Genomic DNA, 111,993 nt, shown 5'->3' on the forward strand with positions numbered 1-111,993 from the left:
GCAGCAGTTCCACCGTCGTCAGCGCCGGGGACGGGGTGGGCAGCGGCAGGACCACCAGGGCCAGATCCAGGGCGCCGCGCGCGAGCAGCCGTACGAGATCGTGGGAGCCGCCCTCCTCGATCATCAGCCGGATGCCGGGATAGCGGTCGTGGAAGGCACGCAGCACGTCCGGCAGCAGACCGGTACACAGGCTCGGGGTCGCCCCCAGCCGGACCCGGCCGCCACGCAGCTGCACCAGCTCCTGCACCTCGTGCCGGGCCGTGTCCGCGTCGGCGAGGATGCGGCGGGCCAGCGGCAGCAGGGCCTCGCCCGCGTCGGTGAGGCTGATGTTGCCGCGCGCCCGCAGGAACAGGTCCGCGCCGAGCTCCCGCTCCAGCGCCCTGATCTGCTGCGACAAGGAGGGCTGGGCGACGTGGACCGCCTCGGCGGCGCGGGTGAAGTGCCGGGTCTCGGCGACCGCCACGAAGTACTGGAGCTGCTGGAACTGCATCCCCGTACGATAGCTGCTCTCTATGGAATCAAGCCGGACCATGTCTTGGACCGATCGGGCCCTGCGGCTCTAGCGTCTTGAGTCATGGCTCTGGCAACGCGGACGGACCGACGACCGTCCTTGGCACGCACCGTGTGGGACAGCTCCGTCGGCAAGAAGACCGTGATGGCCGTCAGCGGTCTGATCATGCTGCTGTACCTCGTCGTCCACATGATCGGCAACCTGAAGATCTTCTTCGGGGCGGGCGAGTTCAACCACTACGCGCACTGGCTGCGCACGGTGGGCGAACCGTTCATGCACTACGAGTGGACGCTCTGGCTCATCCGGATCGTGCTGGTGGCCGCCGTCGTCGCGCACGCCGTCTCGGCCTACCAGCTCAGCCGCCGGGACATCCGGGCGCGGCCCAGCAAGTACGTCCACAAGAAGCCCCGGGCGAGCTACGCCACGCGCACCATGCGCTGGGGCGGGATCATCCTCGGCCTGTTCATCGTGTGGCACCTCCTCGACCTGACGACCGGCACCGTGCACCCCGGCTTCCAGCCCGGTCACCCGTACCAGAACGTCGTGGACACCTTCTCCACCTGGTACGGCAACGTCATCTACATCGTCGCGATGCTCGCCCTCGGCCTGCACGTCCGGCACGGCTTCTGGAGTGCCGCCCAGACCCTCGGCGTCGGCAGCCGCACCCGCGACCGCGCCCTCAAGGCCGTCGCCAATGTCCTCGCACTGCTGCTCACGGTCGGCTTCATCGCCGTGCCCGTGGGTGTCATGACCGGAGTGGTGAGCTGAACATGACGTACACCGACTACGTGACCGGCGAACCGGTCGTCGACACCAAGGCCCCGAAGGGCCCCGTCAACGAGCGCTGGGACAAGCGCCGTTTCGAGGCCAAGCTGGTCAACCCCGCCAACCGGCGCAAGCACACGGTGATCGTGGTCGGGACCGGCCTCGCGGGCGGCTCGGCGGGCGCGACCCTCGCCGAACAGGGCTACCACGTCGTCCAGTTCTGCTACCAGGACTCCCCGCGCCGCGCCCACTCCATCGCCGCGCAGGGCGGCATCAACGCGGCCAAGAACTACCGCAACGACGGCGATTCGATCCACCGCCTCTTCTACGACACCGTCAAGGGCGGCGACTTCAGGGCGCGTGAGTCCAACGTCCACCGCCTCGCGCAGATCTCGGTCGAGATCATCGACCAGTGCGTGGCCCAGGGCGTGCCCTTCGCCCGGGAGTACGGCGGCCTGCTCGACACCCGCTCCTTCGGCGGTGTGCAGGTCTCCCGCACCTTCTACGCCCGCGGCCAGACGGGCCAGCAACTGCTGCTCGGTGCCTACCAGGCCCTCAGCAGGCAGATCGCCGCCGGGAACATCGAGATGCACCCGCGCACCGAGATGCTCGACCTGATCGTCGTCGACGGACGGGCGCGGGGGATCGTGGCCCGGGATCTCGTCACCGGGCGCATCAGCACCTACTTCGCGGACGCGGTGGTGCTGGCCTCCGGCGGCTACGGCAACGTCTTCTACCTGTCGACGAACGCCATGAACTCCAACGCCACGGCGATCTGGCGGGCCCATCGACGCGGCGCTCTCTTCGCCAACCCCTGCTTCACGCAGATCCACCCCACCTGCATCCCGCGCACCGGCGACCACCAGTCCAAGCTGACGCTGATGAGCGAGTCGCTGCGCAACGACGGCCGGATCTGGGTGCCCAAGGCCAAGGGCGACGACCGGCCGCCGAACAAGATTCCCGAGGACGAGCGCGACTACTACCTGGAGCGCATCTACCCGTCCTTCGGCAACCTGGTCCCGCGCGACATCGCCTCCCGCGCCGCGAAGAACGTCTGCGACGAGGGGCGCGGGGTCGGCCCCGGCGGGCAGGGTGTCTACCTGGACTTCGCCGACGCGATCAAGCGCATGGGGCGCCAGGCCGTCGAGGCCAAGTACGGCAACCTCTTCGACATGTACCAGCGGATCACCGACGAGGATCCGTACCAGGTGCCCATGCGTATCTACCCCGCCGTGCACTACACGATGGGCGGCCTCTGGGTCGACTACGACCTCCAGACCACCATCCCCGGCCTGTTCGCGATCGGCGAGGCCAACTTCTCCGACCACGGCGCGAACCGTCTCGGCGCCTCCGCGCTCATGCAGGGCCTCGCCGACGGCTACTTCGTGCTGCCGGCGACCATCAACGACTACCTCGCCCGCAACCCGCACCAGGACGCGGTGACCACCGAACACCCGGCGGTCCAGGAGGTGTTGGCGGAGACCGAGGACCGGATCAACCTGCTCCTCGCCGTCGACGGTGACCGCACCCCGGACTCCTTCCACCGCGAGGTCGGCGAACTCATGTGGGAGTTCTGCGGCATGGCCCGCACCGACTCCGGGCTGCGCAAGGCACTGGAGCGCATCCCGCAGATCCGCGAGGAGTTCTGGCGGCGCATCAAGGTCCCGGGCACCGGCGAGGAGTTCAACCAGTCCCTGGAGAAGGCGAACCGCGTGGTCGACTACCTGGAGCTCGCCGAGCTGATGTGCCTCGACGCCCTGCACCGCGCCGAGTCCTGCGGCGGCCACTTCCGCGAGGAGTCCCAGACGCCCGACGGTGAGGCCGCCCGCAGGGACGACGAGTTCGCCTACGCGGCGGCCTGGGAGTTCACCGGCACCGGCGAGGCTCCCGTCCTGCACAAGGAAGACCTCGTCTTCGAGTACGTCCACCCCACCCAGCGGAGCTACGCATGAAGCTCACCCTGCGCGTCTGGCGGCAGAAGAACGCCGACACCGACGGAGCGATGTCCACGTACGAGGTGGACGGGATCTCGTCCGACATGTCCTTCCTGGAGATGCTGGACACCCTCAACGAGGAGCTCATCCTGCGCGGTGAGGATCCGGTGGCCTTCGACCACGATTGCCGTGAGGGCATCTGCGGCGCCTGCTCGCTGGTCATCAACGGCGACGCGCACGGACCCGAGCGCACGACCACCTGCCAGCTGCACATGCGGTCCTTCTCGGACGGCGACACGATCGACATCGAGCCGTGGCGGGCGTCCGCGTTCCCGGTGATCAAGGACCTGGTGGTGGACCGGTCGGCCCTCGACCGGATCATCCAGGCCGGGGGCTACATCACCGCGCCCACCGGTGCGGCCCCCGAGGCCCACGCCACGCCGGTGCCCAAGCCCGACGCCGACTTCGCCTTCGAACACGCGGAGTGCATCGGCTGCGGGGCCTGTGTGGCCGCGTGTCCCAACGGGGCGGCGATGCTGTTCACCTCGGCCAAGGTGAACCACCTGAACGTGCTGGCGCAGGGGGCGCCCGAGCGGGAGACCCGGGTCCTCGACATGGTGGAGCAGATGGACGAGGAGGGCTTCGGCGGCTGCACGCTCACGGGCGAGTGCGCGACGGCCTGTCCCAAGGGGATCCCGCTGATGTCCATCACGAGCATGAACAAGGAGTGGCTGCGGGCGACCCGGAAGGTCGCCAGGCGCTGAGAGACGTTCGCCGATCAGTGCGGACGGGTGGGGCCGGACGTGGTGCTCATGCCCGGCCCCACCACACCTGGCCGTGCTTCGGTCACCGGTGGGACACCGTCCGGTCGACGGACTCGCAGTCCCCGGACACCTTGCCCGAGGCGTTCAGCCGCCGCACATCCGGGCTCTTGGAACCGGTCACGTACACGCCAACCGGCGTCGGGAGAACAGGGACAGCGGCACCGCTCGCCGCCTCCGCCTGTGACCTGGAGAGTGCCATGACCGGCGTTTCCACCCTCGACCGTCCCCCGCAGAGCGTCGCCCCCACTCGCTACACCGTCACCCTGGCCCGCGACGAGGACGACGTACGGGCCGCGCAGCGGCTGCGGCACGACGTGTTCGCCGGCGAGATGGGCGCCCTCCTGGCCACCCCGGAACCCGGCCTCGACGTCGACGGCTTCGACGCCCACTGCGACCACCTGCTCGTCCGCGACACCGTCACCGGCCAGGTCGTCGGCACCTACCGGCTGCTGCCCCCGGAGCGGGCCGCGGTGGCCGGACGTCTGTACTCGGAGAGCGAGTTCGACCTCGCGCCGCTCGACGCGATCCGTCCGGGGCTCGTCGAGGTCGGCCGCTCCTGCGTGCACCCCGACCATCGCGACGGCGCGGTCATCGGCCTCATCTGGGCCGGGATCGCCCGCTACATGGTGGACCGCGGCCACGACTGGCTGGCCGGCTGCTGCTCGATCCCGCTCGCCGACGGCGGCGCGCTCGCCGCCGGCACCTGGGACCGGGTGCGCACCAAGTACCTGGCGCCCGAGGAGTTCCGGGTACGGCCCCTACTGCCCTGGGAGCCCGCGGAGGGCACCCCCGCCGCCCACACCGAACTGCCCCCGCTGCTGCGCGGCTACCTCCGCCTCGGTGCCTGGGTGTGCGGCCGGCCCGCCCACGACCCCGAGTTCGGGGTTGCCGACATGTACGTGCTGCTGTCGATGCGCCGGGTCAACGCCCGCTATCTGCGGCACTTCCTCTCGCTCGTCCCGGCCTGATGAGCGCCTGGTTGCCCACCGCGCCCTGCACCCCGGGGGCGTGCGTGGAGCGGACGGGGTCCGCCACGGCCGTACCCCTTGCCGTGCTGCGGCTCCTCGCGGTCACGGCGGTCACCCTCGCCGGGATCCTCCTGCTCCCCGTCGGCCGGCTGATCCCGGCCGGCGCGGTCAGGTGGTGGTGCCGGGCGGTGGTGCGGGCCTCGGGGGTCCGGGTCCGCCTGTCCGGCGCCGCCGCGCCCACCACCGGCGGGGTGCTGCTGGTCGCCAACCACATCTCCTGGCTGGACATCCCGCTGCTGGCCGCCGTACGTCCGGCCCGGATGCTCGCCAAGTCCGAGGTCGGGCAGTGGCCCGTGGCCGGCCGGCTCACGGCCCGCAGCGGCGCGCTGTTCATCGAACGCGACCGGCTGCGGGCCCTGCCGGACACGGTCGCCCGGATCGCCGACGCGCTGCGCGGGGGAGCCGCCGTCGCCGTCTTCCCCGAGGGAAGCACCTGGTGCGGCCGTGCCCAGGGCCCCTTCCGCCGCGCGGTGTTCCAGGCGGCCCTGGACGCCGGGGTGCCCGTCCAGCCGGTGAGCCTGCGGTACCGGCTCGCCGACGGCGGATCCAGCACGGCCCCCGCCTTCGTCGGCGACGACTCACTGCTCACCTCGGTGTGGCGGGTGGTGTCGGCCCGGGGACTGACCGCCGAGGTGGAGGTCCCGGCCCCGATCCCCCCGGGCACCCACCCCGACCGACGCTCCCTGGCCCTGGCGGCACAGTCGCTCGCGTGCAGGGTGCGGACCGGTGACCACACGGTACCGGCGACCAGAGCCCCTTCCGCCGCCGTGACCGGCGTCAGGCCCCCGTGCCCCGTGCTCGTGCCAGGTACGGCGCCGTAGTGCTGGTCCTGGTCCCGGCCACATCACTCGGCACGCCCGCCGCCACGATCCGGCCGCCCGCGTCGCCGCCGCCCGGCCCCAGGTCGATCACCCAGTCCGCGCCCGCCACGACCGACATGTCGTGCTCGACGACGATCACCGTGTGCCCGGCGTCCACGAGACCGTGCAGTTGGCGCATGAGGACCTCGACGTCGGCCGGGTGGAGACCGGTGGTGGGTTCGTCGAGGAGGTAGAGGGTGTGGGCGCGGCGGCCGCGCTGGAGTTCGTTCGCGAGCTTGATCCGCTGGGCCTCGCCGCCGGAGAGTTCGGTGGCGGGCTGGCCGAGGCGGAGGTAGCCGAGGCCGACGTCGAGGAGGGTGGTGAGACTGCGGGCCACGAGCGGGGTGTCCGCGAAGAAGTCCGCCGCCGCCTCCACCGTCAGGTCGAGGACTTCGGCGATGTTCCGTCCCCGGTACGTCACTTGAAGCGTCGCGGGGTTGTAGCGGGCCCCGGCGCAGTCCGGGCACGGCGCGTAGGTGCTCGGCAGGAAGAGCAGCTCGACGCTCACGAACCCCTCGCCCTGGCAGGTCTCGCAGCGCCCTCCGGCCACGTTGAAGGAGAACCGGCCCACGCCGTAGCCGCGTTCACGGGCCTCGTCGGTGGCGGCGAAGACCTTGCGCACGACGTCGAACAGGCCCGTGTAGGTCGCCAGGTTGGAGCGCGGGGTCCGGCCGATCGGCTTCTGGTCGACCGAGACCAGACGGCCCACTCCCGCCGACTCCTCCGTGATCTCGCCGACCAGCGTGGACTTGCCCGAACCCGACACCCCGGTCACCGCGGTGAACACACCGAGCGGGAACTCGGCCGTCACCCCGCGCAGGTTGTGCCGGTTGACCGGACCCACCTTCAAGTGGCCGCGCGGCGACCGCACTTCGCGCCGCACCGCGGGGGAGCGGTCGAACAGGTAGCGGGCGGTGGCGGACTCCTCGACCTTCGCCAGCTCCGCGACCGGCCCGCTGTGCAGCACCCGTCCGCCGTGCTCGCCCGCCCCCGGCCCGACGTCCACCAGCCAGTCCGCGCCCCGCATGACGTCCAGGTGGTGCTCCACCACGAGCACCGAGTTGCCGGCCGCCTTCAACCGCGCCAGCACGGTGAGCAGGGCCTCGGTGTCCGCGGGGTGCAGTCCGGCGGAGGGTTCGTCCAGGACGTACACCACTCCGAACAGCCCGGACCGCAACTGGGTGGCGAGGCGCAGCCGCTGGAGTTCGCCCGCGGACAGGGTGGGGGTGGCGCGGTCCAGGCTCAGATAGCCGAGGCCGAGCTCGACGACGGGCGCGATACGGGACTTCAGGTCCTCGGTGAGGACGCGCGCGGTCTCCCCGCGGCCGACCAGCGAGGCGGCCAGCTCGGTCAGCGGCAGGGCCGCGAGCTCGGCGATCGTGCGGCCCGCGAAGGTGACCGCCATCGCCTCCGGACGCAGCCTGCTGCCGCCGCAGGCCGGGCACGGGGCGGAGACCAGGAACCGTTCCGCCTTCGCCCTGAGCGTCTGGCTCTTGGAGTCCGCGAACGTCTTCAGGACATAGCGGCGGGCGCTCATGTACGTGCCCTGGTACGGGCGTTGGATACGGTCCGCGTCCCGCACCGGGTGCACGGTGACCACCGGCTGCTCGTCGGTGAACAGGATCCACTCCCGCTCCTCGGCGGGCAGGTCACGCCACGGCCGGTCCACGTCGTGGCCGAGCGCGTCGAGGATGTCCCGCAGGTTCTTGCCCTGCCAGGCGCCGGGCCAGGCGGCGATGGCGCCCTCCCGGATCGACAGCGACGGGTCGGGCACGAGCGACTGCTCGGTCGTACGGTGGACGCGGCCGAGGCCGTGGCACTCCGGGCAGGCGCCGACCGCCGTGTTGGGGGAGAAGGAGTCCGAGTCGAGCCGTTCGGCGCCCGGCGGGTAGTCACCGGCCCGGGAGAACAGCATGCGCAGCGAGTTCGAGAGATTGGTGACCGTGCCGACCGACGAACGGGACGTGGGTGCCGAACGCCGTTGCTCCAGCGAGACCGCGGGCGGCAGGCCGGTGATCTCCCCGACCTTCGGCGCCCCCACCTGGTGGATCAGCCGGCGCGCGTACGGGGCCACCGACTCGAAGTACCGCCGCTGGGCCTCCGCGTAGATCGTCCCGAACGCCAGCGACGACTTCCCCGATCCGGACACCCCCGTGAACACGGCCAGCACATCGCGTGGCACGTCCACGTCCACACCCTGGAGATTGTGCTCACGGGCACCGCGGACACGGACGTACGGGTCGTGGGAGCCGTTCGGGTCGTGCATGTGAACGACTCTAACCGGAGGTGATCGCCGCCAGCCGCCGATAGGAGTCCAGCAGGGCGTCACGGTCGTACGTGCTGGTCGTGACCAGGACCTCCTGCGCCCCGGTCTCCTTCAGGACCGTCTCCAGCTCGTGGGCGACCTGCTCCTCGGTGCCCGCGATGTGGCCGGCGAGCCCCGACTCGTACAGCCCCCGCTCCTTGGCCGTCATGGCGAGCGACTCGACACGCTCGGCGGGCGGCAGCGGCGGGAAGGTGCCGTGGGTGCGGGAGTACGCCATCGACCAGGCCTCGGGGATCAGCAGGCGACGCGCCTCCTCGGGAGTGGCGGCCACCGCGACCGTCCCGGAGATGACGACATACGGCTCGGACGCCCAGGCGGAGGGGCGGAAGTGTTCGCGGTAGTGGTCGATGCCGCGCCGCATCTTCTCGCGGTTCCTGAGGTCGCCGATGACCATCGGCAGGCCCGCGCGGGCCGCGATCGCGGCACCCTCGCCCATGGCCAGCACGAACGGCGGCACCGTCAGGCCCTCGGCCGGGCGGGCGTGCACCCCGGTGGGGGAGGTGCCGCGGAACCAGCCCAGCAGTTCCTCCAGCTGTTCGGCGAAGTCGTCGGCGTCGTCCTTGCCGCGGCCCAGCGCCCTGCGCACGCCGTCGGTGAAGCCGACCGAGCGCCCCAGGCCCATGTCGATCCGGCCGGGGAAGAGCGATTCCAGCACCCCGAACTGCTCGGCGACGACGAGGGGTCGGTGGTTGGGCAGCATCACACCGCCGGTGCCGACCCGGATCGTGTCCGTGGCCGAGGCGACGGCGGCCGCCAGCACGGTCGGCGCGGAGCCCGCGACTCCCGGTACGCCGTGATGCTCCGAGACCCAGAAACGGTGGTAACCGAGCCCTTCCAGCTCCCGCGCCAGCCGGACGGTGTCCTGGAGCGCCTGCGCGTTCGTACCGCCCTCGCGGGTGCGGGAGCGGTCGAGGACGGAGAAGCGGGTGGCGGCGGTCAGGGGACTCACACCGGGTTCAACGCCCGGCCGGACGCGGTATTCCCGCCACCTCGACCGCCGGGAAAACCGGATGACCGCGATCGCCCCAGGTCAGCACAATGGGCCGGGTGACCGTCCAGAACATCCTGCTCTCCGGCATCGTCGGCTCGACCGCGTACGGACTCGCCCGTGAGGGCTCCGACGTGGACCGGCTCGGCATGTTCGCCGCGCCCACCGAGACCCTGCTCGGCCTGCGTACGCCGAAGGAGTCCCACGTCACCACGGCACCGGACCGCACCCTGCACGAGGCGGCGAAGTGGTGCCGGCTCGCCCTCGGCGGCAATCCGACCGTCATGGAGCTGGTGTGGCTGCCGGAGGAGCTGTACGAGGTGCGCACCCCGCTGGGCGAGGAACTCCTCGCCATCCGCGGGTCGTTCCTGAGCGCCCAGCGGGTCCGGGACGCCTATCTCGGGTACGCCACCCAGCAGTTCAGGAAGCTGGAGAGCCGGGACGGCGACCACCGCACCGCCAAGCACGCCCGGCACCTCAAGCGGCTCTGCCACCAGGGCCTGGAGCTGTACACGACCGGACGGCTCACGGTGCGGGTCGAGGACCCCGAGGAGTACCACCGCTTCGGGGACACCGTCGCCGCCGACCCCGCCTCGGCCCGGTCGCTGCTCGCCCACTACGAGACCGCGTTCGCCGAGTCCCGCAGTGTGCTGCCGGACCGGCCCGACGAGGGGCCGGCCGAGGCGTGGCTGCGCCGCGTCCGCGCGGAGTTCTACGACACGGCCGCGTGAGCGTGGGCCTCGGTGGGCTCGTGCTCGCAGGTGTCGTCGACGCCGTAGGTCTCCCAGGCGGGGAAGGGATCCACGGGCGGGCGGTCCTCGTGCGGGGCCAGGAGACAGGCCGCGAGAGCGCGGTGCAGGGCGTCCGGCTTCAACCGCGTCCCGATGAACACGAGTTCCTGCGCGTACGGGGCCTCGGCGTCCCGTGCGGCCGACGGCTCGAACCGGGCCACCGAACCGGCCTGTGACCACAGCCCGGTCACGTGCGGGCGGCTGGCCAGGGTGAAGAACCCCTTCGAGCGCAGGATCCGCCCATACGCCCCGCTGTCCAGCTCCTCGGTGACGAAGTCCCACAACCGGCCGGGGTGGAAGGGGAGTTCGGAGCGGAAGACGGTGGAGGAGACGCCGTACTCCTCGGTCTCGGGCACGTGCTCGCCGTTGAGCTCCTGGACCCAGCCCGGCGCCTGCTGGGCGCGCTCCAGGTCGAACAGGCCGGTGCCGAGGACCTGGTGGAGGTCCACGCGGGAGTGCTCGGCCTCGACGATCCGGGCGGCCGGGTTCAGCCGTACGAGGGCCGCCCGCAGCCGGGCCGCCGCCTCCGCGGTGACGAGGTCGAGCTTGTTGAGGACGAGGACGTCCGCGAACTCGATCTGGTCGACGAGTAGATCGCTGACCGTGCGCTCGTCGTCCTCGAAGGGGGCGAGACCGCGCTCGGCCAGTTCGTCGCCGCTCTCCAGCTCGGGCAGGAAGTTGGCCGCGTCCACCACCGTGACCATGGTGTCCAGCCGGGCCACGTCCCCGAGGGTGGCGCCGTCGTCGCGGGCGAAGGCGAAGGTGGCGGCGACCGGCATGGGCTCGGAGATGCCGGACGACTCGATGAGCAGATGGTCGAAGCGGCCCTCGCGGGCCAGCCGGTCCACCTCCTCCAGCAGGTCGTCGCGCAGGGTGCAGCAGATGCAGCCGTTGGTCATCTCGACCAGGCGTTCCTCGGTCCGCGACAGCGCGGCCTCGCCGCCGCGCACCAGCGCCGCGTCGATGTTGACCTCGCTCATGTCGTTGACGATGACGGCGACCCGCAGGCCCTCGCGGTTGGCGAGTACGTGGTTGAGGAGCGTCGTCTTGCCCGCCCCGAGGAAGCCGGAGAGGACGGTGACGGGCAGGAGGTGGTCGTCGGGCATGGACGGCATGGGGGCAGGTCCTCAGCCCTCGGGGCGCAGCAGGCCGCGCTCGTACGCCTTGACCAGGTTCTGCGGGACGAGATGCGCGACACCGTCGATGGTGACCGGCACGAGCTGGGTCGCGGTGGCCTTCCACTGCGAACGGCGGTGGCGGGTGTTGCTGCGGGACATCTTCCGCTTCGGGACAGCCATGGCGGGAACCTCCTCGGTGGCAGGGTGAGCACCGAGGACACTACATGAAAATGGATTCCATTAACAATTAACGGCGGCGGCGGGACCGCACCCTCGTCTCGCGCGGCGGGTCGATGAACTGCAGCTCCAGCGTCACCGGCGGCTCGGCGACCCCCGGCCCGCCCGCCGCCGCCCACTGCACGACCTCCTCGGTGCCCTCGTCGTCCATGACGAACCCGATCCACGCGGCCTTGCCTCCCGCCCGGCGCCCGGCCGCCGAGGGCCGCACGACGATGACGTTGGCCTGGTCGCAGGGGCCCAGACAGTCCGTTGTACGGACCTGGAAGCCGTGCTCGGCGGCACCGGCCCGCAGCAGCTCCAACTGCCAGGCGTGGTCGGTGCCGGGGTGCTTGCGGGCGTCGCCGCAACAGCAACCCCGGCAGACGACGAGGGTGCAGGAGCCGGAGCCGGTCAGGAAGGAGCGGGTCGTCGCAGACATGGGAGAAGCATGCGGCCTGCACTGATCGCGGAGTGCGGGCGGGGTGCCCCTGCGGCTAGAAGCGCGCTCCGACGGCCGCCCCGCTCCGGGGCACCAGGAAGGAAGGAGCCGACGGCAGCGAACCGTCGGTCGCACGGGGCCCGGTGATGGCCACCGGGTCCGTGCTCAGCACCGAGGACGCGTTCCAAGTATCGCCCAGATTCCATGAGTTGCCGCTGGAGACGGTGGCCGATCCGACGGCGGCCGCCTTCGCGTCGGCCACCGAAAGGTTCGCGGTCAGCCGGGCCGTACCGCCGGAGACGTCGGCGTCGAAGCCGGTGCCACCGTTGGCCCACGTCGTGTTGCGGGTCAGGGCCAGGGCGCCGGTGTTGCCGTTGTCCGTGACGCCGTGCGCCGCGTTCTTGAAGGCGATCGAGTTGCGCAGCGTGTGCGCCACCGCCGGTGCCGGGCTGCCACCGCCCAGCTTGAAGCCGTTGCCGTCGCCCGCGAAGTCGGGGAAGTTCCAGCGGTTGAAGCCGTTGCCGTACGAGACGGTGTTCTCGACGAGGACCGGCGAGGTGAACTTCCAGTCGTCGAAGCCGTCGTCGACGTTGTTCCACAGCCGGGCGCCGCGCACGACGTTCCCGCTGCCCGAACCCTCCTTGATGGCCAGGCCGTCCGCGCTCTCGCCGTTCTTGCGCGGGTCGCGGTTGGCCCAACTGTCCAGGTTCAGGATCTGGTTGTTACTGGAGGCGCCCTGGAGCTGGAAGCCCGACTCGTAGTTGTCGTGGGTCTTCAGACGGGCGAAGACGTTGCCGTCGCAGCCGTCGCAGTACACCCCGTAGGGGCCGTTGACGATCTCCAGGTCCGAGATCCGCCAGTAGGAGGCCTCCTGGTGGATCGCCCCGCGCTCGGCGCGCGGGATGCTGCCGCCGACCGGCGTGTGGCTCGCGGCCAGTTGCTCGCCGTCGATCACGACCCGCTCGCCCTGGTAGGCACCCAGGGTGATGGGCTGGGACGCGGTGCCCGAGGTGGTGATGGTGATGTTGTCGGTGAGGGCGTACGTCCCCGCGCGCACGGCGATGGTGTCGCCGGGCCTCGCCAGGTCCACGGCCCGCTGGACGGTCCGCAGCGGCTGGGCGAGCGTGCCCGGGGCGGAGTCGCTGCCGTTCGTCGCCACCACCAGGGTGGTCGCGGCCGCCGAGGCTTGAGGCGCCGGTAGGGCCAGGACCGCGCCCACCAGTGCCGCCGTCCAGATCGCCGTGTTCACACGCATGGAGTCTCCCGCCTCGACCTGATGTGTCGAGGGGCAGTGGCCGCCCGGGGCGGGAAGGTTGCCGGGTCTAGGGTGGGAGAGTGACCGACAGCGACAAGCGCCCGCTCGCCGTGTTCGACCTGGACAACACCCTGGCCGACACGGCCCACCGGCAGCGGTTCCTGGAGCGCAGGCCGCGCGACTGGGACGCCTTCTTCGCGGCCGCGCCCGCCGATCCGCCGATCCCGGAGGGCATCGCGCTGGTGCTGGAGAGCGCCGAGGAGTGCGAGATCGTCTACCTCACCGGACGCCCCGAGCGCTGCCGGCGGGACACGCTCGCGTGGCTCACCGCGCAGGGCCTGCCCGAGGGCCGTGTGCACATGCGGCGCAACGACGACCGGCGACCCGCCCGGCGCACCAAGCTGGAGATCCTGAAGCGGCTCGCCCGCACCCGGGAGGTCCGGGTCCTGGTGGACGACGACGAGTTGGTGTGCGAGGACGCCCGACGGGCCGGATTCACCGTCGTACAGGCACGTTGGACCGCCCCTTCCGCGACGCTGGAGGTGGCGCAGGAGCGGGAGGGGCGGACCTGAGCGGCTGAGGGCCTTCAGCCGCCTCGGCGGGCCGTCACTCGGACTCGTCGAGGCGGAAGCCGACCTTCAGCCCCACCTGCCAGTGCTGAATCTGTCCGTCCTCGATCTGGCCCCGCACCTGGGTCACCTCGAACCAGTCGAGATTGCGGAGGGTCTGCGAGGCGCGCGCGATGCCGTTGCGGACGGCCTGGTCGACGCCGTCCGGTGAGGTGCCGACGATCTCGGTCACCCGGTAGGTGTGGTTCGTCATGGTTCCACCGTGCCCCAGGCGGCGGCGGAGCGCGAGTGGTCCCACGGTTCATCGAGGGGCGAACGCCGCCTATCTTGGGCCCATGGACGGTATGCCGCGCGACATCGAAGCCGCCACGACCGACAATCCGCTGCGCCGGCTCACCCTGGAGCAGCTCCGGCGCCGCACGAGCATGAAATGGCGGACGTACCCCGAGGACGTGCTGCCGCTGTGGGTCGCCGAGATGGACGTCCCCCTGGCCGAACCGGTCGCGCGGGCCGTCCGGGACGCGGTGGCGCTGGGCGACACCGGGTATCCGTCCGGGACGGCGTACGCCGAGGCGCTGGCCGACTTCGCGGGCGAGCGGTGGGGCTGGGACGGGCTCGCGGTGGAGCGTACGGCGATCGTCCCGGACGTGATGCTGGGCGTCGTCGAGATGCTCAAGCTGGTCTCCGGACCGGGGGATCCGGTGGTCGTCAACTCGCCCGTGTACCCGCCCTTCTACCAGTTCGTCGGGAACATGGACCGCGAGGTGGTCGAGGCGCCGCTCGGTGCGGACGGCCGGATCGACTTCGAGGTCCTGGAGGACGTCTTCGGGCGGGTCCGCAAGGGCGCGGCCCGGCCCGTGTACCTGCTGTGCAGCCCGCACAACCCGACCGGCACCGTGCACTCCGCCGGGGAGCTGGCGGAGGTGGCCGCGCTGGCGCGGACGTACGGGGTGCGGGTCGTGGCCGACGAGATCCACGCCCCGCTCGTGGCGTCGGGGGCAACCTTCGTCCCCTACCTGAGTGTTCCCGGCGGGCAGGACGGGCTGTCGCTGATGTCGGCGTCCAAGGGGTGGAACCTGGCCGGGCTGAAGGCCGCCGTGGCCGTCGCCGGACCCGACGCGGCCGACGACCTCGCGCGCCTTCCCGAGGAGGTCGGCCACGGTCCCAGTCATGTCGGCGTCCTCGCCCACACGGCCGCCCTGCGGGACGGCGGTGCCTGGCTCGACGCCCTGCTCACCGGCCTCGACGACAACCGTCGGCTGCTGGCCGGACTCCTCGCCGAGTCGCTGCCCGCCGTCCGCTACGAGCCGGCCGAGGCCACCTTCCTGGCCTGGCTGGACTGCCGTGCCCTGGATCTGGGCGACGATCCGGCGGCCGTCTTCCTGGAGCGCGGCAGGGTCGCCCTCAACTCCGGCCTCCCGTTCGGCACCGGCGGCGCCGGCTTCGTACGGCTGAACCTCGCGACCTCGCCCGAGCTGATCACCGAGGCGGTACGGCGGATGGCCGCCGCCCTGGACCCGCACTGACGGGGGGCCGGGACGAACCGGCCCCCCGTGAGCGGTGCCGCTACTTCACCGCACCACGCTCAGCGACAGCGCGAACCGGCCCTCGCTGTCCGTCCACCAGTGCGCCAACTCCAGCCCGGCGGCGGCCAGTTCGCCACGGACGCCCTCCTTGCGGAACTTCGCCGAGATCTCGGTGTACAACTCCTCGCCCGCGGCGAAGTCGACGGCGAGGTCGAGCGCCGGGATCTTGACGGTCTGGTTCGTGCGGGAGCGCAGGCGCATCTCGATCCACTCGTTCTCGGCGTCCCACAGGGCCACGTGGTCGAAGGCGCCCGGATCGAAGTCTGCGCCGAGCTCGCGATTGACGACGGTCAGGACGTTCTTGTTGAAGGCGGCCGTCACCCCGGCCGCGTCGTCGTATGCCCTGACCAGCACGTTCTCGTCCTTGACGAGGTCCGTGCCGAGCAGCAGCGCGTCACCGGGGGAGAGCAGGGAGCGGACGGAGGCGAGGAACGCGGCGCGCTCGGCCGGCAGCAGGTTGCCGATCGTGCCGCCGAGGAAGGCGACCAGGCGCGGGCCCGGAGTGCCCGGCAGGGACAGACCGCCCGTGAAGTCGGCGATCAGCGCGTGCACGCTCAGCTCCGGGAGCTCGGCGATGAGGGCGTGCCCGGCCTGGGTCAGGGCGCTCTCGCTGACGTCGACCGGCACGTACGTGTGCAGCCCGGTCAGCGCGTCGAGCAGGTGCCGGGTCTTCTCCGAGGAGCCGGAGCCCAGTTCGACCAGGGTGCGGGCGCCGGTCGCCGCGGCGATTTCGCCGGAGCGCGCGACGAGGATCTCCCGTTCGGCGCGGGTCGGGTAGTACTCGGGCAACTCGGTGATCCGCTCGAAGAGTTCGCTGCCGTGGGCGTCGTAGAACCACTTCGGCGGCAGTGTCTTGGGCGTGTGCGTCAGGCCCTTGAGGACGTCGGCGCGCAGGGCGGCGTCGGTGGCGTCCTCGGGCAGGGTGCGGGTCAGCAGGAACGGACTCACGTGCGGGGCTCCTTGAGTGGTTCCAGGGACTTGAGGGGCGTCAGCAGGACGTCTGTGCGGCTCGCCGTGAGCAGCGTGCGGTCGGGGACCTCCTGCCAGTGCGGATCGTCGTCGTACGGCTCGGAGGCCACGACGGTTCCGCCGCCGGGGCGTCGGAGGTACCAGAGGGTGTCGCCCCAGGCGGTCGCGGCGATGGACTCCCCGTTGGTCAGCAGCAGGTTGAGCCGGGAGGCGGGGGCCGCCTCGGCGACCTCCAGGACGGTGTCGGCCAGCGCCTGGCCCTCCTCGTCGCCGCCGCGCAGCCGGTTCAGGACCAGAGCCCACACGAACGCCGAGTCGTTGCGGGCCTCCATCGACAGCAGCTCCGCCGGGGGCAGCGAGGCGGTCAGGGGCGCCAGTGAGCTCGGCCAGCCCTTGACGGCGCCGTTGTGACTGAACAGCCAGGGCCCGGAGGAGTACGGCGCCGCGGCGGCCTCGGCGTCGGCTCCGGCCATCGTCGCGTCCCGTACGGCCGCCAGGACCGCCCGGCTCTTCACGACCCGGGCGAGATCCGCGAAGGACAGGTCGGCCCAGATGGGCCCGGCCCGCCGGTACCGCGCCGGGACGGGGTCGCCATCGGCGTACCAACCCACCCCGAAACCATCGGCGTTGACGGTGCCGTGCTTCTGCCGGCGCGGTGCCCACGACTGCCGGTACAGCCCGTGCGGGGGCTCCGCGAGAAGCCGGCCGAGCGGCTCCTCGGGCCCCAGATAGGCAAGGTGACGGCACATCAGACGACCTCCGCGGAACGGGCCGTGCGGAAGCCGGAGAAGATCTGCCGCCGGATCGGATAGTCCCAGTTGCGGAAGGTGCCCCGGCAGGCCACCGCGTCCACGGCGAACGAACCGCCGCGCAGCACCTTGTGGTCGGGGCCGAAGAACACCTCCGAGTACTCCTTGTACGGAAACGCCTGGAAGCCCGGGTAGGGCTCGAAGTCGCTCGCCGTCCACTCCCACACGTCACCGATCAACTGCCGTACGCCGAGCGGTGACTCGCCCTCCGGGTAGCTTCCGGCGGGGGCCGGGCGCAGGTGCCGCTGCCCCAGGTTGGCGTGCTCGGGCGCCGGGTCGGCGTCGCCCCACGGGTAGCGCGTGGAGCGGTCGCCGGCCGGATCGTGGCGGGCCGCCTTCTCCCACTCCGCCTCGGTCGGCAGCCGCCGCCCGGCCCAGCGGGCGTAGGCGTCGGCCTCGTACCAGCACACGTGCACCACCGGCTCGTCGGGCGGCACGACCTCGGTGACGCCGAAGCGCCTGCGCAGCCACTGCTTACCGTCACGGCGCCAGAACAGCGGCGCGTGGATGGAGTGTTGACGGATGTGCGCCCAGCCCGCCGGCGTCCACCAGCGCTCGTCGTCGTAGCCGCCGTCCGCGATGAAGGCCTGGTACTCGGCGTTCGTCACCGGGGTCGTGTCGATGTAGAAGGCGTCCACCTCGCGTCGGTGCGCGGGGCGTTCGTTGTCCAGCGCCCACGGCTCGTCGGAGGTGCCCATGGTGAACGGGCCGCCCGGGACGAGGACTTCGGCCGGGCCGGTGAACAGCGGGGCCGGTTCCGGGTCGGGGGCGGTCAGGGCCTGGGGGCCCTTGCGGAGCTGATGGGTGATCAACATCGTCTCGTCGTGCTGCTGTTCGTGCTGCGCGATCATCCCGAAGGCGAACCCGGCCTCGGTGAGCCGGGTTCCGTGCAGCGCGGTGCCCGCCAGGACGTCCAGGACCCGTCCGCGCACCTCAGCCGCGTAGCGCCGGGACTCGGCGGGTGAGAGCAGGGGGAGGGTGGGGCGCTCGGAGCGCGGGTGCTCGAAGGCGTCGTAGATGCCGTCGATCTCGGGCCGTATCGCCTCCTGCCCGCCGACGGTCCGCAGCAGCCACTGCTCCTCCTGATTGCCGATGTGGGCGAGGTCCCACACGAGCGGAGACATCAGCGGCGAGTGCTGGGCGGTCAGGTCGGGGTCCTCCACGCAGCTGGTCAGGAGCGTCGTACGGTCCCGGGCGGTCACCAGGGTGGTCACCGCCCGCTCACGGAAGGACTCGGGGTCCACCGAGGGGTCCACGATGGGGTCGGTCATGTGCGGCTTTCCTTCCCGAGCGAACCGTGCGTCCGGTCCAGCAGATCGTCTGCGGGGCAGCGGCCCCGGATCACATAGCGGTGCAGATACGTTTCGACGGCGTCCGTGACCTCGGCGGTGGCGCCCAGTCGGGGCAGGCCCTCCAGAGCCGCCGTGAAGCACGCGACGGCCACTTCCCGCAGCTCGGGGTCGGCGAGGCCGTGGCGGGCCGCGTCGATCCACAGCGGATTGTGCGGGGCGGGCAGCGACAGGGTGCGCTCGGCCAGCGGCTTGACCACCCGGTAGGCGGTCTCGGCGGACTCCGGGTCGTCGAAGAGCGCCGTCGTCACGGCGAGCGGGACGATCCAGCCGTCCTCGCCGGGCTGGGCGTCGATCATGCGCAGTTCGAGATGGCCGCGCGGCCTGACCGGCGGGAACAGGGTCGACACGTGGTAGTCGAGATCCTCGCGGCTCGGCCGGCGGGGCACCCCCGACCTGGCCCACTCCCGGAAGGTGAGCCCCTCCGGGACGTCCCAGGGGCCGCCGTCGCGCCGTATGCACATCACCGGCGCGTCCAGGACGTGCCGGGCCCAGGCGGTGCGGGGGTCGGTGTCCAGGGACGGGCCGCCCGCCCGGCCCTCGCCGATCTCCGTCCACAGCGACTGGCGGGTGGAGAGCCAGCCGGTGGGCTTCGAACCGGCGAGCGGGGAGTTGGCGAAGGCCGCCACCAGGACCGGGCCCAGCTGGTGCGCCAGCCACCAGCGGCGTCCCAGGCCCAGGGGGCCGGGCTCCTCGTGGCCGGCGTCCACGCACACCTGCACGGAGGCCGAGGTGCACATCATCGCGCGGCCCGCCGGGCCGGTACGGTCCAGGCAGGCCTCCATGGCGTCGTAGCGCGGTTCGCGCAGGTATCTGCGGGGCGGGTGCCAGGGGTCGTGGCCGATGCCGACGAGGCCGAGTCCCTGCTCGGCGAGGGCCGCCCGGACGGCGGCGAGGTCGGCGGAGACGGTACCGATGCACTCCATCAGGGAGTCGGCGGGCTGCGAGCTCAGCTCCAGCTGACCGCCGGGTTCGACGGTGAGCGCCGACTTCAGGGGCACGGTCCGCAGTGCGGCGTAGGCCGCCGCGAGTCGTTCGGGTGTCACGGGGAGCCGCGGGCTGCGCAGCTCGTGGACGAGCCATTCCACCTCCACCCCGATGCGCCGGGGTGGACCGGTCTTGAAGCAGATGCCGCGGACCAGGGCCTCGAGCTCTGCTTCGGGGAGCGACGTACGAGGCTTCGTACAGTCGCCTGTCGAGTCGGACATGTCGGGATCCTCCTGAGATTCCACCATGCCACCGGTCCGAAGATCTGGGTGGGTCGAACCGGCAACGCTCGTCCCACCCAAGACCCTCATCCCGTTCCGCACAAGGGGGCACATCCCCGCATTAGGGTGTGTGGATCTCCGTTTCCCCGGAGTTTTAGAGGCGTTTTCCGGCTGTGCCGGGCCCGGAAATTCCGTTGCACCGCACCACCCGCATCGCCCACGATTCCGGCATGGGCACGACGGGGGAAACCGCGCGGCGTGCGGTCATGGCACTCACGGGGGTGGCGCCATGAGCGCGCGTCTACGCGAGGTAGCGCAGGAGACGGAACGGATCGTCGCGGCGGGACACTATCGCGCGCCGGACGGGCGCGAGGTGTCCCTGAGCCCCGGCATCGAGGCGGCGCGGGCGGGCACGCGCATGTACGGACCGGACCCCGTGGACGTCCCGGCTTTCGCCCCCGTGGACACGTTCTGCGAGGTCACGGGGGAGAGCAGCCTGGAGGCGGCCCGTCGGCTCGGCGGGCGGACGGCCGTGCTGAACTTCGCCTCGGCGCGCAATCCGGGCGGCGGTTATCTGAACGGCGCGCAGGCCCAGGAAGAGGCCCTGTGCCGCGCCTCCGCGCTCTACACCTGCCAGCTCCGGGCCCGCGAGTTCTACGACCACCACCGCGCCCACCGCGACCCGTTCTACACGGACCGGGTCATCCACTCGCCGGCCGTACCGGTGTTCCGGGACGATCGCGGTGTTCTGCTGGACTCGGCGCAGCCGGTGGGATTCCTTACGGCGGCCGCCCCGAACGCCGGGGTGGTGCGGCGCACGGCACCCGAACGGGTCGCCGAACTGCCGGGGGCCCTCGCGGCGCGCGCCGAGCAGGTGCTGTCGGTGGCCGTGCTGGAGGGCTACCGGCGGCTGGTGCTGGGCGCCTGGGGCTGCGGGGTCTTCCAGAACGACCCCGCGCAGGTGGCGGGGGCGTTCCGGACCCTCCTCGGGCCTGGCGGGCGGTTCGCGGGGGCCTTCGAACACGTGGTGTTCGGGGTGCTGGACCGGACGCCGGGTGCGGTGGTGCGGGAGGCGTTCGTCCGGGCGTTTCCCGAGGAGCGTCTGCTCCTCAAGGGCTAGCCGTCAGGTTCAGCGGTACCGCTCGTGCAGCCGGTCATGAAGGGCTAGCCGTCAGGTCCAGCCGTACCGCTCGTGCAGCCGCTGCCTGACCAGGTTGAACCGTCCCCGGTCCAGTGCGCACGCCTCCCGGCGCATGCCCTCCTCGTGGAGGCGCAGGACGCGGTCGACGTCCACCCAGGAGTCCCGGCCGGTCCGGTCCCAGGGGCCGCTGCCGATGGGCACCCACTCACGGTCCCCGTCGTGCCGTTTGCTCGACAGTTGTACGGCGAGGAAGGTGCCGGCCGCCTCCCGGGCGACCACGAGCACGGGACGGTCCTTGCCGCGTCCGTCGTTCTCCTCGAAGGGCACCCACGTCCACACGATCTCCCCGGGGTCGGGGTCGCCGTCGCGTGCGGGGGAGTACTCGGTGCGCACCCTGCCGACCTCGCGCGGGTCGGCCTCGGTGGTGGCGGTGGCGCCGAAGCGGCCGGGGATGTTCTCGTCCGTGTCATGGGTAAACGCAGTCACGGGGGCACCTTATGGCGTCCGCCGAACCGGCGGAGTAGTACGGTCGGTCGGATGGACGAAGCGGCGGGCGCGGTCACCTTCGTGTGGCTCGGGATGGTGCTGGCGATCTCCTTCCTGGAGGCGCCGTTGAAGTTCCGCGCGCCGGGAGTGACGATCCAAGTCGGCTTGGGCATCGGCCGCCTGGTCTTCCGGGCCCTGAACCTCGTGGAGAGCGTCCTGGCCGCCACGGTGGTCGTGCTGGTCGCCGTCGGTGACGCACCGGCTCGGGTCATCGCGTGGACCGTGGCCGTGGCGGTGCTGCTCATCGGCCAACTCGCCGTGGTTCGGCCCCGGTTGAACCGCCGCTCCGACCGGGTCCTGGCCGGCGAGGACCTGCCCCGCTCGCGCGGGCACCTCGTCTACATCGCCTTCGAGATCGCGAAGGTCCTCGTCCTGGTCGGCCTGGGGGTCACGTTGCTCGCGCGGTGAAGGCGGGCCGCCGGACGGGCGGGTGTCGTGCGGTGAACGCGGGCGGTCCGGGACCCCTTTCGCCAGAGGCCCCGGACCGCCCGTCTTTCAGTCCTGCACCGTCACCTTCTGGGCGGGCGGCGGCGCCGCGACCCCGTTGAGCGAAGCCCCGTTGACCGGCTGCTGCCCGTTCTGGTTCATCGACGCCAGAAGTTGACGCGCGAGTCCCAGGCCGGTGCCGCCCATGGTGAGCGCCTTGGCGAGCATGTCCGCCATGCCGTCGGCCCCGTTGAGCACCACCATGTTGTCGACGCTGCCGAACGCGGACGCTCCCGCCTTGACGATCTCCGGCCAGTTCTCGGCGAGTTGCTGGGCGACGACCGCCTCCTGGTTCTCGGCGAGCGCGGCGGCACGGGCCTTGATGGCCTCCGCCTCCGCGAGACCCTTCGCCTTGGCCGCCTCGGCCTCCGCGAGACCCCTGGCCTGGGCCGCCGCGGCCTCCGCCTCACCGGTGGCCCGGGTCGACGCCGCCATGGCCGTACCGCGGGCCTTGGTCGCCTCGGCCTCGGCACCCGCGGCCGTCTTGACCCGGGTGGCCTCGGCGGCCGCGGCGAGCTCGGTCTCCTTCGCCTTGGCCTCGGCCGCGGAGATCCGCGCGTCACGCTCCGCCTCGGCGAGCGTGCGCTTCTCGTAGGCCTTCGCGTCCGCCGGCTTGCGGACGTCGGCCTGGAGCTGCTGTTCGCGCCGGTGCGCCTCGAGTTCGGCGACCCTGGTCTCCTGGACGACGACCTCCTGCCGGGCGGCGGCGTCGGCGAGCGGACCGGCCTGGCGCGCCGCGGCCCCCGCCTTGTCCCGCTCGGCCTGGTAGCCGGCCTGGAGGATCTCGCTGTCCCGGGTGGCCTGCGCCATCCGCGCGAACGACTGCTGCTCCGCCTCGGTGGCCAGCCGGTTCGCCTCCGCCTGCGCGATGCGCGCGTCCCGCTGGACGGCGGCCGCGTGCGGCATCGCCAGGTTCTGGATGTACCCGGTCGGGTCCTCGATCTCATGGATCTGCAGGGAGTCGACGATGAGCCCCAGCTTCTCCATCTCGGTGCCGCAGGCGGCCCGGGTCTGCCCGGTGAGCTTCTCCCGGTCGCGGATCATGTCCTCGACGGTCAACCCGCCGACGATGGACCGCAGATGACCGGCGAACACGTTGTGCACCCGCTCCGACATCAGCTTCTGCTGATCGAGGAAGCGGCGCCCCGCGTTGGCGATCGACACGAAGTCGTCGCCGACCTTGAAGATGACCACGCCCCGCACCTTGAGCGGAATGCCCTGGTGGGTCACGCAGTCCACATGCAGTTCGGTCTCGTTCAGGTCGAGCGAGAGCTTGCGCACCGCCTGCACACCGGGCAGCACCAGAGTGCCGCGCCCGGTGACGATGCGGAATCCCATGCCCGCTTCGAGCCCCTCGGTCTTGTGGTTCGAGCCCGAGATGATCAGTGCCTCGTTGGGTTCCGCGACACGCCACATCAGCTTGAACAGACCGACCAGAACGGCGATGGCACCTACGGCCACCCCCGCAACGACGCCGACAACCATCGGCATACGCCCCCTTGAGATGGTGCCCTTTCGGCACCGAACGAAGGGAGTGTGCGCCTGTTCGAGCCCCAGGTGAAGACGCTGGCGAATCCTTGTCGAATCCTTGATACAAACGCCTCTCACCTGGGCGTTGGTAGGCTCAACTGTCGTACGCCGCCTGGACGTAGACCGTCCTCGGCGGCAGGTACTCCACCACCATCACCACGGTGCCCCGCTCCATCCGGTCCGAGCCGGAGGCGGGATAGGCGAGGAAGTGCTCGGCGCCGCCCCGCACCCGGACCATCACCTCGCCGACGAGCCCCGGCCCGATCGTCCCCGTGACCCGCCCCATGAGCCCGACCATCGCCGCATCGTCCATGGTCACAGGGTACGGGCGGAACGCTCTCAGGCGGTGGGGGATCGCACGGCCGCCTCCTGGGGCGGCCATGTCTCGTGCCAGCGCAGCTCGGACTCCAACTGCGAGGCGAGGGACAGCAGCAGCGGCTCGCTGTTCGCGGGGCCGAGCAACTGGGCGCCGACGGGCAGTCCGCCGTCCACGAACCCGGCGGGAACGTTGACCCCGGGCCACCCCAGCACGTTCCACGGCCAGGCGTACGGACAGGCCGCGATCATCGCCCGGTCGGTGGCCAGCCCGCCCAGCCGGAGCATCGCCCCGATGCGCGGTGGGGGAGCGGCCGTCGTCGGGGCGAGGACGACGTCGTACGACGTGAAGAACCCGCCGATACGGCGGTGCAGGACCGCCTCCGCGCGCCGCGCCGCCCTGAGCGGAACCCCGCCGAGGAGTCCGCCGAGACGGGCCGCGTCGAGGGTGCGGCGGTCGAGGAGCGCGGGGAAGGGCGCCTCGCGCACCCGCTCGGCGAGACCGGCCGTGGCGCGCGGGACGAAGGTGAGCCCGATCTGCCCGTACGGCGGATCGGCTTCCTCGACGGAGTGCCCCAAGTCGGCCAGCTTCTCGGCGAGTTCGACGACCCGCGCCCGGACCTCCGGCTGGAGCCGGGCGGGCAGCGCGGTGAACGGCGGCTTCAGGGCGAGCGCGATGCGCAGTCGGCCGGGGTCGCGGCCGACCGCCGCCAGGGCGTCGACGGCGGGCGGGCGATGCGGGTCCAGCACGTGGTTGCCGCTCGCCGCGTCGAGCAGGAGGGCCGCGTCGGCGACCGTGCGGGCGAGCGTGCCGTTGACGGTGATGCCCTGGAAGGACTCGCCGCGCGGCCAGGTGGAGACGCGGCCGCGCTGCGGCTTGATGCCGACGAGGTGGGTCCAGGAGGCGGGGATGCGTACCGAACCGGCTCCGTCCGAGCCGAGCGCGGCGGGCACGAGACCGGCGGCGACGGCCGCGGCGGACCCGCCGGACGAACCGCCCGGCGTGTGTTCCGGGTTCCATGGATTGCGGGTCGCGCCGAAGGCCGGCCCCTCGGTGAACGGCCACTGCCCGAACTCGCAGGTGTTGGTCTTGCCGACGATCACGGCCCCGGCCGCGCGCAGCCGCCGTACCGCCTCACCGTCCCTGGCGACCGCCGGGAACTCCCCCTCGCAGCCGAACGCGGTGGGTTCACCGGCCACGTCCATGTCGTCCTTGACGGCGACGGGCACCCCGAGCAGCGGTTTGCGCACTCCGGCGGCCAGTTGGGCGTCCGCGGCCGCCGCCTCGGCGAGGGCGGCCTCGGTCCGTACGATCCGGAAGGCGTTGAGCGTGCCCTGGCTGCCGTGGATCCGCGCCAGGGTCCGCTCGACGAGCGCCGCGGAGGTGAGCGTGCCGTCGGCCAGCGCGCGGGCGGTCTCCACCAGGCCTGCGGAGCGGTCGTACGTCATACGGGCACCTCCGGTACTCCGGGGACGACGTGGTACCGATTTTCCTACCGAACGGTAACGTCGGAAAGCGCTTCGCCGGAACGTCTCTGACGGGAGTGGGAGTCCGGCGGCCGCCCCAGCAGGCGCACAGAGCACACCTGTTCCTGCGCAAAGCATTGACTCGTGTATGCCTCGGCCCTACCTTCTGATCGACTTTCCGAACCTCGTTCGGAATATCGGACACCCCCACACCTTGGATCGCCAGAGCCGCGTCCTGTTCCTGTTCGAGGAGAGCCGCCCGTGACCACACGACCCCCCGCAGCGTCCCGCCGCACCCTGCTGCGCGCGATGGCGGCCCTGCCCGCCTCCGCCGTCCTGCTGGGCGAACTGCCCGGCACGGCCTTCGCCGCCGCCCCGCCGAGCGGTTCCGCGACCCGCTACACGATCGTGCCGTTCCTCAACAGCAACGACGGCACCGTGAACGTCTACCAGTCCGACGACGCCACGGACTTCCGGCTGCTCAAGTCCTCCGCCTACACCCCGCCCAGCAACAGGATCCGCGACGCGAGCGTCTTCAAGCACACCGACGGCTACTACTACCTCACGTACACGACCCACACCTGGCAGGACGTCAGCACCACGATCGGCTTCGCACGCAGCTCCGACCGGGCCAACTGGACCTTCCTGTACGACTACACGGTCCCCATCGCCAACCTGTCCCGCGCGTGGGCGCCGGAGTGGTTCGTCGACAGCGACGGCAGTGTGAACGTCATCGTGTCCTGCTCGGTCACCAGCGACGAGTGGATCTTCACCCCGTACCGACTGAGGGCGACCAACTCGGCGCTGACGGCCTGGAGTTCACCGGTCGCCCTGTCCGGCATCGGCGCGAACCACATCGACACGTACATCGTGCGCACCGGCTCGACGTACCACGCCTTCACGAAGAACGAGACGACCAAGTACATCGAGTACGCGACGGCGTCCTCCCTCACGGGCCCCTACACGATCACCAGGACCGGCGACTGGGCCGGCTGGGGCAGCTACCGCGAGGGCCCGTCCGTCATCCAGCTCGACAACGGCGGCTGGCGGATCTTCTTCGACGGCTACGGCGACGGCAAGTACTACTACAGCGACAGCTACGACACCTTCGCGACCTGGTCGGCCCCGACCGCGCTCCCGGTCGTCTCCGGCACCGCCCGCCACTTCACGGTCATCAAGGAGACGGTCTCCGGCGGCCCTTCGCTCGCGAAGAACGTCACCCGGTCCTTCCGGTCGGCCAACTACACCACCCGCTACTGGCAGAACCAGTCCTCGCTGCTCAACCTCCCGGTCGTGACCGCCTCCAGCACGGCCGCCGAGAAGACGGCGTCCACCTTCACGGTCGTCGCGGGCCTCGCCGACTCGAGCGGCTACTCCTTCCGCGACTCCTCCGGCAACTACCTGCGCCACTGGGACTTCCGCGGCCGCTTCGACGCCAACGACGGCACCTCGACCTTCGCCAGGGACGCGACGTTCATCGCCCGCACGGGTACGTCCTCGGGGGCGATCCGCTGGGAGTCGTACAACTATCCCGGGTACTACCTGCGCCACTACAACTACCAGCTCCGCGTGGAGCGGACGGCGGGGACGGACCTGTTCCGGCAGGACAGTTCCTTCGTGCCGGTGACGGCCTGGGCCTGAGCCGCACACGTTCTGCTCTCGGCTCTCCGCTGCGGAACCTCGACGAACGGCTCCCGGTGCGTGCGAAAATCCCCCTGATCGATCATCACCGTGGGGAGGGTGTGCTGCCCGCCGCGCACCGGGGGAGGGGAGCCTCGTATGGTCCTGCTGACGTCGAGCCCGAAATGGCCCACGTTTGCCGACTACGTCCACGACTGGGCGCTGGTGGACGTGGAGACGTCCGGGCTGAGACCGGGCCGGGACCGTGTCCTGTCCCTCGCGATCCTCACGTTGGACGCACACGGCAATCGGACGGGGGAGTTCTCCACGCTCCTGAACCCGGGTTGCGATCCGGGCCCGGTGCACATCCACGGCCTCACCTCCGCCCGGCTCGCAGGGGCTCCCACCTTCGAGACGATTGCGCCGCAGGTGAGGGAACTGCTCAGCAGTCGTGTCCTGGTCGCTCACAACGCCCAGTTCGACTACGACTTCCTGGCCCACGAGTTCGCTCACGCCCGATCCTGGGCGCCGGTCGGTAAGCGTTTGTGCACGCTGGCCCTCAACCGCCTGGTCGCACCCGCGACACCGGATCTCACGTTGGGCACGCTCGCCGAGCACTACGGCGTGCGCCAGGAGAAAGCCCACGACGCGCGGGACGACGTACGGGTGCTGTCCGGCATTCTGCGCGGTTCGTTGAGCGCGGCCGAGCGGCTGGGCCTTTCCCTGCCCCTTCTGGACTGCCCGCCGCGTCAGGACCACAAGCCGTACGTCCCCAAGACGCCGTGCGCGTACCGAAATCCGGGTCGGCTGGAGCCCGGTGGAACCCTCGCACAGGGCATGAAGGTCGCCATCACGGGGGACACCCGGGTCTCCCGCGAGGAACTGGTCGCCCGCTCGGTGGCGGCAGGGCTGAACGTGATGACCTCGGTCAGCGGCCAGACCAGCGTCGTCGTCACCAATGACCCCGGCGCCGGATCCGCCAAGCTCAATCGCGCCGCGGACGAGGGAGTTCCGGTCGTGGATGAGCCGACATTCCTGCGGCTGCTGGAGAGCGTGCGGCCCGGTCAGGCCAAGGGCACCGCCCGGCAGCGCCGTGCCGTGGAGACGCCCGCGAGCGTACCCACCGCACCGCCGGCGACGAGTCTTCCGGCACAGCGGACCGCGGCACCGACTCCCTCCCCTGCCGGTGCGGGTCGGTCGCTGACCGGCCGCAGGGTCCTGGTCCTGGGCGGCACCCACGACGAGGCGGCCGACGCGCGTGCGCGTGCTGTCGCCCTGGGAGCCTCCGTGGCGGTCAACCTCTCCGCGAGCGTGTCCGACGTCGTCGTGCTGCCCGGCGGCGAAGCGGACCGGCGCATGGCGCGCATCGCCACGCTCGGCCTCCCCGTCCACGACGCCGCCTGGCTGCTCGCACCCACCCCCACGCTCATGCCCGCGCCGGCACAGCAGGCGGCCGGAAACCCGCCGGACGCGGCAGCGGTACTGGTTCGAGGGGCTGTCATCGATCTGTCCGACACCGGCTCAGCCTGGACGGTGGCCGCCACATGGCGTCAGCAGACGGTCTGCGACGTGGACGTCGTCGCCTTCGCGGTCGACGCGAACGAACAGGTGCGAGGGGATGAGGACTTCGTCTTCTACGGCGCACCCGAGCACCCCGATGGCACGGTGAGCCTCGGCACGGACGGCCCGACCGAGCAGGCCGTCACCGCCGACCTGGAGCGCCTCCCCCTGGAGATCCACCGGGTGGTCGTCGCCGCCGCGATCGACGGTGCCGCGACTTTCTCCGAGGTCGGAGCCATCGAGATCGCCGTCACTTGCGGGGTCGGGGCTGCTCCGACCGCCCGGGCCACGCTCGACGCCGCCACCACCGAGCGCACCATGATCCTCGCCGAGATCTATCGCCGAGGAGAAGGCTGGCGGCTGCGTGCCGTCGGGCAGGGCTACGACTTTGGCCTGGCCGAACTGGCCCGTGGCTATGGCGTCGACATCGCCGCATAGGACAACAAAACGGAGTTCGCAGCCGGGATCGAGAGCCTGCTGACGGCCCTTCATCGGCGGCACACAGCCAAGAAGCGCAGCCGACCGCCGACCGCTCGTGATCGCACGCGCACGGCGGGCCGGATGTGTCCGGCCCGCCGTGCGTGAGGGAGGGTCCCTTCCTTCTCGGTCGGTGACGGTCAGGGGAGCTTGATCAGGGTGTAGTCGTCGCAGTAACCGGCGGACGAGCCGGCGTTCTTGTAGCAGTACGCCCCGGCCGAGGTGGCGGTGGCGCCCGTGGTGAAGAAGATGGGCTGCTGGGCGTAGGACGTGGTCGAGGTCCGCAGGTACGTCTCCGTGCCGCCGAAGCTCTTCACGCCGACCGCCACCTCCTCACCGGCGGTGGCCGCCTTGGCCCAGGCCGCCAGCAGGTAGGTGCCGCTGGAGGTGAGGCCGTTGACCGTCTGGATCGCGCCGCTGGAGCTTGCCGCGGTCTGCAGGGCGTACGTGCCGCTGCGGGCGTTCGACGCGACCACGCCGGACGCCGTTCCGGTGCTCTGGGCCCAGGGGCTCAGCGCGCCGGTCTCGAAGCCCGGGTTGGTGAGGGCGTTGGTGGCGGACGGCAGTGCCTCCACCGCGAGGTCGTCGCAGTAGCCGGCGCCCGTGCCGCCGGTGTTCTTCCAGCAGTAGACGGTGGCGGTGGTGCTGGAGGAGCCGGTGGTGAAGACGATCGCGCCCTGGGTGTACGACGTCGTCGCCACGTTGGTGAACGTCTCCGTGCCGCCGTAGTTCTTGACGCCTATGGCGAGGGTTTCGCCGGCGTTCGCCACCTTGGCCCAACCGGTCAGCAGATACGTGGTGTTGGGGCTCAGACCGGTCAGGTTCAGGTTGGCGCCGCTGCCGCTTGCCTGGGTGGTCAGCGCGTAGGTGCCGGTGCGGGCGTTGGAGGAGGTGACGGACGGTGCCGCCCCGCTGTTCACCCAGGGGCTCAACGTGCCGGTCTCGAAACCGGCGTTGGAGGCGAGGTTGCCGCCGGTGCCGTTGTACGCGCCGATGTTGGGCGCGGCCGTCGCGGAGACGGCGTTGCCGAAGGCGTCCTGGCCGCCGTTGCCGCTGATGACCGCGCCGGCCCTGACCACCGGCGAGGACGGGTGGATCTGGTAGGCGTTCGCGCCCGTGTAGGAGGACGAGCCGTTCGCGTTGCCCGGGTTGCGGAACTGAGGGTCGGCCGTGACCTTCGCCGCGTCGGCGGGTTCGGACGAGGGGTGGTTGCCGTAGAAGAGGTTGTTGGAGTAGACGGAGCCGGCGCTGGTGGTGAAGTAGCCGCCGGTGCCGTAGTTGAAGACGGCGTTGTTGCGGAAGGAGAGGGTTCCGGTGACGCTCCCGCCCTTGCGGGAGTAAAGGACCGGGGTGTTCAGGCTGCTCTTGTTGACGTAGATGCTGTTGTTGTAGATGAGCGGTACGGCGGACGAACTGCCGCTCTTGTTCGGGATGTTGCCGACGAAGTGGAAGACACCGGTGCCGTGGGTCGGGGTGCCGGAGGTGGGGCAGCCCGCGTTGGTGCCGTCGTTCTCGCTGATGTTGTAGCGGATCACCGTGCCGTCGCTGGGGACGGTCGAGGTGGGCTCGTTGGCGATGGAGAAGGGCGGCATGACGAGCATGAAGCCGCCGAGGTTCTGGTGGCTGTAGTTGTACTGGAACGTGGTGTTGTGGTTGCCCCAGTCCACGTCGTAGCCGGTGCCGTCGGCGCCGTTGACGTGGCAGTAGACCTCGTTGTTCTGGACGACGGTGTCGTTGCTGCCGGACATCCAGATGCCGGCCGAGGCGCCGTTGCAGTACTGGCCGGACGGCGGACAGGTGCTCTTGGCGCCGCCGTAGCCCGCCTTGTTGCCGTCGATGAGGGCACCGTCGTTCTTGACGACGAGGATGTCGTCGGCGCCGTCGTAGGTCATGGTGTTGTCGCGGATGACCGTGCCGGTGGTCAGGCCGGTGCCCTGGCCGTCCCCGTCCGGGGTGACGGCGACGGCGATGCGGTCGACGTGGTCGAAGGTGTTGTTCTCGACGACCACGTCGTCCCAGGTGGAGACGGGAGTGGTGTGGTTGGTCTGGATGCCCACGCCGGCGTTGGTGGCGTACCAGCCGCCGCCGTAGCCGGTGATGTCGTGGATGTACATGTCGTGCACCCGGATGTGGTGCAGGATCCCGCCGGAGGCGTTCTCCGCCAGCACGCCGGAGCGGTAGTTCGGCGAGGCGGCCGCGTTGGTCAGCTCCAGGCCGCCGATCTCCCAGTACTGCTGGTTGAGCAGGTGGATGACGGGGCCGGTGGCGCCGTTGGCGTTGATCACCGGCTTGGCGCCGGTGCCGTAGGAGCCCATGGTGATCGGGCTGCCGGAGGTGCCCGAGCCGCCCGGGGCGAGCTGGCCGGTGCAGGTGGTGCCGGCGGCGAACAGGATGCTGTCACCCGCGCCGAACGTGGTGCCGTTGACGCCGCTGACCGAGTTCCAGGGGCTGCTCTGTGTGCCGGTGCCGTTGGTGGCGGCCGAGCAGTCGACGTAGTAGGTGGTGCCCGCCGCCATCGCCGTGTGGGCCGGGACCAGGAGTGCTCCCGCCATCGTGGCGAGGAGAGCCAGGACGCGTGATGCCCGGCGGACCGGACGCGTCGGACTGCGACGCTTCATTGCGACGCTCCTTGCTGGGTGATCGAGTCTCCGCGCCGCCGATTGTGACGCGGACCTTCCTGCACCGGGCGGGTCGGCCGAGACGTGGACGCCCGCCCGGAATCCGTGGCCGCTCTACCGCGCCGGGAGCGAGGTCGGGAGGGGCGTCTCGAGGACGGAGGCGTGCCGCATGCCCGACGGCAGACTCAGGGAGACCGGCTCCCAGTCCACTCCGTCCGTGCTGCGGGCCGCTCCGTATCGCCCTTCGAGGAAGTGGTCGTAGATCATGATCCATTCGCCGTTCCGGCGGAACAGCGACGGGCCTTCCACCAAGGACGGCGTGACCGGTCCCTTGGACATGGTGTACGGGCCGCCGGGGACGTCGAAGGTGGTCACGTGGATGTCCTTGTGCGAGGTGGTGAGGTCGTTCACCCCGCGCTCGTCCTTGAAGGCCATGAGGAATCCGCCGCCGTCCGCCTCCCGCACGGTGGCGTCGATGACCGAGTGACCGGGGTCGAAGAAGAGGCTGGGCGCCGAGAAGGTGCGGAAGTCGTCGGTGGTGCGGTGCCAGATGCGGTGGTCCTGCCCGTTGTGCTCGAAGTCGCGGCCCTCCGCGGTGCCGCCCGGTTCGACGACCGACGACCAGATGAGGTGGTACAGGCCGGTCCGGCGGTCCAGGAAGAACTCCGGGGCCCAGGCGTTGAGGGCGCCCGCCACCGGGGCCATCGCCGGCAGGAGTCGCTGCTCGGACCAGTCGAGCAGGTCGGCGGAGGTGGCGTGGACGATGTGGGGGCTCGTCCAGCCGTCGGTGGCGAGCAGATGGAACAGGCCGTCGGGGCCGACCCCGATGAACGGATCCCGCAGTCTGCCGGTGCCGACCGTGCCCCGCAGGACGGGGTGGCCGTCGTTCACCGGCAGGAACGTTTCGCCGTCATGGCTGTAGGCCAGATGCAGTGCCTCGTCGGCGTCGGTGAAGTAGGAGACCACGTACATCGGCGGGGGGTCCTTCCAGGACATCAGGGGGAGGTCGGAGCGTGCGAGGTGCGTGCGGAGACGGTCGGGCGGGCAGGGCGGGGCACCCGGGACGTCGGCGGGTGAACCGGTGTGGGGTCCAGCGTCAGGAGCTCAAGGCCTCGGGCATCCGGATCTCGCGGAGCCCCGGAATCAGGCCTTGACGGCTCCGGCGGACATGCCGGCGACCACATGGCGCTGGAGGAAGATGAAGATCAGGAACAGCGGCAGGACGCCGAGCAGGGCGGCCGGGAACAGGGTCGTCGGCTGCACGGTGTGCGGGTCGATGAACGAGTAGGCGTTCACCATGACGGTCCGCTTGGCGGGGTCCTGGAGGAACACCAGGGGAACGATCAGGTCGTTCCAGACCTGGAGGCAGACGAAGGTCAGCAGCGTGCTGGTGATCGGGCGCAGCAGCGGCAGGATGATGGTGAAGAAGGTGCGGAAGGCTCCGCATCCGTCGAGCGCCGCGGCTTCCTCGATGTCCATGGGGATCGAGCGGATGAAGCTGGTGTAGAAGAACACGGCGACCGGCAGGTACATCGCCGTGTAGACGAAGACCACGCCCGCGTAGTTGTCCAGCAGGTTCAGGTCCCTCATCAGCAGGTACAGCGGCGCCACCACGACGAAGACCGGTACCGACGTGCCCAGGATGAACAGCCGGTACGCCCACGTCGACCAGCTCTGAGTGATGCGGGCCAGCGGGTAACTGGCCAGGGAGCCGAGCACGGTGATGCTCACGCAGGACAGGCCCGTGATGAGCAGCGTGTTCAGGGCGCTGCGTCCGTAGTGGATCTGTCCGAAGGCGTCGGAGAAGTTCTTCAGGGTGAAGGTGTGCGGGATGCCGAGCGGGGCCTGGGCGACGTCTGCCGCGGTGCGCAGCGAGGTGACGATGGTGAACAGGAACGGCAGGGCGAACACCAGCACGCCGAGGCAGAGCAGTGCGGTGCCCAGGGCGCCGGCCACCCCGCGCCGGGCGGTGCCGGACGACGCGCTGGACGTGCTGCGGGACGGTGGCCGGGGAGCGGCCCGCCGAGTCGTCCTGGGGGGAAGGGTGTTGGAGGTCATGTTGGTTTCCGCCCGTCAGATTCGTCGCTCGCGGAGGCGCAGCAGGGAGGAGGTGGCGCTGGACAGGACGACCACGGTCACCAGGAGGAGTACGGAGATGGCGACGCCGAAGGCGAACTTCCCGCCGCCGAAGACGTTCCGGTAGACGAGGGTGGTCAGCGTCTCGGTGGCTCCGGCCGGACCGCCGTTGGTGAGCACCAGGGGGAACTCGAAGACCTTGAGCGAGCCGATGAGGCTGAGGGTCACGTTCACGGTCAGCGCGGGGGCCAGCATCGGCCACTCCACGTTCCAGAACCGTCGCCAGCCGCCCGCTCCGTCGACCGCGGCCGCGTCGAGGAGCTCGGTCGGCACACTCATGTAGCCGGCCAGGAAGATGGCGCACGAATACCCCGCGAACATCCAGATGTTGACCGCGGCCACCGAGTACAGGGCGGTGGAGGTGTCGCCGAGCCAGACGTGCTGCAGCGAGTCGAGTCCGAACAGCCCCAGCATCGCGTTGATGCCGCCGTCCGGGGCGAACAGGTACGACCAGATGAAGGCTGCCATCACCGGTGAGACGAGGGTGGGGGTCAGCAGCACCACGCTGAGCGTTTTGCGGATCCTCGGCCGTCGGAAGAGCAGGCTCGCGAAGAGCAGACCGAGACCGTTCTGGACGATGACGACGACCGTCGCGTACAGGACGGTGTGCCACAGGGCCGCGGTGACGTCCGGGTCGTCGGCCATGGCCCGGTACTGGTCCGTGCCGACGAAGTGGGCGATCGGGCCGCCGAGGCTGTCGGTCATGCTCAGATAGACGCCGCGGGCCAGCGGGTACAGCATGAACGTGCCGTACACGGCGACCGCCGGCAGCAGGAAGGCGGCCATGGTGGCGCGCCGTCGGTGGAACACGGGGATTCTCCTCTTGCCCGAAGTGGCCGTGCGGGGTGCGGTCAGGAGTCGCTGACCGCAGCCCCCGCCACGGCTGACCAGGGGGCCGGATGGGCCGGGTCGGCCGGGCTACTTGGCGTTCGCCTCGGTCTGGATGTCCTTGAGCGTCTGCGCGGTAGAGGCCTTGCCCAGCAGGAACGCCTGGATCTTCGAGCCGATCGCGGTCTCGGCGGTCGCGCCGTACCAGGAGTTGGACGGCAGGATCCGGTAACGGCCTTCCCTGAAGGCGTCGGTGAAGGCCGTGGTCTCGGTGCCCTCGGGGCTCAGCCCACCCGTGAAGGGCGACTGCGCGTTCTCGGCCGCGAGGTACTTGGCGAGGTTCGCGTTCTGGGACCAGAAGTCGACGTACTTGCGTGCCGCGTCACCCTGCTGGGACTGGGAGTTGACGGCCCACATGGTGCCGGAGAAGAGCATCCCGTTGGGCTTGGTGCCCGCGGCACCGCCCGGCCAGGGGGCGAAGGAGACAGGGAATCCGGCCTTCTTGATGTTGGCGACCTGCCACGCGCCCTGGTACCAGAAGGCGCTCTTGCCGGCGCTGAAGTTCTGAGGGCCCTGCGACCACTCGTCGACGCCGAGCTCGTTCTTCCAGTTGATGTACCCCTTGTCCTCCAGGGTCTTCAGCTGGTCCAGCGGGCCCTGCCAGTCCGGGTCGAAGGAGGCCTTGCCGTCGAGGAAGTCGGCGTCCCACTGCTTGTTCTTCTGGTAGACGACGGTCGAGCCGCTCGCCTGCAAGACGGAGCTGCCGGTCCAGCCGGACTTGTCGGGCAGCGCGATGGGGTCGATGCCGGCCTTCTTGAGCTTGGCGAGGTCGGCGAGGAAGGTCGGCCAGTCGGCGGGGACCTCGGTGACGCCCACCTTCTTCAGCAGATCCATGTTGGCGTACAGACCGATGCCGATCAGCTCCATCGGCATGGCGAGCGTCTTGCCGTCGGACTGCGCGAAGGGCTTGGCGTCCGGGGCTATCCTGCCCGCCCACGACTCCTGGGACAGGTCGGCCAGGTAGCCGGAGGCGCCCCACTTCCTCATCTTGTCCGTGTCCACCATGATCACGTCACCGGCCTTGCCGCCGAGCAGCTCGGGCTGGAGCTTCTGGACGTAGGTGTCGTTCGCGGTGATGTACTCGAAGTCGATCTTGATCTTCGGGTGGGCCTTCTCGAACGCCTTGTTGATCTCCGCGACGTTCGCCGGCTCCGCGCCACCGCCCTTCCACGCCTCCACGTGCAGGGTCACGGTGCCGTCGCTCGACGCGCCGCTCGACCCGCTTCCGCACGCGGCCAGCGTCAACGCCATGGCCGCGACCGTGGTGGTGACCGCGATACGTCTCCCAGAATGCTTCATTGCACACCTCGTCCATCGTCGGCATGGACCGACTTGTCATGTATGTAGGGGATCGCTCCGCTCGGCCGTCTCCGTGTCGGTACAGCGCTGAAGCGGGTGAAAAGGGCCGGTGGACCCGAGTTGCGGCGATCGTTACCGCCGATGGCCGGGAACTGTAACGCAAAACTTAGGTGACATCTAGACGCAATCTCGCGTGGTGGCTGCGACCGACTGGAGGTGCCGCGCACCCTCCGCTCAACTGGCATGCGCCCGCTGACTCTTCAGCCTTATCGTTACAGTTTCCTGGAAGTTTCCCCGAGACCGTGGAAGAGTGACCCCGGATGGCCGGAGATCTGGTTCGGCTCAGGCTCGGCAGACAGAAGGAGTGGGAGTGACAGGGCGGGTGACCATCGCGCAGGTGGCCGAAGCGGCCGGCGTCTCCGCGATGACCGTGTCCAACGTCATGAACGGCAAGCCGGGGGCCTCCGAGGAGACCCGCCGCCGCGTCATGGAGGTCGCGGGCAGGCTCGGCTACCGGCCGAACGTCTCGGCCCGCAACCTCAAGGCCGGCCGCACCGGACTCGTCGGCCTCATCGCCCTGGACCTGACCAGCCAGTACGGACTGGAGATCCTGCGCGGGGTCGCCGACGAACTGGCCAGCGCCGAGCAGGAGTTGCTGGTCAACGCCTCCTACCACGACGCGGTGCGCGAGAAGGACCGGATCGAGTTCCTCGGGCGCGGGCTGGTCGACGGCGTCCTGATGATCGCGCCGGTCCTGGAGGACGAGACGGTGAAACTCCTCCGCCGCCAGAACCTCCCCTGTGTGGTCATCGACCCCCGGCGCATGGACGTACCGCTGCCCCGCCTGACCGTCGACAACTACCACGGCATGCGTGCCGGCACCCAGCACCTGATCGACCTGGGCCACACCCGGATCGCGTACCTCCGTGGCGAGGAGGACCTCGAGAGCACCTCCATCCGCTTCCAGGGCTTCGAGGACGCGATGCGGCTCGCCGGCCTGGAGGTGGACGAGAATCTGGTCGCGTCCTGCGACTTCTCCTACGCCTGCGGATTCCGGACGGCCACCCGCCTCATCACCGACCACGGCCCCACGGCGATCGTCGCGGGCGCCGACCTGATGGCCCTCGGCTCCATCGACGCCGCACGGGCGCTGGGACTGAACGTGCCGACCGACTTCTCGGTCGTCGGTTTCGACGACCTCCCCCAGGCGGCGCAGAGCTTCCCGGGCCTGACCACCGTGCGGCAGCCGCTGCACGACATGGGCCAGAAGGCGGCCCGCGCGCTGCTGTCCCTCATCGAGGGGCAGCAGCTGCTCATGGAGCACATGGAGGTGGGTACCGACCTCGTGCTGCGCAACTCCACCGCCCCGCCGCCCCCCGGAGGTGATGCTCCGGCACCGCGCGAGGCCGTACCAGCTCGTCGGGGACCGGGGCGGGCGTAAGGGCAGAGCACCCGAGCAGGCCGCGGAAACGGCAGTCGCCGCCGACTTGACCAGCGGCGACCCGGCGGCCGGAGCTGGGTCACCCTCGACGGTGTCTGCCCACCTCTCTGCCCAACCGGCCGACAGGCGGTCGGCAGGGCGCTGGGCGGCGGGCCTCTATTCGACGGCCCCGAGATCCCACTTCCGCGACAGCCGCTCCGGCTTCAGGACTCGAGAGACCACGCGCCCGGGACACGAAGTCATCGTGGTACTGGAAGACATCCCCGTGCCCGGTATCCGGGTGGAGGGGGATGAGTTCGCTGTGGGGCAGGCGGGCGGCCAGGTCGAGTGTGTTCGGGCTGGGCGCCATCCGGTCGTCCTAGCCGTTCGCCAACAGGTCGTTACGGGAGTGATGGTCGCCGCTCCGCTCTTGTGGGCGGTGTCGCGTGGTCGTGCGGGGCGTCTGCTTGTGGGATTGGTGCACGGTTCCGCGATCAGGGCCGGCCGGGCGGTCGGTGACTCCGGGTAGGGGGTGGTCCCCGGGGGTGGTCCATGCCTGCCTGGCCGGTTGGCCGGTTGGCCGGCTGGCAGGAGCGTGCGCGCGCCGTGGGTGCCCTGATGTTTCCAGGAGCTCAAAGCGGGCCGACTCTGTCGGGCGGGCGGACAGGGGTCGTATGGGCTCCGGTGCTGGTCCCGTCGCAACTCGGGCCGACGTTCCCCGTGGCGTCCGGCTCTGGCCCGCGCCCGCCGGGTCGTGAAGCGATGGCTCGGCGGCATGGGGGCGAGACCGTTCACGGCACCGATTCGCGATTCCGGCGGCGGCGTCATGTCGTCGGCTCGCAGACTTGCCACGCGCTTAGAAGTATGGTCATACTTCAATCATCGACGTGATGCCGAGGGGCTCGACCGCTGAGGCGCTCAATCCCACAGCCTTTGACCGTCGACTCCGCGGACTGCCGCCGCAGTCAGGAGACGCAGGTAGCTGCTCTGCTCCTCCCCTCCTGGGAGGGGGCGCCTCGCAGGGACCCCCACATCGAAGGGCACGACCGTGACTGATTCACAGGACGTACGAGGCGGCGTGGTGACGTCGTACAAGAACGCGCCGACCCGCACTGTCACCGCCGGGGGAGTGACCTTCGCCTACCGGGATCTCGGTCCCCGGTCCGGCGTCCCGGTGGTCTTCCTCACCCACCTCGCCGCCGTCCTCGACAACTGGGACCCGCGGGTCGTCGACGGCATCGCCGCCAAGCGGCGGGTCATCACCTTCGACAACAGGGGCGTCGGCGCCAGCACCGGTTCCACGCCGCGCACCATTCAGGCGATGGCGAAGGACGCCGTCACCTTCATCCGGGCCCTCGGGCTCGAACACGTCGACGTCCACGGCTTCTCGATGGGCGGCATGATCGCCCAGGTGATCGTGGAGACCGACCCGCAGCTCGTCCGCAGGCTGATTCTCAGCGGCACCGGTCCCGCGGGCGGCGAGGGCGTCAAGAACGTGACGGTGCTGTCCCACCTCGACACCGTCCGGGCCCTGTTCACCCTCCAGGACCCCAAGCAGTTCCTCTTCTTCACCCGCACCGCGAACGGGCGTCGCGCAGGGAAGGAGTTCCTGGCCCGCCTCAAGGAGCGCACCCACGACCGGGACAAGGCGATCTCCCCCATCGCGTACAACAACCAGCTCAAGGCCATTCACCGCTGGGGCCTGGAGAAGCCCCACGATCTCTCCGCCGTCAAGCAGCCCGTGCTCGTCGCCAATGGCGAGAGCGACAGAATGGTCCCGACGAAGAACTCGCACGACCTGGCCCGGCGCCTGCCGAACAGCGAGTTGGTGATCTATCCCGACGCCGGCCACGGCGGCATCTTCCAGTTCCACGACCAGTTCGTGCAGACGGCTCTCGAGTTCCTCGAGCGATAGTGGGCGGAGTGGCTGCCCCGCTCACTGCGCGGAAGTCGGGCGATGACCAGGCCGGTGTCCGGGGCCGTCACACCCGAGGGGTGTTCCTGGCCGGGAGGCACCCGGTGACCGTGCGGGGGCCTGAGTCGTCGTCCTGGCGACACTCGGCCGATGAGGGCGAGGCCGTTCTCGATGCCCTGCTCAGGGATCTCGTCGGCGAACTTCCGGTCGGAGAGGGCGCGGGACAGCTGCAGCGTGCCCACCATCATGGTGTAGAGCCCGATGGCCTTCCCGCGAGCGGACTTCGGATCCTCGGGTGACAGGCGGGCGGCGATCTCGTCCAGGATGCCTCGTGCACCGTCGGTGTAGGCCTGCTTGGTCGCGTCCTCGCAGCGGCCGATCTCGTCGAGCAGGGCGGCGGAGGGGCATCCGGTGCCCGGCGCACGCAGATCGCCGTGTACGACACCCTGCGGCCCGGCCGCGCCGGACTCGAGGACAGTTGGTCGGCCACGACGTGGGCGACGAGGTCGTCCTTGGAAGCGAAGTGCGTCCTGCTTGAACTGCTGGCCGGACTTCTCGATGATCCGTTGCCGGGTCACCTGCTTGTGCTCCTTGGCGTAGCGCACGAGCTTCCTCCGTTCGCTTCCTGAGATCACCGCTCCATGCCATCGCCTCGTGCCAGATGACTCAGGGCCGGAGGCGGGCGCCCGGCCCCAGCCGGGCGGTGACGTCCCCGGGGGTGAGGGCGGAGTGGTCCGCGGAGCACTCGACGACGACGCGGAGCGGAGCGCCGCAGTCGGCGTGGCGGACGTCCAGTACAGGGCCCTCGGGGCCGACGGCGTACGCCTCGCCCCACTGGCTCAGCGCCATCAGGACGGGCCACAGGTCCCAGCCCTTGCGGGTCAGCCGGTACTCGTTGCGGGAGCGGCTGCCCGCTTCCCGATAGGGGACGGCCTTCAGGACGCCGGACGACACCAGTTTGCGGAGGCGGTCGCTGAGGACGGCTTCCGAAAGACCGATGTGCCGGTGGAAGTCGTCGAAGCGGCGGACTCCGTTGATGGCGTCACGCAGGATCAACAGGGTCCATTTCTCTCCGACCACGTCGAGCGTGCGCTGGACGGGGCAGTTCTCCGTGCTCGCCTCAAGCCACTGCATCCCGCCATCGTAAGGGCCTGGCTTCATCATTGACAGTCAGGTGAGCCCACGGCTAGCTTCATTTGTAAAAGTCAGACGGGAAGGCGCTCGGTCGTGGGACGAACACGTACGTATCAATGGGAAGACCCCGCGATCCTGGCGGAAGCCGCCGGGCGCATGGCCGGCCTCGACTTCCTGCGTGAGCTGCAGGAGGGCCGACTGCCGGGGCCGCCCATCAACTACTCCATCGACTTCACCCTGGACGAGGTGGAGCCCGGCCGGGCGGTCTTCTCGCTGACGCCGGGGGAGGAGCACTACAACCCGATCGGCAGCGTGCACGGCGGCATCTTCGCCACCCTGCTCGATTCGGCTGCGGGCTGCGCCGTTCAGTCCACCCTGCCGCAAGGCATGGCGTACACCTCGCTGGACTTGACGGTGAAGTTCCTTCGCCGGATCACCGTGGACACGGGTACGGTGCGGGCGATCGGCACGGTCGTCAGCAAGGGGCGCCAAACCGCCCTCGCGCAGGCGCAGTTGGTCGACGGGACGGACCGGCTGCTCGCCCACGCCACCAGTAGCTGCATGCTCTTCCCGGTGCCTTCCTCTTGAGGGTGATTCTTGGCGGCGGTGACGCGCGTCGGCGACGGCCGTAGCTCCTCGGGTTGCCCGGTTGCCCGGTTGCCGGGGCGCCGGCTTGCGCGGGTCACCCGGCCGGGCAGGCGGGGCAGGCGTTCGCTTCCCCTCTGACCTCGGGCTGCCCGCACGGTGCCTGCTCTCGGCCGGCGTAGCGCAGGCGTGACCATGGCCATCCTGCTGCCGGCCGGTCCGTCACGGGGCAGACGTTCCGGGCGTGTGACCGGTGCGGCGGAGAACCGGGCGGAGGGTCTCGATCACGTCCGGGTCGTCCACCGTGGAAGGAATGGGTTCGTCGCGGCCGTCGGCGATGCCGCGCATCGTCTTGCGCAGGATCTTTCCCGAGCGGGTTTTGGGCAGGGCGGCCACGACGGCGACGTCCTTGAGGGAGGCGACTGCGCCGATGCGCTCGCGTACGAGCTGGACGAGTTCGGCCTCGACCTCGGTCGTGTCGCGGCTGATGCCGGCTTTCAGGACGACGAAGCCGCGCGGGATCTGGCCCTTGAGTGCGTCGGCCACGCCGATGACGGCGCATTCGGCGACATCGGGATGGGCGGCCAGGGCCTCCTCCATGTTTCCGGTGGAGAGTCGGTGTCCGGCGACGTTGATGACGTCGTCGGTGCGGCCCATGACGAAGACGTAGCCGTCGTCGTCGATGTGGCCGCTGTCGCCGGTGAGGTAGTAACCGTCGTAGGCGGAGAGGTAGGAGGCGACGTAGCGGTCGTCGTCGTTCCAGAGGGTGGGCAGCGCGCCGGGCGGCAGGGGAAGCTTCACCACGATCGCGCCGTCGACGCCCGCGGGCACCGGCTCGCCCGAGGGGTCGAGGACGCGGACGTCCCAGCCCGGGAGCGGGCGGGTGGGGGAGCCGGGTTTGACGGGAGCGGCCTCGATGCCGACCGGGTTGGCGACGATGGGCCAGCCGGTCTCGGTCTGCCACCAGTTGTCGATCACCGGGATGCCCAGGAGAGTGCTCGCCCAGTGGTAGGTCTCGGGGTCGAGGCGTTCGCCGGCGAGGAAGAGATGGCGCAGGCCGGTCAGGTCGTGGTCGGCGGTGAGCGTTCCCTTCGGGTCCTCCTTGCGGATGGCCCGGAAGGCGGTGGGGGCGGTGAACATGATCGTGGCCCGGTGCTCGGCGGCCACGCGCCAGAACTGGCCGGCGTCCGGTGTGCCGACCGGTTTGCCCTCGTACAGGATGGTGGTGGCGCCGGCCAGCAGGGGCCCGTAGACGATGTACGAGTGCCCGACGACCCAGCCGACGTCGGAGGCGGTGAACATGGTCTCGCCCGGGCCCACGTCGTAGACGGCGCCCATCGACCAGTGCAGGGCGACCGCGTAGCCGCCGCAGTCGCGGACGACTCCCTTGGGTTTTCCGGTCGTTCCGGACGTGTAGAGGATGTACAGGGGATCGGTGGCGGGAACGGGAACGCAGTCCGCCGGGGACGCGGCGGCCACCAGGTCCGTCCAGTCGAGATCGTCAGGGCCCAACTCGGCCGGTTCCTGCGGGCGTTGCAGGATGACGCTCTTCTCCGGCTTGTGGGCCGCGAGTTGGATCGCCTGGTCGAGCAGGGGCTTGTACGCGATCACCCGCTTGCCCTCGATGCCGCAGGAGGCGGAGACCACGACCTTGGGGGCCGCGTCGTCGATGCGCAGGGCGAGTTCGCGCGGGGCGAACCCGCCGACGACGACGGAGTGCACCGCGCCGATCCGCGCGCAGGCCAGCATCGCGACGACAGCCTCGGGGACCATCGGCATGTAGATCACCACCCGGTCGCCGTGCCCCACCCCGAGCCCCGCCAGTGCTCCGGCGAAGGCGGCCACCTCGTCCCTCAACTGCGCGTAGGTGTAGGTGCGTCGGGTGTCGGTCACGGGTGAGTCGTGGACGAGCGCGGGCTGTTCACCCCGGCCGGCCTCGACGTGCCGGTCGAGTGCGTTGAAGCAGACGTTGAGCCGCCCGTCCGGAAACCAGCGGTAGAAGGGGGCGCCCGAGGAGTCCAGGGCGCGCTGCGGAGCGACATCCCAGTCGATGGCTTCCGCCGCCCGCAGCCAGAAGCGCTCCGGGTCCTCGGTACTGGCGCGGAAGACATCCTCGTACGTTCCCATCGCGCACTCCTTTGTGGCCTCGGGACGGTGGTGTGGTTGCTTGCGAACGGTGTCGTACACACGCCGGGTAGGGGTGTTCGGGCGCCAGGCGGAAGTCCACGACCAGCGAGCGGGCGCCGGCCGCCTTCGCGATGTGGCCCGCGGCCTTGCGGTCGGAGTGCATCGAGGCGGTGACCGATCCGCCGAAGTGGAAGTGGAGCAGCGCGCGGTCGGGATCGGCACCTTCGGGGATGGCCCACAGGGCGGGGACACCGCCCGCGTCCACTTCGGCGTAGGTGACGCCTTCCGGCTCGGTCGACGCCTTGTGGTTCGAGTCGACGATGTCACGGATGACGGCCAGGTCGAGGCCCGGTGTCGACTACCTCGCGCTCACACTCGCGAGGAACTCCGCGAACTCGTGCGCCTCGGGGCTTACTCCCATGGTGGTGCTCCTTCCGGGGCGGATGCCGTGCCGGGGTTCCTCGCGGCAGCCGGGTCGATGTGCCGGTCGTGACGCTAGTGGCTGAGTATGGAAAAGTAAACTCAAAGGGAGGAGGTCGACCCTCATGGAGGCGATGTCGTGGTGAGGAGTTCGGTCTGCCGTCTGGGTGTCGTCGGTGGACGCGTCCGCAGCGGGGGTGGCGAAGGCTGTGCCGGAGCCCTGCCGTGACCGTCGGCAAGGACGTCGGCATGCTCCGCGCCCTGTGCAAGGATCTTGAGGTGCCTATCCCTCGAACGGCACGACGCCGAGTCAAGGAACGTGATGGCCACGACTGACGTGATGGCCACGACAGCCAGGTCCGCGGGGACGGGATGACGAGCCATGCCTGATACCACTGCGGGCGAGATTCTCGCCGACGTCCACCGGGGTGTCGGCCGCCTCCTGCTGAACCGGCCCAAGGCGCTCAACGCCCTGACCGCAGAGATGGTCTCCGCCATCGACCGTGCGCTCGCCTCATGGGCGCACGAGCCGCTGTCCGCCGTGGTGCTCGCCAGTACCAGCACGAAGGCGTTCTGCGCCGGTGGGGACATCCGCACGATCCGCGAGCACAGCCTCGCGGGCGATGCCGAGGCCAGTGAGCGGTTCTTCGCCTCCGAGTACCGGCTCAACGCGCGGATCGCCGAGTATCCCGTGCCGGTCGTGTCGCTCATCGACGGCCTGTGCATGGGTGGCGGTCTCGGGCTGTCGGTCCACGGCGGCTTCCGTGTCGTCACCGAACGCGCGGTGCTGGCGATGCCCGAGACCGGGATCGGGTTCTTCCCGGACATCGGGGCGAGCTACTTCCTGCCGAGGCTGCCCGGAGCGATCGGCATGTTCCTGGGGCTGACCGGGCAGCGGATCGACGCGGCCGATGCGTTGTACACGGGGCTGGCCACGCATTTCGTTCCCTCGGACCAGCTGGACACGGTGGGAGACGCCCTGGCCGACAGCCCCGACGAGCCGGTGGACATCGTCCTGAACCGTCTCGCCGGCCGTTCCCCGGTGGCGGAGAGCAGTCTGGCGGAGGTACGCGGGGACGTGGACCGGGCTTTCGGCGCCTCGACCCTCGGCGAGATCGAGAAGCGCCTGCACCGGCTCGACACCCCTTGGGCGGCAGCCGCGTTGCGATCCCTGCGATCCGCTTCGCCGCAGAGCCTGGAGATCACCCACGCCTTGCTGGCCCGGGGCAGGCAGCGCACCTTGCGTGAGTGTCTCGACGCCGAACTCGCCCTCACGCGCACGACCATCCGCACGCCGGACTTCCTGGAGGGCGTCCGTGCCGCCCTGGTCGACAAGGACCGCGCTCCCACCTGGGAACGTGCGTCAATCGGCGGGGAGACGCTGCCCTCCTGAGCGGGTCCGCCGTGGGGAGGGCCGCTGTGAGTGGGTCCGCTGTGAGCAGAGCCGTTGTGGGTAGGGCCGCTGTGAGCGGGTCCTCGTGAGCGGGTCCTCGTGAGCGGGGCCTCGTGAGCAGGTCCGCCGTGCGCAGGGCATCGCCTTGCGCGGTTGCGGGCGTCCAGCGCCGAGTCGTGGCGAGGGACGATCCGTCGGGGTCGGGGCGGCGCGGGACAGTTCGCGCGGGTGTTTGAGCCGCGCGGCGCTGTGCCGCGGGCACACCGCGTCCGGAACGGCGCAGGGCCCCTGCAACTGCGGCTCTCTGCGGCATGGTTGCCATTCGATGGCTGACGGGGTCGCCCCCCGGACGATCGTGCCGGAACGAAGGGCTGTCGCCTGCCGCGTCTCAGTCCTTGCCGGGCGCCATCGAGACCACGACCTTGCCGGCCTTGGTGCGGCCCTGCTCGACGTGCGCCATCGCCTCGAGTGTCCGGTCGAAGGGGAAGGTGCTGTCGATGACCGGGCGGAGCTTCCCGCTGTCGTAGAGGGCACTGAGCTTGCGCAACTGGGAGCCGTTGGCCTGCATGAAGAGGAACTCGTAGCGCACGCCCAGCGCCTTGGCCTGCTTGCGGACCTTGCGGCTGAGGGTGTTCATGACCAGCGCCAGGACGGAAGGCGCGCCGAGCTGCTTGGCGAACCCGGCGTCCGGCGGGCCGACGACGCTGACGGCCAGGCCGCCGGGCTTCAGTACGGTCAGCGACTTCTCGAGGTTCGCCCCGCCCAGGGAGTCCAGCACCAGGTCGTAGCCGGACAGCACCTTCGAGAAGTCCTCCTTGGTGTAGTCCACGACGACATCGGCGCCGAGGCTCCTGACCAGCTCCTCGGACCTGGTGTTCGCGGTCGTCGCCACCGTGGCGCCCAGGTGCTTGGCGAGCTGGATGACCGTCGACCCCAGGCCTCCGGCACCGGCGTGGACGAGCACCTTCTGCCCCGGTTTCACGTGGGCGCGGTCGACGAGGATCTGCCAGGCCGTCAGGGCCACCAACGGCACCGCGGCTGCCTCTTCGAGGGTGAGTGAGGCGGGTTTGGGGGCCACATCGTCCACGTCGATCGCGATGAACTCCGCGAAGCCCCCCACCCGCAGGTCGCGCGGACGGGCATAGACCTCGTCGCCGACCTCGAAGCCGCGCACGGCGGAGCCGACCCGCGTCACGACGCCCGCCACGTCGTGGCCGAGCACGAACGGACGCTTGTACTTCAGGAGCTGCTTGAACTCCCCGTTGCGGACCATCTTGTCCAGCGGGTTGACGCTGGCGGCGCTGACTTTGACCAGGACGTCGCGGGCTCCGACGGTGGGCTCGGGTACCTCCGCGGCGCGGACGCCGTCCTTGCCGTACTTCTCGACGACGAATGCCTTCATGTCGGCCGACTCTCTGTGCGGGTGTTCCGGTGGCTGATGCGATTCTTCGGCAGGGCCCCCTGCGCGCCCGTACTCGTCGCGTGCGGCCGGGTTGATGTGCTGACTGCGACGCTACTAGCTGAGTATGGAAAAGTAAACTCAGGAGAGGTTAGAATCACCTCATGGATGCAACGACCGAAGCTCTGCAGGACGCCGGCCTGGACCCCCGACTCGACCGGGACGCGTCGAACTGCTCGATCGCGCGGACCCTTGAGGTCGTGGGCGAGAAGTGGACGATCCTGATCCTGCGCGAGGTCTTCTACGGCTCGTCCCGCTTCAGCGAGTTCGAACGCGTCCTCGGCTGTCCTCGCAACCTCCTCGCGGCCCGTCTTCGGATGCTCGTGAAGGAAGGGATTCTGGCCACCGAAACCTACAAGGAGCCGGGCTCGCGAAGCCGTCCGAAGTACGTGATCACGCCCAAGGGGGTGGATCTGGTCCCGGCCGTGATGGGGCTCCTGCAGTGGGGCGACCGCTACCGTGCCGACCCGGAGGGCCCGGCCATGTTGTCCCGGCACCGTGGTTGCGGCGCGCCTGTCGACGCCCAGATCCGCTGCGAACACGGCCACGCCGTACAGCCGGAAGACATCGAGAGCATCCCCGGCCCCGCGTTTCGTCTGCGGCCCGCCGAGTGAGCTGAGCGCGGTGGAGACAAGGGCTCTTGGGGCTCGGTCTGCCGCACCAGCGGCGGGCGCGGGCGGGGGAGCGGTTCACGAAGGGCAGGGCGCATCAAGCGGGTGGGCAAGCGGGTGCGTCCCCACCAGAGGTGGGCCTCGGATGGTTCGGGCGGTGGACGCGCCCGGTGCGGATCGCCGCCACGATCCAGGCGCCCTTGTTGCGCTCGACGAAGGCGTGGGCCGCTGTGGAACGGTGGTCCGAGCGGCTCCCGGGATCCCGGCGCGAGCCGGACCCCGACGGCCGTTCCCCGGTGATCGCCGTCGCCCGCGACAGTCGGGGCCGCCCCTTGGCCACGACCGCCCTCACCGGACCCGATCCGTACGAGCTGACGGGATCCCTCCCGGCCTGGGGCGCCGTCCACGCGGCACAGCCGGATGCCGTCCTCAAGCCCGGTGCGCCCGGCCCGGTCGCCGCCTTCGGCCCCGACACCCTCAGGGTCGGTGCCGCCGAGGCCGCAGTACACGGAGTCGACGGGGCGTCGGCCCGCCGTCGATGATGACCGGGCGGGCATAGATCACGGCGCCGGGGCGCTGAAGCAGACGTCCGGCACCTCGCTGGTGAGGTGGTGAACCATACGTTCGCCTCCCCTGTCGGCGAGTTGATGAACAGGTTGTCGATCGGGAGCGAGTCGGCCCTCGCGGGAGCCGGCCGCCCCAGCGGAAAGGAAGCCGTCCATGGACGAGCAGGGTGAGCGCTTCGACGTCGTCGTACTCGGCGCGGGTCCCGGCGGATACGTCGCCGCCATCAGGGCCGCTCAACTGGGCAAGCGCGTCGCGGTCGTCGAGGAGAAGTACTGGGGCGGCGTCTGCCTGAACGTGGGCTGTATCCCCACCAAGGCCCTGCTGCGCAACGCCGAGCTGGCACACATCTTCACGCGCGAGGCGAAGACCTTCGGCATCAAGGTCGACGGGCAGGTCTCCTTCGACTACGGCGAGGCCTTCCGCCGCAGCCGGAAGGTCGCGGACGGCCGGGTCAAGGGCGTCCACTACCTGATGAAGAAGAACAAGATCACGGAAATCAGCGGTCGTGGCACGTTCCTCGACCCGCACACCCTCCAAGTGGCCGACTACGACGGCAACACCCGCACCATCGGCTTCGACCACTGCGTCATCGCCGCCGGCGCGAGCCCCAAGCTGCTCCCCGGCACCCGCCGCACGTCGCGCGTGGTGACGTACGAGGAGCAGATCCTCGCCGAGGACCTGCCGCAGTCGATCGTGATCGCGGGCGCCGGGGCCATCGGTGTCGAGTTCGCCTACGTGCTGCACAACTACGGCGTCAAGGTCACCGTCGTCGAGTTCCTGGACCGGATCGCACCCCTGGAGGACGCCGAGGTCTCCGCCGAACTGGCCAAGCAGTACCGGAAGTTGGGCATCGACGTCCTCACCTCGACCCGCGTCGAGTCGATCGACGAGTCCGGCCCGCAGGTCCGGGTGACGGTTACCGGCAAGGACGGCGCCCAGCAGGTCCTGGAGGCCGACAAGGTGCTCCAGGCGATCGGCTTCGCGCCGAACGTCACCGGGTACGGCCTGGAGAACACCGGCGTGCGCCTCACCGAGCGCGGCGCGATCGACGTCGACGGTCGTTGCCGTACCTCCGTCCCCCACATCTACGCCATCGGTGACGTCACCGCGAAGCTGATGCTCGCGCACGCCGCCGAGGCCATGGGCGTGGTCGCCGCCGAGACGATCGCGGACGCGGAGACCATGGAGCTCGACTACGTGATGATCCCGCGTTCCACCTTCTGCCAGCCGCAGATCGCCAGCTTCGGCTACACCGAGGCGCAGGCGCGGGAGAAGGGCTTCGACGTCCAGGTCGCCAAGTTCCCGTTCACCGCGAACGCCAAGGCCCATGGCCTGGGTGACGCCAGCGGGTTCGTGAAGCTGATCAGCGACGCCAAGTACGGCGAACTCCTCGGCGGTCACCTCATCGGACCCGACGTCACCGAACTCCTCCCCGAGCTGACCCTGGCCCAGCAGTGGGACCTCACGGTCCACGAGGTCGCCCGCAACGTCCACGCCCACCCCACCCTCGGCGAAGCGGTCAAGGAAGCCGTCCACGGCCTCGCCGGCCACATGATCAACATGTAGGAACCGTCGGCGGAGCTTCCGGAACTGGGTGACGAGCCTGCCGGACATTCTCGGCGTGTTCGTCACCACGGGCACCGAGGACTTCATCCTGCACATCGCCGTTCCCGACAACGCCGGCCTGTACGCCTTCGTCATCGACCGCCTCACCGAACGCCCGGCGCACGGCATCGGGTGATCGCCGGAGAGCATCCGCGGAACGACGTCCGGGCCACTCCCTCGCCGCCGAAGCGCACGTCAAGAGGCGAACAGGGCTGCGAACGGCGGCCCGGGCCGAGCAGAGAAGAGCCCTCGGCAGTCTGGCGTACGCCCCACAAGCGGTGGGCGCCGACGCCCCTGCCCGCGTACCCGGCGGTCCTGCCCGCGTGGGTCACACCCCGGCGGTCCGGTCCGCCAACCGCCCGACGGCGAACGCGACCGCGTCAGCGAGTTCGCACAGGCGGCAGTGGGCATGGCCGACCCGGCCGGAGACCGCTTCGGCGGTGCCCTCCTCCGGATGACCGTCTCCCACCTGGCGCAGGGCCCGCACCATCAGCATGCGTCTGTTCAGTTCCCGCTCCGAAGCAGTCCGCGGCGGTCGCACCGCCGCGGGCGCGGCCAGGGCCCTGAGGACGAGGGCGGCCACGGTGTGCGGGACGAGATCCTGGCCGGGGCGTGGCACGGCACCAGCTCCTTGCCCGGTCGCCGCTCTCATCGGGACGGCTCCCGTCGAGGCAGGGGCGGTAGGCACGAGCGCCGTCCGCGGAACCGGTCACCGGAATCCGGCCCAAGACCGCACCGCCTCCCAGCTGATCGCTTCCCTCCGGTGAATCCCTCCCGCTGGCCGCCCCGTCAGGCGTGAGACAGGGCGAAGGAGACCAGGAAGCCGCTCACGGTGATCAGACCGATGGCCAGGTGGGCGTCCTCGAACGCCTCGGGAATCATGGTGTCGGCGATCATGGCGAGGATCGCACCGGCCGCCACGGCGGTCACCACGGCGATCAGGGCGGGGGAGAAGGAGCCGACCACCGTGTAGCCGAGGACGGCCGACACGGTGCTCGCGGCGGCGATCGCGGCCCAGACACCGAAGACGTACCCCTTGGTGCGGCCGGCCTTCTTCATCCCCGCCGAACTGGACAGGCCCTCGGGCACATTGCTGATGAACACCGCTGCCACGGTCACCAGGCTGACCGCGCCGCCGTCGAGCAGGCTGACGCCGATCACCGCGGACTCCGGCACGCCGTCGAGCAGCGCGCCGAGCGCGAGCGCCATCCCGGAGCCGCCCTGCTGGGCCTCCGAGGGCTGCGCCGCCGACCGCGCGTGACCGGAGCGCTTGCGGTGCCGGGCCCCCCGGCGGGCCAGCCACACGTTGCCCCCGGTGTAGGCCAGGGCGCCGATGAGGGTGCCGACGGCCGCGGGAGTCAGTCCCGCCTGGTCGTACGCCTCCCCGACCAGTTCGAAGGAGACCGCCGACAACAGCACCCCGGCACCGAACGCCATCACGGTCGCGATCACCTTCTGCGGCACCCGCAACCCGTACCCCAGCGCGGCGCCGAGCAGCAGCGCCGAGCCCGCCACCAGTCCCCACAGTCCAGCCTGTACCACTTCAGCCATGCCGACGCGTCTACCCGGGATGGATGTGGATCAACGGGCGCCGCTCCGATTCGAGGTCCCGGCCGAGCTTCGTGAGCCCTTGACCAGGCAATACGGCCGGATCAGGTGATGGCACGGAGATGCGGGGAAGAAGTTGCGGCAGCCGATGGGAGGTTGTTGTGGAGGGTGGAGACCTGGAACTGGGCGAGCTGCTGGCCGCTGCCGAAGCGGCCCCGCCCGGTGAGTCCGTGGACGTGGTGGCACGCGACCTGCAGAAGAGGCTGGGCGCGGAGCGGGTGTCGTTCCTCTTCGTCGACCTCATCGGACAGCGCCTGGTACGCCTCGCCGCGTCCGGCGCCGCTTTCACGGATGCGGAGCCGATCGAGCTGAAGGGCAGCGTCTACGACAGCGTGCTGCGCAACCAGCGCCAGCACGTGGAGCCGGACGGCCAGGGCGGGCAGCGCGTCATCACGCCGGTCAGCAACCGCGGCGACTGCGTCGGCGTCCTGGAGGTGACCTTGCAGCACGCCGACGACACCGTGCTGCGACAGGTCCGCGACGCGGCACACGCGCTGGCCTACATCATCGTCACGGACGGACGCTTCACCGACCTGTACCACCTGGGCCGGCGCACCACCGAGACCAGCCTGGCCGCGGAGATCCAGCACCAGCTCCTGCCCTCGGCCCCCTGCTGCGAGGCGGCCCAGTTCACCCTCGCCGCCGGACTGGTCCCGGCGGACGACATCGGTGGCGACACCTACGACTACACCCTCGACCGCGGCACCCTGCATCTGTCGATCACCGACGCGATGGGCCACGACACGAACTCCGCGCTGCTGGCCACCCTGCTGGTCGGTGCGCTGCGGAAGGCGCGCCGCAGCGGCTGTGACGCCCTCAAGCAGGCCGACCACGCCCACCAGGCCCTGCTGCGCCACAGCCGTGGGCTGGCCACCGGGCAGTTGCTGTGCGTCGACCTGGAGACGGGTCTGTGCGAACTCGTCAACGCCGGCCACCCCTGGCCGCTGCGGCTGCGTGACGGCACCGTCGAAGAGGTCAGGCTCGCCGTCAATCTGCCGTTCGGTGTGGTGGCCCCCGGCTCCTACCGGCTCCAGGAACTGGCACTGCGTCCCGGCGACCGACTGATCCTGCTCACCGACGGAATGCTGGAACGCGGTGCCGCCGCGGCCGACCTGGCCTCTGTCGTTCACGACACCGGCGCGCTCCATCCGCGAGAAGCCGTCCGGGCCCTGACCGCCTCGGTGCTCGACGCCTGCCACGGCCGCCTCAGGGACGACGCCACCGTCATGGTTTTGGACTGGCACGGCGATCGCCGCCGACCGGTCGAGGACGGGACGGACCCGCGCTGATCCGCGACCGTGCGGTCACCGGGTCGGTGGTGTACCCGGTTGCCGGGGCGGAGGGTGTGTGAGCGTGCGGATGAGGGCGACTCGGCCGAGGAGAGGTTGGGGAGACAGCCTCTCGGGGGTTCTTCGCCGACTACGGTCGGCGAAGAACCTTCGTGTCCGTGCCGGGGTCCAGGGCCTGCTCCAGCGTGGGAAGGCAGGCGATGACGGTGTCCAGGCCGACGAGTTGCACGACCCGCATCACCGGCTCGCGCGCGGCGGCCAGGCGCAGCCATCCCCGGGCCGCGGCGACCTGCTGGTGGACGTGGACGAAGACGTTGATGCCGGTGGAGTCCAGGAAGGTCACTCCGCTGAGATCCGCCACGACACGAGGCGCCGGACCGGCTTCGGCGATGTCCTGGGGCAGCAGTGCCGTCGTCAGCGCGTCCTTGACATCGTGGTCGACGTCCCCGCGCAGGGTCACCACCCGGATGCCGTCGACCGTGGAGTGTTCGATGGACAGCCGCTCTGGTCGGCCTGTCGGCGCTATGTCGGTCACCGTTCCTCACCTGTGCCCAGGCTGCCGGGGGCAGCGTCCGTGAATGATTGTGCCGTACCGTCCCGGCCGGATGCACCAGGCCGACTCTGTTCGAACATCGCCTCGGGTGTGCATGCCGGTACCGCCCGGCGGGCACTCGCCCGCGGAGACGGGGAGGACAGGGCTGATGCTGGTGGGTTCGCCATCCGAGGACGGGGACTGTACGGAGCGCGCTGCCCGTCCGATGCGGGCCCGCTTCGCCCTGGCCGGGGACGACGGGTGCATCGCACAGGCCCGCCGGCACGCCGCCGACTTCCTCACCCGGGCCCAGGACAAGCACGGCCCGGCTGTCTCCTCGTACACCGTGGAGATGGCCCGGCTCATCGTGAGCGAGCTGGTCACCAACGCCCTCAAGTACGCCCCAGGGCCCGTCCTCATGGAGCTGCGCATCACCGGCGCCCGAGTGGAGATCGCCGTCGGGGACAGCAACCCCACCCTGCCGGAGGCGCACCCCACCGACCCGGACCGCGTCGGCCGGCACGGCCTGGAGATCGTCCGGGCCGTCACCCCGGACGTCGACATCCAGCGGCTGGCGTCGGGCAAGCGCATCACCGCCCGCATCGCCCTGACCCCGGGGGGCCCGTGCTGACCAGGACGACTGTCCCCCAGGTCCGTGAGGTCGACGAAGCGCTGTCGCTGCTCGACGACCGTGAGCCCACCGTGCCGTACCGGCGGCCCGTCCGGCGCTCATGCCGGGCATGACGGGGACGATCGGCGGCGCGCCCCGCACCGGAGGTCCCCCGCTGCTGCCGGTGTATCTGACCGCGGCCGTCCTCGCCCGGACCGCGGACGAGGGAGCCCGTGTCGGACTCGTCATGCTGGCCGCGCAGCGCGCCGGCAGTCCGGCGCTCGGCGGTGCCCTGGTGGCCGCGCTGATGATCCCCCATGTGGCAGCCGCACCGGTGGCCGGCGTACTGGCCGACTCGGTGCGGCGCCGCCGTCTCTTCCACGGCAGTGCCGTGGCGCTCTACGGTGCCGCGCTCTTCACCCTGGCCTTCCTCGTGGGCACGGCCGACGACGTCGTGGCGCTGGCGTTGGCCGCCGCCGCCGGGTGTGTCGCCCCCCTGCTGACCGGGGGCCTCACCGGCCTCCTGCCGGAACTGCTCGGCAAGGAGCGGCTGGCCAGGGCCTTCAGCGCCGACGCGGTGTCGTACAACCTGGCGGGCATCTGCGGGCCCGCTGCCGCGGCGGCCCTGGGCGCGGCAGCGGGCGCGGGGGCGGCCCTCGCGGTTCTGGGGGCAGCGGCGATGACGGGTGGGCTGCTGCTGTTGTCGCTGCCGCTGCGTCCACGGGCCCGCGGTCGTGCCGGACCGGGACGGCTGCGGCCTGCCGACCTGGTGCGGGGGGCGGTCGAACTGGTCCGCAACCCCCCGCTCCGGTCGGTCACTTGGGGCAGCGGTGTGGGACAGATGGGGGTGGGGGCGCTCCCGGTGGTGAGCGTGCTGCTGGCCGCCGAGTACCACGCGCCGTGGGCGACGGGCGGGCTGATGACCGCGTTCGCCGCCGGTGCCCTGGCTGGCTCCCTGGGTTACGCCTGGCGCCCCGTCGGCCGGCACCGGCCGGAGCGCGTGGTCCTGTGGGGTCTGCCGGCCACCGGCATTCCCCTGGCCGTGGTGCCCTGGACCGGTCACGCCGTCACGGCGGCGGGCCTGTTCGCCGTGGCCGGCTTCTGTACCGGTCCGCTGTTCAGCGCACTGCTGGCCAGCCGTGAGCGCTACGCCCCCACGGCCGTCCGCACCCAGATCTTCACCCTCGGCGCCGGGCTCAAGAGCACCTTCGCCGCCGCCGGAGCGGGCGTGGCGGGCGCCCTGAGCGGGCTGGGTGCCGTCCCGCTGATGCTGGGAACCGCCGCATGTCAGCTGGCGGCCGGCGCTCTGGCTCTCGTCCTGCTGACGAACCGGCGCACCGGCCCTGGCGGCACCGGGACGCCGGTCGAGAACTCGCCCCGCCCTTCGTCCTCCGCCCGGGACACCCGCCCACGAGGGCCTCGGCGTTGAGGACGTGGAGGCCGTACGTCACCTGGCGGGTTCGATGCGCAGGACGGCGGTCGTGCCGCGTACGTCTACGACCTTCAGGCTCATGGCGTCGTTGACGGTCGCGGCGGGGCCCTTTCCGCAGCGGAGCCCGACACCGCCCCCACCGGCCGACGACACCCCGCCGCCACCGGAGCAGCCCGAGACGCTGTAGCCGGGCCCCGTCAGCGGGGCGACCATGTCGACCTCGCCGTCGGCGATCGCCCTCACCTTGATCGGCCCGAGACCGTACGACTGCGGCACGTTCACGGTGTCTCCGACGGCGACCTCGATCTCGCACGTCCCGTCGGCACACGGCCCGGTCGGCGAGGGCGACGTCGGGGACGACGGGGTGGGTGGCTGCGCGGGGACGGACGCCGGCCTGGATCCGGACCCGCTCGGCCGGCCCTCGGCGGAGGTCCCGTCCGAGGGGTCGGAGGAACACGCTGTGAGAAGCGCGAACGCACAAACGACAACAGCGGCGGTGGACGACGTCCTTCTACGCATCATGACGGCCATTGAACCCCGACGACCCGCCTCGTCGGCCGGTTGTCGGCCGAGGTCACCTTCACGGGCGCGGGAGCAAGCGGAACCGTGCCCCCACGCGCGTCCCCGTCGCTCCGGCGGGGGAGAATGGGGCCCGTACCCAACGGTCGACCCTTGCGGAGGAGCGGGTAAATGCAGAACGCGCGAGCGGGGCAGGTCGCCGGGCCCGACGACCTCATCGACGTGGCCCGTCTGGTGACGGCGTACTACACGCTGCACCCCGACCCGGCCGAACCCGGACAGCGGGTGGCCTTCGGGACCTCGGGGCACCGCGGTTCGTCCCTCGCGGCGGCCTTCAACGAGGACCACATCGCGGCCACCAGCCAGGCCATCTGCGAGTACCGCGCCGCCCAGGGCACCGACGGCCCCCTCTTCCTCGGCGCCGACACCCACGCCCTGTCCGAGCCCGCGCGGATCACGGCCCTGGAGGTGTTCGCGGCCAACGACGTCACCGTCCTCATCGACCAGGCGGACGGCTACACGCCCACCCCCGCCGTCTCGCACGCCATCCTCACGCACAACCGGCACCGGACCTCGGCGCTCGCCGACGGCGTCGTCGTCACCCCCTCGCACAACCCGCCGGCCGACGGAGGCTTCAAGTACAACCCGCCGAACGGCGGCCCCGCCGGTTCCGAGGCGACCTCCTGGATCCAGGACCGCGCCAACGAGATCATCACCGGCGGCCTGAAGGACGTACGGCGCATCCCGTACAGCCGCGCCCTGGCCGCCCCCGGCACCGGACGCCACGACTTCCTCGGCGCCTACGTGGCCGACCTGCCGAACGTCCTGGACCTGGACGCGATCCGGTCCGCCGGAGTGCGCATCGGCGCCGACCCGCTCGGCGGTGCCTCGGTCGCCTACTGGGGCCGTATCGCCGAGGAGCACCGACTCGACCTCACCGTGGTCAACCCGCTCACCGATCCCACCTGGCGCTTCATGACGCTCGACTGGGACGGCAAGATCCGCATGGACTGCTCGTCGCCGTACGCCATGGCCTCGCTCATCGAGCAGCGCGACCGGTTCGACATCGCCACCGGCAACGACGCCGACTCCGACCGGCACGGCATCGTCACACCGGACGCGGGCCTGATGAACCCCAACCACTACCTGGCCGTGGCCATCTCGTACCTGTTCTCGCACCGCGAGCAGTGGTCCGCGTCGGCCGGGATCGGCAAGACCCTGGTGTCGTCCAGCATGATCGACCGGGTCGCGGCCGACCTCGGCCGGACGCTGGTCGAGGTGCCCGTGGGCTTCAAGTGGTTCGTGGACGGCCTGTCCGACGGCACGATCGGCTTCGGCGGCGAGGAGTCGGCCGGCGCGTCCTTCCTGCGCCGCGACGGCTCGGTGTGGACCACCGACAAGGACGGCATCATCCTGGCCCTGCTCGCCTCCGAGATCACGGCGGCGACCGGCAAGAGCCCCTCGCAGCACTACGCCGAGCTCACCGACCGCTTCGGCGCCCCCGCCTACGCGCGCGTCGACGCCCCGGCCTCCCGCGAGGAGAAGGCCCTGCTCGCCAAGTTGTCCCCGAGCCAGGTCACCGCCGACACCCTCGCCGGAGAACCGGTCACCGAGGTCCTCACGGAGGCCCCCGGCAACGGCGCCGCCCTCGGCGGCATCAAGGTGGCCACCGCCAACGCCTGGTTCGCGGCCCGCCCCTCGGGCACCGAGGACGTGTACAAGATCTACGGCGAGTCGTTCCTCGGCCCGGACCATCTGAGCCAGGTCCAGGAGGAGGCCAGGTCCGTGGTGCTGGCGGCGCTGAACGCCTGACCCGACGCTCGATCCCCGGCCCGCGGTCGTGACCTGTTCACGGCCGCGGGCCCAAAGCGTTGTGCGGGGGCCGTTTCTTCCGGGGCCGTACCGTCCCCACTTCCTGTGACGGATCCCTCACCGCGTCGCCTGCGGAAAAGGTCGCCGTACCCCGCACCGGGGACGATCGTGGGCGGCATGAGCGATCGCGACGAGGCGACGAACGACGAGGCCGGTGAGGTCCGCCGTTTCTGGGGCCGACTGGGTCTTCCGGGCCTGATCGACGTCCACACCCACTTCATGCCCGAGCGGGTCCTGCACAAGGTCTGGGAGTACTTCGACACCAACGGGCCGCTGATCGGCGGCCTGGGATGGCCGATCACCTACCGGAAGGCGGAGGCGGAGAGAACGGCCCTGCTGCGGGGGTTCGGGGTGCGGGCCTTCACCGCGATGCTCTACCCCCACAAGCCCGGTATGGCCAGGTGGCTGAACGGCTGGGCGGCCGACTTCGCCGGTCGCACCCCCGACTGTCTGCACACCGCGACCCTCTTTCCCGAGCCGGACGTCGAGACGTACGTGCGCGAGGCCGTCGACGCCGGGGCACGGGTCTTCAAGGCGCACGTCCAGGTGGGCGGCTACGACCCGGCCGACGAACGCCTCCACGGAACCTGGGGGCTGCTGGCCGAGGCGGGCATCCCCGTGGTGATCCACTGCGGCTCCGGGCCCGCGCCCGGCAAGCACACCGGTCCCGAGCCCATCGCACGGGTCCTGGCCCGGCACCCGAGGCTGCGGCTGATCGTCGCGCACATGGGCATGCCCGAGTACGAGGAGTTCTTCGACCTCGCCGAGCGCTACGACCAGGTCCGGCTGGACACCACGATGGCGTTCACCGACTTCACCGAGGACTTCATGCCGTTCCCGCGCCGCGCCCTGCCCCGGCTCGCCGCACTCGGGGACCGTGTCCTGCTCGGCTCCGACTTCCCCAGCATCCCCTACCCCTATCTGCACCAACTCCAGGCCCTGGAACGGCTGGACCTCGGAGCGGAGTGGCTGCGGGCCGTGTGCCACGACAACGCGAGCAGTCTGTTCGGCGTCGACACCGCCACGGACCAAGGCGAACCGGCCTGACGGTTCAGCACACCCACCGGCTCTGCCCCCTCCGTGGCCCCGAGGGCATCGCCGTCGGACTGCCCGATGAGCTGGGCCGAGGACGCGGGCGAGCGCTCTCGAAGGGAAGGGGGAAGGGCCGCCTCGACCTCCCCAGGTTCGGCGGCCCTTCCGGGTAAGCATCGTGCTGCTACCCGGAAGATCCGTACTCATGCCCGACTGTTCATCCCCGCTTTCGGCGGCCGCGGGCAGATGCTGCCGGGAGGGTTGACGGGCACGCCCGAGGCGGTCACCTTGAACAACGCCAGGGGTGTGGGAGCGCTCCCGTGACCTACGGGCCGAACGAGCCGTACCGAGGATCGCGGGGCCCACCACCGCACCAGGCCCCGACCGTCCCCCACGACCCAAGGATGGCCCGATGCAGCAGCCCGCTCCGTCCCGTCGCTTATCCCGCAGAACCCTGGTGACCGCCACCGCCGCCGGCCTGGTCGCCGCCGTCGCGGCCCCCGCACGCGCGGCGAGCGCCGCCTCGACCCGGTACCACACGGTGGGCCGGGTCAAGACCGCCGCCGACGGCTTCGTGCGCTACAGCTGGCCCGGCGTCTACTTCGAGGCCCGGTTCCGCGGCACCGGCGTCGGTGTCCTCCTCGACGACCCCGTCAACGACTACGACGTCCAGGTGGACGGCAGGACCGCCGCCACCCTCGTGACACCGGGCCGGACCACCGCCTGGGTCCGGGGACTCTCCGACACCGAGCACCGGGTGCGGCTCGTCAAACGCACGGAAAGCCCCTGGAGCGAGGGCCGGTTCGGCGGCTTCGTCGCCGCCGCGGGCGGTGCGATCCTCGCCAGGCCCCCGGCCCGGCGCAGACAGATCGAGTTCATCGGAGACTCCTACACCGCCGGCTACGGCAACCTCTCCGACACCCGCGACTGCTCGGGCAACGGGGGAGTCGACCGGAACACCGACTCCGACCTCTCCTTCGGCGCTCTCACCGCCCGGCGCCTCGGCGCGGACTACCAGATCAACGCCTTCTCCGGCCGTGGCATGGTCCGCAACTACAACGGCAGCAGCCCCGGCACCGACTTCCGCACCTACTACGACCGCGCCCTGCTGAGAGTGGAGGGCGACGTCTGGCGCAAGCCGGCCGACTGGCGGCCGCAGGTCGTCGTCATCGGGCTGGGCCTCAACGACTTCTCCACACCTCTGAACCCGGGCGAGCGCTGGAGCACCCAGGCCGAACTGGTCGCCGCCTACGAGTCCGCCTACCACGGTTTCCTCGACAAGCTGCGCGCCCGCTACGGCCCCAGGACCTTCCTCGTCGTCAGCGCCACCGCCCTGGGTTCAAGCCCCTTCGCCGAGACCGTCGAGAGGATCGCCCGGACCCGCAACGCGCGGGGCGACGACCGTGTCGCCCACTGGTACTACGACGATCCCGCCCTGGACCACCTGGGCTGCGACTGGCACCCCTCCGCACGGGACCACCGCGTCATCTCCGGCCTGCTCGACGACCACCTCGCCACGCTGCCGTTGAGGTGGTAGCGGGCGTGCGGGTGGCGCGTCAGTTGATGCAGAGCAGGTTGAGCACGCACAGCCCCGACGGATCGGTCGTGGACGTCGACGAGGTGTTCGTCTGCGAGGACTGAGAGCCGTCGCCGCCCGTGCTCGTGCTCGTGCCGGTGTTCGTGCTCGTCGTGCTGCCCGTCCCCGTGCCCGTGTCCGTGGACGAGGAAGAGGTCTGCGTCGTCGTGCCGGTCGTGCCCGCCGTCGTGGTGGTCGAGCCGCTCGTCCCGCCGCCGCCGGTCGCGACCGACGTCGACAGCGAGCCCCGGGACTGCGACCGCGAGGGGGTCGTCGCCGTGGGCTCGGGGGAGGCGGCGGAGTCGGTGTGGACCGACGACAGGGTCGTGGTGGACGCCGAGTCGGCCGTCCGCCGGTGCTTGCCGACCTTCGTGGACGGCGTGGTCGTCGACGCCTGCAGTGCCTTGGCGGGCGTCGACTCCGGCAGGGCGTCGCCCGAGGTGGGCAGCTCCGCCACACCCATGGACCGGGTGTCCGGCGAGGCGGCCGCCTGGGTCCGGGTGTTGGACTGCTGGTTCATCGCGGTGACGGTCAGTCCGCCGCCGACGAGGGCGACGGCGGTCGCGACCACGGCCTTGCGCTGGTTCTTCCGCCAGCGGGCCTTCTGGCGCCGACGTGCCGCCCGGCCTTCCTTCATCACCGGCGCGTCCGCCACGTCCTCGGACGGGACGCCGGGCTCGGCCCCGGCCGCCGGCTCCTCGTGGAGGCCCGTGTCGTGCCACTTGGGTGCTTCGTCCCAGGCCGCTGCGGCCGTGCCCGCCGTCCCGTAGACGTGGGCGGGAGGAGCGATGTCCGGGGCGTAGGCGCCGCATCCGGGACACGCCAGGGCGCCGTTGAGATGCCGACGGCACGAGGAGCAGTAGTCCATCTGGTCTTCCTGAGTCGACTGCACCATCGGCCCGATGGCCGTGGCCGGTCTCGTTCGCACGGGGGATCGAGCCGAGGCAAAAGTAGCGAGGCTTTCGAAAGGCGGTGTGCAGCCTGTGTGATGCTCCTGCGTAGATGTCACAGGGGTGCGGTGGGCGCGAGGGGCGTACGTCGCGTTCGCGCCACTTGTCCGCCATGTGACCTCGGTGTGTGTCCTGATGTGGCCCGTCGCGGTCCAACGCGGGCCCCGTCACGGCGAGTTGGCGGTGACGGGGCGTGCCGCGCATCAGGATGCCTGGAAGGTCGGCCCTGCCGGACGGTCCGGACAGTGGCGTGGTGGACGCCGTCGGGACTGGCGGAATCGGTCGAAGCCCCGGCGCGGGCAGGAGTGTGAACGCGCCGGTGTCGACCCGGTTAGACGTAGGCGAAGTGGCCGGGAATGTCTCGCCGGTGGCGAACTTTCCGGCCACGCTGTAGGTGCTGCCGAGATGCCCAGGTCGAGCGCGGTACTGCGGCGCGAACGGCTTCGGGGGGCCAGCCGCCCCACGGAACGTACGGAAGACCTCATCCGGGCGACGAACCCCCCGCGGACGCCCCACGCGCCGGCGCTCGCGCCGCCAGCGCCTCCAGCAGCAGGTCCACCGCCGCCTCGAACGAGCTCTCCGCCATCCCCGGCAGTTCGCGCCGGACCGCGGTGAGCGCCGGGTACGCCACCGGGTCCAGGTCCTGGTAGACCTCCCGCCAGGCGCGACGGTCGGCCTCGCGCTGCTGGCGGGCGAGTGCCTGGAACGCCGCGTCGGTGGCGGCGTGGCTGAGCACGGTGTCGATGAAGGCCAGATACAGGCGGGCGGCGGCGGCCGGCTCGAAGCCCGCGGACAGCAGCAGGCCGATCCCCGTGTCCACCGCCCGGATCTCGCTGGTGCGCCGGGTCACCCGGTGCGCGGCCAGGGCGGCCGCCCGCGGATGGGCGAGGTATCCGGCACGGACCCGCAGCGCCATCTCGCGCAGTGACGCCACCCAGTCGTCCCCGGGGACGAACCCCGCCATCGCGTCGCCGATGATCCGGTCCGCGATGGCGAGCACCAGGTCGTCGGTGTCGTGGAAGTAGCGGTAGAGGGCGGTCGGGTCGCAGCCCAGCGCCGCGCCGAGCCGCCGCACGCTCAGCGCCTCGGGACCGTGCTCACCGATCAGTCGCAGGGCGGTCGCGACGATCAAATCCTCGGACAGCAGGACTCCGGTGCGGGTGGGCCGCCGTCGTCGGCGTTCCTCGGGGACACGGCTGGACATACCGGATTCCTCTCGCCGGGGCCCCTCAGTGAACGGCCCCCGCCCCCCTTACGTCAACAGGGTTGACCCAATGTGGACGGGAGCTGTTCCATCACCTCACCGCGCGGCTCTTCCCCTCTTCCCTTCCTCGCCCTCCGTCCCCGAGGAGCCCTCCATGTCGTCCAGACCGACCCCGCCCTCCGCCCCGAGCCCCGATCTGCGCCGTTCCCTCGGCGTCGTCGACGGCGTGGCCATCGCCGCGTCCAGCACGGCCGCCACCACCAGCATCGCCATCGGCATGGGCACGATCGCCACCATCGTGGGCCTCCAGGCCCCGGCACTGCTGCTCCTGGCCTTCCTGCCGGTCCTCGGCATCGCCACCGCCTACGCCCGCCTGAACCGCTCCGAGCCGAACTGCGGCAACGGATACGTCTGGGTCGGCAAGTCCCTCGGCCCCTGGCCCGGCTTCCTGACCGGCTGGGTCACCCTGGTCGGCTCGGTCATCTTCTGCGCCTACACCAGCGCGATCATGGGCTCGGTCGTCCTGGCCTTCGCCAACAAGGCCGGACTGCACAGTGTCGCCGGCCTCGCCCTCGACCCGACGTCCACCGGCGTCACCACCGCGGTCGGACTGGTGATCCTCCTCGCGCTCACCGCGCTGGCCGTCACCGGGGTGCGGGCCGCCACCCGCTTCCAGTTCGCCCTCCTGGTCTTCGAGTACACGGTCCTGCTGGCCTTCTGCGGCTGGGCCCTGGTCACCGGCGACCACGCCGTCTCGCTGTCCTGGTTCAACCCCTTCGAGATCTCCAGCGGCACCACGTTCGCCCAGGGCATGGTCCTCGCGGTCTTCTTCTTCTGGGGCTGGGACGCGGCGTTCAGCGTCAACGAGGAGACGAGGAGCCCGGGCGACGCGGCCCGCGGCGGCCTCATCGCCCTGTTCGCCATGCTCGGCCTGTTCCTCTTCGCCTCGGTCGCCTTCCAGCGGGAGATGAGCCTGGCCGAACTCGTCAGGAACGGCCCCCAGGCCCTCCCGTACCTCGGCGAGAAGCTGGCCGCCGAACCCTGGGCGACCCTGCCCCTGGTCGCGCTGATGTTCTCCGCGGTCGCCTCCGTGCAGGCCACCCTGATCCCCACGGCCCGTGGCCTGTTCGCGATGAGCCGCGACCGCACGATGGGTCCGGTGTGGACCCGCGTCCACCCGCGCTGGGGCACCCCCGCCGCCGGCACGGTCGTCGTGATGTCCGTCGCCGGTGTGATCGCCGTGCTCGCCGTCGCGATCCCCAAGCTGAGCGACATGCTGCTGGCGGCCGTCAACGCCATCGGCCTGATCGTCGCCCTCTACTACGGCCTCACCGCCCTCGCCTGCGCCGTGCGCTTCCGCTCCGCGCGTCACGACGGAGCCCGCGAGGCACTGCTCGCCGTCGGCGTGCCCGCCGTGTCCGGCCTGATCCTGCTCGGCCTCGGCGGCTACCTCGGATACTCGTACCTGACCATGAGCGACCACTTCGAACTCAGCCCGGACAACGGGTGGTTCATGTTCTCGCTGCCCGCCGCGATCGTCCTCGCCGGCCTCGGCATGGCCGCCGTCGCCAAGTACGTGCGGCACTCGCCGTACTTCAGCACGGGGCGCGGCACCGACGCCGAGTCCCTGACCCTGCCGATGGACCGTACGGCGGTCTGACCCCCTCCCTGGAGTTCACCCCCATGTCACACACCGCGGACCTCGTCCTCACCGGCGGTCCCGTGCACACCGTCGATCCCGCCCGCAGCAACGCCACCGCCGTGGCCGTGCGCGACGGGCGGATCGCCGCCGTGGGCCACGACGAGGTGCACGAGCTGATCGGCCCGCGCACCGAAGTCGTCGACCTGGCCGGGAAACTGCTGCTCCCCGGCTTCCAGGACGCGCACGTGCACCCGCAGGGCGCGGGCCTCGAACTCGGCCTGTGCCACCTCGCCGACACCGTCGACCCGGCCGAGTACCTGCGCCGGATCAAGACGTACGCCGACGAGCACCCCGAAGCCGAGTGGATCACCGGCGGCGGCTGGTCCCTGGAGGCGTTCCCCGGCGGGGCGCCCACCGCCGCCGCCCTCGACGCGGTCGTCCCCGACCGGCCCGTCTTCCTGCCCAACCGCGACCACCACGGCGCCTGGGTCAACAGCCGCGCCCTGGAACGCGCGGGCATCGACGCCCGTACGCCGGACCCCGCCGACGGCCGCATCGAACGCGACGCCGACGGCAACCCCACCGGGATGCTCCAGGAGGGCGCCGTCCACCTGGTGGGAAGGCTGGTCCCGGACCCCACCCCGGAGGACCAGCTCACGGCCCTGCTCCGGGCGCAGGCCGTGCTGCACTCGTACGGGGTCACCGCCTGGCAGGACGCCATCGTCGGCGCGTACGCCAACATGACCGACCCGGCGCCCTCCTACCTCGCGGCCCTCGACCGGGGCCTGCTCACCGCCCGGGTCGTCGGGGCCCTGTGGTGGGACCGCGAGCGGGGCGCCGAACAGATCCCCGAACTCATCGCCCGCCGCGAGGAGTTGGACCGGGGCCGGTTCCGGGCCGGCACCGTGAAGGTCATGCAGGACGGCATCGCGGAGAACCACACCGCCGCGATGCTCGACCCCTATCTGACCGGCTGCGGCTGCTCCTCGGACAACAGCGGCATCAGCTTCGTCGAGCCGGACGACCTGCGGAAGTACGTCACCGAACTGGACGCGTCCGGCTTCCAGGTCCACTTCCACGCGCTCGGCGACCGCGCGGTGCGCGAGGCCCTCGACTCCGTGGAGGCCGCCCGCACGGCCAACGGACGGGGCGACACCCGGCACCACCTGGCCCACCTCCAGGTCGTGCACCCGCACGACATCCCCCGGTTCCGCGCCCTGGGCGCGAGCGCCAACCTCCAGATGCTGTGGGCCGCCCACGAACCGCAGATGGACGAACTGACCCTGCCCTTCCTCGGCGACGAACGCGGCGCACGGCAGTACCCCTTCGGCGACCTGCTGCGCGCCGGCGCCACCCTGGCCGCCGGCAGCGACTGGCCGGTCAGCAGCCCCGACCCGCTCCACGCCATCCACGTCGCCGTCAACCGGATCGCGCCCGACGCCCCCGAGGGCACCCCGGAATTCCTTCCGGAGCAGCGCCTCGACCTGGGCACCGCCATCGCCGCGTACACGGCGGGCAGCGCCTACGTGAACCACCTCGACGACATCACCGGCAGCATCACCGTCGGGAAGTCGGCCGATCTCGTCGTCCTCGACCGGGACCCGTTCGCGGGCCCCCGCGAGGAGATCGCCGCCACCCGGGTCCTCCAGACCTTCGTCGAAGGGCGGCGGGTGCACACGGCCGACGACGCCTGAGTCCCGGACGGCCGTGCGGGGCGGCTGATTCGGAAGCCGGTCGACGGGGCAGTGGAACAGCTGGTCTGAAACCCGTCGACCCGAGGAACGTCATGGCACCACACAGCCCCGCCCAGGTCCGCGGAGCGGCCCTGCTCGCCGATCCCCTCCTCAACAAGGGCACCGCCTTCAGCTCCGACGAACGCGTCGAACTCGGCCTGGACGGGCTGCTGCCACCGGCGACCGAGACCCTCGAGGAACAGGCCGACCGGGCCTACGAGGCGTTCCTCGGCTACGACAAGCCGCTCAACCGGCACATCTACCTGCGCCAGCTCCAGGACACCAACGAGGTGCTCTTCTACGGCCTGCTCACCCGGCACCTGGAGGAGATGCTGCCGGTCGTCTACACGCCCACGGTCGGTGAGGCCTGCCAGCGCTTCAGCGAGATCTACCGCAGGCCGCGAGGGCTGTTCCTGACGTACGAGGACCGCCACCGCTTCCGGGAGATCCTGCGCAACCGGCCGGGCGGCGACGTCGACGTCATCGTCGTCACCGACGGCCAGCGCATCCTCGGCCTCGGCGACCAGGGCGTCGGCGGCATGGGCATCCCGATCGGCAAGCTCAGCCTGTACACCGCCATCGGCGGCATCCACCCCGCCCGCACCCTGCCGATCCTCCTCGACGTCGGCACCGACAACGAGCAGCTCCTGGCCAACGAGCACTATCTCGGCCGCAGGCAGCACCGCGTCACCGGCGACGCCTACGACGAGATGATCGAGGCGTTCGTCTCCGCCGTGGAGGCCGAACTCCCCGGCACCCTGCTCCAGTGGGAGGACTTCGCCACCGCCCACGCCCGGCCCATCCTCGGCCGCTACCAGGACAGGCTGCTCACCTTCAACGACGACATCCAGGGCACCGCGGCCGTGGCCCTGGGCGCGCTGACCACCGCCACCAAGGTCGCCGGAGCGTCCCTGACCGACCACCGGATCGTGGTCCTGGGCGCGGGATCGGCGGCGGTCGGGGTGGCCGACATGATCCGTACCGCACTCGTCGAGGAGGGCCTGTCCGAGGAGGAGGCGGCCGACCGGTTCTGGTTCGTCGACATCGACGGCCTGCTGGTGAACTCCCGCACCGACCTCACACCCGAGCAGCGGGTCTACGCGCGCGACGACGCGGAGGCACGCCAGTGGGGCGGGGACACGGCCGACCTCGGCCGGGTCGTCGCGGAGGTGAAGCCGACGGTGCTGATCGGGCTGTCCACGGCGCACGGCGCCTTCACCGAGGAGATCGTGCGCACGATGGCCGACTCCTGCGACCGGCCGGTGATCCTGCCGCTGTCCAACCCCACCTCGAACGCCGAGGCCGACCCCGCCGACCTCGCCCGCTGGACCGACGGCAGGGCCCTGATCGCCGCCGGATCGCCTTTCCCGCCGCTCAAGGTGGACGGGCGTGAGGTGCCGGTCGCCCAGGCCAACAACGTCTACGTCTTCCCCGCCGTCGGCCTGGCGGTCACCGCCTGCCGGGCCACCCGGGTGACCGACCGCATGATGGTGGCGGCGGCCCGGGCGGTGGGGGAGTGCGCGGTGCGGGCGGGCACCGACGGAGCCACCCCGCTGCTGCCCCCGCTGGCGAGCATGCGGGACGCGGCCCGCGAGATCGCACTCGCGGTGGCGCGGGCCGCCGTCGAGGACGGCGTCGCCCCCGAGGCGACGGAGGACGAACTGCGCGAAGCGATCGCGCAGGCCCAGTGGACCCCGCGCTACGCGTCCTGAACGCCTGAACCGGTCGTCCCGCCCATTGGACCCGGACGATCGGCCGGCCCCCACAGGCGCCGTACGCCTCCTGACCTCAGGAGGGGTACGGCGCCTGTGGCAGTATCGGCGGTGGGCGTGAGGCCGCCTGCTGGGGTCGAGGGCAGAGGACGAGTGACATGGACCGGCCGCCGGGCATGATGGACGTGGCCCGGGAGGCCGGCGTCTCGCACATCACCGTCTCCCGTGTCGTCAACGGCCACCCGTCGGTCCGGCCGGAGACCCGGGCCCGGGTCGAGGCGGCGATCCAGAAGCTGGGATACCGCCGCAACAGCGTCGCCAGGGCCCTCAAGAGCCGGCGTTCCTCGACGATCGGCGTGGTGATCGTCGGGTCGGAACTGTTCGAGCTGCCGCGCATCCTCCTCGGCGTGGAGACGGCCGCCAAGCAGGCCGGCTACTGGGTGAGCCTGGCCAGCCGGCAGGGCGAGAGCACCACCGATGACCTCATGGAGACACTGCAACGGCTCACCGACCAGTCGGTGGAGGCGATCGCGGTCGTCGCCGACCGGCCCGACACGGTGGAGGCGCTGTCCGGCCTCTCCCTCGGGGTGCCGGTGGCCGTGGTGATGTCCGGCAACGCGCCCGACCCCGAGCTGAGCTTCGTCGAGGTCGACCAGGAGCTCGGCGCCCGGCTCGCGGTCCGGCACCTCCTCGACCTGGGACACCGGGACATCGCCCACCTCACGGGTGCGCTGCGCACCTTCGACGCCCGGGCCCGCGTCGAGGGCTGGCAGACCGAACTCACCGCCATGGCGGCCCGAGGAGCCCTGCTGGAGGGCGACTTCGGCGCCGAGAGCGGGTTCCGCCTGGCCCACGAACTCTGCGACGCCGACAGGGACCTGCCCACCGCCGTCTTCGCGGGCAACGACCAGATGGCCATGGGGGTGCTGGCCGCCTTCGCCGAACGGGGGGTGAAGGTGCCGCACGACGTGTCGGTCGTCGGCTTCGACGACATGAAGGGCGCCGGCTACCTGGTGCCCGCCCTCACCACGGTCCGCCAGGACTTCGCCCACCTCGGCAGCAGCGCCATCGAACTGCTGGTGCGCAGGCTGGGCGGGGAACCGGCGCAGCGGCACAAGATCACACCGCGGCTCGTCGTGCGCGACAGCACGGCCGTACCCCGCGGGGACTCCTGAACCGCGACTGGGTTCCGACGTACCACCGCCCTGCGCACAGGGCCTCATCCAGGGAGCACGAACAGCACATGCGTTATTGCGAGCTCGGCCGCACCGGCCTGACCGTGTCGGAGATCGGCTACGGAGCGTGGGGACTGGGCCAGGGAGCCTGGGTCGGCGCGGACGACGACTCCGCCGTACGCGCCCTGCACCGCGCCCTCGACCTGGGCGTCACCTTCATCGACACCGCGCGGGCCTACGACCGCAGCGAGCGCGTCGTCGGCCGTGCGCTCAAGGAGTTCCCGGGCGGCGGCGACGGCGTCCACGTGGCGACGAAGGCCGGGCCCAAGGTGCCCGTCTCCCTGGCGCCCAGCGGACTGGACCCCATGGAGGTGTTCCCCGGCTCGCATCTGCGCGAGAGCCTGGAGACCAGTCTGCGTGAACTCGGCCGCGACCACGTCGACCTCCTCCAGCTGCACACCTGGGAGGACGAGTGGACCGGCGGGGGCGACCTGCTGGAGACGGTGGCCGCCCTCAAGCAGGAGGGGAAGATCAGGGCCTTCGGGATCTCCGTCAAGGACCACCAGCCCGAGAACGTCCTCACGGTGCTGCGCACCGGCGTCCTGGACACCGTCCAGGTCATCTACAACATCTTCGAACAGGCCCCGTCCGACGCCCTGTTGCCGGCCTGCGAGGAGTACGGCGTCGGCGTGATCGTCCGTGTCGCCCTCGACGAAGGCGCCCTCACCGGCTCGATCCGTGAGGGCGTCACCTTCCCCGAAGGGGACTGGCGCAACTGGTACTTCAGGGAGGACCGGCCCGCCCAGGTCGAGCGGCGCGTCGACGCGATCCTCGCCGACCTGGGCATAGAGGCAGGTGAACTCCCGTCCACCGCCCTGCGGTTCGCTCTCGCGGGCCAAGCGGTCTCCACGGTCATCGTGGGCATGCGGTCCCTGACGAACGTCGAACGCAACGCGGCGATCTCGGACGCCGAGCCGCTCACCCCGGGAGAGCTGTCCCAGCTGGCCGGGCACCGTTGGGCGAAGAACTTCTACCTCTGATCCGTTCCCCCTCCCGCCCCGGCCCCGTGGAAGCCGACGGGGCGCCCGCGGATTGGCCGGGGCGAAGCTCTTGACAGATTGTTAACGTTAACATCACCGTGGTTACCGGCACCTCCTCCCATCCCTGGTCATCACCGGAAAGCGACCCGCATGTCGACAGTCCAGCCCCTGTCCTTCCCCGCGCACTTTCTCCTCGGTTCCGCGACCGCCGCCTACCAGATCGAGGGCGCCGCCGACGAGGACGGGCGCGGTCCGTCCATCTGGGACACCTACTCCCACACGCCGGGCAAGACCTGGAACGGCGACACCGGTGACGTGGCCGCCGACCACTACCACCGCCTCGACGAGGACCTCGACCTCATGGCCTCCCTGGGCCTGAAGGCCTACCGGTTCTCCATCGCCTGGCCGCGCATCCAGCCCACCGGCCGGGGTCCGGCCAACCCCAAGGGGCTGGACTTCTACAGCCGGCTGGTCGACGGCCTGCTCCAGCGGGACATCGCCCCCGTCGCGACCCTCTACCACTGGGACCTGCCCCAGGCCCTCGAGGACGAGGGCGGCTGGACGAACCGGCAGACCGCCTTCGCCTTCGCCGAGTACGCCCGTGTCGTCGGCGAAGCCCTCGGCGACCGTGTCGCGATCTGGACCACGCTGAACGAGCCCTGGTGCTCCGCCTACCTCGGCTACGGCTCCGGAGCCCACGCCCCCGGCCGCACCGACAGCGCCGCGGCGCTGACCGCCGTCCATCACCTCAACCTCGCCCACGGGCTCGCGGTCCAGCAGCTGAGGGAGGTCACCACCAACGATCCGCAGTACTCGGTCACCCTCAACTTCCACGTCCTGCGCGGTGAGGGGGACGGCGCCGAGGAGGCCGTACGCCGGATCGACGCGCTGGCCAACCGCGCCTTCACCGAACCCCTGCTGCGCGGCCACTACCCGCAGGACCTCCTGGAGGACACCGCGGGCATCACGGACTGGTCCTTCGTCGAGGACGGCGACCTGGCCCGCATCCACCAGCCCCTGGACCTGCTCGGCGTCAACTACTACGCCACCACCCGGGTCCGTCTGTGGGACGGCACCACGGCACGGCAGAACAACGACGGGCACAAGGACATGGGCGGCTCGGCCTGGCCGGGCTCACCCCAGGTCGAGTTCGTCGCGCAGGAGGGCCCGCACACCGCCATGGGCTGGAACATCGACCCCGACGGACTCGAAGAGCTCCTCCTGGACCTGCACACCCGGTTCCCGGGCCAGCCGCTGGTCGTCACCGAGAACGGAGCGGCCTTCGAGGACCACCTCACCACCCGCCCCGACGGCGGCCACGCCGTCCACGACCCGGAGCGCGTCGACTACCTCCACCGGCACTTCCTCGCCGCCCACCGGGCGCTCGCCGCAGGCGTCGATCTGCGCGGGTACTTCGTGTGGTCGCTGATGGACAACTTCGAGTGGGGGTACGGCTATTCGAAGCGCTTCGGCATCGTCCACGTCGACTACGAGACCCAGCGCCGCACACTGAAGGACAGCGCCCTGTGGTACCGGGAGCTGGCGACGACGGGCAGCATCCCGCCACCCGTCCGGGCAACCCGGTGACCTGTCACCCACGTCTACACTTTTTCCATGGCAGACACAGCGCGATGGCTGACGCCGGAGGAGCAGCGTGCGTGGCGGGGCTTCGTCCGGTTGCACGAACGGCTCGGCGGACGCCTCGGACGCATGCTGCAGTCCGAGTCCAAGGTGTCGCCCGCGGACTTCGCCGTGCTGGTCCATCTGACGGACACCCCGGAGGGACGGCAGCGGTACCAGGATCTGGCGCGTGCGCTGGAGTGGGAGAAGAGCCGGATGTCCCACCACATCGCGCGGATGGCGGGACGGGGCCTGGTGGTCCGCGAGGAGTGCCCCGAGGACGCGCGCGGCGCCTTCGTGGTCATCACGGAGGCGGGCCGGGCGGCCATCGAGGCGGCGGCCCCGCGTCATGTCGAGGCGGTGCGTGAGCTGTTCCTGGACCATGTCACACCGGCGGAGCTGCGGGTCCTGGCCGAGATCTCCGAGCGCGTCATCGGCAAACTGGACGAGAGCCAGGCCTGACCTGGCCGTGTTCGCGTACGGCGCCGGCTCGTGTCGGTGCCGTACCGGATGCCTGCTCAGGGGCGGCCTGCGGTCCCTGGGCGGGAGCGGAATAGCCGGGGGAGGGGATGCGTTGGGTGCGTATAGTTGACGCATCAACCACCAGGGAGGGTGAGGGCGATGCAGTTCGGCATCTTCACCGTCGGGGACGTGGCCACCGACCCGCACACGGGCCGTACGCCGACCGAGCACGAGCGGATCAAGGCCATGGTCGCGCTCGCGCGGAAGGCCGAGGAGGTCGGGCTCGACGTCTTCGCGACCGGTGAGCACCACAACCGGCCGTTCGTGCCCTCGTCGCCCACCACCCTGCTCGGCCACATCGCCGCGCGCACCGAGCGCATCATCCTCTCGACGTCCACCACGCTGATCACCACCAACGACCCGGTGAAGATCGCCGAGGACTACGCGATGCTCCAGCACCTGGCCGACGGGCGCGTGGACCTGATGATGGGGCGCGGGAACACCGGGCCGGTCTACCCCTGGTTCGGCAAGGACATCCGCGACGGCATCAACCTCGCCATCGAGAACTACGCCCTGCTGCGCCGCCTGTGGCGCGAGGACGTCGTGAACTGGGAGGGGAAGTTCCGCACGCCGCTCCAGGGGTTCACCTCGACGCCCCGGCCGCTGGACGGGGTCCCGCCGTTCGTCTGGCACGGCTCCATCCGCTCGCCGGAGATCGCCGAGCAGGCCGCCTACTACGGCGACGGCTTCTTCCACAACAACATCTTCTGGCCCGCCGACCACACCAAGCGGATGGTCGACCTGTACCGGCAGCGGTACGCGCACTACGGGCACGGCACGCCCGAGCAGGCGATCGTCGGGCTCGGCGGCCAGGTCTACATGCGGCACGACTCCCAGGACGCCGTCCGGGAGTTCCGCCCGGTGTTCGACCACTCACCGGTGATGGGAGGCGGGATCTCGATGGAGGAGTACATGCGGCAGACCCCGCTGACCGTCGGCACGCCGGAGCAGGTGGTCGAGAAGACGCTGGGCTTCCGCGAGTACGCCGGTGACTACCAGCGCCAGTTGTTCCTCGTGGACGGCGGCGGCATCCCGCTGAAGACCGCGCTGGAGCAGATCGACCTGCTGGGCGAGGAGGTCGTACCGGTGCTGCGCGAGGAGTTCGCCAAAAACCGGCCGGCCGGTGTGCCGGACGCCCCCACCCACGCCACCCTGCTGGCCGCCCGCGAGGCGGAGCGGGCCGGGACCGATGAACCGGCCGTCTGACCCGCACCCGAGCACCTTGCCACGAAGCCGGTCCGCGCCGAGACGCGCCCCGGCGGACGGAGGAATCATGACCGACAACCTCAACGCGTACGCGGCCACCGATGGCGTGGCACCCGACCGTTGGGCCAGCGCGCTGCACCTGTTCGACGACGGCGTCGGAGTGCCGCACGAGGAGACCACCGTCGAGCGCTGGGAGCGGGCCGGGCTGCTGTTCGAGGCGCGGGACTACAGCGGTGCCGCGAAGCTCCTCGCCGCCGTCGTCGAGGAGGCCCCGGAACAGACCGGCCCCCGGCTGCTGCTGGCCCGCGCCTACTACCACTCCGCCCAACTGTCGCGTGCGGAGGAACAGTTGCGGGTGATCGTCGAGCGCGATCCGGTCGAGCACTACGCCCACCTGATGCTGGGACGCACCCTGCAACGCCAGGGCCGCCCGGACGAGGCGGCGCCCTGGCTGCGGATGGCCGGCGCCTTCGCGGGAGAGTTCCCGGACGACGAGTGAGCGGCGGGTGAGCGGCGGGGGTGGCGCACGCAGGGCGGTGAGCATCGCGGCGGGCGGCCGGTGGGCCAGTCCGGCCCGATGACGCGCTCACCGCCCGCACGGGCCGACCTTACGCGTCCCTCCCCAGGCCCAGCTCCTCCAGTACGGAGATCAGTTCGCGCCGGGCTTCGGCGGGCAGTCCCTGGAGGGGCTGCGGCAGGTTCGGTTCGGAGGCGAGGCCGAGGTGTGCGGCGGCCGCCGACATCACGCGGAGACCGCCGTACCGGCGGAAGAAGTCCCACAGGGGCTCCAGTCGCGCGGATCGGGCCGTGGCCTCCTCGACGTCGCCGCTCCGGGCGGCCCGGGTGAGAGCGAGGGCGGTGCGCGGGAAGAGGCCGCCGGTGACCGAATACCACGTGTCACAACCGGCGTTGAGGCCTCCGGCCGCCGCCCAGTCCCCGCTCACGCCGATCGCCACGGTCTCCGGGACCAGGGCCCGCAACGCCGCGACACGGCGCTTCGCGGCCGCCGGCCCGTCGGGCACCGGGGGAATCTTGATCGCGGCGACGTTCGGCAACTCGGCGACTCGGGCGTGGAGTTCGTCGGTGAAGTGGACGTGGGTGGTGCGGGGGTTGTCGTACACGCACAAGGGGACCGAGAGTTCGCGGGTGACCTGCTCGTAGAGGCCGAACACCTCGTCCTCGGTGAGCGCCTGGTAGGTCATGGGGGCGAGCAGGACCGCGGACGCGCCCGCCTGCTGGGCGTCCTCGGCCAGCGCCAGCACATGGGACGTGCGCAGCGCGCCGATACCCACCATGACCGGCACCCCGTCGGCCGACTCGACGGCGATCCGCGCTGCTGCGGCGCGCTGTTCGCGGGACAGATAGGCGTAGTTGCCCGTCGAGCCGAGCGCACCGATCGAGTCGACCCCCGCCTCGGCCAGGCGTGAGACGAGCCGGGCATAGGCCCTCTCGTCGATGCCCGACTCGTCGGCGGGGGTGAGGGGAAAGGCGCTGAGGCCGGTGAACATCGCGGGAAGTCCCTTTCGTCGGGGGGCAGTTGTCCGGTAGGTCGCCGTGCGGCCGGGCGACGACGTCCCCGAGGTCGGCGGCGACCTCCCGTGCCTGCCCACCTGCAAGGACCGCGGCGCCGTCGTACTGCGCCGGGATTCAGGGGGCGCTGCCTGTGCGGATCACTTCACAGGGGCCCGCTCGTCCAGGAGCCCCTCACCGCGCAGGTCGTCCCACAGACCGGGCGGGATCTCCGCGTCGAACGCCGCGATGTTGCCGCGTACCTCCTCCGCCGTCCGCATGCCGACGACGATGCCCGCGACCGCCGGGTGCCGCAGCGGGAACGCCATCGCCAGCTCCGGCAAGGTCACGCCGTGGGCCTCGCACACGTCGGCGATGCGGTGCGCCCGCCGCAGCAACGGCGGGGCGGCGGGGGCGTAGTCGAAGGTGCTGCCCTCGGTGGGACGCGCCGTGGCGAGCAGACCGGAGTTGAAGACCGAGGCCGCGAGGACCGAGACCCCGCGGTCCGTGCAGAGGGGCAGGAGGTCGTCGAGGGCGCTGTGGTCCAGGAGCGTGTAGCGGCCGGACAGCATCACGACGTCGACGTCCGACTCCCTGACCAGCCGGGCCAGTTTGCCGGGGTGGTACATCCCCGCGCCGATCGCCCCCACCACGCCCTGGGCGCGGAGTTCGGCGAGGGCCGGGTAGCCGTCGCGCAAGGCGTCCTCGAAGTGCTCCTCCGCGTCGTGCAGGAACAGCACGTCGATGCGGTTCACGCCCATCCGCTCCAGCGAGTCCTCCACGCTGCGCCGCACACCGTCCCGCGTGAAGTCCCACACCCTGCGGTGTGTGGCGGGCACCGCGAAGCTCTCGTCCATACGGCCCGCAGGGTCCTGCGGCACCAGCAGCCGGCCGACCTTCGTCGACAGGGTGAACTCGTCGCGCGGCCTGTCCCGGAGCAGGGCGCCGGTGCGGCGCTCGGAGTGCCCGATGCCGTAGTGCGGGGAGGTGTCGAAGTAGCGGATCCCGCTGTCCCAGGCCGCCTCCAGGGCACCCGCGGCCGTCTCGTCGTCCAGCGGTGCGAAGAGTCCGCCGAGCGGGCCGCCGCCGAAGCCCAGCTCCGTCACGTGCACATCGGTCTTCCCGAGCCGGTTCCGCCTCATCCGCGTTTCCCCTCACGTGCCGACACCGAACGATCATCCTGCCGTGCCGGGAGCACCAGGGCCAAGGCGATTTTCCGGACGGTGCCGGTCCCCGCAGGAGCGCGCCGCTCCGGGAAGGGCCCCGGCGCGGGCCCGTCCCCGTTCCCTGTTGCCCCGTCGGCGCGGTCCGCCTACCTGTCGTTCCAGGCGTCGTGACCGCGAGCGGTGCCCTCGGTGAGGCCGGGGTCGGCGAAGGTCGCCAGGGCCATGGTGTCGATGTCGGACTCCGCCGCCGTCCCGCGGTAGGTGATCGTGTCCGGCAGCATCGCCAGCGCCGTCGTGCCCTGTCCTTCCTCGGACGGGCGGAGCTGGACGCGGATCCCGTGCCGGTCCGCGAGCCGGCCGACCACGTACAGGCCCATGCGCTGGGAGATCGCCACGTCCACGGTGGGCGGCTCGGCCAGGTGGTGGTTGATGTCGGCCAGTTCCTCCGGCGGCAGCCCGATGCCCCGGTCGTGGACCTCGACCATGATCCGCCCGTCCGGCAGCCGCGCCGCGCTGACCCGCACCGAGGACTGCGGCGACGAGAACGTCGTAGCGTTCTCCAGGAGTTCGGCCAGCAGGTGCACCAGGTCGGTCACGGCGCGGCCGTGGATCTCGGCCTCCGGGACACCCGACAGCTCGACCCGCTCGTACTGCTCGACCTCCGAGGCGGCGGCGCGGATCACGTCGACCAGGGGCAGTGGCTGGTCCCACTGCTGCGCGGGGGTCTCGCCGCCGAGCACGAGGAGGTTCTCGCCGTTGCGCCGCACCCGGGTGGCGAGGTGGTCCAGCTTGAAGAGGTTCTCCAACTGGTCGGGGTCCGCCTCCTTCCCCTCCAGAGCGGTGATCAGGGCGAGTTGACGTTCGATCAGCGACTGGCTGCGACGCGCCAGGTTGCCGAAGATCGTGTTGATGTTGGCGCGCAGCAGGGCCTGTTCGGCGGCGAGCCGGACCGCCTCGCGGTGCACATGGTCGAAGGCGCGGGCGACCTCGCCGATCTCGTCCGTGGTGGTGATGGGGATCGGCGCCACCTGGGCGTCGACCCGGCCCGGGATGGCCCGGGTGAGCTGGGTGAGCAGGGCGGGCAGGCGCTGCCCGGCGATCTCGTGGGCCGAGGCGCTCAGCCGGCGCATGCTGCTGCTCATGGTGCGGGCCACCCAGGCGGCGAGCAGGAAGGCGGCGAGGACCGCGGTGAGCACCAGCGCGGCGTTGATCACGGCGTCGTTGCGGGCGTCGTCGGCGATGCTGTGGGCGTCCGCCAGCGCGCTGTCGGTGAGGTACACCTCGACCCCGCGGTAGGCGTCGAAGCTGAGGGTGGAGGCGGCGAAGAACGTCTCGGGCGTGATGCCCCGCGCGGCGAGCTGCGCCGCCGACTTGCCCGAGGCGATCTCGGCGGCCATCTTCTTGAGGCTCGGCGGGGCCACGAAGGTCCGTCCCGCCGCCTCGGCCCGCGTCCGGGCCTCGGCGGCCTGCTCCCGGCCCTGCTCCTCCGCGTCGGACAGCGCCTCACGCAGCCGGGCCATGTCCTCGGCGGTGCCGGCGCCGGCGTACTCCTGGAGCGCCACCTGTTCGAGATAGACGTAGGAGCTGAACGAGCCGAGCTGGGCCTGGAGTTCGCCCGGGGCGAGCTTGCCGCGGTCCTCGACCAGGAGGTGGGTGCCGATGGCCCGGATCAGGGACTCGGCTGCCTGGGTGAGGGAGACGGCGTAGAGGGTGCGGCCGAAGCTCGCCTGGTTGCTGCTGCCGAAGCCGAGCTCGTTGGAGATCTCCATCAGCGGGTGCTGGACGGCGTGGTAGCTCTCCTCGGTCTGCACGCCGTTCAGCCGGGAGGTGAAGGCGTTCGCGCGCACCGACGGGAGCTGCTTCTCGCCGATCCGGACGAGTTCGACCCGGCGCAGCAGTCCGGCCGTCCGCGGCATCCGCTCCACCGCCTCGTCGAACTCCTTCGCGTCCGCGTCGGTGACCGCGCGGGCCTTGGCGACCGCGCTCGACGTCCGGTCGCCCTTGACCAGGGGGATGACCGACACATCGCGTTCGTTGATGGCGTCGCCGGCGTACTTGTTGGCCGCCTGGACCAGTTCCGCCACCCGGACCGCGTCGTCGGCGGCCTGCCAGGTGTCGACGGAGCGCTTGACGCGTATGCCGCCGAGGACGAGCGCCACGATCACCGGGATGAGGAGGATGGCCTGGAGTTTTCTCGCCACGCGCCAGTTGCGGGTTCCCCAGCCCCGGCGGGCGGCGGTCGGTGTGTTCGACAAGATGGCCTCACGGTTCTCGTTCGCCTGGCGTCCTGCACCCCTTAGAACGCGGCGCACAGGGGTGGTTGTTCAGATCGGCCCGCCGATCGGTGCCGTACGCGGCCCGACTGTCACAGATCGCGGCGCTGTCCTGTCCTGCTGAGGCAACCCCAGCACGAGGAGGAGACAGAGATGAAGATCGTCGTCATCGGAGGAACGGGCCGGATCGGGTCGCAGGTGGTGACCCTGCTCCAGGACCGCGGACACGAGGCCGTGGCGGCCGCGCCCAGCACGGGCGTCGACACCCTCACCGGGGCCGGCCTGGCGGAGGTGCTCAAGGGCGCGGACGTGGTCGTGGACGTGGCGAACTCCCCGTCCTTCGAGAAGGAGGCCGCCCTCGACTTCTTCACCCGCGCCATGCGCAACCTCACCGCGGCGGAGCGCGAGGCCGGTGTCCGCCACCACGTGGCGCTCTCCATCATCGGCGTCGACGAGGTGCCCGGACTCGGCTACTACCTGGCCAAGGTCGCCCAGGAGGAGGCCGTGCGGGCCGGCGGTGTACCGTTCAGCATCGTGCGGGTCGGGCAGTTCTTCGAGTTCGTCGCACCGGTGATGGACCTGACCACGCGGGGCCAGGAGGTGCACCTGCCCTCCACTCAGCTTCGCCCGATCGCCGCCGCGGACGTCGCCGCCGTCGTCGCCGGGACGGCCCAGGGCGAGCCCGTGAACGGCCTGCGCCTGAAGGCGGGCCCCGAGATCCACCGCCTGGACCGGCTCGCGGAGATCACCCTGGCGGCGAGGCCGGACGGCCGCACCGTCGTCACCGACGAGAGCGCCGGCATGTTCGCGGGCATCCCGGACGGCGTCCTGACCGGCGACGACACCGTGGACACGGCGTCCACCCGCTACGAGGACTGGCTCAAGCAGAACTGAGCCGGCCGCTAGGGCTCCCGGGGCACCGGCCGGTGCGACGAGCGCTCGTACGCCCGGAGTTTCTCCGGTGCCAGCACCCAGTAGAGCCCGTCGATGCCGTCCGCCCCGACCGTGGCGCTGACCAGGCCGACGGTCTCCCCGTCCCTGCGGATGAGCAGCGAGGGCAGACCGTTGGCCTCGGCGAAGGCGAACTCGGCCCCCGGGATGAGCTTGCGGACGAAGGCACTGATCCTGGCCACCCGCTCCGCGCCCACCACCTCCAGCCGTGCCACGCCCCGCAGTCCGTTGCCGTCCGCGTAGGCGACCACGTCGGCCGACAGCACCTTCTCCAGAGTCGCCACGTCACCGTGCCGTGCCGCCGCGACGAAGGCGTCGAGCAGCCGCCGGTGCTCGGCCGTGTCGACGGGATCACGGCGCTCCGCGGACAGCCGCTTGCGGGCCCGGCTGACGATCTGCCGCACATTGGCCTGGGTCAGCCCGACGATGCCCGCGATCTCGTCGTACGGGTAGTCGAACGCCTCCCGCAGCACATAGGCCGCCCGCTCCACGGGGTTCAGCTTCTCCAAAACCAGCAGCACGGCCAGCTCCAGCGCCTCGCCGCGCTCCGCGCCGACCTGCGGATCCACACCGGTGTCCACGGGCTCCGGCAGCCAGGGCCCGATGTACGCCTCCCGGCGCACCCGGGCCGACTGGGCCACGTTGATCGCCAGCCGAGTGGTGATCTTCGCCAGGAACGCCCCCGCATTCAGCACCTCGCCACGGTCGGCGCCCTGCCACCGCAGCCACACGTCCTGCACCACGTCCTCGGCCTCGGACACACTGCCCAGGATCCGGTACGCGATCCCGAACAGCCGCGGACGCAGGTGCTGGAACGCGTCCGCCTCCTCGTCGAGGGAACCGTCGGTCAGCGGCGGAAGCTTGTCCATGGAGGCGATGCTACGGCCGCCTCCGGGACGGCGACGGCGTGCGCACCCGGCACACCCGCACCCCCTCGGCTGGCTCCCGCCGTACCCACCACGCCCCGGCCCGTGACACACAGCCGTCACGAACCTGTCGTACGAGGACGGGAATCCCCTTACCGGGCATGGCAGTTGCTCAGCAGGAGGCCCACGACGCCGGACTGCGCTCCGTGTGGTTCGGGCAGACCTTCGGGTACGACTCTCCCCCGCCGGCCCGCCCTCGTCGGCCGCCCTCGTCGGCCGCGAGGTGCCCGGACTTGAGGTCGGCACTGCCGCGATCCCCGTCTTCGGCCGCCACCCCCTGCTCGTGGCCGGTCAGGCCCTCACGGCGCAGGCAGCCACCGGGGGCCGCTACCACCTCGGCCTCGCGGTCTGCACCCTGCGCCCGCTCGTGGAGACCGGCGGGGCCGACTTCCACGGCGAGCTGCTGACCGCCACCACCCCCCTGGCGGCCACGGTGCCGGGTGCGGAACCGCCGGTGCCGATCCTGGTCGCGGCCATGGCACCCCAGGCCCTGCGCGTCTCCGGTGAGCTCGCCGACGGCATCCTGCCGCTGCTCGCGGGCCCGCGCGCCCTCGCCGAGCACATCGTCCCGGCCGGCACCGCCGCCGCCGAGTCCGCCGACCGCCCGGCACCCCGGATCGTCGCCTTCGTACCGGGTGTGGTCACCGCCGACGTGGCGGCCGCGCGGCAGAAGGCGACCGAGACGCTCGCGTTCTACGAGCAGTTCCCCTCCTACCAGCGCGTCCTCGGCCTCTCCGGCGCCACCCGGGCCGCCGACGTCGCCGTCATCGGGGACGAGGAGACCGTCGCCGCCGAGGTGCGCCGGTACCGCGAGGCCGGGGCCACGGAGGTGGTGTTCACCGCGACGGACCTGGGAAGTGACGAGGACCGGCGCCGCACCTGGACGCTGCTCGGGGAGCTCGCGGACGCCTGAGCGGTCTCACGGGCGCAGGGAGCGGCGGACCGTCAGGACGGCCACGTCGTCGTGCGGGCCGCCGTCTCCGGCGAACGCGCGGGCGTCGTCGTGCAAGGCCTGCGGCAGCTCGGTGGGGGAGAGGCCGACGTACTTCGTCAGGCGCTCGTCGACCGGGTAGAAGGTACCGTCGGTGGACCGGGTCTCCGTCAGGCCGTCGGTGCTCAGCAGCAGCGTCGCGCCCTCGGGGAAGTCGAACCAGCCCACTGTCGTCGGCTCGTGGGCGAGCTCGGCCAGGCCCAGCGGGACACCGGGTTCGAGTTCGACCGTGCTGACCGTCCCGTCGTGCAGCACATGCGGCAGGACGTGCCCGCAGTTGACGGCCTGCACCTCGGTGTCCGCGTCGACGCAGACGATGAGCGCGGTGACGAAGCGCTCGTCGTCACCGGTGTACGCGGCGTAGGAGTTGTGCCGCACGACGGCGGCGTCCAGGGCGTCCACGAGCGCGGTGAGCGTCGGCTCGCGGTGGGCCGCCTCCCGGAAGGCGCCGATGACGGCGAACGCGGAGCCCACGGCGGCGAGCCCCTTGCCCTGCACGTCCCCGATCAGCACCCGGGTCCCGAAGGGCGAGTCGACGACGTCGTAGATGTCCCCGCCGACGAGCCGTTCCTCCTGGAGCGGCTCGTACACGCCGTTGACCAGGACGTCGGCGGTCATCAGGGGCAGGGGATGCAGGATGTGCCGCTGCATGGCCGCGGCGGTGGACCGCAGCCGCAGCATCGCGTCCTCGCGTCTGATCCGCCGGTGGCATCCGTAGACGGAGGTCGCCGCCAGGGCCACGGTGAACAGGACCAGCAGGAGCCGGTCGAACCAGTGGCCGGCCTGGCGGTCCCGCAGCAGCACGCTGGCGGTGACGACGAGGGTGGTCCACACGGCGACGAACGACGTCTGCCGGACCGTGCCCAGCGCCGAGGCGGCACCCGGCAGGAACACCAGGAGCCCCAGGAGCCACACCTCGGAGCCCGACAGCGCGCCGAGGAACTCGACCAGGGCCGTCACGCCCACCACCGCGGCGACGAGCTGGGCGTCGCCCGGAGGCTCGATGGTGTCGAAGGTGTCGCCGGGTCTCCTGCGGCGGCTACCGGTCATGAGTGCTCCCGGGCAGATGGTGATCTGCCTCTACGGTATGCAGGCCCGCTCCGGCCCGGCGCGCCGCCCCGCCGGTACCTGTACCGGCTCGGCGCCGCGCACCGCCCGCGGGACTACCCGCCGAGTTCCTTGGTGATCCGGTCCAGCATGAACGCCGAGGACTCGCGTGCCCTCTCCTCCCAGGCGAAGACACAGGCCGTGGCCACGCCGTCGAAGCCCAGCTCGCGCAGGGTGCCGAAGAAGGCGTCCCAGTCGACCTCGCCCTGCCCGATGTCCAGGTGCTGGTGGATGCGGGCCGTGGTGCCGGGCGGGTTGAGGATGTAGCGCAGCCCGCTGGACCCCTTGTGGTTGAAGGAGTCAGCGATGTGCACGTGCTGGAGCCTGTCACCGGCGTAGCGCATCATCGCCGCTATGTCGGCCTTCGGGTCCGCCCCGGACAGGTGGAAGGAGTGCGGGGCGCAGTAGAGGTAGTTGACCCACGGCTTGTCGATCGCGCGGACCAGGTCGACGGCCGGGGTGTTCTCCTCGCAGAAGTCGTCGGGGTGCGCCTCCAGGTTCAGGGCGATGCCTTCGCGCTCGAACAGCGGGAGCAGCTCCTCCAGCGAGCGCCAGAACGCGGCCTCGCTCTCGGCGGCGCGCTCGGGACGGCCGTTGAACTCGCTGTTCATCAGCGGGCATTCAAGGTCCGCGGTGATCTCGATCATCCGCTTCCAGTAGCGGACGGCGGCCCGCCGCTCGGTCTCGTCGGGTGAGGACCACTTGTACAGCGGCAGCACGGAGGACAGTTGAACGCCGTGCCGGCGCAGGGCGTTCTTCAGCTCCGCGATCCGATCGTCGTCCGCCCGCGGGTGCAGGAAGAACGGCATGAAGTCGTCGCGCGGCGACAACTCGATGTACTCGTAGCCGAGTTCGGCCGCCGTGCGCACCATGTCGTCGATGGGCAGGGCGCGGAACATGTACGGGTCGAGGGCGATCTTCACGCGGCACCTCCGTAGCAGGCGGGACGGGGCTTGAGGTCGATGGCGACGACACGGCCCGACTCCAGGGCCTCGACGGTCGCCGCGGTGATGACGGTGGCGGCGTAGCCGTCCCAGGCGGACGGGCCGGTGGGCTCCTCGCCGGTGGCGACGCCCGCGACCCACTCACGGAACTCCGTGTCGAAGGCGTCCCGGAAGCGCCCCACCCAGTCCGTGAGCACCTCGGTGCTGTGCCGGGCGGCGGTCCGGACCCCCACGGCGGCCGGGTCGGGCAGCCGTACGAGGCCCTCCTCGCCGACCGCCTCGCACTGGATGTCGTAGCCGTACTGGCAGTTGACGAAGACCTCCAGGTCGATGCGGACCCCCTTCGCGGTCTCGAAGAGCATGATCTGCGGGTCCCTGAGGTGGGCGAATCGCTTGCTCGTGGCGCGCGGGGTGAGCACCTGGGTGGAGACGATCTCGTCGTCGAGGAGCCAGCGCAGCACGTCCACCTCGTGCACGGCCGTGTCCAGGGCCGCCATGGCGGAGGTGTACGACTGAGGGACGGTCGGGTTGCGGTGGGCGCAGTGCACGATCAGCGGCTCACCGATCCGGCCCGCGTCGATGACCTGCTTCATCTGCCGGTAGCCGGCGTCGTAGCGGCGCATGAAACCGACCTGGACCAGCCTGCGGCCGTGGGCGGTCTCCGCCTCGACGATCCTCAGGCAGTCCTCGGCGGTGGTGGCCAGGGGTTTCTCGCAGAACACCGGCTTCCCGGCCGCTATCGCGGTCAGCACGTGCTCGGCGTGGGTGGGACCCCAGGACGTCACGAGCACCGCGTCCACGTCGTCCGAGGCGATGAGCTCGGCACCGTCCGCGGACACCCGGGCGCCGACCGGCGCCGCCGCCTCCTCGGCGCGGGCGGTGTCGATGTCGGTGACCGCGGTGACCCGGGCGCCGGTGACGGTGTGGGTGAGGCGGCGGATGTGCTCGTGGCCGATCCAGCCGGCGCCGATCACCCCTACACGTACAGTCATGGTCGTTTCCTAACGGGTGGTGACTGGGAGAAGCGCGCCCCGAGTTCGGCTTTGCGCCCTGCGCCCTGCGCCTGAGCGGTTCCGACGGCGTTCTCGACGCGTTTCCGGGCGGCCTCGGTGACGAGGGGCCCATGTCGGTGCCGGGCCGGTCGCCCGGGCGGACCGAGGCCTCCTGCGCCGCGTCCGGGTCCAGTTCCTCCGCCAGGGTGTCCAGGGGGCTCGTCCGGCGGGAAGATCTCAGGGTTCCGGCCCGTCTTGGTGATCACCGCGGCCAGGTGCCCGTACCTGGCGTCCACTCTCGCGCGGCCCATGGTCAGCACCTCGAACGGCATCGCTGCATCCCCCTCGCTGTCGCGCTCTACTAGCGCGCTCTAGTGCGAGTACGATGACCCCTGTCCAAATGTCATGTCAATAGCTTGTCGCCGGGAGATTTCGAGGCTGCCCTAGGGTGGGCTCCGTCGAAAGGTGGGTTCACACGTGGATGCTGCGGGCAGGCAGCGGCCGACCATGGCCGACGTGGCCGACAAGGCGGGCGTGTCCCGCGCGCTGGTCTCGATCGTGTTCCGCAACCAGCCCGGCGCGAGCCAGGAGACACGTGAGCGGGTGCTACGGGTCGCCGACGAGATCGGCTACCGCCCGGACAGCGCGGCCCGGTTGCTGGCTCGTGGCCGCAGCCGCACCCTCGGCGTGATGTTCACCGTGCACCAGACCTTCCAGACCGACCTGATCGAGGGCATCTACCCCGAGGCCGAGCGGCTCGGGTACGACGTCCTGCTCTCGGCGGCGGTCCAGGGGCGCAGCGAGGCCAAGGCGGTCGAGGCACTCCTCGGGCACCGTTGCGAGGCGCTGATCCTGCTCGGCCCCGACGCGGACGCCGGCTATCTCGACGACCTGGGGCAGCGTGCCGTCACCGTGTCGGTCAGCCGACGGGTCCCGCGGGCCCGCGTGGACTTCGTGCACAGCGCCGAGAGCAAGGGCGTCCGGCAGGCCATGGACCACCTGGTCGAACTCGGGCACCGCAGGATCGTGCACATCGACGGAGGCCGGGGTCCCGGCTCCGCCGAGCGGCGCCGCTCCTACCGGGCCGCGATGCGCCGGCACGGCCTCGAGTCGGAGATCCGGGTGATCCCCGGGGAGCACACCGAGCAGTCCGGTATCGAGGCCGGCAGGCTGCTCCTGGCCGAACGGGACCGCGGGCTCCCGCTGCCGACCGCGGTGCTCGCGGGCAACGACCGGTGTGCGATGGGCCTGTTGATGCCGTTGACCCGGGCCGGCGTCGAGGTGCCGCGGGACATGTCGGTGGTCGGCTACGACGACAGCCACCTCTCCCACCTCATGCCGATCGGCCTCACCACCGTGCGCCAGGACGCGGTGCTGATGGCCGAGCACGCGGTCCGGTTCGCCGTGGAGCGACTGGAGAATCCGCAACTGGAGCCGCGCGAGGCCGTGTTGGACCCCAAGCTCGTCGTTCGGGGCACGAGTGGGCCGCCGCCGCGGGAACCGTCCTGAGGGTGCCCCGCGGACTGCGGCCGTGAGCGGGAACGGCTCGGGCTCGACGGTCGCCCGGGTGCCGGTCCCGCGCCTCAGGCCTCGTACTCCCGCAGTTTGCGGTACAGCGTCGCCCGCCCGATGCCGAGTGCCGCCGCCGCACGGGACTTGTTGCCGCCGTGGCGGTGCAGGGTCTCCAGGATCGTGGCGCGTTCGGCGTGCTCCATCGGGCTGAGCGGGCGGACGGCGGGGCCCTCCCGCACGGCGTCCGGCAGTTCGGCCCGGCGGACCGGTCCCGAGGCCCGCCGGTGTTCCGCCAAGGCCTGGACCACATGGGCGAGTTCGGTGACGTTCCCGGGCCACGGATGCCGTTCGAGGGCCCGCAGGGCGTCCAGGGTCCAGGTCAGCGGAGGACTTCCCGGGGCGGGGCGCGGTGCGAGGGCCGACAGCAACTCCCTGATGTCCTCGATGCGTTCGCGCAACGGAGGCAGTACGACCGTGCGGGCGGCCAGCTTGTCGAGGAGCCGCTGGAGGCAGGGACCGGGCGGTGTTCCGGGGGTGTGGGTGAGCAGCAGGCGGGTGTCCGGACGTGTGTCGATGAGGGAGTTGAGCATGGCCACGGCGGGCTGTGTCAACCGCTCGGCGTGCCGGAGGACCAGGGGACTGCCCGCGGCCCGTGCCGCCAAGTCCCCTTCGAGCGCGCCGTCTTCGGCCGCGTCGACGACCTGGAGTTCGCCTGGTCCCAGCAGCTCCCGGGCCAGCGCGGTCTTCCCCGTCCCCCTTTCCCCCGTCAGCAGCACGGGCTCGGGGGAGCGGACCAGCTCGGCGGCGCGCGCGACGGCGTGACGCCACGGCAGGGACGAGCCGGCCAGACAGGGCAGCGGGCGCGGGCGGCGCCTCGGCGTGCCCTGGGCCCGCGGCTCCAGGACGGCCACGATCCCCACGACCGCGCCCGCGTGACGCACCAGGTCGATCCGGGCGCCGCACCCGGCTCCCTCGGGAAGCTCGGCGACCGGCGGCGCGTGCGTGTGCCGAGCCGCCATCGCCGTCCGCTCGAGAACCCGAAGCACCTCCGGAGTGGCCAGCCGCTCCGCCGCCGCGCTGATCAGACGGTTGCGGCCGTCCAGCGCGGCCACCGCGCGGTCCTCGCCTCGCGCGGCACGCAAGTAGGCGTCCAGGAGGACCTGCTCGGGCCGTCCCGCCCGGGCCAGCAGTTCCGCCTCGACCGCGGCGGCGGCGGCCTCGGCGAGCGCCGCCTGCGGGTGCGGCGGGCGCCCGCCGCGCAGGTGGGAGGCGACGGTGAGCGTGCCGAGCGCCTGTCCGCTCTTCGGCGCGAGGACCGGGACGCTGACCGCCGACACCTCCTGCCACACGTCGAGGAAGTGCTCGGGCCCGTGCACCTCGGCACGGCGCCGACCGCGCAGGGCGAGGGCGGCGCTGTTGTGACCGACCTCCTGCTCCGACAGTCCCGGGCAGGGGGTGAGCCCGGCCGCGTTCCCGTGCGTCCACAGCACGCGCAGCCGGGCGTCGGTGAGGAGGAGGACCGAGTGATGGGCGTCCAGGGCGGGGGCGATCCGTTCGAGCACCGGACGGGCGGCGCCGAGCAGCGCGGACTCGGTCGGTCGGGGTGGATCGGCGGCCGGCTCCTTCAAGTCGTGCGGCACGCCGAAGAACCGGGCCCGCCGCCACGCCGCGAGGACCTCCTCCGGCACACCGTCGGGCACCGGACGCCCGGCCAGGAAGCGCTCACGCGCCACTCGCAGCGGGGGGAGGGCGTGGACTGCGGGGGAGGGCTCTGTGGTGGTCACGACGTACCCACCGTAGCGGGTTCAGTTGAACAGGCAACGACCACCCTGTGCGGCGGGTGGCGGCCGTTGGGGGGTCGAGGGATTGCCTGGTGTGGGGAACCCGGCGCCCGGCCCGGCGACGACCCCGCACAGGCACCCGCCCCCCGCGCACCTGTCTCGTATTGAGACACCCGCACCCCACCTCACCCCGCCATGATCAAGACTGTCCGCCGTCCGTGAGCCCCGACCAGGAGCGCCCCGTGTCCACCACCGTCGAGACCGACGTCCTGATCGTGGGCAGCGGCCCGGCCGGAGCCTCCGCCGCGCTCGCGCTGAGCACGTACGGCGTGCCCAACATCGTCGTCACCCGCTACGCGAGCCTCGCCGACACTCCCCGCGCGCACATCACCAACCAGCGGACGATGGAGGTGCTGCGCGACCTCGGCGTCGAGCAGGAGGTCGTCGCGAGGGCGACCCCGCAGCACCTCATGGGCAACACCACCTTCTGCACCAGCCTGGCCGGCGAGGAACTGGGCCGGGTGCGCTCGTGGGGCAACGACCCGCTCGTCCAGGCCGCCCACGAACTCGCCAGTCCCACCCGCATGTGCGACATGCCGCAGCACCTCATGGAGCCGGTCCTCGTCGACGCGGCCGTCGCCCGCGGCACCAGCCTGCGCTTCGAGACCGAGTACCTCTCCCACACCCAGGACGCCGACGGCGTGACCGCGACCGTCCGGGACCGGCTGCGCGGGGACACGTACGAGATCCGCGCGAAGTACCTCGTCGGCGCGGACGGCGGCCGGTCGAGGGTCGCCGAGGACGCCGGGCTCCCGATGAGCGGCCAGATGGGCGTGGCCGGCAGCATCAACATCGTCTTCGAGGCGGACTTGGCGAAGTACACCGCCCACCGGCCCTCCACGCTCTACTGGGTCCTCGCCCCGGGCGCCACCGTCGGCGGCATCGGCGCGGGCCTGGTGCGCTGCGTGCGGCCGTGGCACGAGTGGCTGATCGTGTGGGGGTACGACGTCACCGCGGGCGCCCCCGACCTGACCACCGAGTACGCGGAGTCGGTCGTACGCCAGCTGGTCGGCGACGTCGAGATCCCCGTGACGATCAAGTCGTCCTCGGCCTGGACCGTCAACGAGATGTACGCCGAGAACTACTCCCACGGCCGCGTCTTCTGCGCCGGGGATGCCACCCACCGCCACCCGCCGTCCAACGGACTCGGCTCCAACACCTCCATCCAGGACTCCTACAACCTCGCCTGGAAGCTGAAGCTCGTCCTCGACGGCACCGCCTCCCCGAAGCTCCTCGACACCTACAGCGCCGAACGCGCCCCCATCGGCAAGCAGGTCGTCACCCGCGCCAACCAGTCGATCGGCGAGACCGCCCCGATCTTCGAGGCCCTCGACGGCCTCTCCCCGCAGACCCCCGAACAGCTCTGGGCCAACATCGCCGCCCGCAAGGACGCGACCGAGGCCGCCGAGAAACAGCGGGCCGGGCTGCGCGAGGCCATCGCCTTCAAGGTGTACGAGTTCAACGCGCACGGCGTCGACCTCAACCAGCGCTACGCCTCGGACGCCGTCGTCCCCGACGGCACCCCCGCGGAGACCTTCGCCCGCGACCCCGAACTCCACCACCAGCCCACCTCCCGCCCCGGCGCCCGCATCCCGCACGCCTGGCTCATTTCCGGCACCCGCACGGTGTCCACCCTGGACACGGTCGGCAAGGGCCGCTTCACCCTCCTCACCGGCATCGGCGGCGAGGGCTGGCTGCGGGCGGCCGAGGCCCAGGACGTGGACATCGCCACCGTGGTCGTCGGGCCGGGACAGGAGTACGAGGACCCGTACGGCGACTGGGCGCGGCTCAGCGAGATCTCCGACGGTGGCGCCCTGCTCGTCCGACCCGACGGGTTCGTGGCCTTTCGGCACGCGACCGCCGCTCCGGACGCCGAGGCTCTTCTGTCGGACGCGCTGCGCCGGATCCTCGGACACGCCTGAGACGCGCGACCATGGAAGAACCCGCACGTCGACGAGGAGGAGCCGGGATGACCACGGACGCGATCGGGGCCGGTGTCACCGAGGAGGCCGTCGCCAGTCTCCGGGGGACGGCCGACCCCCGCCTGCGCGAGCTGCTCGCCGGGCTCATCGGCCACCTGCACGACTTCGTGCGCGAGACCCGGCTCACCCAGCAGGAGTGGGAGCAGGCGATCGCCTTCCTGACGGCTACCGGGCAGACGTGCACGGACACCCGGCAGGAGTTCATCCTCCTGTCGGACGTCCTCGGCCTCTCCATGCTCGTCGAGACCATCAACGGCGACCGCGTGCAGGGCGCCACCGAGTCCACCGTGCTCGGGCCGTTCCACATGACCGAGTCGCCCGTCCGGGAGCTGGGCGACGACATCGACCTGGTGGGCGGCGCCGAGCCGTGCGTGGTCAGCGGCCGGGTCCTCTCCGCTGACGGCACCCCGCTGCCCGGCGCCGTCCTCGATGTCTGGCAGGCCGACGACCAGGGCTTCTACGACGTCCAGCAGCCCGACGTACAGCCCGCGGGCAACGGACGCGGACTGTTCACCGCCGACGCCGAGGGCCGCTTCTGGTTCCGCACCTGTGTCCCGGCGCCGTACCCGATCCCCACCGACGGCCCGGTCGGGGACCTGCTCCGCGCGACCGGGCGGCACCCCTACCGGCCCGCGCACATCCACTTCATCGCCGCCGCCGAGGGCCACACCCCCGTCACCACCCACATCTTCGTCGCGGGCAGCGACTACCTCGACTCCGACGCCGTCTTCGCCGTCAAGCGGAGTCTGGTGCAGGACTTCGCGAGGACCGACGACCCCTCCCTGGCCACGGAGTTCGGCATCCCGAACCCCTTCCGGCACGCCCGCTTCGACCTCGTGCTGGAGCCCGACGCATGACGTTCACGGGCGACTTCACCTACGAGAGCCGTCCCGGCCGGGTCGTCTTCCGGCCCGGTGCCGCCGTCACCGCCACCCCCGGCGAGGTCGAAACGCTCGGTCTGCGGCGGGTGTTGGTGGTGTGCGGCAGCAGGGGCGAGTCCGTCGCGCGGACGGTCGCGGACGCGCTCGGCGACTCGTGCGCGGGACTGCACGCCGAGGCCCGCATGCACGTGCCCGTCGAGGACGCCGACCGGGCCGTGGCGGTGGCGCGCGCGGCCGGGGCCGACGGTGTCGTCGCGGTCGGCGGCGGCTCCTCCATCGGCCTCGGCAAAGCGATCGCCCTGCGCACCGGACTGCCGCTGATCGCCGTGCCGTCGACCTACTCGGGCTCCGAGATGACGCCCGTCTGGGGCCTGACCGAGGGCGGCGCCAAGCGCACCGGCCGCGACCCGAGGGTCCAGCCCCGCAGTGTGGTCTACGACCCCGAACTGACCCTCTCCCTGCCGGTGCCGCTCACCGTGACCAGCGGCGTCAACGCCCTCGCGCACGCGGTCGAGGCGCTCTACGCCCCGGACACCTCACCGCTGATCGCGCTGATGGCGCAGGAGGGCGTACGGGCGATGGCCCAGGCACTGCCGTCGCTCGCCGCGAACCCCGGCGACCTGGACGCGCGCGGCCGGGCGCTGTACGGCGCGTGGCTGTGCGGGACGTGTCTCGGGGCGACCACGATGGGCCTGCACCACAAGCTCTGCCACGTCCTGGGCGGTACCTTCGGACTGCCGCACGCCGAGACGCACACGATCGTCCTGCCGTACGCGCTCGCGTACAACGCCCCCGCCGTTCCCGATGCGTTGACCGCACTGCGCCGGGCACTCGACGCCGACGACCCGCCAAGCGCCCTGTGGGACCTGGCCGGACGCCTGGGCGCCCCGCGCTCCCTCGCCGAACTCGGCCTCAAGGAGGCCGACCTGGCGGAGGCGGCCGTACAGGTGGCGGGACAGCCGTACGCCAACCCGCGTCCTGTGACGGCGGACGGCGTGCGGGCGGTACTCGAGGCGGCCCATCAGGGCCGTCGACCATGAGTGCCTCAGCACAACAGCAAGTCCCCTAAGAAAGGTGAACATCATGGCCCTCGCACTCCTCAGGCGCCGGCGGTCCAAGGCTGCCCTTGCCGAGGCGGCGGGCCTCTCCGTCCCCCTCCCCGAAGGCGCGGGCGCCGTGGCCCGTGAGATCGTCGACCCGATGGGCTCGCCCATGCCGGGCGCGGACGTCACCGTCACCGCCCTGGACACGCACCGGGTCGCCGCCCGCGGGACGACCGACCCCTACGGCTACTTCGTCGCCGTACTGCCGCCCGGCCGCTACAGCCTGATGGCCGCGGCCGAAGGGCTCCAGCCGCACCGCGAGACGGTCGAGGTCGGGCCGTACGGCGCCGCGCCCGCCGAGCGGGTCTGGCTCCAGCCGGCCCAGGCACTCCAACTGCCCACCCCCGGCGTCTGGTTGTTCGACCCGCCGCACACCGCGATCCGGTTCATCGCCAAGCACGTCGGCATGGCCCACGTCCACGGCCGCTTCGAGCGCTTCGAGGGCGGCATCCAGGTCGCGCAGGACATGTCCCAGTCCCGCGTCCAGGTCCGCATCGACGCCTCCAGCATCACCACCGGCAACACCACCCGTGACAACCACCTGCGCTCCGGCGACTTCCTCGACGTGAAGCGGTTCCCCCACATCGACTTCGTCAGCAGCCGCTTCGCCTACCGAGGCGGCAGCAAGTGGACCCTCCAGGGCACCCTGACCATGCACGGCGTGAGCCGCTCGGTCGCCCTCGACACCAACTACCTCGGCATGGTCAACGGCGGCTACGGCGAGGAACTGCGCTGCGCGGCCCTCGCGACGGCGGAACTGCACCGCGAGGACTACACGCTCAACTGGCGGTCGATGCTGGCCCGGGGCATCGCGGTCGTCGGCCCCACGGTCCAGCTGGAACTCGACGTCCAGGCGATGTACCGCACCCACGACACGCCGACCCCGCCGGAGTAGGCGGACACGGGCGGCAGGGCACTGTCAGACCCGGTCGGTACCGTCGGTGCATGAGAACCGACGGAACATTCAGCGTGAAAGCGTTCGTCCCGACCGAGCTGACGCCCGAGCCCGCCGTGGCCACCGGGCTCCCGGTCGGGGTCGCGACGATGGAGAAGCACTTCGAGGGCGAGATCGCCGGCCGTTCGGCGACCTTGTTCACCGCCGCGTACGACCAGGAGTCCGGCGTCGGCACCTATGTGGCCATGGAGTCCTTCGAGGGCTCGGTGCACGGCCGGTCCGGCGCCTTCAACTTCGCGCACTCGGCGACGACCTCCGGCAGCGACCGCACCGCGGAGTTCTTCACGATCGTCCCCTCCAGCGGCACCGGGGACCTGGCGGGGATCTCCGGCACCGGGGGCCTCACGGTCGACGCCGACGGCACCCACCGCATCCGGCTCGACTACGAGCTCGGCTGACACCCGCTCCACCTCACCGTCACCGAAGGGCACGTCGCACCCGCGACGCCCGACAGCTTCACGGAAAGCTCACAAGACACCACTGAGACTTTATGTTTCAAGCGTTACGCTCGCCGTCATCCGAGTGCTCGGGGGAGCGGCGCGGCCGCCATGGCACTTTCTCCCCCCACGGCTCAGGAGACCGGCGTGAGTGACGGCGACGTAGTGGTGATCGGCGGCGGCTATGCGGGCGTCCGGCTGGCGAGACGGCTGGACGCGACGGCCCGGGTGACGCTGGTGGACCGCAAGGAGGTGTTCTTCCACCGCATCTCCTCCCTGCGGGCGGGCGTCCGCAAGGAGTGGAGCGCGACCCCCTTCATCCCGTACGACCGTCTGCTGCGCCGCGGCCAGGTCGTCGTGGGCAAGGTGGTGCGCATCGACACCGCCGAGCGGCGGGTGGTGCTGGCCGACGGCACACGGCTGCCCTACGACGTGGTGGTGATCGCCACCGGCGCCGACTACCCGGAACCGGCCCGCTTCGCCGGGACCACCACCGAGGAGGCGATGAAGTCCTTCGCCGAGCACCAGCAGAAGATCGCCTTCGCCGAGCACGTCCTCGTCGTCGGCGGCGGGCCCTCCGGCGTCGAACTCAGCGCCGAGATCCGGCTGGCCCGGCCGGACGCCCGGGTCACACTCGCGCACGCGGGGCCCGCGCTGCTCGACGACACGGGCAGCGAACGCGCCGGCCGCAAGGCGCGCGCCTGGCTGGAGGCCCACGACGTGGAGGTACGGCTCGACTCCTTCATGTCCCCGGGCAACGACTTCGGTACCTACCGCGACGCCCGGGGGGAAGTCCTCACCGCGGACCTCTCCTTCTGGGCCACGGGCACCACCCCCAACACGCTCTGGCTGCGCCTCGGCGGCCACGGCGACTGGCTGACCCCCTCCGGGCACGTGAAGGTCGACCGCTCGCTGCGGGCCGAGGGCCAAGTCGACGTCTTCGCGGTCGGCGACGTCAACGACGCAACCGAGCTCAAGATCACCCCGGCGGCGCTCGCCCAGGCCGACCTCGCCGCCTGGAACATCCGCGCCCACCTGAACAGTTCGGGCCGGCACCGCAAGGAGCCCCGCTTCTACCGGCCCATCCACCGCACCCCGCTCATCGTGCCCTTCGGCCCCGCCGACGGGGTGACCATGCTGCCCGTGCCGGGCGGCGAGACGGCGGTTCTCGGCAGCCGCACCAGCACCCTGGCCAAGGCGAAGACCCTGATGACGCCATACATGCGACGTCAACTGGGCTACACGGCGGCCTGATCCGGCGAGGCGAGGGGGCCTCCGCGGTGGCGTGCCGGGTCTGGCGACGCGCGAGCGCCTCCTCGGCGAGAAGGACGACGCCGACCGGGGGCCTGTGGGCTCATGGTGGCACGACAAGGTGCCGCCGAGCGGCATCCCGGCGTCAGGAGACGAGGAGCAACTCGTGCGGGGGCTCGGCCGGGGGTGACGGCACCGACGCCGCCGCCTCGGCCTCACTGCGGGGTGGTGGCACCTCATCCTCGCTGCGACCACCGGCGACCACGTGTTACCGGCCCGGGATCGGCCACCAGGGAAAGCCGTCGTAGCCGTAGTGGCGGTAGCGAGCCCGAGCCGGCGGCTGCGGCGGGTCGAAGGCCGGCGGCATCCCTCGGCCGCACGGGTCGACAGCGAGTCCGTCAGAAAAGCCTCTTCACGCGTGCAGAACGTGCTGCGTGGGCCGGACCAGGCCGGACTCATAGGCGAACACCACCGCCTGGACCCGTCCGCGGGCGCCGATCTTGGTGAGGATGTTGCTGACGTGGGACTTCACGGTGGTCGGGGCGATGGAGAGCCGGTCGGCGATCTCGGCGTTGGAATCGCCGGAGGCGACCGCGGTGAGCACGTCCCGCTCGCGTCCGGTGAGGCTGCCCAGCCGGTTGCCCGGGGACGGGTCCTCCACGGCGCGCCGGCTGCGGACGGCCTCGATGAGCGCGCGGGTCAGTCCGGGGGAGACGACGACGTCACCGGCGGCCACGACCCGGACGGCCGCGACCAGTTCGTCGGCGGTGGCGGCCTCCGGGAGATGCCCGGCGGCTCCGGCGCGCAGGGCGCCGTAGGGGTAGGTGTCGTCGCCGCTGGTGAGCAGCAGGACGCGTGGGGCGTGCCCGTCCGGCGCGTGGGCGAGGCGGCGGACGGTCTCGACGACGTCCGTGCCGGTGCTGCGGCCGTCCAGCAGGACGACGTCCGGCCGGAGCAGGGCGCTCAGCCGGACCGCCTCCGGCCCGTGCGCCGCCTCGCCGACGACGGTGAGATCGGACTGGGAGTCGAGGAGCATTCGAAGGCCGACACGCTGGAGTGACTGGCCGGTGGCGATGAGGACGCTGGTCATGGCGTGCGTGCTCCATCCTCGTCCAGCGGACTACATGCTGAACGAAACGGTTTCGTTCTCGTGGAAATCAGAGTAACCCCGGTGCTATCGAAACGGGCGCGTATCGATTGTGGGGTGGCTCACATTCCGTCCGTGTTTCCCGATCTCCGGGAGGCGTCACGACCGATGGGGGCGACGATCGGATACCCGACGGTCCCGGGCAACCCGCGGCGCCCCGGCGGCGACCCCACAGTGAATCCCAGCCCCCACGAAGGGAGTTCACCCCCATGCGCACCCGTATCGTGCGTCTCGTCACCGTCCTCGCCGCCCTGCTCGCGCTGTTCGCAGCGCCCGCGGTGACAGCGGCCCCGGCTCAGGCTGCGGACAACTGGAACCCGCCCGCGAACCTCGTCCAGCCGCTGAACCAGGTGTGGAACCACGTCGAGTCCACCTACCCGGACCTCTACGGCTTCCGCAACTACGGCTGGGACCAGGTCATGGCCAACAAGGGAAGCGTCAACTACTGCGTCCGCTGGGAGTCCGACGCCCCGGTCAGCGCCGCCCTCCGCGACCAGGTCCACGCCGCGCTGAAGAAGCAGTTCGGCAAGTGGATGGCCGCCATGCTCGACAACGGCACGGGCACCAACGCCTGGCCGTACAAGACCGTGCCCGTCAACATCGTCGGCTGGGCGGTGAAGAACCGCTCGACCCTCCAGTGGACCGACAACTCGGTCGACATCTACGCCGGAAACCTGGACGACGGCGGCGCCCCGCAGTGCGCCCCCGACTGCGGCCGCTTCTTCCACCAGGACGGCAACTACTCCAAGTGCCCCGGCGGTGCGGCCCGCCACTACGACCAGTCGCTCTGGCTCACCAAGGGCTTCCAGGGTGGCGCCGGCGGTGACTGGGGCCAGCGTGTCGGCCAGGAGTACTTCACCGGGGCGCTCAGCCAGGAGAACATCCACATCTATCTCCACGAGGTCGGCCACACCTTCGGCCTCGACGACTTCTACGACTGGACCCCGACCGGCCAGTGCTGCTTCCTGATGAACGCGGGCAGCGCGGACCGGATCACCGACTTCGACAAGTGGATGCTGCGCGACTTCTGGCGCCACCTGAAGAGCCGGTACGGCTACTGAGAGCGCGGCCGGCCGACACATGCGGACGCCCGCCCCCTGCCCGACGGCGTACGAACCGGGGGCGTTCCCGCAGGGGAACCCGCGCTAGCCGCTCTCCGCCAGGCTCTGCGTGCCCAGCACCGAGATCAGCCGCAGCTTCTCGGCGGCCTCGGTGCCGGGCTCGGCCGAGTACACGAGGATGTTGAGGTCGTTCTCCTCGACCCGGAGCAGGTCGCAGTCGAGGGTGAGCGTCCCGGCCTGCGGATGCTCGATCGTCTTGTGCGAGCCGGCGAGACGGCCGACCACCCCCGCGTCCCACAGTTCGGCGAAACGCTCGCTCCTTGAGCGCAACTCCGCTATCAGAAGCGCAAGTTGGCGGTCCGCAGGATACCGGGCGGCGGTCGCGCGCAGTTCGGCGACCAGGCCCGCCTCGAAGGCGCGCCGCTCCTCCGGGCTGTGCCGTACCCGGGTCGGCATACCCGTGAAGTTGCGCCACACGCCGTTGCGTTCGAAGCCGCGCAGGGCGGACTGATCACCCATCAGGGCCGCGTACATCGGGTTGGCCAGCAGCAGCGTCATGGCCGCGTCGGACACCGCGACCGGGGTGTCGACCAGCCGGTCCAGCAGCCGTTGCACGCTGGGCGTGATGAACCCGGGCACGACCTCCGGGCCCGGCGGCACCAGTCCCGCGAGGCCGAAGAGATACGTCCGCTCGTCGCCCGAGAGCCGCAGCGCCCGGGCCAACGCCTCGACGACCGGCACGGACGGGTGGGCCGCACGCCCCTGTTCGAGACGCGTGACGTAGTCGACCGAGACACCGGCCAGCAGGGCCAGCTCCTCGCGCCGCAGCCCGGCCGCCCGGCGCCGGTCCCCCGAGGGGAGCCCGGCCGCGTCCGGGCGGACCCGGTCGCGCCAGCGCCTCAGCGCCCGTCCCAGTTCTGTCGCCGCCATGCTCCCCAGTGAACACCGTCGGCATCGGACGTGCCTGGTACCGCCAGTCCCAGGAAGAAGGGTCTTCTGGCTGGTGCCGCCGCGGTACAGCAGCCTGGGTGGCATGACGACAACACTCATCACCGGAGCGAACAAGGGCCTCGGCTTCGAGACCGCCCGCAGGCTCGTCGCCGCGGGACACACCGTCCACGTCGGTGCCCGTGACGCCGAACGCGGCCGTCGCGCCGCCGACGAACTCGGCGCGCGGTTCGTCCAGATCGACGTCACCGACGACACCTCCGTCGAGGCCGCGGCCAAGACCCTGGAGGCCGCGGGCGGCCTCGACGTCCTGATCAACAACGCGGGTGTAGAGACCCGCACCGAGGACAACGGCGTGCCGGTCGCCGCGACCGTGACCGCCGACCAGATGCGCACCACCTTCGAGACCAACGTCTTCGGCGTGGTCCGCGTCCTGCACGCCTTCCTTCCGCTGCTCCAGCGCTCGGCCGCCCCCGTCGTGGTCAACGTCAGCAGCGGCCTGGGCTCCCTGACCCACCTCTCCGACCCGGACCACCCCGCGCACTTCTACCCGGGCGTCGCCTACCCGACGTCCAAGACCGCGGTCAACATGCTCACCGTGCAGTACGCGAAGGCGTTCCCGGCCATGCGGATCAACTCCGTGGAACCCGGTTTCACCAAGACCGACCTGAACGGCAACACGGGCACGCAGACCGTCGCGGAGGGCGCCGAGATCATCGTCCGCATGGCGCAGGTCGCCCCGGACGGCCCGACCGGCGGCTTCTTCGACGCCAAGGGCCCGCTGCCCTGGTAGAAACCCCACCAGGTGCACCCGGTCGGTGTGCGGGCTTCGCCGTCCCCCCGTGTGGGAAGCGGAGTTCGAGGACATCGCCGCGGTGCTGCCGCGCCTCAGGGACGCCCGGGACGCTCGTCGCTCGTGTCTCCTCCCGGCCGGGGTTCAGACGACCCCGCCGGCACGCAGCACCGCGATGTCGTCGCCGGAACGGCCGAGCTCCTTGAGGATCGCCTCGGTGTGCTCGCCCACCCCCGGGACCGGATCCATGCGGGCGGGCAGCCCGGCGAGGTCGGCCGGGGGCAGCAGCGCCTCCGCCGTGGCGCCGCCGGGCAGGCCGACCTCGTGCCAGCGGCCGCGGGCGGCCAGGACCGGGTGGTCGAGGAACGCGGCGACGTCATTGACCCCGGCGCAGGCGATGCCGATGCCCTCCAGGTCCTTGAGGACCTGTGCGGCGTCGGAGCGCGCGATCCGCTCGGCGACCACGGCGTTGAGTTCCTCGCGGTGGGCGACTCGGGCCGAGCCGGTGGCGAAGCGCGGATCGTCGGCCAGTTCGGGCCGTCGCAGGAAATCGGCGCACAGGACGATCCACTCGCGTTCGTTCTGGATGGAGAAGAGCACGTCCTTGCCGTCGGCGGCCGTGAACGCGCCGTAAGGGGCGATGGTGGCGTGCTGGGTGCCCAGGCGCGGGGGCTGACTGCCGCCGTAGCGCGTGTAGTTGGCCGGCTGGCTCATCCACTCGGCCAGTGCCTCGAACAGGGACACCTGCACCGGGTGGGCCCTGCCGGTGGTGGCGCGCGTGTACAGGGCGGTCAGGATGCCGCTGTAGGCGTACATCCCGGCCGCGATGTCGGCGACGGAGATACCGACCCGCGCGGTCTCCTCGGCGGTCCCGGTCAGCGACACCAGGCCGGTCTGGCACTGCACCAGCAGGTCGTACGACTTACGGTCGGCCCACGGGCCGTCCGTGCCGTACCCGGAGATCGTGCACGGGATCAGCCGCGGCAGGCGCTCGGCGAGCGCGTCCACGCCCAGGCCCAGCCGGTCGGCCGCGCCCGGAGCCAGGTTCTGGACGAACACGTCGGCGCCGTCGAGGAGTTGGTGCAGGATCTCGAGGCCGCGCGGGTCCTTCAGGTCCAGGGTGAGCGACTCCTTGGACCGGTTGAGCCACACGAAGTAACTGGAGTGTCCGTGCACGGTCGTGTCGTAGCGGCGGGCGAAGTCACCGTCGCCCGGCCGCTCCACCTTGATCACCCGGGCCCCGAGGTCGGCGAGCTGGCGGGTCGCGTAGGGCGCGGCCACGGCCTGCTCCAGGCTGATCACGGTGATCCCGGACAGGGGAAGCTGCGGCACGCTCATGCGGCCCTTTGTACGGCCGGATCCAGGACGGTGTCAACGACTGCCCCAGCCCTCCGACCTGCGCTGTCGGCCCCGCCCCTCAGTTCTGGCGGTCCGGGTGGCACAGCACCATGACCGCCCGCGCGACGAGTTCTCCGGCCCCGCCGAGCTCCTGGCGGTAGCGGTCGGTGATCTCCCGCACGGCCTCCACGAAGCCGGGGTCGACGGCACGGGCCCGGGCCGGGGCGGGGAGCCCCTGAGCCATCTCGCGACGGCGGGCCAGCAGCGCGATGATCTCCTCGTCGAGACGCTCTATCGAAGTGAGTGACATGTCTTCCCCCGGGGTGGCGGCCTGGCTCGTCGTCACGCTCGATCTCCGTTCCTCTGCGCGGAATGTGTCGCGTTCCTTCACGGCTGGTCCTTGAACACGTTGCCCGTGGCGGACGGTGGTAATTCCTCCCGCGACTCGAAGGTCCCGGTGGTCCCGTCAACACCCTTGCAGGGGAGCATTGTTGGAGGTGCCTCGTGTGTCCCGCCCGTCCGGCGGTCGACGTCGGCCGACACCAGCGCCCCGCAGCCGACCAGGCGCTCGGGACCCGATTTCGCGGAACGGATGGTCGCGACCCACATGTCTGCGGCCGACTCGGCGTCCCGCGGCCGTCGGCTGCCTTCGGTCCCGTCCGCAGGACGGACTCCGTATCGCCGTCGACGCCTGTCGTTTCGCCGCAAGGACATCCGCCCGCTGAGGCACGAACCGCGGCGGCGGGTGCGCGTCGGCATCTCAACGGCGGCCGCGGACGAGGCAGCCACCCCGACGAACGAGCCCTGGCTCAGGCCGGTACGCCGAGTGCTTCCAAGGCCCGTACGAGGGGGGCGAGTTCGGGGTCGGTGGCGGCCTGGTCGAGGGCTTCTCGCAGGGCCTTCTCGTTGGTGGGGCGGGCTTGTTCGAGGAGGGTGCGGCCGGTGTCGGTGACGTCGGTGTAGATGCCGCGGCGGTCGGTGGGGCAGAGGTAGCGGGCGAGCAGGCCGCGGTCCTCGAGGCGGGTGACCAGGCGGGTGGTGGCGCTCTGGCTGAGGACGACGGCGTCGGCGACCTGCTTCATCTGCAGGTGCCCGCCCTCGCCGTCGTGCTGGCGGCCCAGGACGTCGAGCAGGGAGTACTCGCGCACGCTGAGGTCGTGTGCGGACTGCAGGGCCTTCTCGATGTGCGCCTCGATCCGTCCGTGCAGCAGGGAGAGTGCGCACCAGCCCTGGGCGAGGGCGGTGAGCGCGGGGTCTGTGGCGGTCATGGGGGCCTGCTTCCTCCGGCCGGACACGGATACGGATAGGGAATCGGATACGGGGACGGATACGCCCAGGATATTGCATCGCTGAAACTTTCAGCGTCTGCTTCTATAGGGCGCGCGCAACTATCGTCCTCCTTCAGATCCAGGGCGCCGCTGAGTTCGGGGTCGAACGGGGGCGGCGCATGCGCAATGGCTTCTCCTCACGCGGGGCGCGGCGGCTCGTGGCGCCATGATCGGGGCAACGGCGTCCGTCCGGGGCGCCGCCGTACGGCGGGTGGTGGGCACGGGATCCCGCGATGTTCTCGTACGACCTGCGCTCCCTTACCATCGCGTGACCTGTTGTTCACCTGTTGTAGGTGGAAGGGCTCCCCAGTGGTGACAACGCTGTCGATACCCCCCCACGCACCAGGAGAACCAGTGAACGTCTCTCTCACCGTCTGGCTGCTGACCGTCGTCGCCCTGTGCGTCCTGGTCGGCGCCGACTTCTTCATCGGCCGCAAACCCCACGACGTGTCGGTGAAGGAGGCGGGCATCTGGACCGTGGTCTGGGTGGTGCTGGCCTGTCTCTTCGGACTCGGGCTGCTCCTCTTCGGCGGGGGGAGACCCACGGGCGAGTTCTTCGCCGGATACATCACCGAGAAGTCCCTGAGCGTCGACAACCTCTTCGTGTTCGTCCTGATCATGGGGAAGTTCGCCGTGCCCTCGCAGTACCAGCAGCGGGTGCTGATGGTCGGTGTCGTGATGGCGCTGGTGCTGCGCGCCGGGTTCATCGCGGCCGGAGCGGCGATCATCTCCGCGTTCTCCTGGGTCTTCTACATCTTCGGCGCCTTCCTGATCTGGACCGCCTGGAAGCTCGTCCAGGACGCCCGCAAGGACGGGCACGACGAGGAGTACGAGGAGAACAAGCTGCTGAAGATGGTGGAGAAGCGTTTCGGCGTGGCGGACCGCTATCACGGCACCAAGTTGTGGATCGAGGAGAACGGCAAGCGGGTCATGACCCCGATGCTGGTCGTCATGCTCGCCATCGGCTCGACCGACGTGCTGTTCGCGCTCGACTCGATCCCCGCGATCTACGGCCTCACCCAGGACCCGTACATCGTCTTCACCGCCAACGCCTTCGCCCTGATGGGCCTGCGCCAGCTCTACTTCCTCATCGGCGGTCTGCTGAAGAAGCTGGTCCACCTCAGCTACGGCCTGTCGATCATCCTCGGCTTCATCGGCGTCAAGCTGGTGCTGCACGCCCTGCACGAGTCCGGGGTCCACGTCCCCGAGATCAGCATCCCCTTCTCCCTCGGCTTCATCGTCCTCGTGCTGACGGTCACCACCCTGACGAGCCTGCGCGCCGCGAAGAAGCAGGAGCCGACGGAGGTCGAAGGCGTGGCATGACGGGCACGCGGGCCCGTGCGACCCGCTGAGCGGCCCGCCCTTGACTTCGAGAGCACTCCAGGTTCTACCGTCTGCACGGTCGGCGAAGGTCCCGTGAACGGAGACGGTCATGCGCGTGGGCGTGCACATCAACCGGTTCGACCACCCTGCGGGCGCACCCGCTCTCGGTGCCGAGCTCGCCGCGGCGGGGGCCGCGGCGGAGGCGGCCGGGGTGAGCTGGCTGTCGGTGATGGACCACTACTTCCAGATGGAGTTCAACGGCGGCGCCGAGGACCCCATGCTGGAGGCCTACGCCACCCTCGGCTTCCTCGCGGCCCACACCGAGACGGTCCGGCTCGGCGCGCTGGTCACCGGAGTGACGTACCGCCACCCCGGTCTGCTCGCCAAGATCGCGACCACGCTGGACGTGCTGTCCGGCGGCCGGGCCGCCCTCGGCATCGGGGCCGCCTGGTACGACCGGGAGCACGCGGGTCTCGGCGTGCCGTTCCCGCCCCTCGCGGAGCGCTTCGAGCGGCTGGAGGAGACCCTGCGGATCTGCCTCCAGATGTGGGACCCGGCGGCGAACGGCCCCTTCGAGGGCACCCATTACCGGCTCGCCGAGACCCTGTGCGTCCCGGCCCCGGTCAGCACCCCGCACCCCGAGATCATGATCGGCGGCAGCGGTGAGAAGAAGACCCTTCGCCTGGTCGCCCGCTACGGCGACGCCTGCAACCTGTTCGCCACCTCGCCGGAGGAGGTCACGCACAAGCTCGACGTGCTGCGCCGCCACTGCGACACCGAGGGGCGGGACTACGACGAGATCCGCAAGACCATGACATACACGGCCGACGCGGCCGACGACGGGGACCTGGACGCCTTCGCCCGGGACATCTCCGGCTACACCAAGCTCGGCATCGACACGGTCATCCTCGCCCCGCGCACCGGCGCCCCCGCCGAGTGGATCGAACGCTTCACGGCACCCGCCGTACGGCGGCTCGCGGAACTGGACTGACCCGCCCTGGGCTACCTCGTCGGCGCGGCGGACGGACGGCTGCGGGAGACCACACGCGTCCCGCGGCCGTCCGTCACGCGGACCTGCAACGAGCCGCACGCGCAGCGGGTCCACACCGTGCCGCCCGTGGCGGTGCCGTGCCGGGACACCACCTGGAAGGGTTCGGCGTCGTCCGGCCAGGCGCAGTGCGGGCAGACGGCGCGGGTCGTGCTGGTCATGGTGACTCCTCGAACCTGGTGACTGATGTACGGCCGTCGCGACACAGCCCAGGATGCGGCGGACTCTCCGTTCAGGTCCAGGTTGACTTCCTGGACGTCACCTTGAAGCGTGGGCTTCATGATTGACCTGCGTCGGCTCCACGTCCTGAGGGCGGTCGCCCACTACGGCACGGTCACCGCGGCCGCCCGCGCCCTGCACTTCACCCCGTCCGCGGCCTCCCAGCAGATCCGCCAGCTCGCCCGCGACCTCGGCGTGGACCTTCTCGAACCCCAGGGCCGCGGGGTCCGGCTCACCCCGGCCGCCGAGAGCCTGCTCGCACACGCCGACGCCATCCAGGTCCGCTGGGAACAGGCCGAGCTCGAACTGCGCGCCGGCCGCGGCGAGCCCGCGGGACCGCTGCGGGTGGGAGGTCTGTCCGTGGCCGTCCCGGCGCTGCTCGCCCCGATGGCGGTCCGGCTGCGCGAGCGGCACCGCCGGCTGACCGTCAGCGTCCAGGAGACGGGCGTACCGGAGAGCTTCGACCTGCTCTTCGAGGGGGAGATCGACCTGGCGGTCGTGGAGGCGACCCCGCACAACCCGCCCATGAGCGACACCCGCTTCGACCAACAGCCCCTGCTGGACGACCCGTTCGACCTCGTCGTACCCGCGGATCATCCGCTGGCAGGCCGTGACCTCGTGGATCTCGCGGACGCGGCTCAGGAGGACTGGATCGCCCCCTTCTCGGACAGCCCCTGCCGCACGCACGTCATGTCGGCCTGCGGCGCGGCCGGCTTCACCCCGGGCGTGGTCCACCACGCCAGGGACTGGAACGTCACCGCTCACCTGGTCGCCCACGGCCTCGGTGTGGCGCTGATCCCCCGCCTCGCGTATCTGACCGCCGACCTGCCGATCACGAGGATCAGCTGTGCGGGGAACCCTCACCGGAAGCTCCTGACCTGCACTCGCGCCGGAGCGCATGAGCGCCTGGCGATCGCGGCGGCGCTCGCGGTCCTACGGGACCTGGCACCCACGGCAGCAGCTTGAGACGCGTCGCTGTGCGCGCCCCTCAGGGGCGCGGGGAACTGCGCGACCAGCCCGCAGACGACACACAAGGGGGCCGGAGTTCGAAAACTCCGGCCCCCTTGTCGGAAACCGTTCACGCCCCGCAGGTTCAGGCCGCGGTGACCTGACCCGCATTGCTGTGGAGCTGCGTGACGACCTCGGTGAGCTGCGCGGCGACCTCGACGTCGTCGGCCGGGTGGGTCTCGGCGAAGCGGACCACGGAGCCGGGGATGGACAGCTTGACGTTCTCGAGCACGTTGCCGCCGGCGATGCCCACGGCCTTGCGGGTCTCGTCCTGCGCCCACACACCGCCGAACTGGCCGAAGGCGGTGCCGACCACGGCGACCGGCTTGCCGGCGAAGGCGCCGGCGCCGTACGGACGGGACAGCCAGTCGATGGCGTTCTTCAGGACCGCGGGAATGGTGCCGTTGTACTCGGGGGAGAAGAGCAGGAACGCGTCGGAGGCCTGCGCGGCCTCGCGCAGCTTCGCGGCGGCCGCGGGGACGCTGCCCTCGACGTCGATGTCCTCGTTGTAGAACGGGATCTCGGCGAGGCCCTCGTAGAGCACGACCTCCGCGCCCTCGGGGGCGTGCTTGACGGCCGCCTCGGCGAGCTGACGGTTGTGCGAACCGGCGCGGAGGGATCCGACGAGCGCAAGGATGCGAACAGACATGCGTAACTCCAGGAGGCTGAAACACGGGGACAATGTTCCGGACCGGGGTCCGTTTAATGTTCTAGCACCTTAAGCGGACCGAGGTCCAGTTTTCTTCCCGATGCTTTACGCTGGCGTCATGTCCGCGACCCTGCCGCCGTTCCCGACACCTCAGGAGCCCTTCGACAAGCCCCAACTCCTGGAAGTCGGTTCCGCCCCCGACGAGCCCTGCCTGCGTGCCGACGCGGCCCGCAACCGCGCCCGTCTGCTGGAGGCCGCGACCCGGCTGATCGCGGAGCACGGTGTGGCGGGCGTCACCATGGAGGCGGTCGCCACGGCGGCCGGGGTCGGCAAGGGCACGGTCTTCCGGCGCTTCGGCGACCGCACCGGACTGCTCATGGCGCTCCTTGACCACTCCGCGCGCACCCTCCAGGCGGACTTCCTCGGGGGCCCGCCGCCGCTGGGCCCCGGCGCCCCTCCGGCCGACCGGCTGCGGGCGCTCGGCATCGCCGTGCTGTACCGGGCCGCCGAACAGCTGGACCTGCTGCTGGCCGCGCAGTCGGAGCCGACCCGCCGCTACTCCCACCCGTCGGCCCGGGCGCTGCACATGCACACCACCATGCTGCTGCGGCAGATCCTCCCGAACGCCGACTGCGACCTGCTGGCCCAGACGCTGATGGCGTATCTCGACCCGGCCCTCATCCACCACCTCACCCGGCAGTGCGGAATGCCGCTGGAGCGCCTGGAGGCGGGCTGGAACGACCTCGTCGCCCGGGTGACCGGCACCGATGGGCCGCGCTGAGCGAAGGCGGCAACCCCACATGTGGGCACCGTCACAGCTTCTGCAAAGATGACGGTCGTCATGGTGCAGATACAGAACACGTCCGCGTCCGCCGTCACGCGCCCGGTTCCCACGAGCGCCGATGTGGCCCGTCTGGCCGGCGTCTCGCGTGCGACCGTCTCCTACGTCCTCAACAACACCAGCGCCGTCCGGATCAGCGAGCCCACGCGCCGCCGTGTCCACGACGCCGCCAAGGAACTCGGGTACGTCCCGCACGCGGCCGCCCGCAGCCTGCGCGCCGGGCACAGCCGGATGGTCCTGATGCCCGCCCCCTCCATTCCGGTCGGCCCGCTCTACAGCCAGTTCATCAGCGAACTCCAATGGGCCCTGGGCCGGTTGGACTACACCGTCGTGCAGTACGGCAGCGTCGGCCTCCAGGGCGACGAGGCGGCCCGCGCCTGGGCGGAGCTGCGTCCGGTGGCCGTCCTGGTGCCCGGCACGGGCCTCGGCCCGCAGGGCGTGGCCCTGCTGCGGCGCTCCGGCGCCCGCGCGGTGGTCACCCTCGGTCCCGAGGCGGTCGAGGGGGCTCACGCCCTGCTCATGGACCACGCGGGCGTCGGCCACAGTGCCGCCGCCCACCTGTACGCCCGCGGCCGGCGCCGCATCGGGGTCGTGGTGCCCGAGGAGTCCGGCCTGGAGGCCTTCTCGCTGCCCCGCCTGGCCGGGGTGCGCAGGGCCCTGCACGACACGGACGCCACCTTGACCGAACTGTCCCTCGCCTACGAGGAGCAGTCCGCGGCCGAGCTCGCCGCCCGCTGGCGGGACCTCGGCCTCGACGCCGTGTTCGCGTACAACGACGAGTACGCGATGCTGTTATTGCGTGCCCTCCAGGACGAGGGCGTGCGCGTACCGGAGGACACGGCGGTGATCGGTGCCGACGACCTGCTCCTCGGGCGGCTGCTGCGGCCCCGGCTGAGCACGGTCCACATCGAGCTCCCGTCCGGCCGTGACCTCGCCGAGCTGGTCGACCGCGCGGTGCGGGAACCGGGCACCGCCACCGAGACGCACACGGTGCTGGGTGCCACGGTCGTGCACCGCGACTCCAGCTGACGCAGGGAGGCCTGCCATGCGCACCACGGTCGGGATCATCGGCGGCGGCCCCGCGGGACTGCTCCTCGCCCGCCTGCTGCACCTGGCCGGCGTCGACTGCGTGGTCCTGGAGAGCAGGACGCGGGAGTACGTCGAGCACCGCCAGCGTGCCGGGATGCTGGAGCAGGGCACGGTCGACGCCCTGCGCGCGTGCGGCGCCGCCGGCCGCCTGGACGCCGAGGGGCTCGTCCATCAGGGCATCGAGCTGCGGTTCGCGGGGGAGCGGCACCACCTGGACTTCCCCGTCCTCACCGGCGGCCGCACGGTCACCATCTACGCCCAGACCGAGATCGTGAAGGACCTCGTCGCACTCCAACTGGCCGAGGGGCCGCCGCTGTTGTTCGAGGCGCAGGCGCTGGCGGTCGACAAGCCGGAGAGTGAGGCCCCTGTCGTGCGGTTCCTGCACGAGGGCCGCGAACAGACGCTGACCTGCGACTGGGTGGCGGGCTGCGACGGCTTCCACGGCGTCTCCCGAGGAGCCTTCCCGACGGCGACGAGCCGGACGTACGAGCGCGACTACCCGTACTCCTGGCTCGGGATCCTCGCCGATGTCGCCCCGTCCTGCGAGGAGTTGATCTACGCCCGCGGGGAGCGCGGCTTCGCCCTGCACAGCATGCGCTCGCCCGCGGTCTCGCGGCTCTACCTCCAGGTCCCCAACGGCACCCACGCCGACGACTGGACCGACGAGCGGATCTGGGACGAGCTCGCCGCCCGCTTCGCCATCGACGCCGACTGGACCCTCGCGCGAGGCCCGATCACGGCCAAGTCGGTGACGCCCATGCGGAGTTACGTCCACGAGTCGATGCGTCACGGTCGTCTCGTGCTGGCCGGCGACGCCGCGCACATAGTGCCGCCGACCGGCGCGAAGGGCCTCAACCTCGCCGTGTCGGACGTATCCGTCCTCGCCCGCGCCCTGACCGATCTGCACCGCACGGGATCGACGCAACTGATCGACAGATATTCGGAGTTGTGTCTTTCTCGTGTGTGGCAGGCCACCCGCTTCTCGTATGACATGACTAGGATGTTGCACGCTCAACCAAATGGGGATGCGTTCGAGAACGGACTGCAGCTCGCACGGCTGCGCCGCATCACCGCATCCCGCCACGCGGCCGCCGAACTGGCCGCCAACTACACGGGACTACCGCTCCCCGTGTGAGTCCCACCGGTGATCGAACGGAGAGCCGTCATGTCGTTGCTCGACCCCAAGAGCTGGCAGCCCCACCCCCTGTCGGGACCTGAGTACGCGGTCACCGAGCCCGCCACCGGCGACACGCTCGCCACCGTCACCCTCGCCGGCGCCACCGACGTGGAGCGCTCCGCCGAGACCGCCCGCGCCGCCCAGCGCGAGTGGGCCCGGCTCCCGCACTTCGTCCGGGCCGGAGTGCTGCGCAAGGCCGGCGACCTGTTCGCCGCGCACGCCGACGAACTGCGCGGCTGGCTCGTCCGGGAGTCCGGGTCCATCCCCGGCAAGGCCGACTTCGAACTCCACGTGGCCGCCCAGGAGTGCTACGAGGCCGCCGCCCTAGCCTCCCGCCCGGCGGGCCAGGTCCTGCCGAGCGAGGCGCCCCGGCTGTCCTACACGCGCCGGGTCCCGGTCGGCGTCGTGGGCGTCATCTCGCCCTTCAACGCCCCGCTGATCCTCTCGATCCGCTCGGTCGCCCCCGCCCTCGCCCTCGGCAACGCGGTGCTCCTCAAGCCGGACCCGCGCACCGCGGTCTGCGGAGGCCTCTCCCTCGCCGCGGTCTTCGCCGAGGCCGGGCTGCCCGAGGGGCTGTTCCACGTCCTGCCCGGCGGCCCGGACGTCGGACAGGCCCTGGTCGCCGACCCGCGCGTCCCCGTCATCTCCTTCACCGGGTCGACCGCGGCGGGCCGTGCGGTGGGGGAGGCGGCCGGACGCCACCTCAAGCGCGCCCACCTGGAGCTCGGCGGCAACTCCGCGATGATCGTCCTGGAGGACGCCGACATCGAGGCCGTGATCTCCACGGCCGCCTGGGGATCCTTCTTCCACCAGGGCCAGATCTGCATGACGACGGGCCGCCACCTGGTCCACGAGTCGCTGTACGCGGAGTACGTCGAGCGGCTGGCCGCCAAGGCCGACTCGCTCGCCGTCGGCGACCCCCACCTGGAGCAGGTCCACCTCGGCCCGATCATCGACGACAACCAGCTCGCCAAGGTGCGCGGTCTGGTCGAGGCCAGCACCGCGCAGGGCGCCAAGCTGGCCGCCGGCGGTACCCACGAGAAGCTCTTCTACCGGCCGACGGTCCTCGCGGGCCTCGACGACAACACGCCCGCCTACGCGGAGGAGGTCTTCGGACCCGTCGCTCCCGTACGGTCCTTCAGCACGGTCGACGAGGCCGCCGCCCTGGCCGCCGCCGGGCCCTACGGCCTCTCGCTCGGCATCGTCACCGGGGACGCGGCCCGCGGTCTCGACCTGGCCGAGCGGATCCCGACCGGCATCGTGCACATCAACGACCAGACCGTGAACGACGAGGCGGTCGCGCCCTTCGGCGGTATCGCCGCGTCCGGCACCGGCGCCCGTTTCGGCGGCGAGGCCAATGTGGAGGCCTTCACCGACGTGCGCTGGACGACCGTACGCGCGGACGTGGCGACGTACCCCTTCTAAGGGCTCTGGAGGTGCCCCTCCCAGGGGCTACTGGTCGTTCTGCTCGGCCTTGGCCTGCTGCTCGGCCACGGACTTGCGGACCTCGTCCATGTCCAGCTCGCGGGCCTGCCCGATGACGTCCGTCAGGGCGGATTCGGGCAGCGCGCCCGGCTGGGCGAACACCGCGACCTGGTCGCGGACGATCATCAGCGTCGGGATCGACTGGATGCCGAAGGCGGCGGCCAGCTCCGGCTGCGCCTCGGTGTCCACCTTGCCGAACACCAGGTCCGGGTTGTCCTCGGCGGCCTTCTCGTAGACCGGCGCGAACTGGCGGCAAGGACCGCACCAGGACGCCCAGAAGTCGATCAGGACGAATTCGTTGTCCGTGACCATCTGGTCGAAGTTCTCCTTGGTGAGCTCCACGGTGCTGCTCATGACGTGATCCCTCTTCCTGGTCTCGGAGCGAAGCCGTCGGCACAACACGCCCGTCCGGCCCCGTATTCCACGGCTGCCACCTCTGGGTATGCGGCGCGCGTACCCCTGGTGGCCCGAGCGCACACCACCCACCAGACTGGGCCCATGACGGAAACGGGAAACATCGCGAACAGCACCTACGACGTCGTGGTGCTCGGTGCCGGGCCCGTGGGGGAGAACGTGGCCGACCGCACCCGCGCGGCCGGCCTGTCCACCGCGGTCGTGGAGAGCGAACTGGTCGGCGGAGAGTGCTCCTACTGGGCCTGTATGCCCAGCAAGGCCCTGCTGCGGCCGGTGATCGCCCAGGCGGACGCGCGCCGCCTGCCGGGTCTGAGCGCCTCGGTGCAGGGCCCGCTCGACGCGGCGGCGGTCCTTGCACGCCGGGACTACTGGGCCTCCGACTGGAAGGACGACGGCCAGGTCGGCTGGCTGGAGGGCATCGGTGCCGACCTCCACCGCGGCCACGGCCGCCTCAGCGGGGAGCGCACGGTGACGGTCACCGGCCCCGACGGCGTACGGAAGGTGCTGACCGCCCGGCACGCCGTGGCCGTCTGCACCGGCACCCGCGCGGTGCTGCCCGACCTGCCGGGCCTCGCCGAGGTCAAGCCCTGGACCAGCCGCGAGGCCACCAGCGCCAAGGCGGTACCCGGACGCCTGGTCGTGGTCGGCGGGGGAGTGGTCGCCACCGAGATGGCCACGGCCTGGCAGGCCCTCGGCTCCCGGGTCACGCTTCTCGTGCGCGGGAAGGGCCTGCTCAACCGCATGGAGCCGTTCGCGGGCGAACTCGTCGCCGAGGCGCTCACCGAGGCGGGCGTGACCGTCCGCACCGGCACCTCGGTCGAGTCGGTCACCCGCGAGAACGGCACGGTCGTGGTCGTCACCGGCACCGGCGACCGCATCGAGGCCGACGAGATCCTCTTCGCCACCGGACGGGCCCCGCACACCGACGACATCGGCCTCGACACCATCGGCCGGGAGCCCGGCAGCTGGCTGGAGGTCGACGACAGCCTCCGCGTCACCGGCAGCGACTGGCTCTACGCGGTCGGCGACGTCAACCACCGCGCGCTCCTCACCCACCAGGGCAAGTACCAGGCCCGCATCGCCGGCGCCGCGATCTCCGCCCGCGCCTCGGGAGCCCCGGTCCAGGCGGACCCGTGGGGCGCCCACGCAGCCACCGCCGACCACGACGCCGTGCCCCAGGTCGTCTTCACCGACCCGGAGGCGGCCTCCGTCGGCCTCTCCCTCGCGGAGGCCGAACAGGCGGGCCACCGCGTCCGCGCGGTCGACTACGACCTCGCCTCGGTCTCGGGCGCCGGGCTCTACGGCGACGGCTACCGCGGCCGGGCCCGCATGGTCGTCGACCTGGAACGCGAGATCCTCCTCGGCGTCACCTTCGTCGGCCCCGGCGTCGGCGAACTGATCCACTCCGCGACGATCGCGGTCGCCGGACAGGTCCCGATCAGCCGGCTGTGGCACGCGGTCCCGTCGTACCCGACCATCAGCGAGGTGTGGCTGCGACTGCTGGAGGCCTACCGGGACAACTAGGGCAGCTCGAAGCCGAGGGACGCGGCCGCCTGCTCCGGCGTCGGCTGCGTCCAGCGCTCGGCCATCGCCCGGCCGGACGACAGCGAGCGCAGCTCCGCGCGGTCGAGGTAGAGCACCCCGTCGAGGTGGTCCGTCTCGTGCTGGACGATCCGCGCGGGCCAGCCGGTGAACGCCTCGTCCACCGCGCGGCCGTTCTCGTCCTCGCACCTGAGCCGGACCTCCGCGGGCCGTGCCACCACGGCCTGCCACCCCGGCACACTCAGACAACCCTCGAAGAACGCCACCCGCTCGCTGCCGACCGGCTCGTACGATGGATTGACCAGGACCCGGAACGGCTGCGGCACCCGCCCGCGCGCCAGCCGGACCTCCTCCGGTACGGGCGCCGGGTCCTCGACGACCGCGATGCGCAGCGGCACACCCACCTGCGGGGCGGCCAGGCCCACGCCCGGTGCCGCGCGCATGGTGAGGCGCAGGGCCTCGACGAAGCGGGACAGGAGCGCGCCGTCCAACTGGCCGTCGTAGGGCTCGGTGCCGCGCCGCAGGACCGGTTCGCCGGCCGCCACGATCGGCAGCGGGCCGTCCGTGGCCAGGAGTTCCTCGACCAGCTCGGCAAGGGGCGCGCGGTGACTCGGAGTTGCCATCGCGCCAGGATGCCATGGAGCTCCCTGTGACGCAGGTCACTTGGTGGCCGGGGAACTCGGCGCACCTTCTCTCCGACTACTGGAGCGCTACCGTCCCCAGCCCTCGGAGAAGCCGCCGATGTCCATCGCCCCCTCGACCACCAAGGACGAGGTCCCGCAGCCGGCCGCCCCCGCGCCGGCCCCCAGCAGATGGGCCCCGCTGCGCCCGCTCGTGCTGCGTCTGCACTTCTACGCCGGTCTGTTCGTCGCCCCCTTCCTGCTCGTCGCCGCCCTCACCGGCTTCCTGTACGCGGGCGCCTTCCAGGCCGAGAAGATCGTCTACCGGGACGAGATGACCGTCGCCGCCGTCGGCGACAGCAAGCTGCCCCTCTCCGAGCAGGTGGCCGCCGCCCGCAAGGCGCACCCCGAGGGCACGGTCTCGGCGATACGCCCCTCGCCCGCCGCCGACGCCACGACCAGGGTGCTGCTGTCCGGCGTGAAGGGGGTCGACCCGGCCCACACCCTTGCCGTGTTCGTGGACCCGTACACCGGCAAGGTCCGCGGCGCGCTGGAGCAGTACGGCTCCACCGGCGCGCTGCCGCTGCGCACCTGGATCGACGAGTTCCACCGCGACCTCCACCTCGGCGAGAACGGCCGCCTCTACAGCGAGTTCGCCGCGAGCTGGCTGTGGGTCATCGCGGGCGGCGGCATCGTGCTGTGGTTCTCCCGCCGCCGGGCCCTGCGCAAGGTCCGCGGCACCAGCGGACGGCGCCGCACCCTCGGGTTGCACGGCAGCGTCGGCGTGTGGGCCGCGGCCGGGTTCTTCTTCCTGTCGGCGACCGGGCTGACCTGGTCGACCTACGCCGGAGCCAACATCGACGAACTGCGCACCTCGCTCGGCCAGTCCACCCCGTCGGTCTCCGCGGCCGCGGGCGGCGACCACTCGGGCCACGGCGCGTCCGCCTCGGCCGGGGACGCCGAGCACGGCGTCGGCCTCGACAAGGTGCTGGCCGCCGCCC

Annotated in this window: 101 protein-coding genes and 4 pseudogenes (2 of these 105 cut by a window edge); 56 read left to right on the forward strand and 49 right to left on the reverse strand. The window is 71.3% G+C overall.

All coding sequences use genetic code 11. The features are described from left to right. Positions 1-490 carry the 5' portion of a LysR substrate-binding domain-containing protein gene (locus ABZ098_RS15615; RefSeq protein WP_356591169.1) on the reverse strand. The gene continues 398 nt to the left of window position 1, outside the view, so the window shows 490 of its 888 coding nt (coding positions 1-490); its start codon is at positions 488-490; the stop codon falls past the left edge of the window. A 120-nt stretch (positions 491-610) separates the two neighbouring features. On the opposite strand from ABZ098_RS15615, the gene ABZ098_RS15620 reads away from it, so the two are divergent. From ABZ098_RS15620 to ABZ098_RS15640, 5 genes are all read left to right on the forward strand, one after another. Continuing rightward, entirely contained in the window at positions 611-1,279 is a 669-nt protein-coding gene (locus ABZ098_RS15620) for a succinate dehydrogenase (protein ID WP_356591171.1), read from the forward strand. Between the two features lie 2 nt (positions 1,280-1,281). Further along, positions 1,282-3,228, forward strand: coding sequence for a fumarate reductase/succinate dehydrogenase flavoprotein subunit (locus ABZ098_RS15625; RefSeq protein WP_356591173.1), 1,947 nt, complete (start codon positions 1,282-1,284; stop codon positions 3,226-3,228). Beyond that, complete coding sequence (locus tag ABZ098_RS15630) at positions 3,225-3,974, forward strand: succinate dehydrogenase/fumarate reductase iron-sulfur subunit (RefSeq protein WP_356591175.1); 750 nt, start codon at positions 3,225-3,227, stop codon at positions 3,972-3,974. Before ABZ098_RS15625 ends, ABZ098_RS15630 begins: the two co-directional genes overlap by 4 nt. 257 nt (positions 3,975-4,231) lie before the next feature. Continuing rightward, positions 4,232-5,002: a GNAT family N-acyltransferase gene (locus ABZ098_RS15635; protein ID WP_356591177.1), complete on the forward strand. Its 771-nt coding sequence runs from the start codon at positions 4,232-4,234 to the stop codon at positions 5,000-5,002. Further along, the gene (locus tag ABZ098_RS15640) at positions 5,002-5,883 is read left to right on the forward strand and encodes a lysophospholipid acyltransferase family protein (protein ID WP_356591179.1); all 882 of its coding nucleotides are present in this window, start codon (positions 5,002-5,004) and stop codon (positions 5,881-5,883) included. Before ABZ098_RS15635 ends, ABZ098_RS15640 begins: the two co-directional genes overlap by 1 nt. Here the strand turns inward: ABZ098_RS15640 and ABZ098_RS15645 are convergent. Both ABZ098_RS15645 and ABZ098_RS15650 read right to left on the reverse strand, forming a co-directional pair. Beyond that, the gene (locus tag ABZ098_RS15645; RefSeq protein ID WP_356591181.1) at positions 5,840-8,188 is read right to left on the reverse strand and encodes an excinuclease ABC subunit UvrA; all 2,349 of its coding nucleotides are present in this window, start codon (positions 8,186-8,188) and stop codon (positions 5,840-5,842) included. The genes ABZ098_RS15640 and ABZ098_RS15645 overlap by 44 nt on opposite strands. Before the next feature lie 10 nt (positions 8,189-8,198). After that, positions 8,199-9,197: an LLM class flavin-dependent oxidoreductase gene (locus ABZ098_RS15650; RefSeq protein ID WP_356591183.1), complete on the reverse strand. Its 999-nt coding sequence runs from the start codon at positions 9,195-9,197 to the stop codon at positions 8,199-8,201. Between the two features lie 98 nt (positions 9,198-9,295). On the opposite strand from ABZ098_RS15650, the gene ABZ098_RS15655 reads away from it, so the two are divergent. Beyond that, positions 9,296-9,967 (forward strand): nucleotidyltransferase domain-containing protein, encoded by a 672-nt coding sequence (locus tag ABZ098_RS15655; RefSeq protein ID WP_356591185.1) that lies wholly within the window; start codon positions 9,296-9,298, stop codon positions 9,965-9,967. Here the strand turns inward: ABZ098_RS15655 and ABZ098_RS15660 are convergent. The 4 genes from ABZ098_RS15660 to ABZ098_RS15675 all read right to left on the reverse strand — a co-directional run bounded on the left by ABZ098_RS15660 (position 9,949) and on the right by ABZ098_RS15675 (position 13,058). Next, entirely contained in the window at positions 9,949-11,133 is a 1,185-nt protein-coding gene (locus ABZ098_RS15660) for a GTP-binding protein (protein WP_356591448.1), read from the reverse strand. The genes ABZ098_RS15655 and ABZ098_RS15660 overlap by 19 nt on opposite strands. Positions 11,134-11,154: 21 nt before the next feature. After that, complete coding sequence (gene rpmF / locus ABZ098_RS15665; RefSeq protein ID WP_356591187.1) at positions 11,155-11,325, reverse strand: 50S ribosomal protein L32; 171 nt, start codon at positions 11,323-11,325, stop codon at positions 11,155-11,157. 67 nt (positions 11,326-11,392) lie between these two features. Beyond that, entirely contained in the window at positions 11,393-11,803 is a 411-nt protein-coding gene (locus ABZ098_RS15670) for a (2Fe-2S) ferredoxin domain-containing protein (protein WP_356591189.1), read from the reverse strand. Positions 11,804-11,858: 55 nt separating this feature from the next. After that, complete coding sequence (locus tag ABZ098_RS15675) at positions 11,859-13,058, reverse strand: right-handed parallel beta-helix repeat-containing protein (protein WP_356591191.1); 1,200 nt, start codon at positions 13,056-13,058, stop codon at positions 11,859-11,861. 80 nt (positions 13,059-13,138) lie between these two features. On the opposite strand from ABZ098_RS15675, the gene ABZ098_RS15680 reads away from it, so the two are divergent. Then, positions 13,139-13,630 carry an HAD family acid phosphatase gene (locus ABZ098_RS15680; protein WP_356591193.1) on the forward strand — a complete coding sequence of 164 codons (492 nt, stop codon included), beginning with the start codon at positions 13,139-13,141 and terminating at the stop codon, positions 13,628-13,630. Between the two features lie 34 nt (positions 13,631-13,664). Here ABZ098_RS15680 and ABZ098_RS15685 read toward each other — a convergent pair whose 3' ends face one another. Beyond that, positions 13,665-13,880, reverse strand: a complete 216-nt coding sequence (locus tag ABZ098_RS15685) for a dodecin (RefSeq protein WP_356591195.1) — start codon at positions 13,878-13,880, stop codon at positions 13,665-13,667. Between the two features lie 91 nt (positions 13,881-13,971). Between ABZ098_RS15685 and ABZ098_RS15690 the strand changes: the two genes are divergently transcribed. Then, positions 13,972-15,153, forward strand: a complete 1,182-nt coding sequence (locus ABZ098_RS15690) for a MalY/PatB family protein (protein WP_356591450.1) — start codon at positions 13,972-13,974, stop codon at positions 15,151-15,153. A 45-nt stretch (positions 15,154-15,198) separates the two neighbouring features. Here the strand turns inward: ABZ098_RS15690 and egtD are convergent, their stop codons facing one another. The 4 genes from egtD to egtA are packed head-to-tail and all read right to left on the reverse strand — an operon-like array spanning position 15,199 to position 19,548. Next, positions 15,199-16,161, reverse strand: coding sequence for an L-histidine N(alpha)-methyltransferase (egtD, locus tag ABZ098_RS15695; protein ID WP_356591197.1), 963 nt, complete (start codon positions 16,159-16,161; stop codon positions 15,199-15,201). Then, positions 16,158-16,931, reverse strand: a complete 774-nt coding sequence (egtC, locus tag ABZ098_RS15700) for an ergothioneine biosynthesis protein EgtC (RefSeq protein WP_356591199.1) — start codon at positions 16,929-16,931, stop codon at positions 16,158-16,160. Before egtC ends, egtD begins: the two co-directional genes overlap by 4 nt. Next, on the reverse strand, positions 16,931-18,262 hold the full coding sequence (egtB, locus tag ABZ098_RS15705; RefSeq protein WP_356591201.1) for an ergothioneine biosynthesis protein EgtB: 1,332 nt from the start codon (positions 18,260-18,262) through the stop codon (positions 16,931-16,933). The genes egtC and egtB overlap by 1 nt, the downstream gene beginning before the upstream one ends. Then, a complete protein-coding gene (gene egtA / locus ABZ098_RS15710) occupies positions 18,259-19,548 on the reverse strand; it encodes an ergothioneine biosynthesis glutamate--cysteine ligase EgtA (RefSeq protein ID WP_356591202.1) in 1,290 nt (429 codons plus the stop codon). The genes egtB and egtA overlap by 4 nt, the downstream gene beginning before the upstream one ends. 289 nt (positions 19,549-19,837) lie before the next feature. On the opposite strand from egtA, the gene ABZ098_RS15715 reads away from it, so the two are divergent. Then, positions 19,838-20,668, forward strand: a complete 831-nt coding sequence (locus ABZ098_RS15715) for a TIGR02452 family protein (protein WP_356591204.1) — start codon at positions 19,838-19,840, stop codon at positions 20,666-20,668. A gap of 51 nt (positions 20,669-20,719) precedes the next feature. Here ABZ098_RS15715 and ABZ098_RS15720 read toward each other — a convergent pair whose 3' ends face one another. After that, positions 20,720-21,175, reverse strand: coding sequence for a type II toxin-antitoxin system PemK/MazF family toxin (locus ABZ098_RS15720; RefSeq protein ID WP_356591206.1), 456 nt, complete (start codon positions 21,173-21,175; stop codon positions 20,720-20,722). A 51-nt stretch (positions 21,176-21,226) separates the two neighbouring features. Here ABZ098_RS15720 and ABZ098_RS15725 point away from each other — a divergent pair, with 51 nt between their 5' ends. Continuing rightward, positions 21,227-21,643, forward strand: a complete 417-nt coding sequence (locus ABZ098_RS15725) for a hypothetical protein (protein ID WP_356591208.1) — start codon at positions 21,227-21,229, stop codon at positions 21,641-21,643. A gap of 87 nt (positions 21,644-21,730) precedes the next feature. On the opposite strand, the gene ABZ098_RS15730 is transcribed toward ABZ098_RS15725, so the two are convergent. From ABZ098_RS15730 to ABZ098_RS15740, 3 genes are all read right to left on the reverse strand, one after another. Further along, on the reverse strand, positions 21,731-23,212 hold the full coding sequence (locus tag ABZ098_RS15730) for an SPFH domain-containing protein (protein ID WP_356591210.1): 1,482 nt from the start codon (positions 23,210-23,212) through the stop codon (positions 21,731-21,733). 133 nt (positions 23,213-23,345) lie between these two features. After that, positions 23,346-23,564: a hypothetical protein gene (locus ABZ098_RS15735; RefSeq protein WP_356591212.1), complete on the reverse strand. Its 219-nt coding sequence runs from the start codon at positions 23,562-23,564 to the stop codon at positions 23,346-23,348. Positions 23,565-23,590: 26 nt separating this feature from the next. Then, on the reverse strand, positions 23,591-25,015 hold the full coding sequence (locus ABZ098_RS15740; protein WP_356591214.1) for an amidase: 1,425 nt from the start codon (positions 25,013-25,015) through the stop codon (positions 23,591-23,593). Between the two features lie 279 nt (positions 25,016-25,294). Here ABZ098_RS15740 and ABZ098_RS15745 point away from each other — a divergent pair, with 279 nt between their 5' ends. Both ABZ098_RS15745 and ABZ098_RS15750 read left to right on the forward strand, forming a co-directional pair. Next, on the forward strand, positions 25,295-26,674 hold the full coding sequence (locus ABZ098_RS15745) for a glycoside hydrolase family 43 protein (RefSeq protein WP_356591216.1): 1,380 nt from the start codon (positions 25,295-25,297) through the stop codon (positions 26,672-26,674). A gap of 138 nt (positions 26,675-26,812) precedes the next feature. Then, a complete protein-coding gene (locus ABZ098_RS15750; protein WP_356591218.1) occupies positions 26,813-28,651 on the forward strand; it encodes a TerD family protein in 1,839 nt (612 codons plus the stop codon). A 179-nt stretch (positions 28,652-28,830) separates the two neighbouring features. Here the strand turns inward: ABZ098_RS15750 and ABZ098_RS15755 are convergent, their stop codons facing one another. The 5 genes from ABZ098_RS15755 to ABZ098_RS15775 all read right to left on the reverse strand — a co-directional run bounded on the left by ABZ098_RS15755 (position 28,831) and on the right by ABZ098_RS15775 (position 35,631). Next, positions 28,831-31,308: a carbohydrate binding domain-containing protein gene (locus tag ABZ098_RS15755; protein ID WP_356591220.1), complete on the reverse strand. Its 2,478-nt coding sequence runs from the start codon at positions 31,306-31,308 to the stop codon at positions 28,831-28,833. Positions 31,309-31,422: 114 nt separating this feature from the next. Further along, positions 31,423-32,304 (reverse strand): glycoside hydrolase family 43 protein, encoded by an 882-nt coding sequence (locus tag ABZ098_RS15760; protein ID WP_356591222.1) that lies wholly within the window; start codon positions 32,302-32,304, stop codon positions 31,423-31,425. A 147-nt stretch (positions 32,305-32,451) separates the two neighbouring features. Next, positions 32,452-33,366, reverse strand: coding sequence for a carbohydrate ABC transporter permease (locus ABZ098_RS15765; RefSeq protein WP_356591224.1), 915 nt, complete (start codon positions 33,364-33,366; stop codon positions 32,452-32,454). A gap of 15 nt (positions 33,367-33,381) precedes the next feature. Further along, on the reverse strand, positions 33,382-34,254 hold the full coding sequence (locus ABZ098_RS15770; RefSeq protein WP_356591226.1) for a sugar ABC transporter permease: 873 nt from the start codon (positions 34,252-34,254) through the stop codon (positions 33,382-33,384). Between the two features lie 108 nt (positions 34,255-34,362). Further along, on the reverse strand, positions 34,363-35,631 hold the full coding sequence (locus ABZ098_RS15775; protein WP_356591228.1) for an extracellular solute-binding protein: 1,269 nt from the start codon (positions 35,629-35,631) through the stop codon (positions 34,363-34,365). A 370-nt stretch (positions 35,632-36,001) separates the two neighbouring features. Here ABZ098_RS15775 and ABZ098_RS15780 point away from each other — a divergent pair, with 370 nt between their 5' ends. Together ABZ098_RS15780 and ABZ098_RS15785 are read left to right on the forward strand one after the other, a co-directional pair. After that, positions 36,002-37,072: a LacI family DNA-binding transcriptional regulator gene (locus ABZ098_RS15780; RefSeq protein WP_356591230.1), complete on the forward strand. Its 1,071-nt coding sequence runs from the start codon at positions 36,002-36,004 to the stop codon at positions 37,070-37,072. Between the two features lie 1,027 nt (positions 37,073-38,099). Further along, positions 38,100-38,966, forward strand: coding sequence for an alpha/beta hydrolase (locus ABZ098_RS15785; protein WP_356591232.1), 867 nt, complete (start codon positions 38,100-38,102; stop codon positions 38,964-38,966). 155 nt (positions 38,967-39,121) lie between these two features. On the opposite strand, the pseudogene ABZ098_RS15790 reads toward ABZ098_RS15785, so the two are convergent. Further along, positions 39,122-39,598: pseudogene (locus ABZ098_RS15790) on the reverse strand (TetR/AcrR family transcriptional regulator); the annotation flags it as partial. 34 nt (positions 39,599-39,632) lie between these two features. Next, a complete protein-coding gene (locus ABZ098_RS15795) occupies positions 39,633-40,100 on the reverse strand; it encodes a helix-turn-helix domain-containing protein (RefSeq protein WP_356591234.1) in 468 nt (155 codons plus the stop codon). A gap of 93 nt (positions 40,101-40,193) precedes the next feature. Here ABZ098_RS15795 and ABZ098_RS15800 point away from each other — a divergent pair, with 93 nt between their 5' ends. Beyond that, complete coding sequence (locus tag ABZ098_RS15800) at positions 40,194-40,688, forward strand: PaaI family thioesterase (protein WP_356591236.1); 495 nt, start codon at positions 40,194-40,196, stop codon at positions 40,686-40,688. A 219-nt stretch (positions 40,689-40,907) separates the two neighbouring features. Here ABZ098_RS15800 and ABZ098_RS15805 read toward each other — a convergent pair whose 3' ends face one another. Together ABZ098_RS15805 and ABZ098_RS15810 are read right to left on the reverse strand one after the other, a co-directional pair. After that, positions 40,908-42,812 (reverse strand): AMP-binding protein, encoded by a 1,905-nt coding sequence (locus tag ABZ098_RS15805; protein ID WP_356591238.1) that lies wholly within the window; start codon positions 42,810-42,812, stop codon positions 40,908-40,910. A gap of 64 nt (positions 42,813-42,876) precedes the next feature. After that, positions 42,877-43,077: pseudogene (locus tag ABZ098_RS15810) on the reverse strand (alpha/beta hydrolase fold domain-containing protein); the annotation flags it as partial. A 537-nt stretch (positions 43,078-43,614) separates the two neighbouring features. Between ABZ098_RS15810 and ABZ098_RS15815 the strand changes: the two are divergent. Beyond that, positions 43,615-44,625, forward strand: a complete 1,011-nt coding sequence (locus tag ABZ098_RS15815) for an enoyl-CoA hydratase/isomerase family protein (RefSeq protein ID WP_356591240.1) — start codon at positions 43,615-43,617, stop codon at positions 44,623-44,625. Positions 44,626-45,013: 388 nt separating this feature from the next. Here the strand turns inward: ABZ098_RS15815 and ABZ098_RS15820 are convergent, their stop codons facing one another. Beyond that, entirely contained in the window at positions 45,014-46,027 is a 1,014-nt protein-coding gene (locus tag ABZ098_RS15820) for an NADP-dependent oxidoreductase (protein ID WP_356591242.1), read from the reverse strand. Positions 46,028-46,188: 161 nt separating this feature from the next. On the opposite strand from ABZ098_RS15820, the gene ABZ098_RS15825 reads away from it, so the two are divergent. The 4 genes and pseudogenes from ABZ098_RS15825 to ABZ098_RS15840 all read left to right on the forward strand — a co-directional run. Continuing rightward, complete coding sequence (locus ABZ098_RS15825) at positions 46,189-46,698, forward strand: helix-turn-helix domain-containing protein (RefSeq protein ID WP_356591244.1); 510 nt, start codon at positions 46,189-46,191, stop codon at positions 46,696-46,698. A gap of 167 nt (positions 46,699-46,865) precedes the next feature. Beyond that, entirely contained in the window at positions 46,866-47,237 is a 372-nt protein-coding gene (locus tag ABZ098_RS15830; RefSeq protein ID WP_356591246.1) for a hypothetical protein, read from the forward strand. Between the two features lie 178 nt (positions 47,238-47,415). After that, complete coding sequence (gene lpdA / locus ABZ098_RS15835; RefSeq protein WP_356591248.1) at positions 47,416-48,828, forward strand: dihydrolipoyl dehydrogenase; 1,413 nt, start codon at positions 47,416-47,418, stop codon at positions 48,826-48,828. Between the two features lie 16 nt (positions 48,829-48,844). Beyond that, positions 48,845-49,003: pseudogene (locus ABZ098_RS15840) on the forward strand (Lrp/AsnC ligand binding domain-containing protein); the annotation flags it as partial. Positions 49,004-49,195: 192 nt separating this feature from the next. On the opposite strand, the gene ABZ098_RS15845 reads toward ABZ098_RS15840, so the two are convergent. Next, complete coding sequence (locus ABZ098_RS15845) at positions 49,196-49,486, reverse strand: hypothetical protein (protein WP_356591250.1); 291 nt, start codon at positions 49,484-49,486, stop codon at positions 49,196-49,198. Between the two features lie 170 nt (positions 49,487-49,656). Continuing rightward, positions 49,657-50,418 carry a ZIP family zinc transporter gene (locus ABZ098_RS15850; RefSeq protein WP_356591252.1) on the reverse strand — a complete coding sequence of 254 codons (762 nt, stop codon included), beginning with the start codon at positions 50,416-50,418 and terminating at the stop codon, positions 49,657-49,659. Positions 50,419-50,576: 158 nt separating this feature from the next. On the opposite strand from ABZ098_RS15850, the gene ABZ098_RS15855 reads away from it, so the two are divergent. Next, positions 50,577-51,764 carry a PP2C family protein-serine/threonine phosphatase gene (locus tag ABZ098_RS15855; RefSeq protein ID WP_356591253.1) on the forward strand — a complete coding sequence of 396 codons (1,188 nt, stop codon included), beginning with the start codon at positions 50,577-50,579 and terminating at the stop codon, positions 51,762-51,764. A 130-nt stretch (positions 51,765-51,894) separates the two neighbouring features. Here the strand turns inward: ABZ098_RS15855 and ABZ098_RS15860 are convergent, their stop codons facing one another. Beyond that, complete coding sequence (locus ABZ098_RS15860; protein WP_356591255.1) at positions 51,895-52,299, reverse strand: STAS domain-containing protein; 405 nt, start codon at positions 52,297-52,299, stop codon at positions 51,895-51,897. A 166-nt stretch (positions 52,300-52,465) separates the two neighbouring features. Between ABZ098_RS15860 and ABZ098_RS15865 the strand changes: the two genes are divergently transcribed. Then, complete coding sequence (locus tag ABZ098_RS15865) at positions 52,466-52,927, forward strand: ATP-binding protein (RefSeq protein WP_356591257.1); 462 nt, start codon at positions 52,466-52,468, stop codon at positions 52,925-52,927. A 109-nt stretch (positions 52,928-53,036) separates the two neighbouring features. Continuing rightward, complete coding sequence (locus tag ABZ098_RS15870; protein WP_356591258.1) at positions 53,037-54,335, forward strand: MFS transporter; 1,299 nt, start codon at positions 53,037-53,039, stop codon at positions 54,333-54,335. Positions 54,336-54,353: 18 nt separating this feature from the next. On the opposite strand, the gene ABZ098_RS15875 is transcribed toward ABZ098_RS15870, so the two are convergent. Then, entirely contained in the window at positions 54,354-54,620 is a 267-nt protein-coding gene (locus tag ABZ098_RS15875) for a hypothetical protein (RefSeq protein WP_356591260.1), read from the reverse strand. A 408-nt stretch (positions 54,621-55,028) separates the two neighbouring features. Between ABZ098_RS15875 and pgm the strand changes: the two genes are divergently transcribed. From pgm to ABZ098_RS15890, 3 genes are all read left to right on the forward strand, one after another. After that, positions 55,029-56,669 carry a phosphoglucomutase (alpha-D-glucose-1,6-bisphosphate-dependent) gene (pgm, locus tag ABZ098_RS15880; protein ID WP_356591262.1) on the forward strand — a complete coding sequence of 547 codons (1,641 nt, stop codon included), beginning with the start codon at positions 55,029-55,031 and terminating at the stop codon, positions 56,667-56,669. A gap of 177 nt (positions 56,670-56,846) precedes the next feature. Beyond that, the gene (locus ABZ098_RS15885; RefSeq protein ID WP_356591264.1) at positions 56,847-57,776 is read left to right on the forward strand and encodes an amidohydrolase family protein; all 930 of its coding nucleotides are present in this window, start codon (positions 56,847-56,849) and stop codon (positions 57,774-57,776) included. Positions 57,777-58,173: 397 nt separating this feature from the next. Further along, entirely contained in the window at positions 58,174-59,298 is a 1,125-nt protein-coding gene (locus ABZ098_RS15890) for an SGNH/GDSL hydrolase family protein (RefSeq protein WP_356591266.1), read from the forward strand. A gap of 19 nt (positions 59,299-59,317) precedes the next feature. Here ABZ098_RS15890 and ABZ098_RS15895 read toward each other — a convergent pair whose 3' ends face one another. Both ABZ098_RS15895 and ABZ098_RS15900 read right to left on the reverse strand, forming a co-directional pair. Then, positions 59,318-60,232: a hypothetical protein gene (locus ABZ098_RS15895; RefSeq protein ID WP_356591268.1), complete on the reverse strand. Its 915-nt coding sequence runs from the start codon at positions 60,230-60,232 to the stop codon at positions 59,318-59,320. A gap of 536 nt (positions 60,233-60,768) precedes the next feature. Then, positions 60,769-61,491, reverse strand: coding sequence for a helix-turn-helix domain-containing protein (locus ABZ098_RS15900; protein ID WP_356591270.1), 723 nt, complete (start codon positions 61,489-61,491; stop codon positions 60,769-60,771). Between the two features lie 154 nt (positions 61,492-61,645). Here ABZ098_RS15900 and ABZ098_RS15905 point away from each other — a divergent pair, with 154 nt between their 5' ends. From ABZ098_RS15905 to ABZ098_RS15945, 9 genes are all read left to right on the forward strand, one after another. Further along, positions 61,646-63,151 (forward strand): APC family permease, encoded by a 1,506-nt coding sequence (locus ABZ098_RS15905; RefSeq protein ID WP_356591272.1) that lies wholly within the window; start codon positions 61,646-61,648, stop codon positions 63,149-63,151. 23 nt (positions 63,152-63,174) lie between these two features. After that, positions 63,175-64,827, forward strand: coding sequence for an amidohydrolase family protein (locus ABZ098_RS15910; RefSeq protein ID WP_356591274.1), 1,653 nt, complete (start codon positions 63,175-63,177; stop codon positions 64,825-64,827). Positions 64,828-64,919: 92 nt separating this feature from the next. Next, the gene (locus ABZ098_RS15915; protein WP_356591276.1) at positions 64,920-66,578 is read left to right on the forward strand and encodes an NAD-dependent malic enzyme; all 1,659 of its coding nucleotides are present in this window, start codon (positions 64,920-64,922) and stop codon (positions 66,576-66,578) included. Positions 66,579-66,736: 158 nt separating this feature from the next. Next, the gene (locus ABZ098_RS15920; RefSeq protein WP_356591277.1) at positions 66,737-67,753 is read left to right on the forward strand and encodes a LacI family DNA-binding transcriptional regulator; all 1,017 of its coding nucleotides are present in this window, start codon (positions 66,737-66,739) and stop codon (positions 67,751-67,753) included. A 68-nt stretch (positions 67,754-67,821) separates the two neighbouring features. Beyond that, the gene (locus ABZ098_RS15925; RefSeq protein ID WP_356591278.1) at positions 67,822-68,793 is read left to right on the forward strand and encodes an aldo/keto reductase; all 972 of its coding nucleotides are present in this window, start codon (positions 67,822-67,824) and stop codon (positions 68,791-68,793) included. A 150-nt stretch (positions 68,794-68,943) separates the two neighbouring features. Further along, on the forward strand, positions 68,944-70,380 hold the full coding sequence (locus ABZ098_RS15930; RefSeq protein ID WP_356591280.1) for a GH1 family beta-glucosidase: 1,437 nt from the start codon (positions 68,944-68,946) through the stop codon (positions 70,378-70,380). A 27-nt stretch (positions 70,381-70,407) separates the two neighbouring features. After that, complete coding sequence (locus tag ABZ098_RS15935; protein ID WP_356591282.1) at positions 70,408-70,875, forward strand: MarR family winged helix-turn-helix transcriptional regulator; 468 nt, start codon at positions 70,408-70,410, stop codon at positions 70,873-70,875. A gap of 159 nt (positions 70,876-71,034) precedes the next feature. After that, positions 71,035-72,141, forward strand: a complete 1,107-nt coding sequence (locus ABZ098_RS15940) for an LLM class flavin-dependent oxidoreductase (RefSeq protein ID WP_356591284.1) — start codon at positions 71,035-71,037, stop codon at positions 72,139-72,141. A 67-nt stretch (positions 72,142-72,208) separates the two neighbouring features. Continuing rightward, the gene (locus tag ABZ098_RS15945) at positions 72,209-72,640 is read left to right on the forward strand and encodes a tetratricopeptide repeat protein (RefSeq protein WP_356591286.1); all 432 of its coding nucleotides are present in this window, start codon (positions 72,209-72,211) and stop codon (positions 72,638-72,640) included. 109 nt (positions 72,641-72,749) lie between these two features. Here the strand turns inward: ABZ098_RS15945 and ABZ098_RS15950 are convergent, their stop codons facing one another. The 3 genes from ABZ098_RS15950 to ABZ098_RS15960 form a co-directional block, all read right to left on the reverse strand. Continuing rightward, positions 72,750-73,649 carry a dihydrodipicolinate synthase family protein gene (locus ABZ098_RS15950; RefSeq protein ID WP_356591288.1) on the reverse strand — a complete coding sequence of 300 codons (900 nt, stop codon included), beginning with the start codon at positions 73,647-73,649 and terminating at the stop codon, positions 72,750-72,752. A 162-nt stretch (positions 73,650-73,811) separates the two neighbouring features. Further along, complete coding sequence (locus ABZ098_RS15955; RefSeq protein ID WP_356591290.1) at positions 73,812-74,792, reverse strand: aldo/keto reductase; 981 nt, start codon at positions 74,790-74,792, stop codon at positions 73,812-73,814. Between the two features lie 170 nt (positions 74,793-74,962). Continuing rightward, positions 74,963-77,071, reverse strand: coding sequence for a nitrate- and nitrite sensing domain-containing protein (locus ABZ098_RS15960; RefSeq protein ID WP_356591292.1), 2,109 nt, complete (start codon positions 77,069-77,071; stop codon positions 74,963-74,965). 171 nt (positions 77,072-77,242) lie between these two features. On the opposite strand from ABZ098_RS15960, the gene ABZ098_RS15965 reads away from it, so the two are divergent. Then, positions 77,243-77,983: an NAD(P)H-binding protein gene (locus ABZ098_RS15965; RefSeq protein WP_356591294.1), complete on the forward strand. Its 741-nt coding sequence runs from the start codon at positions 77,243-77,245 to the stop codon at positions 77,981-77,983. An 8-nt stretch (positions 77,984-77,991) separates the two neighbouring features. On the opposite strand, the gene ABZ098_RS15970 is transcribed toward ABZ098_RS15965, so the two are convergent. Continuing rightward, positions 77,992-78,909 (reverse strand): RNA polymerase sigma-70 factor, encoded by a 918-nt coding sequence (locus tag ABZ098_RS15970; RefSeq protein WP_356591296.1) that lies wholly within the window; start codon positions 78,907-78,909, stop codon positions 77,992-77,994. 158 nt (positions 78,910-79,067) lie between these two features. Here ABZ098_RS15970 and ABZ098_RS15975 point away from each other — a divergent pair. Then, a pseudogene (locus tag ABZ098_RS15975) lies at positions 79,068-79,879 on the forward strand (LLM class flavin-dependent oxidoreductase). Between the two features lie 6 nt (positions 79,880-79,885). Here ABZ098_RS15975 and ABZ098_RS15980 read toward each other — a convergent pair. From ABZ098_RS15980 to ABZ098_RS15990, 3 genes are all read right to left on the reverse strand, one after another. Beyond that, positions 79,886-81,007, reverse strand: a complete 1,122-nt coding sequence (locus ABZ098_RS15980) for a PP2C family protein-serine/threonine phosphatase (protein ID WP_356591298.1) — start codon at positions 81,005-81,007, stop codon at positions 79,886-79,888. A 113-nt stretch (positions 81,008-81,120) separates the two neighbouring features. Beyond that, positions 81,121-81,987 carry a sugar phosphate isomerase/epimerase gene (locus tag ABZ098_RS15985; RefSeq protein ID WP_356591300.1) on the reverse strand — a complete coding sequence of 289 codons (867 nt, stop codon included), beginning with the start codon at positions 81,985-81,987 and terminating at the stop codon, positions 81,121-81,123. Further along, positions 81,984-83,000 carry a Gfo/Idh/MocA family oxidoreductase gene (locus tag ABZ098_RS15990; protein ID WP_356591302.1) on the reverse strand — a complete coding sequence of 339 codons (1,017 nt, stop codon included), beginning with the start codon at positions 82,998-83,000 and terminating at the stop codon, positions 81,984-81,986. Before ABZ098_RS15990 ends, ABZ098_RS15985 begins: the two co-directional genes overlap by 4 nt. 507 nt (positions 83,001-83,507) lie before the next feature. Here ABZ098_RS15990 and ABZ098_RS15995 point away from each other — a divergent pair. Next, the gene (locus ABZ098_RS15995) at positions 83,508-84,509 is read left to right on the forward strand and encodes a LacI family DNA-binding transcriptional regulator (RefSeq protein WP_356591452.1); all 1,002 of its coding nucleotides are present in this window, start codon (positions 83,508-83,510) and stop codon (positions 84,507-84,509) included. A 74-nt stretch (positions 84,510-84,583) separates the two neighbouring features. Here the strand turns inward: ABZ098_RS15995 and ABZ098_RS16000 are convergent, their stop codons facing one another. Further along, positions 84,584-86,296 carry a helix-turn-helix domain-containing protein gene (locus ABZ098_RS16000; protein WP_356591304.1) on the reverse strand — a complete coding sequence of 571 codons (1,713 nt, stop codon included), beginning with the start codon at positions 86,294-86,296 and terminating at the stop codon, positions 84,584-84,586. Between the two features lie 239 nt (positions 86,297-86,535). Between ABZ098_RS16000 and ABZ098_RS16005 the strand changes: the two genes are divergently transcribed. The 7 genes from ABZ098_RS16005 (at position 86,536) to ABZ098_RS16035 (ending at position 93,152) form a co-directional block, all read left to right on the forward strand. Beyond that, positions 86,536-88,275, forward strand: a complete 1,740-nt coding sequence (locus tag ABZ098_RS16005; RefSeq protein ID WP_356591306.1) for an FAD-dependent monooxygenase — start codon at positions 86,536-86,538, stop codon at positions 88,273-88,275. Between the two features lie 47 nt (positions 88,276-88,322). Continuing rightward, entirely contained in the window at positions 88,323-89,192 is an 870-nt protein-coding gene (locus ABZ098_RS16010; RefSeq protein WP_356591308.1) for an intradiol ring-cleavage dioxygenase, read from the forward strand. Beyond that, positions 89,189-90,256 carry a maleylacetate reductase gene (locus ABZ098_RS16015; protein ID WP_356591310.1) on the forward strand — a complete coding sequence of 356 codons (1,068 nt, stop codon included), beginning with the start codon at positions 89,189-89,191 and terminating at the stop codon, positions 90,254-90,256. Before ABZ098_RS16010 ends, ABZ098_RS16015 begins: the two co-directional genes overlap by 4 nt. A 43-nt stretch (positions 90,257-90,299) precedes the next feature. After that, a complete protein-coding gene (locus ABZ098_RS16020) occupies positions 90,300-91,214 on the forward strand; it encodes a YceI family protein (RefSeq protein WP_356591312.1) in 915 nt (304 codons plus the stop codon). Positions 91,215-91,264: 50 nt separating this feature from the next. Beyond that, on the forward strand, positions 91,265-91,672 hold the full coding sequence (locus ABZ098_RS16025; protein ID WP_356591314.1) for a DUF3224 domain-containing protein: 408 nt from the start codon (positions 91,265-91,267) through the stop codon (positions 91,670-91,672). A 186-nt stretch (positions 91,673-91,858) separates the two neighbouring features. Next, positions 91,859-92,965, forward strand: a complete 1,107-nt coding sequence (locus ABZ098_RS16030; RefSeq protein ID WP_356591316.1) for an FAD-dependent oxidoreductase — start codon at positions 91,859-91,861, stop codon at positions 92,963-92,965. 31 nt (positions 92,966-92,996) lie between these two features. Beyond that, positions 92,997-93,152, forward strand: coding sequence for a hypothetical protein (locus ABZ098_RS16035; RefSeq protein ID WP_356591318.1), 156 nt, complete (start codon positions 92,997-92,999; stop codon positions 93,150-93,152). Between the two features lie 222 nt (positions 93,153-93,374). Here the strand turns inward: ABZ098_RS16035 and ABZ098_RS16040 are convergent, their stop codons facing one another. Next, on the reverse strand, positions 93,375-94,052 hold the full coding sequence (locus ABZ098_RS16040) for a response regulator transcription factor (protein ID WP_356591320.1): 678 nt from the start codon (positions 94,050-94,052) through the stop codon (positions 93,375-93,377). A 266-nt stretch (positions 94,053-94,318) separates the two neighbouring features. Between ABZ098_RS16040 and ABZ098_RS16045 the strand changes: the two genes are divergently transcribed. Continuing rightward, positions 94,319-95,170: a hypothetical protein gene (locus ABZ098_RS16045; protein WP_356591322.1), complete on the forward strand. Its 852-nt coding sequence runs from the start codon at positions 94,319-94,321 to the stop codon at positions 95,168-95,170. Positions 95,171-95,254: 84 nt separating this feature from the next. Here the strand turns inward: ABZ098_RS16045 and ABZ098_RS16050 are convergent, their stop codons facing one another. Beyond that, positions 95,255-96,100 carry a helix-turn-helix transcriptional regulator gene (locus ABZ098_RS16050; RefSeq protein WP_356591324.1) on the reverse strand — a complete coding sequence of 282 codons (846 nt, stop codon included), beginning with the start codon at positions 96,098-96,100 and terminating at the stop codon, positions 95,255-95,257. 103 nt (positions 96,101-96,203) lie between these two features. Between ABZ098_RS16050 and ABZ098_RS16055 the strand changes: the two genes are divergently transcribed. Continuing rightward, on the forward strand, positions 96,204-96,911 hold the full coding sequence (locus tag ABZ098_RS16055) for an SDR family oxidoreductase (RefSeq protein ID WP_356591326.1): 708 nt from the start codon (positions 96,204-96,206) through the stop codon (positions 96,909-96,911). A gap of 144 nt (positions 96,912-97,055) precedes the next feature. Here ABZ098_RS16055 and ABZ098_RS16060 read toward each other — a convergent pair whose 3' ends face one another. The 3 genes from ABZ098_RS16060 to ABZ098_RS16070 all read right to left on the reverse strand — a co-directional run bounded on the left by ABZ098_RS16060 (position 97,056) and on the right by ABZ098_RS16070 (position 99,517). Beyond that, positions 97,056-98,249 (reverse strand): CaiB/BaiF CoA-transferase family protein, encoded by a 1,194-nt coding sequence (locus ABZ098_RS16060; protein WP_356591328.1) that lies wholly within the window; start codon positions 98,247-98,249, stop codon positions 97,056-97,058. 79 nt (positions 98,250-98,328) lie between these two features. Next, on the reverse strand, positions 98,329-98,595 hold the full coding sequence (locus ABZ098_RS16065; protein ID WP_356591330.1) for a hypothetical protein: 267 nt from the start codon (positions 98,593-98,595) through the stop codon (positions 98,329-98,331). A 463-nt stretch (positions 98,596-99,058) separates the two neighbouring features. Beyond that, positions 99,059-99,517, reverse strand: coding sequence for a MarR family transcriptional regulator (locus tag ABZ098_RS16070; RefSeq protein WP_356591332.1), 459 nt, complete (start codon positions 99,515-99,517; stop codon positions 99,059-99,061). 414 nt (positions 99,518-99,931) lie between these two features. Here ABZ098_RS16070 and ABZ098_RS16075 point away from each other — a divergent pair, with 414 nt between their 5' ends. Further along, positions 99,932-100,900, forward strand: a complete 969-nt coding sequence (locus ABZ098_RS16075; protein WP_356591334.1) for a TerC/Alx family metal homeostasis membrane protein — start codon at positions 99,932-99,934, stop codon at positions 100,898-100,900. A gap of 109 nt (positions 100,901-101,009) precedes the next feature. After that, complete coding sequence (locus ABZ098_RS16080; RefSeq protein ID WP_356591336.1) at positions 101,010-101,891, forward strand: LLM class F420-dependent oxidoreductase; 882 nt, start codon at positions 101,010-101,012, stop codon at positions 101,889-101,891. A gap of 11 nt (positions 101,892-101,902) precedes the next feature. On the opposite strand, the gene ABZ098_RS16085 is transcribed toward ABZ098_RS16080, so the two are convergent. Beyond that, complete coding sequence (locus tag ABZ098_RS16085) at positions 101,903-102,109, reverse strand: hypothetical protein (RefSeq protein ID WP_356591338.1); 207 nt, start codon at positions 102,107-102,109, stop codon at positions 101,903-101,905. A gap of 118 nt (positions 102,110-102,227) precedes the next feature. On the opposite strand from ABZ098_RS16085, the gene ABZ098_RS16090 reads away from it, so the two are divergent. Next, a complete protein-coding gene (locus tag ABZ098_RS16090) occupies positions 102,228-103,133 on the forward strand; it encodes a LysR family transcriptional regulator (RefSeq protein ID WP_356591340.1) in 906 nt (301 codons plus the stop codon). Positions 103,134-103,260: 127 nt separating this feature from the next. Here the strand turns inward: ABZ098_RS16090 and ABZ098_RS16095 are convergent, their stop codons facing one another. Next, on the reverse strand, positions 103,261-103,824 hold the full coding sequence (locus ABZ098_RS16095; RefSeq protein WP_356591342.1) for an NAD(P)H-dependent oxidoreductase: 564 nt from the start codon (positions 103,822-103,824) through the stop codon (positions 103,261-103,263). Positions 103,825-103,924: 100 nt separating this feature from the next. Here ABZ098_RS16095 and ABZ098_RS16100 point away from each other — a divergent pair, with 100 nt between their 5' ends. From ABZ098_RS16100 to ABZ098_RS16115, 4 genes are read left to right on the forward strand one after another with little or no spacing between them, the layout of a single operon-like run. After that, positions 103,925-104,605, forward strand: coding sequence for a TetR/AcrR family transcriptional regulator (locus ABZ098_RS16100; protein WP_356591344.1), 681 nt, complete (start codon positions 103,925-103,927; stop codon positions 104,603-104,605). Positions 104,606-104,653: 48 nt separating this feature from the next. After that, on the forward strand, positions 104,654-105,694 hold the full coding sequence (locus ABZ098_RS16105; RefSeq protein WP_356591346.1) for a LacI family DNA-binding transcriptional regulator: 1,041 nt from the start codon (positions 104,654-104,656) through the stop codon (positions 105,692-105,694). Between the two features lie 16 nt (positions 105,695-105,710). Continuing rightward, positions 105,711-106,889, forward strand: a complete 1,179-nt coding sequence (locus tag ABZ098_RS16110; protein ID WP_356591348.1) for a 4-hydroxybenzoate 3-monooxygenase — start codon at positions 105,711-105,713, stop codon at positions 106,887-106,889. A gap of 30 nt (positions 106,890-106,919) precedes the next feature. After that, the gene (locus ABZ098_RS16115; RefSeq protein WP_356591350.1) at positions 106,920-108,356 is read left to right on the forward strand and encodes a benzaldehyde dehydrogenase; all 1,437 of its coding nucleotides are present in this window, start codon (positions 106,920-106,922) and stop codon (positions 108,354-108,356) included. Positions 108,357-108,383: 27 nt separating this feature from the next. On the opposite strand, the gene trxA is transcribed toward ABZ098_RS16115, so the two are convergent. Then, positions 108,384-108,770, reverse strand: a complete 387-nt coding sequence (gene trxA, locus ABZ098_RS16120) for a thioredoxin (protein ID WP_356591352.1) — start codon at positions 108,768-108,770, stop codon at positions 108,384-108,386. A gap of 144 nt (positions 108,771-108,914) precedes the next feature. Here trxA and ABZ098_RS16125 point away from each other — a divergent pair, with 144 nt between their 5' ends. Further along, a complete protein-coding gene (locus tag ABZ098_RS16125; protein ID WP_356591354.1) occupies positions 108,915-110,354 on the forward strand; it encodes an NAD(P)/FAD-dependent oxidoreductase in 1,440 nt (479 codons plus the stop codon). Here ABZ098_RS16125 and ABZ098_RS16130 read toward each other — a convergent pair. After that, positions 110,351-110,995 carry a peptide deformylase gene (locus tag ABZ098_RS16130; RefSeq protein ID WP_356591356.1) on the reverse strand — a complete coding sequence of 215 codons (645 nt, stop codon included), beginning with the start codon at positions 110,993-110,995 and terminating at the stop codon, positions 110,351-110,353. The genes ABZ098_RS16125 and ABZ098_RS16130 overlap by 4 nt on opposite strands. A 118-nt stretch (positions 110,996-111,113) precedes the next feature. Here ABZ098_RS16130 and ABZ098_RS16135 point away from each other — a divergent pair, with 118 nt between their 5' ends. Further along, positions 111,114-111,993, forward strand: the 5' portion of a protein-coding gene (locus tag ABZ098_RS16135) for a PepSY-associated TM helix domain-containing protein (protein ID WP_356591358.1). Its footprint extends 515 nt past the window's final position; the window shows 880 of its 1,395 coding nt (coding positions 1-880); its start codon is at positions 111,114-111,116; the stop codon falls past the right edge of the window.

Origin of the sequence: Streptomyces sp. NPDC006335, assembly GCF_040612795.1 — a bacterium.
In the GTDB taxonomy this organism is placed as follows: Bacteria; Actinomycetota; Actinomycetes; order Streptomycetales; family Streptomycetaceae; genus Streptomyces.

Excerpts from the sequence above, each read along its gene's own strand:
- ABZ098_RS15625 (WP_356591173.1), top strand. The coding sequence starts at position 1,282 with ATGACGTACACCGACTACGTGACCGGCGAACCGGTCGTCGACACCAAG.
- ABZ098_RS15630 (WP_356591175.1), top strand. The coding sequence starts at position 3,225 with ATGAAGCTCACCCTGCGCGTCTGGCGGCAGAAGAACGCCGACACCGAC.
- ABZ098_RS15635 (WP_356591177.1), top strand. The coding sequence starts at position 4,232 with ATGACCGGCGTTTCCACCCTCGACCGTCCCCCGCAGAGCGTCGCCCCC.
- ABZ098_RS15640 (WP_356591179.1), top strand. The coding sequence starts at position 5,002 with ATGAGCGCCTGGTTGCCCACCGCGCCCTGCACCCCGGGGGCGTGCGTG.
- ABZ098_RS15645 (WP_356591181.1), bottom strand. The coding sequence starts at position 8,188 with ATGCACGACCCGAACGGCTCCCACGACCCGTACGTCCGTGTCCGCGGT.
- ABZ098_RS15660 (WP_356591448.1), bottom strand. The coding sequence starts at position 11,133 with ATGCCCGACGACCACCTCCTGCCCGTCACCGTCCTCTCCGGCTTCCTC.
- rpmF (WP_356591187.1), bottom strand. The coding sequence starts at position 11,325 with ATGGCTGTCCCGAAGCGGAAGATGTCCCGCAGCAACACCCGCCACCGC.
- ABZ098_RS15670 (WP_356591189.1), bottom strand. The coding sequence starts at position 11,803 with ATGTCTGCGACGACCCGCTCCTTCCTGACCGGCTCCGGCTCCTGCACC.
- ABZ098_RS15675 (WP_356591191.1), bottom strand. The coding sequence starts at position 13,058 with ATGCGTGTGAACACGGCGATCTGGACGGCGGCACTGGTGGGCGCGGTC.
- ABZ098_RS15685 (WP_356591195.1), bottom strand. The coding sequence starts at position 13,880 with ATGACGAACCACACCTACCGGGTGACCGAGATCGTCGGCACCTCACCG.
- ABZ098_RS15690 (WP_356591450.1), top strand. The coding sequence starts at position 13,972 with ATGCCGCGCGACATCGAAGCCGCCACGACCGACAATCCGCTGCGCCGG.
- egtC (WP_356591199.1), bottom strand. The coding sequence starts at position 16,931 with ATGTGCCGTCACCTTGCCTATCTGGGGCCCGAGGAGCCGCTCGGCCGG.
- egtB (WP_356591201.1), bottom strand. The coding sequence starts at position 18,262 with ATGACCGACCCCATCGTGGACCCCTCGGTGGACCCCGAGTCCTTCCGT.
- egtA (WP_356591202.1), bottom strand. The coding sequence starts at position 19,548 with ATGTCCGACTCGACAGGCGACTGTACGAAGCCTCGTACGTCGCTCCCC.
- ABZ098_RS15715 (WP_356591204.1), top strand. The coding sequence starts at position 19,838 with ATGAGCGCGCGTCTACGCGAGGTAGCGCAGGAGACGGAACGGATCGTC.
- ABZ098_RS15725 (WP_356591208.1), top strand. The coding sequence starts at position 21,227 with ATGGACGAAGCGGCGGGCGCGGTCACCTTCGTGTGGCTCGGGATGGTG.
- ABZ098_RS15730 (WP_356591210.1), bottom strand. The coding sequence starts at position 23,212 with ATGCCGATGGTTGTCGGCGTCGTTGCGGGGGTGGCCGTAGGTGCCATC.
- ABZ098_RS15735 (WP_356591212.1), bottom strand. The coding sequence starts at position 23,564 with ATGGACGATGCGGCGATGGTCGGGCTCATGGGGCGGGTCACGGGGACG.
- ABZ098_RS15740 (WP_356591214.1), bottom strand. The coding sequence starts at position 25,015 with ATGACGTACGACCGCTCCGCAGGCCTGGTGGAGACCGCCCGCGCGCTG.
- ABZ098_RS15750 (WP_356591218.1), top strand. The coding sequence starts at position 26,813 with ATGGTCCTGCTGACGTCGAGCCCGAAATGGCCCACGTTTGCCGACTAC.
- ABZ098_RS15755 (WP_356591220.1), bottom strand. The coding sequence starts at position 31,308 with ATGAAGCGTCGCAGTCCGACGCGTCCGGTCCGCCGGGCATCACGCGTC.
- ABZ098_RS15760 (WP_356591222.1), bottom strand. The coding sequence starts at position 32,304 with ATGTCCTGGAAGGACCCCCCGCCGATGTACGTGGTCTCCTACTTCACC.
- ABZ098_RS15765 (WP_356591224.1), bottom strand. The coding sequence starts at position 33,366 with ATGACCTCCAACACCCTTCCCCCCAGGACGACTCGGCGGGCCGCTCCC.
- ABZ098_RS15775 (WP_356591228.1), bottom strand. The coding sequence starts at position 35,631 with ATGAAGCATTCTGGGAGACGTATCGCGGTCACCACCACGGTCGCGGCC.
- ABZ098_RS15795 (WP_356591234.1), bottom strand. The coding sequence starts at position 40,100 with ATGCAGTGGCTTGAGGCGAGCACGGAGAACTGCCCCGTCCAGCGCACG.
- ABZ098_RS15805 (WP_356591238.1), bottom strand. The coding sequence starts at position 42,812 with ATGGGAACGTACGAGGATGTCTTCCGCGCCAGTACCGAGGACCCGGAG.
- ABZ098_RS15815 (WP_356591240.1), top strand. The coding sequence starts at position 43,615 with ATGCCTGATACCACTGCGGGCGAGATTCTCGCCGACGTCCACCGGGGT.
- ABZ098_RS15820 (WP_356591242.1), bottom strand. The coding sequence starts at position 46,027 with ATGAAGGCATTCGTCGTCGAGAAGTACGGCAAGGACGGCGTCCGCGCC.
- ABZ098_RS15825 (WP_356591244.1), top strand. The coding sequence starts at position 46,189 with ATGGATGCAACGACCGAAGCTCTGCAGGACGCCGGCCTGGACCCCCGA.
- lpdA (WP_356591248.1), top strand. The coding sequence starts at position 47,416 with ATGGACGAGCAGGGTGAGCGCTTCGACGTCGTCGTACTCGGCGCGGGT.
- ABZ098_RS15850 (WP_356591252.1), bottom strand. The coding sequence starts at position 50,418 with ATGGCTGAAGTGGTACAGGCTGGACTGTGGGGACTGGTGGCGGGCTCG.
- ABZ098_RS15865 (WP_356591257.1), top strand. The coding sequence starts at position 52,466 with ATGCTGGTGGGTTCGCCATCCGAGGACGGGGACTGTACGGAGCGCGCT.
- ABZ098_RS15870 (WP_356591258.1), top strand. The coding sequence starts at position 53,037 with ATGACGGGGACGATCGGCGGCGCGCCCCGCACCGGAGGTCCCCCGCTG.
- pgm (WP_356591262.1), top strand. The coding sequence starts at position 55,029 with ATGCAGAACGCGCGAGCGGGGCAGGTCGCCGGGCCCGACGACCTCATC.
- ABZ098_RS15885 (WP_356591264.1), top strand. The coding sequence starts at position 56,847 with ATGAGCGATCGCGACGAGGCGACGAACGACGAGGCCGGTGAGGTCCGC.
- ABZ098_RS15890 (WP_356591266.1), top strand. The coding sequence starts at position 58,174 with ATGCAGCAGCCCGCTCCGTCCCGTCGCTTATCCCGCAGAACCCTGGTG.
- ABZ098_RS15895 (WP_356591268.1), bottom strand. The coding sequence starts at position 60,232 with ATGGTGCAGTCGACTCAGGAAGACCAGATGGACTACTGCTCCTCGTGC.
- ABZ098_RS15900 (WP_356591270.1), bottom strand. The coding sequence starts at position 61,491 with ATGTCCAGCCGTGTCCCCGAGGAACGCCGACGACGGCGGCCCACCCGC.
- ABZ098_RS15905 (WP_356591272.1), top strand. The coding sequence starts at position 61,646 with ATGTCGTCCAGACCGACCCCGCCCTCCGCCCCGAGCCCCGATCTGCGC.
- ABZ098_RS15910 (WP_356591274.1), top strand. The coding sequence starts at position 63,175 with ATGTCACACACCGCGGACCTCGTCCTCACCGGCGGTCCCGTGCACACC.
- ABZ098_RS15915 (WP_356591276.1), top strand. The coding sequence starts at position 64,920 with ATGGCACCACACAGCCCCGCCCAGGTCCGCGGAGCGGCCCTGCTCGCC.
- ABZ098_RS15920 (WP_356591277.1), top strand. The coding sequence starts at position 66,737 with ATGGACCGGCCGCCGGGCATGATGGACGTGGCCCGGGAGGCCGGCGTC.
- ABZ098_RS15925 (WP_356591278.1), top strand. The coding sequence starts at position 67,822 with ATGCGTTATTGCGAGCTCGGCCGCACCGGCCTGACCGTGTCGGAGATC.
- ABZ098_RS15930 (WP_356591280.1), top strand. The coding sequence starts at position 68,944 with ATGTCGACAGTCCAGCCCCTGTCCTTCCCCGCGCACTTTCTCCTCGGT.
- ABZ098_RS15935 (WP_356591282.1), top strand. The coding sequence starts at position 70,408 with ATGGCAGACACAGCGCGATGGCTGACGCCGGAGGAGCAGCGTGCGTGG.
- ABZ098_RS15940 (WP_356591284.1), top strand. The coding sequence starts at position 71,035 with ATGCAGTTCGGCATCTTCACCGTCGGGGACGTGGCCACCGACCCGCAC.
- ABZ098_RS15945 (WP_356591286.1), top strand. The coding sequence starts at position 72,209 with ATGACCGACAACCTCAACGCGTACGCGGCCACCGATGGCGTGGCACCC.
- ABZ098_RS15950 (WP_356591288.1), bottom strand. The coding sequence starts at position 73,649 with ATGTTCACCGGCCTCAGCGCCTTTCCCCTCACCCCCGCCGACGAGTCG.
- ABZ098_RS15955 (WP_356591290.1), bottom strand. The coding sequence starts at position 74,792 with ATGAGGCGGAACCGGCTCGGGAAGACCGATGTGCACGTGACGGAGCTG.
- ABZ098_RS15965 (WP_356591294.1), top strand. The coding sequence starts at position 77,243 with ATGAAGATCGTCGTCATCGGAGGAACGGGCCGGATCGGGTCGCAGGTG.
- ABZ098_RS15970 (WP_356591296.1), bottom strand. The coding sequence starts at position 78,909 with ATGGACAAGCTTCCGCCGCTGACCGACGGTTCCCTCGACGAGGAGGCG.
- ABZ098_RS15980 (WP_356591298.1), bottom strand. The coding sequence starts at position 81,007 with ATGACCGGTAGCCGCCGCAGGAGACCCGGCGACACCTTCGACACCATC.
- ABZ098_RS15990 (WP_356591302.1), bottom strand. The coding sequence starts at position 83,000 with ATGACTGTACGTGTAGGGGTGATCGGCGCCGGCTGGATCGGCCACGAG.
- ABZ098_RS15995 (WP_356591452.1), top strand. The coding sequence starts at position 83,508 with ATGGCCGACGTGGCCGACAAGGCGGGCGTGTCCCGCGCGCTGGTCTCG.
- ABZ098_RS16010 (WP_356591308.1), top strand. The coding sequence starts at position 88,323 with ATGACCACGGACGCGATCGGGGCCGGTGTCACCGAGGAGGCCGTCGCC.
- ABZ098_RS16015 (WP_356591310.1), top strand. The coding sequence starts at position 89,189 with ATGACGTTCACGGGCGACTTCACCTACGAGAGCCGTCCCGGCCGGGTC.
- ABZ098_RS16020 (WP_356591312.1), top strand. The coding sequence starts at position 90,300 with ATGGCCCTCGCACTCCTCAGGCGCCGGCGGTCCAAGGCTGCCCTTGCC.
- ABZ098_RS16025 (WP_356591314.1), top strand. The coding sequence starts at position 91,265 with ATGAGAACCGACGGAACATTCAGCGTGAAAGCGTTCGTCCCGACCGAG.
- ABZ098_RS16040 (WP_356591320.1), bottom strand. The coding sequence starts at position 94,052 with ATGACCAGCGTCCTCATCGCCACCGGCCAGTCACTCCAGCGTGTCGGC.
- ABZ098_RS16045 (WP_356591322.1), top strand. The coding sequence starts at position 94,319 with ATGCGCACCCGTATCGTGCGTCTCGTCACCGTCCTCGCCGCCCTGCTC.
- ABZ098_RS16050 (WP_356591324.1), bottom strand. The coding sequence starts at position 96,100 with ATGGCGGCGACAGAACTGGGACGGGCGCTGAGGCGCTGGCGCGACCGG.
- ABZ098_RS16055 (WP_356591326.1), top strand. The coding sequence starts at position 96,204 with ATGACGACAACACTCATCACCGGAGCGAACAAGGGCCTCGGCTTCGAG.
- ABZ098_RS16060 (WP_356591328.1), bottom strand. The coding sequence starts at position 98,249 with ATGAGCGTGCCGCAGCTTCCCCTGTCCGGGATCACCGTGATCAGCCTG.
- ABZ098_RS16070 (WP_356591332.1), bottom strand. The coding sequence starts at position 99,517 with ATGACCGCCACAGACCCCGCGCTCACCGCCCTCGCCCAGGGCTGGTGC.
- ABZ098_RS16080 (WP_356591336.1), top strand. The coding sequence starts at position 101,010 with ATGCGCGTGGGCGTGCACATCAACCGGTTCGACCACCCTGCGGGCGCA.
- ABZ098_RS16085 (WP_356591338.1), bottom strand. The coding sequence starts at position 102,109 with ATGACCAGCACGACCCGCGCCGTCTGCCCGCACTGCGCCTGGCCGGAC.
- ABZ098_RS16090 (WP_356591340.1), top strand. The coding sequence starts at position 102,228 with ATGATTGACCTGCGTCGGCTCCACGTCCTGAGGGCGGTCGCCCACTAC.
- ABZ098_RS16095 (WP_356591342.1), bottom strand. The coding sequence starts at position 103,824 with ATGTCTGTTCGCATCCTTGCGCTCGTCGGATCCCTCCGCGCCGGTTCG.
- ABZ098_RS16100 (WP_356591344.1), top strand. The coding sequence starts at position 103,925 with ATGCTTTACGCTGGCGTCATGTCCGCGACCCTGCCGCCGTTCCCGACA.
- ABZ098_RS16105 (WP_356591346.1), top strand. The coding sequence starts at position 104,654 with ATGACGGTCGTCATGGTGCAGATACAGAACACGTCCGCGTCCGCCGTC.
- ABZ098_RS16110 (WP_356591348.1), top strand. The coding sequence starts at position 105,711 with ATGCGCACCACGGTCGGGATCATCGGCGGCGGCCCCGCGGGACTGCTC.
- ABZ098_RS16115 (WP_356591350.1), top strand. The coding sequence starts at position 106,920 with ATGTCGTTGCTCGACCCCAAGAGCTGGCAGCCCCACCCCCTGTCGGGA.
- trxA (WP_356591352.1), bottom strand. The coding sequence starts at position 108,770 with ATGAGCAGCACCGTGGAGCTCACCAAGGAGAACTTCGACCAGATGGTC.
- ABZ098_RS16125 (WP_356591354.1), top strand. The coding sequence starts at position 108,915 with ATGACGGAAACGGGAAACATCGCGAACAGCACCTACGACGTCGTGGTG.
- ABZ098_RS16130 (WP_356591356.1), bottom strand. The coding sequence starts at position 110,995 with ATGGCAACTCCGAGTCACCGCGCGCCCCTTGCCGAGCTGGTCGAGGAA.